Raw genomic sequence first — 111,694 nt, 5'->3', positions numbered from 1 at the left:
TTGGTGACGTCGACGACCACGGTGTCGACCGGGCCGCCGCCGGGCCGGACGGTCACCGGGCCGACCGGGGGCGGAGTGCTGTCGGCACCCGCGGTGTCGGTCTCGGTGACGGTGCACTCGGCGCCGGCGGGCAGGTCGTCGACGGTCCCGGTGAGGCCGGGGGCCTTGAGGGCCAGGCCACGGACGACCGCGTCCGGCTTCCCGTCGAAGGAGCAGGCGATGCGGAAGCGGAACGTGCGGTCGGCGTACCGGGTGCCGGGGCCGTCCAGCTTCTTGGTGACGCGCAGGGATCCGGTCGGGAAGTCGTTGGTGACGGTGAGGCCGGCGGCCTTGCCGGGGACGGAGTCGACGACGGCGGTGCCGGTGCCGCCGCCCGCGGAGTCGGTGGCGCTGACGGTGACGGTGGTGGCGCCGCCGGCGGCGGGTTCGGTGGCGGTGCAGCGCGCTCCGCCGGGGACGTGGTCGAGGGACTGGAGGCCCTCGCCCGCGAAGACCAGGTCCTTGGGGAAGCCCGTCAGGGGCTGTCCGGCGAGGGTGCAGTCGACCCGGACGGTGAAGGGGCCCTTGCCGACGTCCTTGGCGGCCGCACCGGTGACGGCCTTGCGGATCCGCAGGCTCGCGGTGCGGTACTCGTTGCTGATGACCAGGTGCTGCCCCTCCTGGTCGGGGGTGGCCGGGGTGATCACCACCTGCTGGGCGTTGGCCTCGCCGAGGCTGGGGCTGGTGGCTCCGGCGGGGTCGGTCTCCCAGACCCGGCAGGTCGCTCCGGCGGGCACGCCGACCAGCGCCATGGGCGTGTACGGGGTGATGTCCCAGGTGCCTTCGCGGACGGTCCGGGCCGGGCCGCCCTCGGGGGTGACGGTGCACCGGTAGGCGAGGGTGTAGGGGCCGGGCGGCAGGCCCTCGGGCAGGCCAGTGACGGCCTTGTCGACGCGCAGGTTGCCGAAGCGCATGCCGATGCCGACCTTGGGCGGCTCCGTGGTGGGGAGGTCCTCGGGGGCGCCGTCGCGCACGACGGTCTCGGAGTGCGCGAAGGAGTTCCAGGCGATCGACGGGTCGTGCGGCTGGGTGAGGTCGACCGGCGCGGACATCGGCAGGCTGATGAACACCTCCGCGCCGGGCTTGAGCAGCGGGTCGAAGCCGATGCCCAGCTCGATCCCGGTGGCGTCGGCGGTGAACGCGTCCTGCCAGTTGCCGGGCTCGCACGCACGACCGGGCGTCCGGACGGTGGCGCCGCAGGGGCTGGTCACGGTGGAGTACCGGGTGGTGAGGGCGCCGGGGCCGGTGAGGACGGGGGCGCCGGCGAGGGCCGGGCGGGGCTGCCACTCGGTGCCGCGCTGCTGGTCGCCGAGGAGGACCCCGGTGTCGCCCTGGTGCGGGAGGACGTCGAGCAGCCTGATCTGTTCGGCCGGCTCGGTCCCGGTGTTGACCGCGTGGATCAGGTATTCGTACTTCTGGCCGGGCAGCACGAGCGCGGTGCAGGGGTACTGGGTGTAGGTGCGACCGCCCTGCCGGAGGACGGGGCAGCCGGGTGAGTCGGTGGCCGCGTAGCTGCGGGTGGCCGCGTTGTAGAAGCCGAGGCCGGGATCGCCGGTGACCCACTTGGCGGCTTCGAAGGCGGTGCCGGCCAGGGTGCTGATCTCGGCGCGGGACGTGCAGTAGGTGCCCGGCCCGAAGTCGGCGGTGTCGTCGACCGCCTTGCCGTCGCGGTCGGAGTCGTGTCGGCAGTCGAGGTCGGGCCGGGCCCTGGAGCCGGCCCCGGCGGTGTTCTGGACGACGGTGTCGCCCGGGACGCCGGGGGCGAGCCGGACCTGGAAGGTGATCCTGATCTCGGCGCCGGGGAGCAGCGTGAAGCCGCTGAAGTCCCAGACGGCCTTGGTGATGCGGCCGGTGGCGTCGCGCTGCGGCTGGTAGGCGGGTGCGGGGGGCGGGTTGGTGCCCGGTCCGCTCGCGGTGATCCGGAAGGGCAGTCCACCGGTGCCGGCGTAGGTCTCGTCGAAGCGCAGCAGCGCGGGGACGGGGTCGGCGACGACCGGGTCGGGCAGCGGGCCGGTGCCGGTGTTGCGGACGGTGATGGTGAAGGGCGCGCTCTCGCCGGGGCCGATCCGGCTGTCGGGGGTCTTGGTGACGGCGATCCTGGCCGTGCCCTCCTCGAGGGTGAGGGTGGCGGTGCTGTCGCCGAAGGGGAAGAGGGTGCCGGGCTGCTGGAGGCTGCTCTCGCCGGCGGCGCGGGCCGTGTCCCGGAGGGTCCCGGGCATCTGGGTGGCCGGGTCGGAGCGCAGGGTCGCGCGGGCGGCGACCTTGAGGCAGACGGTGGCCTGCGGGCAGGGGCCGTCGGGGTGGTAGCCGGCGCCGGGGGTGAGCACGTGGCCGCCGCCGGATCCGGTGAAGGTGAAGCGCAGGCCCCTGACGTCGCCGGCGTCGACGCCGGCGGGCAGGGCGGGTGTGGTGTCGCCGGTCGGGGTGCCGGTGGTCCAGCCGGCGGCGGGTGTGTCGCAGGCGGCGGTGCAGGCGTCCACCCGGACGCGGTCCGCGCCGGGCGGGAAGCTCACTCCGGCGATCCGCAGGAGGTCGACGGCGTCGAAGAAGTCCGCGTCGGTGTCGGTGACGACGAGCTGCCGGAGGTTGGTGTTGCCGGTGTTCTCGGCGCGGATCCTGAGGTCGACCTCCGGCCGGGGGACGCCGGGCAGGGTGCGGGCGACGGTGGAGGGGGCGAGGCTCTTCTGGACGGATCCGCCGGTGCGGGCGGGGGCGGTGGTGGTGTCCTCGTGGGTGCAGGCGGGGCCGCCGACCGGGTTGCCGCCGCTGGTGATCTGCATGCAGTTGCGGAAGCTCCGGCCGTCCGGCACGCCGTCGCGGCGTACGACGGTCACGGTGACGATCAGTCGGCCGTGCGGGGCCAGGTCACCGTCCACACGGGCGCGGACGCCCCGGGCGCGGTCCAGCAGGGCCCGGTCGGCGGCGTCGTACGGGACCCACCCGCGGGCGGTGGGGTCGTACACCTCCAGCTGGACGGGCAGTCCGTAGGGGTAGCGGTAGGAGACGGTCAGGTCGGTGAGCCCGGCGGCGTCGAAGACGGTGCCGCTCGCGGTGGGGTCGGCCGGGTCGGTGATCGCCGGGCGGGCCATCGGGCCGTTGCCCTCGTTCGCCAGGTCGAGGGTGAAGGTCACCGGCTGGCCGGGCGGCAGGTCGTTCTGGCTGGCCGTCTTGGACTGGCGGACGTCCGTCCTCGGGTCCTCGACCGGCAGGGACCGGCAGGCGGTGGAGGTCCCTTCCCCGGCCCCGTTCACGGGGTTGCCCGCGGTGGCGTCCACGCAGTTGCGCACGCCGTCCCTGGTGTCGTCGGCGGTGACCCGGTCGTTCAGTGTGCCGTGCAGGGCCAGGCCGGCGGCCGCGTTCGGCGCGATGGTGCCCAGGCCGGTGGCGTCGGTGCCGGTGAAGGTGGCCGACACCCGGCTCGGGGAGCTGCCGGGCGGGCACCCGGTGGCGGGGAGGTCCTGGGTGGTCGGCGGCTGGGCGAGGCTGACGGCGGCGGGTGTGCTGCCGTCCCGGCAGGTCACCCGCACCGTGGCGGCGCTCGCGCCGGCGGGGAAGGTCACCCGCAGCCTGCCGACGTCCACCTTGTCGAACGCGCTCGGGGTGTGCGCCGAGGGCTCGGTGACGGTGATGGAGGCGACCGGGAAGGAGGCGGTGTTGCGGCCGGTGGCGAGCACGGTGACGGGGGCCCGGGTGCCCAGGACGGCGCTGCCGTCGGCGGTGAAGTCACCGTCGGTGTCGGAGAAGAACTCCTTGCCCGCCTCGACGGTGGCGATGTTGGGCAGGATGTCGTAGTCGGCGCAGGCCTGTTCACCCGTCACCTTCCCGGCGACCGGGTCCTCGGCCGTGGTGGTGGCGCAGTTGCGGACGCTCTGGCGGGTGGTGGGCGCGAGCGGCTGACCGGTCGAGCGGACGGTGTCCCGCAGCTTCAGGTGCAGCGGCACCTCCCCGCCCTCCCGGTCGTACGGGAGCGGTGTGCCGCCGGAGCCGGTGAACTCCAGCCGCACCCCGGTCACCGAGCCGGCCGGGGCCTGACCCGGCAGCTGGAGGTCGGGGCCCGCGGTGGGCGGCCCGGCCAGGTACTCGTCCGCCGCGCACGGCGAGCCGACGGGCTTGGTGCACACCAGGACCCGCACCCGGTCGGCACCGGCCGGGAACCGGGTCACCGGCCCGACGCCGGTGAGGTCGAAGTGGTCGAACGTGGCCGGGGTGTCGTCCTCGACGGTGAGCCGGGACACCGCCGCCGAGGTGGACGATCCGTTGCGCACCCCGAGCGTGACGGTGCTGTCCGCGCGCGACTGCGCCACGGCGGACCCGTCGGCCCACTTCTTGCTCGTGACCGGCCGCACGACCCGCGGGATCCGCACCGTGACGTCGGCGCCGTCCTCGGCCGGGGAGGCGTTGTCGGCCTTGATCGTCGCCGCGTTCCGGACGGTCGCGCCGTCCTGCAGGGTGGTCTCCTTCGGCACCCGCATCCCGATCGGGAGGTTGCGGCTGGCGCCGGCGGGCAGCCCGGTGCTGCCGGCCGGCGCCGGCGGGCTCGGCAGCGGTTCGGCGAAGGTGATGGTCAGCTTCCGCGTCGAGGCGTCGTAGACGACCGTGCGGGTGTCGGTGGTCCTCGGCAGCGAGGTGATGTCGAACTCCGCCGGCAGGACGTCCTCGATCACCGGGTTGACGCAGGAGGTGGTGAGCGAGGAGCAGCTCGCCGTGAGCTCGTAGGAGAACACCCCGCCGGCCTCCACCGGCATCGTCGCGCCCGTCACCCGCTTCTGGATCCCGACCACCGCGTCACCCGCGGCCCGCGCGGCGCCCGCCCTCTCCCCGCCCGACGGCCGCCCGCTCGGCGGGGGCCCGGCGGACGCCCCACCGGCCAGGGTGACGGCGAGGAGCCCGCCGATCGCTGATGGAACGACCACCGGCCAGAGCCTGGCGAAAGCCGGTCGAACGAACATGGGACCCCTCATCGGCGGTGGCACGACTCACACGGACGGGGCACATGATGTAACGGTCCAGTGACATGATGTGACTAATGCACGCGTGTCGCGCCCTTGATCAACCGATCAGCCGCCCACCCTCAGCCATCCGGCACCCCGCCCGCGACGCCCGTCACTCCCCTGAGCCGCCCCCGGTGGAACCGCCCCCGAGAACCACCCGAGACACCCTCACCGCGGGAAGGCCCTGCCCGCCCCTCCCCCGTCCCGTCTCATCCCGCGCGTTCCGGACCAGCAGCCGGGGCGGACAGCACGTCGAGCTCGTGGCCGATCGCCTCGCGCAGGGCGTCGTGTTCGGGGCCGAGCGCGCTCGCCGGGTCGCGCCAGTTCTCCGCGGGGTACCGCCACACCGGGTGGCGCACGAGGTCCGGGCTCTCCCACGCGAACCGGGGCCACACATGCGCGTGCAGGAAGCCGTCGGTGTTGCCGAGGATCTCCAGGTTCACGCGCCGGAACTCCGGGTCCAGCCGCCGGCAGGCCCGCTCCACGGCCTCACCCAGCCGGTCCATGTCCGCGAGGAAGGCCAGCCGCTTGCTCCGCGGCAGTTCGGACAGGCGCTGCACATCGGGCTCGTCCACCAGGAGAACCGAATACCCCGGCAGGAACTGCACGTCACCGATCACCGCGAACCCGGCGTCGAGCCGCCGCAGCACGGTGGGGTTCGTGCCGTTCAGCGCACTGCCGATCCTGTCGTCCCGCCAACTCTCGACCATGACGGAAGACCCTACGTCGCGGGTGGGGCGAACGTCGGCCTGATCGACCTGGTCGCCCGTCACGCCCTCGACCACGGCTTCCACGTCGTCGTCGAGGGCATCCTCGCCGCCGACCGCTACGGCCCCATGCTGGCCCGGCTCGTCGCCCCCCGGCGCCGGGGGGCTTGCGCCTGGGGCGCGCGGAGCTCGGGCAGATCGCGCGGAGTCCGTGGTGGTGCCGGCACCGGTGATCTCGGAGAACCGCGTGCGTTCGGTGTCAGAGTTTGAACATCGTGGCGTAGGGCTGGGCAATGCGTTCCTGCCGCGATCCGAAGTCGACGAGCACCGCGATGGCGCTGTCGCCTTCGACACCGATCGCCCGGCCGAGGCCGTACGTGTCGTGGGTGACGCGGTCACCGACGGCGAAGTGCTTGCGCGGTGCTTCAATCGGGGCTTTGAAGGGGCTGGCGGGCAGGACACGGCGGACTGCTGGAGATTTCTTCATCCCCCGCAGTATGCGCCGAAAATCGCGGGAGCGTGCCTTCTTCGCGCACTCGATTCCGGAGTGCCTCCGGCCGGCCGGTGGGCGTGGCACGTCGCTTTCGCGGGCCCGCCGCGCCGGGGGAAGGATCGGCGCCTACGCGGCTCGCCCTCCCCGGGGAGCGACCGACCGGTGCCCGAAGGTGGCGGATGATATTCCCAACTAGGTTGCCAGGTAGTCACTTTGAAAGCCCTACTACCTAGTGACCAGCGCCTCCCGGCAAGGGCGGCCGCAGAACCGGGGTCGGAACATCCACCCACGGCGGGCCCGGGCCTGCTAGAGTCGTTTTAGTTGCAGTAGTGGTTCCCATGAACTTTGTGTGCGCCTGCTGATGTATTCGCAGGCGCATTTTTGTGTCCCGGCTCTTCCCCGGGTGGGTGCTCATCGCGGCGACTCGGAGCGCGCACTGTGCGCGCTCCGGACAGCCCCTCTAAGGAGATTTCTTTATGGCTAATGGCACTGTGAAGTGGTTCAACGCGGAAAAGGGCTTCGGCTTCATCGAGCAGGAGGGCGGCGGCGCCGACGTCTTCGCCCACTACTCGAACATCAACGCCAACGGCTTCCGTGAGCTGCTCGAGGGCCAGAAGGTCGAGTTCGACGTCACGCAGGGCCAGAAGGGCCCGCAGGCCGAGAACATTCGCCCGCTGTAGTACTTCTGCCACGGCACCCGCCTGGTAGCGAGGGGCCCGCACCGCGTACACGATGCCCGGTGCGGGCCCCTCGGCATTGCTCCGCCCTGCACGTCCCCGGCCTTTCAGGCCCCTTGGCTCCGCCACCGGCGGCCATCCCCACGCGAGACGAGCAGCGCCGCGTCCGGACCGCCGCCCCTGCCGTGACATCCCACGGTTCGAGGATCTCCGTTCCCGCCCCGGCGGTGAGCGCCGACCCGAAGTGACGTGCCGAACGGGTTTCACCGTCCACGCCCCGCGCTCCACACTCTTCGGCCCGTTCCTCGCGACCTCCTGCCGGCGCCCCGCGCCGCGGATCCGCCTCGCGACGTGCCACCCCCAGGAGGTTTCCCGTGAACCGCTCCCACCGCTCCCAGTACCAGAACGCCGACTTCCGTTCCTCGGCCTCCTCCCGATCCGCCGGCGCCGCCTACGGCTCCCGCTCCCGCGGCGGCTCCTTCTACGGGGACCGGCCGTCCGGTGGCGGCCGGAGCAGTCGTCAGGGCGGCGCCCCCCAGGGCGAGTTCTCGATGCCGGTGAGCACCACCCCGGCGTTGCCCGCAGTCGAATCGTTCGACGAGCTGGAGATGCCCAAGGCCCTGCTCTCCACCCTGACCCGGCAGGGCGTCACAGCGCCGTTCCCGATCCAGGCCGCGACGCTCCCGAACTCGCTGGCCGGACGCGACGTGCTGGGCCGCGGCCGCACCGGGTCCGGCAAGACCATCGCGTTCGGTCTCGCGGTTCTGGCCCGCGTCGCCGGCCATCGCGCCGAGCCTCGCCGCCCGCGGGCCCTGGTGCTGGTCCCCACCCGCGAGCTCGCGCAGCAGGTGACCGACGCCCTCACTCCGTTCGCGCACGCCGTGCGGTTGCGGATGGCGGCCGTGGTGGGCGGGATGTCGATCAGCCGCCAGGCTCAGGCGCTCAACCGCGGGGCGGAGGTCGTGGTGGCCACCCCCGGCCGGCTCAAGGACCTGATCCAGCGCGGCGACTGCCGGCTCGACGAGGTCGGCGTCACCGTACTCGACGAGGCCGACCAGATGGCCGACATGGGCTTCCTGCCCCAGGTCACCGAACTCCTGGAACAGGTCGCCGCGGACGGGCAGACGATGCTGTTCTCCGCCACCCTGGACCGCAACGTCGACCGCCTGGTGCGGCGCTTCCTGAAGGACCCGGTCACGCACTCGGTGGACCCGTCCGCGGCTGCGGTCAGCACCATGGAGCACCACGTGCTGCAGGTGCAGAACTTCGACAAGAACGCCACGATCGCCCACATCGCCTCCCGCGAGGGCGGGGTGATCATGTTCACCGACACCAAGCACGGCGCGGACAGCCTGGTCGAGGACCTGCTCGCGAACGGGGTCAAGGCCGCGGCCCTGCACGGCGGCAAGTCCCAGCCCCAGCGCACCCGCACCCTGGAACAGTTCCGCACCGGCCAGGTGACCGCGCTGATCGCCACCAACGTCGCCGCCCGCGGCATCCACGTCGACGGGCTCGACCTCGTCGTCAACCTCGACCCGCCGAGCGACCACAAGGACTACCTGCACCGCGGCGGCCGCACCGCCCGGGCCGGCGAGTCCGGCACCGTCGTCACCCTCGTCCTGCCCAACCAGCGCCGCGCGACGGCCCGCCTGATGGCCACCGCCGGCATCACCCCCGTCACCACCAGGGTCACCGCCGGCGACGAGGAGCTCGCCCGCATCACCGGCGCCCGCGTCCCCACCGGCGTGCCCGTCGCCATCCCCGACCCGGTCGTCGAACGCCCCCGCCGCAACGCGGCCACAAACCGCGGCCACCGCGGACGCCCCGCCCCCACCGGCGGCGAGACTCGCGCCAACGGTGCGAGCCGCGGCGCCCGGGGCTCCTCCGGCCGCCGCCGGACACCCAGGCGCATCGCCCTCGCGGCCTAGCGGCTTGTCTGACGATTCGCGTCGCATCAGCACGCGGCGGGAAGTGTCAGACAAGCCCTGGCGGACAGGCCCGGGCCGGACCGCTCCCGCGGTTCGGCCCCGGCGGACCAGGCGGCCGTCCCGCCGCCCGTACCCCGACCACCGCCGGCCCCGGCGAGAACGACACGACACCACGGAGCCCCCATGGCCCTCACCCTCCAACGCCCCGCGACCACCACCACGGTCCACGACCTCATGACCGACCCCGAGCTCCAGATCAGCGACGACGTCATGCTCGACATGGCGATCCACATCCTCGACGGCTCCGGCGCCGACCACCTCCTGGTGCGCGACGACGACGGCCGCTGCGCCGGGCTGCTGACCCGCCGGCACCTCGCCCCCTTCCAGGTCCGCACCCGGTCCACCGAGCGCACCCCGGTCCGTGGCATCACCTTCGACCGTGCCCCGTTCGCCACCGGCGACATGCTCGCCGCCACCGCGGCCTCCGCCATGCGCGCCCGCGGTCTGGCCGTGTGGCCGGTGGTCGACCCCGACGGCCACGCAATCGGCCTGCTGAGCTTCTAGACCGGCGGCCCGGGCGCGCCGGGACGACCGGGCGGCACGGGATCCTGGAATCGCGTGCCGCCCCGGCTGGTGTGCCGGTCGGCCCGGGCGGTCCCGGCCGAGTGACGCGGGTGCGGCCGGCCGGGCACTGCCGACGACGGCGGGCCGCACCCGCGGACGGCTACAGGGTGCGGGCGAGGCGGTCGGTGAGCAGACGGGTGAAGCGGGCCGGGTCGGGCAGGTCGCCGCCTTCGGCGAGCAGGGCGCTGCCGTGGAGGAGTTCTGCGGTGTCCGCGAGCGCCGGGTCGTCGGGGTTCGCCTGGTGGGCCTGGTGCAGGGCGGTGACGAGCGGGTGGCCTGGGTTGAGTTCGAGGATGCGCTTGACCTGGGGGAGGTCCTGGCCCATGGCCCGGTACATCCTCTCCAGGGTCGGGGTGAGATCGTGGGCGTCGCCGACGAGGCACGCGGCCGAGGTGGTCAGGCGGGTGGAGAGGCGGACCTGCTTGACGTGGTCGGCCAGGGCGGTCCGGAGCCACGCGAGCAGAGCGGCGAAGTCCTGTTCGCGCTGGGCCTTCTGCGCCTTCGCCTCCTCGCCGCCGTCGCCGTCGGCTTCGTCGTCGAGGTCGACCTGGCCCTTGGCGATGGACTGGAAGCGGTGGCCGTCGAAGGCGGGGATCTGGTCGGTCCAGACCTCGTCGACGGGGTCGGTGAGGATGAGGACCTCGTAGCCCTTGGCGGTGAAGGCCTCCATGTGCGGGGAGTTCTCCGCCATGGCGCGGTTCTCGCCGGTCAGGTAGTAGATCGCGTCCTGGCCGTCCTTCATCCGCGCGACGTACTCGCGCAGCGTGGTCGTCTTCTCCACGTCGTGGGTGGAGGCGGCCGAGACGAGTTCGAGGAGGGTGTCGGTGTTGTCGCGGTCCTCGAGCAGGCCTTCCTTGAGGACCCGGCCGAACTGCTCCCACACCTTCGTGTAGGTCTCGCTGTCCTTGGTCTGCATGGTCTTGATGGCGGCGAGGACCTTCTTGACCAGGCGCCGGCGTACCGCGGTGATCTGGCGGTCGTGCTGCAGGATCTCACGGGAGACGTTCAGCGACAGGTCGTGGGCGTCCACGACACCCTTGACGAAGCGCAGGTAGTTCGGCATCAGCGCGTCGCAGTCGTCCATGATGAACACGCGCTTGACGTACAGCTGCACCCCGCGCTTGGTGTCGCGGGAGAACAGGTCGAACGGGGCGTGGGCGGGGATGAACAGCAGCGCCTCGTACTCGAACGTGCCCTCGGCGCGCATGTGGATGGTCTCGGCCGGGTCCTGCCAGTCGTGGCTGATCTGCCGGTAGAACTCGTGGTACTCGCCCTCCGTCACCTCCGAGCGCGGGCGTGCCCACAGGGCCTTCATCGAGTTCAGCGTCTCCGGCTCCCCCGCGGCCTCGTCCCCGGAGGCGGACTCGGCAGCGCCCTCGGCCTCGCCCGTGGCGCCGACGGGCTCGGGGGCCATGCGGATGGGCCAGCGGATGAAGTCCGAGTACTGCTTGACGACCTGGCGGATCTTCCACGCCGCGAGGTAGTCGCCGAGACCGTCCTCGCCGTCCGCCGGCTTGAGGTGCAACGTGACCGAGGTTCCCACCGGCAGACCGTCCGCCGGCGCGATGGTGTAGGTGCCTTCTCCGTCGGACTCCCACACGGTGCCCTGATCGGTACCGGCTCGGCGGGTGTGGAGGGTGACCTTGTCGGCGACCATGAACGCCGAGTAGAAACCGACGCCGAACTGCCCGATCAGGTGCTGCGCGGCGTCCGCGTCCTTGGCTTCCTTGATCTTGGCCAGCAGGCTCGCGGTGCCGGACTTGGCGATGGTGCCGATCAGGTCGACGACGTCCTCGCGGGTCATGCCGATGCCGTTGTCCCGCACCGTCAGGGTGCGGGCCGCCGCGTCGACCTCCAGCGTGATGTGCAGGTCGGAGGTGTCGGCTTCGAGGTCGGTGTCGGTGAGGGATTCCAGGCGGAGCTTGTCCAGGGCGTCTGAGGCGTTGGAGATCAGCTCCCGCAGGAAGATGTCCTTGTTCGAGTAGATCGAGTGGATCACCAGCTGCAGCAGCTGGCGTGTCTCCGCCTGGAACTCCAGCGTCTCGGTCGGGCTGGCCACGGGAGGCGTCTCCTTCAGTCGAAAGGCTATCGGGCAGTGAGGGGTTCGAGTCTGGTTGTCGGGCCGTGCGGGCGTGCCGCGCGGCCGGCCGCAGGCATCTCGTCGGTGGCGGCGCCAGCGGGGCAGGGCCGCCGGCATCGGTGACGGTCCACCACCGTTGCCAGCCAGGGGACACGGGGGCCGCACGGCGTCGACTCGCTCAGGCCCCGACCTGGCAGGCGCCGTCACGCACCGGCCGGGGCGTGCGGCGGTGCCGACCGCTGTCGGCGCGCAGTCGGTCGGTGCGGACGGTGAGCTCATCGAGGCGGCCGGCGATGGCCGGGTGGGCCGCTTCCAGGAAGGGCCGGGTCGCAGCGAGCGGGGCGAGCAGGTGGACGGCGTCGTTGTCGCCGAGCGCGTCGAGCAGTCGTTCCATGACGGGCGCCGCCGAGGCGTTGAGGCCGTCCAGAGCGCCGATCTGTCCGGCGAGGCGGCGCAGGTCCGCCGCGTTGTCGCGGGCCCAGGTGGTCACCGCGCGGTCGGCGGCGCGCTGATCGCGTGCGGCCTGGACGCGCTGCTCCCCGGTGCTGCCGGCCTCGGTGCCGGCGTCGGCGTCGGGGCGCATGCGCAGGTAGCGGCGTTCGGCGGCCTGGCGGCTCTGGACGCCCATCGGTTCGGCGAGGTCGGCCCAGGTGGCGCCGGCGCCGCGGGCGGTCTCGATCAGACCGGTCTCCCAGCCGGCGAGTTCCTCGCGAAGATGGCGCAGCAGCAGGAGCGCGGACAGGGCCTGGGCCGGGTCCTGGTGGCCTGCGTCGTCCGGGGGCGCGTGGCGGGCGGTTCGGGCGGCGGCGTCCATCGCGCCCAGCGCGGCGGCGGCGGCCAGGAACGAGGCCGGCCCCACCCTGGCGGCGCCGACGTCCGGAGTGTCCATGTCGTCACTCTTTCGCTGACTTGATGTGTGTCATCGTCCGGATGACAGATTACAACATCCGGTGCCGCGCCACACCGGTGAGAACCACCCGGAAGGCTCGACCTGCCCGGCGCCCTGCCGGAGACCGGCGAGGCCGACCACCTGTGCCGGGTCCCCAGAAGCGAGAACGCGCTGGGCAGGGGATCGAAGCGCAATCGATGCGGCACCGCTGCGACTACGCCCCTGGGCTCATCTGGCCGAGTCTGCAGAACGGGCCGCACGGTGCGCGCCCACCGGATCCTCCCGAGATGGAGCACACCATGAAACTGCACGATGAACTGCCGGTCGACCACCGACTGTCCCAGGTCTACCGCGTCGGGGCCGGTCTGTGTGGTGCGGCCCTCCTCGTGTTCGGCTGCCTCGGATTCGCGGACGGGCTGTCCTTCTTCAGCACCTCCGGGGAGACCGTCGCGGGCTTGTCCAGCAACGGTCTGCTCAGCCTCGTGTCGGTGGTGACGGCCGTCGTACTCGTCGGCGGTGCGGCCGTCGGCGGGAACACTGCTTCCACGATCAACATCACCGTGGGCGCGCTGTTCGTCCTCAGCGGCTTCGTCAACCTGGCACTGCTGGACTCGTCGGCCAACGTCCTGGCCTTCCGCATCCAGAACGTGCTGTTCAGCTTCGCGATGGGACTGGTGATCGCCACCTTCGGCATGTACGGGCGGGTGAGCGGCAGGCTGCCGCTCGACAACCCCTACTGGCGCCACCGCCACGCGCGGTCGACTGCTCGCAACCGGCCTGCGGGGGTACCCGGCGTGGTGGCGCGCTCCGGCCTTCCCGGGCGGCCGGCGTGAGCGGACCGCTCCCGCACCCGGGTGTTCGCCGATCAGCCCGGGCCGCGCTTCCCCGCCCCGGGGAAGGGCGGCCCGGGTTCGGACGCCCGGTGCTACTGATCGAGGCCCGCCCGGTGCTGCGCGCCGGCGGGTCGTGGAGCCGCCGCCGTACGCCGCCTCCCTCGGCGGGATCTCACCCATCGCCTTCCCGACCTGCACCGGCCGGGTCCGTGCGGCACGTGGCCCGGTAGGCGTCCGCGAGGGATGCCGCCACGGCGTCGATACCGAACCGCTCCCGCACCGTCGCAGCCCCGGCTGCCGCCATGGCCGCGAGCTCGGCCGTCGGGGTGAGGACGAACGAGCGCAGGCCCTCGGCAAGCGCGTCCGCCGATTCAGTGGCCAGCAGCCGCCCGTTGACTCCGTCGTGCAGATAGTGGGAGGCCCCGCCGCGCCGGGGGGCGGCCACGGGCAGACCGGCTTCCATGGCCTCGAGCACGGCAAGGCCGAACTCCTCCTTCGCGCTGGGGCACACGTAGAGCGCCGATCCCGGTCCGCGCCGTGCCAACGCCTTCTCCAGGAGACGGACACGCCGGTTGGGCAGGGCGGGCCACAGTGCCGCCCGGCTTCGTGCGACCGGGTCCGCGGCCAGGAGTTCGGTGACCCTGGTGCTGACCGCCGTTTCGATGGTGGTCGGGTCGGTAGGCGACCCACCGACCAGCAACAGGGTCGTGCGGTGGTGCAGGCCGGCGAGCAGCCAGGCCTGCACCAGCCGCTCCTGCTGTTTGACGGGGTGAAGCCGCCCCACGCAGAGCAGGAGGGGGAGCTCACGATCGGTGGCGTCCAGGCCGCCGCCGTTGCCACCGCCGCGGAACAGGCGTGCGAGCATGCTGTGTCCGGTCGCGGCGTCGTCAGGAGCGGGCCTGAACGGCGCAATGCCCTCGGGCTGGACATGGACCGACCTTCCGTCCAACTGCGGGAAGTGTTCCGATAGTTCCTTCACTCCGTTCCGCCCGGGCATGGCGACCAGCAGGTCGGCGCGGTCCACGAGGCGGTCGGCGACGAAGATCCGGTGCATGTCCAGGCGCAGCGTGCGGCCTGCATCAGTGGTCTGCTCAGGGGCCAGGCCGGCGTGCCGTTCGTCCATCGTCCGGTGCGGATCGGGGGTGACCGTGAAGGCGAGCTTGGCGCCGTAGCGGCGTGTGGCCTGGGCGATGGCGAGGGAGGCGTCGTCGGCGAACCTGACGTGAGTGATGTCCGGTCGGGCGCCCGGGAGTTCGAAGACTCGGGTCGTCCACCATGCCAGTGCGGGCTGATGTGCGGCTGCGTTCTGCGGATCGAGTGCCTCCGGTGAGTCCACGGGCAGTCGCACAAGCAGGTGCGCCGCGCTCAAGCGGCTCACCTGCTCCGAGCATTGGGCTTCCGAGGGCCGGGCGGCCGTCAGGGTGAGGACCCGTGCCGCGCGCGCGTGGGTCGTCAGGGCTTCGCCCAGAGCGGTCAGCAGCACGCTCATGCCACCGCTGAGTCCGGCACCGGGTTCCTCCAGGCGGCCCAGCAGCATCGACTGCGCGACGACCGGATAGGCCGTGAAGGGCTTCGTCAGCGAGTCGAACGCCGCCCTGAACCGCTGTCCCGCCGACGACCCGGGGCGGGCCCGCTCGTGGCATGCGGCGAGGAGCAGTTGCTCGTAGGCGTCCAGGCCGATGTCCGAACCCGGCAGCACGAGGCCCCCGTCCGGCACTCCCGAAAGGTAGCGCCAGAGCGCATGCCTCTGGAGCCGTCCGGTGGGCTGCAGTCCGGCGGCCTCCCTCGCGGAGAGGGGGCGGAGGCTGTTCGCGTCCGCCACATCGAGCAGGAAGGCGGTTCCGGCGGGACCGGGAGTCGCGAGCAGCCGTCGGCGGATCTCGGCGCTGGCGCTGAGGCCGTCGTCGGGATCGCAGCTGCGTTCCCATGCCTCGGCGAGAGCGGTCCGTTCCCACGGTTCCAGGTCCGGGATTGCGCCTGCGGCGGCCAGCACCCTGGTCGGCATCGCGCGCTCGCGCCTGGCCAATCGCCTGAGCCGTGCCGCACGGCGGTCCGAGTGGGACAGGAGTGAGTCCGGACGGGCCCGGGTTCCCCCGTACTCGGCCCGCGCCAGGCGTCCGAGCAGATCACCACCGGTGACGGCGCCCACGCCCTGGGTCCAGTGGAACCGCCGCCAGGCGGCGAGAGCCCCGGCGCCCGCGGCACCGGGCCGTCGCGCTGCGGCGGCCGGACCAGGCGTGACTTGGTGTGTCATCGGTCTTCCTCCCATACCTCCGAACGGTCACCGGCACGTTCGGAGGCAGGTAGTGGAACGGATTGGACACGGTGCGTCGGGTCCCGGCACCACGGCATCCGCCCTGCGCCGCACGGCCCGGCCGCGTCGTCCATCCGTGGCTCTCAGGGGATTCCTGGCATCATCGGAAGCCGCACGCGATCCGAAGCCCTTGACGGAGGACACCATGGCCCGCGTCGCCGTGATCAGCCCGCCTTTCCACTCCCATGCTCGGCCGCTCGCCGCGCTCGGTGCCTCACTGGCCCACCACGGCGCACGCGTCGACTTCGCCTGCACCCGTGCCTTCGACGACCTCGCCACCCGGAGCGGGCTCGGTTTCACCGAACTCTCCGTAACCCGAAACGCCAACCACGGCATCGCCGAATCCACCCGCCAGGACGACGCCGAGGCCCAGCGCCTTCGTGAATTCCTGGACGCGACGTTCGACGGGCCGACGGCAACCCTCCTCACCCAGGCGCGCCACCGCGGCGACGACATGCTCGCCGAACCCGAACGCGTCCTGCGCGACCTCGCCGCCCTTGACGCACAGCTGCGCCCGGACTGGTACCTCGTCGACCAGCTCTCCTACTCCGCGACCCTCGCCCTGCACTGCCTCGGCCTGCCCTACGCCACCTTCTGCCCCGGCCACCCCAGCTATCTGCCGGCCCCCGACGCCTACTTCGGGCTGCCGTACGCGTGGCCCGAAACGCTCCGGCCCGCTCCCGCCGATCTCGACCGACTGCGCGCCGCGGTCGCGGCCAACGACGCCGCCTTCACCGCCGTCTTCAAGGCGATCGCCCGCCTCCACGCTCCCGGCAGGCCCGAGCCCGACCGGGCCTTCACCCTGTGCTCACCGCACGCGGTCGTGTTCAACTACCCACGTCTGCCCTGGCTTCCCCCCGCCCCGAGAGGCCCCAAGGCCTTGTACGCCGGCCACCTGCTGCCGCACCGCGGCACCGCGGTGCCGGACGCGCCGTGGCGGGCCGTGCTAGCGCGCATGACCGCAGACGGGCGCCCCGTGGTGCTGGTGGCGCTGGGCACCTTCCTGTCCGCCCGCCACGACGTCCTGGCGACCGTCACGGCAGGAATCCTCCGCCACACCTCGGCCTCCGTCATCGTCGCCGCCGGCAACCGTGTCGCCGATGTCACGGGCCACGCGTTGCTGCACGACGCCCCGCCCGAACGGCTGCACGTGGCCCCGGTCATCCCGCAGCAGGAACTGCTCTCCCATGCCGCCGCCATGGTCCACCACGGAGGCAACAACTCCTTCACCGAATCCGTGCACGCCGGCGTCCCCGCACTCGTCCTGCCCTTCTCCAGCGATCAGTTCGCCATCGCCCACGACGCCGAGCGCGCCGGCCTCGGCCGCTGCCTCGACCCCAACACGCTCACCCCGGAATCCGCCGGATCCGCAGTCGCGGACCTCCTCGCCGGAGGCGTCAGCGGGGCCGCCGAACTCAGCAAGCGCATCCGCGCCCGTGGCCCCGACTGGACCGCAGCCGCGCTCCTGACGCACATGCCCGCAAGCCGCTGAACACACGGCTCGGGCACCGCGGGCGAGCGAAACGCTGCGAGTGGCGACCGGCTGCAGCCGACGGACGCTGGAACTGCACCGACGGGTCGAAGGAGCCACCACCGTGAACGGACCCCTGACCGACCAGGAGCAGCGGCTGCTGAACGACATCGGGCAGCACCTGCGCCTCGACTCACCCGGACTTCACCGTCTCCTCAGCCGACGGCCGACGCTCCTGCGGCGGCTCCTCCACCGTCCCCGTCTCCTCGCCGCCCTGGCCTCGGTGCTGACGGCTCTGACCACTGCCTGCGCCCTCTTCGCGGCTGCGAGCGGGCCGGCCGCGCCCGCGGCCGCAGCCTCGGCCGCCGTCTGGGCGATCCTGCTCGCGCTCGTCTTCCGCCGGCTCGCAGGTCTTCGCGCCCACTGAGTGTCATCCGCCCAGGATGGCCGGAAGCACGCGCAGGGCGCTGCCGGCCGCCCCGAACGCCGTCCGACAGGCCGATGCGTCAACGATGCGACCCGCATGGACCGAGGTCGGCAGCCAGCCTGGAAGAACGGGAAACCTGACCTCACAGCCCCATGGGAGTAGTCATGAACATCGTCCGTCGGCTCCATGAAGCCGGAATCACCAGCGAACACGCCTACGCCGCGGCGTTCGGGTCCATCGGACTGTCCCTGCTGAGCTGGGTCGCGTCCATGAAGGCCGAGCAGGCCGGAGTCGAGCGAGCAGACCGGTGGGGCATCTTCGTCGGCGAATGGGCTCCCACCTTCTTCGGGCTCGGCCTGGCCCTCGCCGGCTACGAGAGCCGGGCGTCCGCCCCTGCCAGGAGCTCCCGGAGCGCGTGGCTCGACCATCCGGAGGAGAAGGCCGGATGATCAGGCCTTCTCCTCCGTTCCGGCCCCGCAACTGCGATCGCGGGGCCGGATCCCTGCTCGCGGACAGCCGCGGTTCAACGGCCTGCCGCGCCTCGGGCACCACTCCTGCGGGCCGGGTTCGGGCGCCTCGCGGACGCGGTGACGCTCCCGATCCCCCGGGTGCCGGCGGGAGCACGACCGGCAGGGGTGCGCGATGGTCGCCGGGCCGCTCGCCGCACACCGCGAAGGCCCTGGATCGGCCGGCCACGCGGGTCGGCCCCGGTACCTGCTGCCGTGGTCGCGACGTCATCGCGGGCCCACGTCAACGGCGTCCACGTCACGGATCCGTCCCGGCGGGCGGCCACGACGGGGGAGGTGTGCGGAGGTGTCCTGAAACAGCGTCAGGGCAGGTCAGCGGTGGTTTGCGGGACGGCGTGGCGGGTGGCGGCGCGGGTGGTTCCCGGCCGTACATGTCACAGCACTGTCCTGGCCGCGGCCCGGGCGGAACGGTTCGCCCGGCGGAACGGTCCCGATCTTCGGAAACCCGCTCACACCGAGCACCGAGCACCGCCCGCCCCACCTGGAGGAAACACCGTGCGCGTCCACAAGCTCGCCTTCGCCACCCTGGCCGTCACCGCCGCCCTCTCGCTCACCGCCTGCCAGAACGATGAGCCGGGCACCGCCCAGGGCGCCCCGACCACCGCCCCGGCCGCGACCACCGGTGCCGCCCCCGGCGGCGCTCCGGCCCCCAACGGCCCTGCCTCCAACGCTCCGGCCCCCAACGGCCCTGCCTCCAACGCCCCTGCGCCGAGCGGACCGGGAAAGACCGCCACGCCGCCCGCCGCCGCACCGGCCGGCTCCACCGCGGCCGGGGGTCCCGCCAAGTGCCGGACCGCGGACCTGACCCTCACCGCCACGGACCACACCATCACCGGCGACCCCGCCAACACCGTCGTCGTCGAGCTGAAGAACCACAGCGGCAAGGACTGCACGCTCTCCGGATACGCGGGCGTCGACCTGAAGACCTCCGCCGGCACCCTGTCCGCGAAGCGCTCCGGCGAACCGGTCGTCACGGGCACCGTGAAGAACGGCAAGTCGACCTACTTCGGCATCACCTACCCGGCCAACACCACGGGCGGCTCCGGCGTCCGGATCACCGGCCTGGTGGTGACCCCGCCGGACGAGACCCAGTCGGTCACCCTGCCCTGGCCCGGCGCCGGCTCGCTCCCCGTCACCGACACCGCCGGATCCCCGGTGAAGATCGGCCCGATGGGAAGCGCCGGCCAGGGCGAGTGACCACGGGCGAACGGCCCCACCCTAAGGCGCAGCGCCGTCCGGCGACAGCCCGCCACGGCAGCGCGACACGGCAGCGCGCGGCGCCACCGGGAGCAGGCGCCCGGACGGCGGCCGGGGCAGGATGTCGAGAACGCCCACCGGCTCCGTCCCGGGGACATCGGTGGCCACCACCGGCTGCACGAGGGAGAAGGAGGAACCGGCATGGCGGTTCAGCGGATGGACAACGTCGGCATCGTCGTCGAGGACATGGACGCCGCCGTCGCGTTCTTCGTGGAACTCGGTCTGGAACTGGAGGGCAGGGGGGAGGTCGAGGGCCTCTTCGCCGACCAGTGCACCGGACTCGACGGCGTCCACTGCGAGATCGCGATGGTCCGGACCCCGGACGGCCACAGCCGGCTCGAGCTCGCGAAGTACCGCAGCCCCGCCGCGACCAGCCCCGGACCACGCAACCGGCCGCACAACGTCCTGGGCACCCACCGCGTCATGTTCGCCGTCGACGACATCGAGGACACCGTCGCCCGCCTGCGGCCGCACGGCGCCGAACTCGTCGGCGAGATCGCCCGGTTCGAGGACAGCTACCTGCTCTGCTACCTCCGCGGCCCCGAGGGCATCATCGTCGGCCTGGCCGAACAACTCCACTGAGCAGCCGCGACCGGCCCACCCGGCCGCCGAGCGGGACACCGACGGCCACGCCCGGGGTGCGTCCCGGACCGAAGGCCGTGCACGCACAGGTCAGACGGCATGCGCCACCAGGCATCAGCGCACGCGCGAACCCGCGCACGATGATCCGGCACACCGGAAAACGCCCGGAGGGCGCCTCGGCGTTCCCCCGGACATCATCACCAAGGAACCGCGTTGAAGAAGAACACTGCCGCGCTGCTGTCACTCTCGGCGGCCACCGCTCTCCTGGTCTCCCTCGCGGGCACCGCGTCCGCGGCGCCCGCCCTCACCGGCACACCCGCCGCAGGGAGCCGGCCGCAGTCCGCCGCCCGCGCCGCAGCACTCCAGAGCTGGCCCATCATCGACTGGGACATCACCGACATCACCTCCGGCGCGGGCCAACACGCGGCCCGCTACTGGAACCTGATCGACGCAATCCACCGCAACACCTACGGCGACGCGACCGGCGCCGACAGCGGACTCGTCCAGCAGACCACCCGCAACGAGAACCGGCTGATCCAGATCCGCGTGATGAACGGCGGGGCCCACCTCGTCTCCGTCTACCTGTGGGCCGACAACCTCTACATCGCCGGCTTCTACTCCCCCGGCGCCAACCAGCACTGGGCCTTCCAGGACGGCCGCCAGCAGCAGTTCCAGACCGATCTCGGCATCACCGCACGCCTCATGCCGCGCACCGGCAACTACAACGGCATCACCGGCGGCAGCACCCGCGAGAACCTCTACCTGGGCGCCACGAACATCTTCGACGCGCTCTACGGCCTCCACAACGTCGGCCAGTGGAGCGAGACGACCATCGACCGGGGCATGCTGATGGCGATCACCATCTTCTCGGAAGCCGCCCGGTTCGGCCCGATCTTCAACCGGGTCTACGGGAACATCAACGGCTGGACCAACTACCAGCTGAGCGTGGACTACCGGGACATGGAGAACCAGTGGGGCAGGCTCTCCCAGGCCGCCCACGCCTGGCGTCAGGGCCGCGCCGCCTCCGTGCGGCTGATCGGCAACAACGTCACGAGCTTCGACCAACTGCGGCGCGTGGTCGGCTTCGTCGAGCTCCACGGCTCGGAGGCACTCCTGTAGCAACGGCCGCTCGCCGGGGCACCGGGGCCGCCCGGACGGCAGGCCGCTGCGCCGGTGGACGGGCGGCACCGGGAAGCAGTGGGGCGCCGGGCAGCGGCCATGGGCCGACCGGGTGACCTGCCCGTACCGCTCCCCCGCCCTCCTCGTTCAACCCCGGTACCCGCCGCGACCGACCCGGCGGTCCCACCCACGGGGAACTCGAAGGAGGGCCGGATGCACCCGGTCACCACCAGGGCCTGCGCACTCGCCACCGCGGCCGCGGCCGTCCTGCTCGCGACCGCCGCCCCGGCCGGCGCGGCCACCGGGCGGCGCAGCAGCGACGCCTGCACCCACAACTGGTCCGGTCCGCAGGTCTGCATCGCCATCGACGGGCACGACGACTGGGCACGGCGCCTGACGGTCACCTGGACCAACCCGGGCGCCACCGCCAGGTCCACGGCACTGCTCCACGAGGGCGACCGGCAGGTCGAGGTCCACGAGCGGATGACCGGCACCGCCCGTGGCGGGAGGATCACCGCCGAGTGGACCGACATCGAGGTCGCCTGGGGCCGCCTGTGCGGGTCGTTCACCGACACCCCGAACGTGTGGGCCTGCGTCGACATCCACTCCGGCGGCGTCTACTCCCGCTGAACCCCTGCCCCGTTAGCCCCGGCGCTCCGCCCGTCCGAGTACCGCCCCGTGGAGGCGCAGCACCACGGCCCTGGGCTACAGCGCCTGGTCGGGGGCCGCCAGGAGTACGCACTGCTCGAAGTTCATGCAGCCGCACGCCATGCAGTCCGCGACCGCCCGGCGCAACGCCTGTGTCTGGCTGATGTGTTCGTCGAGCTCGGGGAGTTTGCGGGCGGCGAGTTCGCGCCACTGGCGGGTGACGCCGGGTGAGGTGTCGCCGTTCAACAGCTCGGCGATCTCGGCGAGGGTGAAGCCGGCCCGCTGCGCCATCCGGATCAGCGCGACGCGCCGGACCGTGCTGGTCGGCCAGACCCGCCGGCCCGCCTCGCGACGGGCGCCCGGCAGCAGTCCGCGCTCCTCCCAGTAGCGCAGCGCGGACGCCCGCACCTGTGCCGTCCGGGCCAGTTCGCCGATCCCCAGATACCTCACGCCGACGCTCCATCGAACCGGGTTGACTTCACGCGCGCTTGAAGCACGAGTGTGACGTGCATGTTCTCATCTCCGGGGCGCCTGCTGCCCGGCGCCTACCGCCCGTTGTTCGCCGTCCGCCCGTTCCGCCGGCTGTTGCCCGTGTTCGCACTGTCGGACCTGGGGGACGGCATGAGCACCGTCGCCGTCGCCTGGCTGGCGCTCTCACTCGCCCCGCCCGGTGGGCAGGGCACGCTGGTCGGGGTCAGCGTCGCCGCGTACACGCTGCCGGGTGCGCTCGGCGCGCTGGTGCTGGGCCGCTGGCTGCGGCGGCTGCCGGCGCAGCGGCTGCTGGTCGCCGATGCCGTCCTGCGGGCGCTGCTGCTGGGCGCGATCCCGATCGCGCACCTGGCCGGGGTGCTCGGCCCGACCGGCTACGTTCTGCTGCTCGGCGCCTCCTCGCTCTTCCACGCCTGGGGCAAGGCGGGCAAGTACGCGCTGTTCACCCCACTGCTGGACGACGGCCTGCGGCTGGCAGCGAACAGCGTGCTGAGCACCAGTCTGTCGAGTGCGACCGTCCTCGGCCCCGCGCTGGCGGGCCTGCTGGCGGGCACGGTGTCACCGGCGTGGATCATCGGACTGGATGCCGCCACCTTCTCCGTGCTCGCGGTGCAGGCCGGCCGGATCGCCCTGCCGACGGTGCCGACCGGAGCCGGCAGGACGGCCGGGGCGAGCAGGACGGCCGGGACTCCCGGCACGGCCGGTGCCGGTGCCGCGCGGCAGGGGCTGGCGGTGCTGCGGCACCACCCCGAGCTGCTGGGACTGCTGGTGCTGACGTGGCTGTTCAACTTCGCCTACGGGCCGGTCGAGGTCGCGCTGCCGCTGTTCGTCGGGCACTCCCTGGACGACGGCGCGGGCCTGCTCGGTGCCTACTGGGCAGTGTTCGGCGCCGGAGCCGTTCTCGGGGCGCTCGGCGCGGGAGCGGCCAGGAGGCTGCCGCTGTGGCCGACCATGATCGCCATCGTCGCGGGGCACGGCGTCGGACTGTTGCCCTTCGCGGCCGCGCACACCGCCGTGCCGTCCCTGATCGGCTTCGCCGCCGCGGGGATCGTCTACGGGCCGTACTCGGCACTGTCCCTCGCGTTGCTGCAGGACAGGACGCCGAGCGGCTCGCTCACCACCGTGCTCGCCGCCCGCAGCGCGGTGCTCATCACGGCCTCGCCGCTGGGCGCCACGCTCGGCGGACTGCTCCTCGACCGGGTGTCCGCGCCGGTCGTGCTGTGCGGCTGCGGCGTCGCCATGATCCTCATAGCCGCCCTCGCCGCCGCTTTCCGCGCCTTCCACCACTTCCGCCCAGTGCGGCGGACCCTGCACCCGTGTACAGGCGAACACCACCTGGCCATCCCCCTCGACGACCCACCGAAGAGCCCCACGGACCCCGCGGACCCCGCGGAGCAGCACCGGAGCGGCATGCCCGCGCCCGGACGGTGAGATGCCCGCGAGCACGACCCGGGCGAGGGCCGCCGGGCCCGACCGGCGACCGGATGCCGGGACGGATGCAGTCATCCGGCTGATCCTCCACCCCTCCCTCGGGACCACGGTTCACCGTCGGATGACGGATGCCCGGCCCGCGGCTGCCGGGGACAGTGGAGACGTTCCGCGAGCAGACACACCATCACCACACCACCGGAGTCATCACCGTGAACAACCTGTCCGGCAAGCTCATCCAGACGGCCGGCGCCCTGGGCCTCGCCGTGGCCGCGCTGACCACCCTCTCGGTCTCCCCGGCGGCGGCGGGCACCGCCGCCACGGCCGGCTGCACCAAGGCCTTCCGGTTCGACAACGTCCAGGTCGAGGTGGACAACTGCTCCGACGGATGGGTGTGGATCAAGGTCGGTGACGGCACCTACTACAAGGGATCCGTCCGCGCCACCGACGAGTTCGGCTCCGAGAAGACCGAGCTGGCGGTGGACCAGGGCAAGGACGTCGCGACGAAGTACATCGGGAAGATCAAGAGCATCAAGATCTGTGGCACCAAGTACCTCGGCTGGGCCCCGCCCCGCCCGTTCTGGACCTACTGCAGCAACCAGATCAACGTCTACTGAGCAGCACCCCGGGCTGCCGGACCGCATGGTCCGGCAGCCCGGGACCCTCGGCGCAGCAGGCGCGGCGCAGCACCTTCCGCCCCCTCGTCGCCACGGCCCTTCCGGCACCACCAACACACCCAAGGACGGTGGTTCACGCATGTTCACCTCGAAGACGATGCTCCGCGGCTCGGCCGCAGCGGCGACCGCGGTCGCGGCCCTGATCGGCCTCGGCGCCGGACCGGCGCAGGCCGCCGGCTGGCCGCCGCTCCAGCCGGGCGCACACCTGTACACCGGCACCGGAGGAAGCGGGACGGCGACCACGGTCGACCTGGGTGACCTCGGCACCTGCCACACCCTGTCGGCGCCCGCCCGCTCGGTCCAGATCGCCGACGGCTCCGCCTCCGTGACGCTGTACCCGGGCCCGGGCTGCACGGGTGCGGTCCCGTGGGCCACCGGCTCGCTGGCCCAGTCCAACCTGCCCTGGGCGATGCTGAGTTACCGGGTGGTCCCGGCCTGACACAGGCCGCGGCGGCTTCGGACGTGCAGGCGGTCGGCCGCCAGGAGGCCGGCAGCCCGGCGGCGGCGAGCCGTTGCTCCGCCACCGCCGGGCGCGCCGCGGCGGCCTCCCGCTCCGGCGATCAGCGGTGCTCGAACCCGGTGACCATGGCCTGCAGGCCCGCGTCGAACCACCGCTGGTAGTAGTCGAGCTCGGCCTGGTCCTGCGCCGCTTCGGCCCCGTCGCCCTCACCCCCCTCGGCCCGCTCCCCCTCCGCGCCCGGGCGCGCTCCCACCTGCGCCAGGGCGTGGCCCAGCGTGTAGACGCCGACGGACTGGATGCGGATCAGCGCCTCGTCCTGCGCGACGCCGGCGGCGGTGAAGCGCTCGAGCAGCACGGCCAGGACCGGGACGGCCGTGTCCGGGTCGACCGGGTGGGTGGCCAGGAGGGGCACCGCGTTCGGGTGTTCCAGCAGCATGCGGCGGTAGGCGGCCGCGAATCCGGTCAGTGCCCCGCTCCAGGTCGGCCCGGCGTCCAGGTCGGCCAGCGCGGTGGCGAACAGGTGGTTGACCACCGCGGACAGGATGGCGTCACGGCCCGGGAGGTGGCGGTACAGCGACATCGCCGCCACCCCGAGGTGCGAGCCGATCCGCCGCATCGTCAGCGCGTCCAGCCCCTCGCGGTCGAGCACCTGGATCGCCGCGGCGGTGATCTGGTCCACGCTGATCTGCGCGGGGCGGCCTCCCCGGCCGGGTCGTGATGCCTGGTTCATGCCCTCAGCGTGACAGAGTCACCCGGCCAGGGTGACGGCGAGGGTGCTGGCCGTCATCGCCAGGGTGAGGACACCGACCACCATGTGCTGGACGTCGGGCACCACCGCGCGCCCCTGCGTGGGCAGGACCTTCAGCGTGCGGGCGTAGTCCCGGGCGTAGGAGTCCCGCTGCGCCGCCGTGCTGATCCCCGCGTAGGGCAGCCACCAGCTGGCCACGTGGCCGACGGTGACCAGCAGGCACAGCACCAGGGCCGCGATCCGCGAGGCCTGGTGGTCCAGCGCGATGCCGCCGGCGATGAGCAGCGGGATCGGGTAGTTGACGGCCGCGTCGCCGAGCCTCTCGCGGCGGTTGTCCCCTCTCAGGTCGTTGAGCGGGAACATCGGCACCCACTCGGTGAGCATCAGCCAGGCCAGCCAGACCAGCGGCATCGTGACGGCGATCGTGTGCATGGACATCCCCCTGCGGGTCGAGGCGTTCGCGTGCGGCTGCAGCATTTGAGTACAACGTAAGCTTACGTGGTAAGCATACATGCGGGAGATCGCACCCCACCGCCCCAGCAGCCCACCGGCCCCTCCGACGCCGGTGTCCGAAGATCGGGCTAGGGTGGTCGGGACCGCGATCCGACACGCCACGGGGGGACCATGACCACGCTCGCCAACCGGCCGAACAGCGCCGTGATCGTCATCGACATGCAGAACGGCGTCGTGGCGGAGGCCCACGACCGCGACCGGGTCATCGCCACCATCGCCGCCCTGGTCGACAAGGCGCGCACGGCCGGCGTGGACGTCGTCTGGGTCCAGCACAACAGCGACGAGCTGCCCCGGGGCAGCGAAGCCTGGCGGTACGTGCCCGGGCTCGTGCGGCGGGACACCGAGGCCCTGGTGCACAAGACGTACGGCGACTCCTTCGAGGAGACCGACCTGGAGTCCGTGCTCGCCGAGCGCGGCGTCGGCCGGCTCCTCGTCTCGGGGGCGCAGACCGACGCGTGCATCCGCTCGACGCTGCACGGCGCCATCGCCCGCGGCTACGACACCACGCTGGTCGCCGACGCCCACACCACCACCGACCTGAGCCGGTTCGGCGCCCCCTCCCCCGACCAGGTCATCGCCCACACCAACCTGTACTGGCAGTACCACACGGCCCCCGGCCGGACGGCGGGCACCGTCACCACCGCCGACGTCACCTTCACCACCGCCTCCCCCGCCTGACGAACGCCGGAGCCGGCCCCCGGCAACCCGGCGCGTCCCGCCTGGCTCCGGCGCCCGGACCGGCGTGCCGCCGCCCGACGTCACCCTCCACGGGCGGCGCGACGTCGGTCGACGGTGACGGAGAGCTTCGACGTCGGCCGGGCTTGCTCCCCCCTCCCCGGATCGGCGCGAGCTCGACGATCCGGCGGGGGATCGGAGAGCCGACACCCGGGCCCGGTGCCGCAGGCCGTCAGCTCGCGGCCTGCTCCGCGGGGAAGTCGGTGCTGAGAGTGACCTCCCGCCAGCCGTCGAAGGGGCCCTGAGCGCGTCGAGCTTGGCGGTGGCGATGTCGTAGGCGGCCTTGCCCAGCAGCAGGCGCAGCGGTGGCTGTTCGGCCGTGACCGCGTCGATGACCGCCCGGGCGGCACGGGCCGGATCCCCGGGGCTGGTGACCGTGGGTGGCCAGGGTGCCGGCGCGCCGCGCGCCCGCGGTGGGGGCGTAGTCGTCGATGGCGGTGGCGGACTGGCGCATCGACGGCCCGGACCAGTCGGTGCGGAACGCGGCGGGCTCGACGATCGTCACCTTGATGCCCAGGGGGGGCGACTTCCGCGACGAGCGCCTCCGAGAGGCCTTCCACGGCGAACTTGGTGGCGTGGTAGTAGCCGGTCGCGCCGAAGCCGACCAGGCCGCCGAGCGAGGAGATGTTCACGATGTGGCCGGCGCGGCGGGCGCGCATGCCCGGCAGGACGGCCCTGGTGGTGTCGACCACTCCGAAGACGTCGGTGTCGAACAGGGCGCGGACCTCCTCGTCCTCGCCCTCCTCGACGGCGGCGAGGTAGCCGTAGCCGGCATTGTTGACCAGGACGTCGATCCGTCCGAAGGCGGCCTGCGCCCGGGCGACCGCCGTCGCGATCTGCCCGGGGGCGGTGACGTCCAGCGGCAGCGCGAGGGCGCGTTCGCCGTGCCCGCGGACCGCCTCGGCGACCTGGCGGGGATCCCGGGCGGTGACCACACGGCCGGATGCCCTGGTCGGCGGTCCGGCAGTGCCCGTCGGACGGCCGGCCGGGTGTCAGCGGGAAGAGAGCGCGATGCCGTTGGGGACGCGGCGTTCCTGTCCGTGGTCGAGGGAGTTGCGGACGTCGACCCGCCCGGTCGCGTGGTCGCGCGTGACGAGGGTGCTGGAGGCACCGCCGTCGAGGTAGACGCCCTCCTCGCAGGCCAAGCTCCCGAGCAGGTCGGCGAGTTCGGCGAGGGTCAGTCCGGTGGACGTCCCCTCCCGGCCGTCGGTGACCACCAGGTACAGCCGGCGGCCGCCAGCGGCGATGCCTGCGGCCGTCCGGGGTTGCACGGTGGCGGTGTCCAGGTCGGGCAGGAGGCGCCCGCCCCTGAGCAGCGGGTAGGCGCCCAGGGCGAAGGCGAAGGGGACGCGACTGGTGGAGGCCAGCCGGTACTCCACCGTCACGGGGGTGCCCGGGGCGAGGGCCCTCAGGGCCCCGGCACCGGCTTCGCGTCCCAGCAGCACCTCCGATCCGGATGCGATCGGCCCCTCGCCCGGGGCCTCGGCCGTGGCGTCGACCCGGCCATGGCTGACCGTCAGTTCGAAGGTGTCGTGGGTGCAGGGCGCCGCGCGGTCGTGGTCCCGGCCGCACGCGGCGCGGGCGCGCGGGGTGCTGCCCCACTGCGGGGTGAACACGCCGATCGAGCCTTCGGGGAGCGCGTACTGGTTGAGGCCGCCCAGCGGTACCGGGCCGGCGGGGGTTCGCAGGACCCCGTCGAGGGTCAGGCGTGCGGTGCGGGCCCGACCGTCCACGCCGACCCCGATCACCTCCTGGCCGGTGGCCCCCGACGGCAGGGCCCCACCGAACCGCTGGCCTTCGGGGACGGCCGCCTTCAGCGGTCGACCGTCGAGCACGGCCGCCCCCACCGCGGCTCCGGTGGCCGGGATGCCGGGGTGCTGCTCCTCGGTGATGTCGAAGAAGTCCCCGTTGACCGCGGCGACCGCCCCCTGACGCTCGGCCATCGAGGACACCGGAGCCCGGTCGGCCACCGCGCCGGGATACAGCAGCCCGACCCGTACCCGCGGGTCGTCCAGGTCCACGCTCAGCACGTGGACCCTGGTGGCGCCGTGCCCGGTGGCGAAGGAGAAGGCCCGGTAGTCGATCCCCGGGGCGACGTCCTCGACCACACCACCCGGCGACGGATCCGCGGCGCGCGCGGGACGGCCAGCCCCCACGGTCAGGACGAGCAGGACGACGGCGGCGACGGCACGGACCCGGTTCACGCCCCCACGGTCCCGTCCGGGCGTCCCGGGGCAGGGCAGGCACAGCACGAGCCCGACGGACGTCACCTGGACGGCGCCCGGTGTGCCGGGGCGGCCGCCGAAGGCGCGTCAGGGGGTCGCGCCATCCGGGGCACCCTCGGCCGGGCCCGAGCAGGCCGCTCCGCCGGGGCGATCGGTCAGCGGCCCGGATCCGAGGGGCTCCCCATCGTTGCGGGGACACCGTCCGGCAACCGCACCGCGTTCGTGCACGGATACCCGGCCACGACGTGCTTGGCGTACTTCAGTGCTATGCCGAGGACGGCCCGGCCGACCTTCTCGGACGCCGGGTCGGTGAGTTCGCCGGCCCTGACCGTGATCGCCACGTACGGCTGGCCCATGCGCACACTGTCCGGGTTGTCGCACCGGAACCCCAGCGACACCCGCCCTGGCCAGACCCACCCCTGCACATCCGCGCCGAAGTCGAGCCGGCTCGGCCCGTTGCGGCGGCGCGACGCATCCGGGCCCAGGGTGTCGGTCATGACGGCCTGGTCGATCGACAGCACCTGGATCCACACCAGGTCCTCGGCCGTCTGCTGCCCCACGTCGCACTGGTGCGCCTCGCGGGCGGGGTGGAGCTCGGTGTGGTCATCGTCCGACTGGTACTGCTCCATCAGCTTCCCGTGCACGTGATCCGCCAGGGGCAGGAGGTCCGCGCGGGTGAGCACCGACCAGCAGGCGCCAGCCGGCAGCTCCACGGGCGCGGGCTCCGATCGCCACCATGCGACTCCCGCCCCGACCCCGCCGAGCACCACGGCCACCCCTCCTGCGGCGAGCCACCGCCGCCGGCGCCGCCCGCCCTCAGCCATTGACAGCCCTCATGAACAGCCCCGAACTGTCGGCCGCGCCCGCCCTCACCTGGTTCGCAGCCGCCGTGGGAAGAGCCACGGATTCACCCGTCGCTCGACATCCAGATCAACCATCCGAACCCCCCAGTTGCGCGGTCTGTCTGTCATGAAGCCCCCGGTCGACCCCGATCATCAGGGCGACTCTCCAGCAGCGTACTGATGGATCCCTGTCAATCGCGTGAGTTGAGCAAGCCTTGAGGATGGACGCCTTCGCGGGTAGGGCGAAGCGTACGGGCTTGCTCGCACGCGTTCGCCCAGCCCGGCTGCCACCGCCGCGAGCCAAGACGGGCACGCCGCTCGTCCGGATGCCGTACCGCGACGTCGGCGTCAGAGTGTCAGTGCCACCCGCTAGCGTCAGGCCGGGCGTGGGAGACACCCCCGCCCACCGCAGGCCCCCGGACCCGCAGGCTCGAAGACCCGCAGGAGGAGGACCACGATGGCGACCTTCACGCTCGTTCCCGGTGCCGACGGCCATGCCTGGTTCTGGCACCGGCTGGTACCCGAACTCCGGGCGCGCGGGCACGACGCCATCACGATGGACCTGCCGGGCGAGGACTCCGCGGGGCTGGAGGAATGCGCGCAGGCCGTCGTCTCCGCCGTGGAGCAGCACGGCGGCCTCACCGGGCCGCTGGTGGTGGTGGCGCAGTCGCTGGCGGGCTTCTCGGCCCCGCTGGTGTGCGGGCGGCTGCCGGTGCCCGTCGCCCAGTTGGTGCTGCTCAACGCCATGGTCCCGGTGCCCGGGGAGACCGCCGGGCAGTGGTGGGAGAACACCGGCCAGGCCGCGGCCCGGTCCGCCCACGCGGCCGCCACCGGCCGCGGTGCCGATCCCGCGTTCGACATGCAGGCCGACTTCTTCCACGACGTCCCGGCCGAGGTGACAGCGGAGGCGCTCTCGCTCGGCGGCTCGGCTCCGCCCGCCGCGCTGTTCGCGCAGCCGTGGCCGCTGACGCACTGGCCGCAGGTGCCGACCAGGTTCCTCCAGGGGCGGGACGACCGCTTCTTCCCCCTGGAGTTCCAGCGCAGGATCGTCCGTGAGCGGCTCGGCCTGGAGGTCGAGGAGGTCCCCGGCGGCCACCTGGCCGCACTCAGCCGGCCCCGGGAACTGGCCGACGCGCTGCTGCGCGCCCGGCCCGCGTAGCGGCGACGGCGGCACCCGCGAAGCGGCCTGCCGTCGCGGAAATCCGCGAGCCCTTCGCTCACGCGTCGGGCAGGATTCCTGACTGTGCATCACGTCCTGTGCGGCTTGGCCGCCAACCCCTCCCTGCCCCCTGACCTGGTCGACCGGCTGATCGCGGTGGCCGACGCCGACCTCGCCGAGGCCCTGGCCTGCCGCCCCGGCCTCAGCCGTGCCCAGGTGTCGGCGCTGGCCACCGGCTTCGAGGCGGCCGCGGTGCGGCTCGCGCAGGAGGGCCTGGTCGGCGCCGACGACGTCGACCCCGCCGTGCAGCCGCGTGCCGCGCTCGCGCTGCTCGAGGAGGGTGCCGGTCGGCCGGAGTGGGCCCGCCTGTTCGCCGCCGACGCCCCGGTGGAGCACCGTGAGAGGCTGGCCGGCTGCCCCGGCCTGCCGCCGGACGTGGCACTGACACTCGCCGCGGACGTGGAGGTCGGCGTCGTCTCGGAACTCGCCCTGTGGACGACGGCTCCGGAGGTCGCAGCCCGGCTGGCCCGACATCCGCACACCGAGGTCCGCCGGGCGGTGGCGGCCAACGAGGCGACACCCCCGGCCCTGCTGGCGGCGCTGCTCAGCGGCGAGGGTCTGCCCGCGGCCCGGTGCTGCCCGGTCTGCGACCGCAGGACGTCTCCTTTCGTCCACGACCCGCACTGTCCCGAGCCCGACTGCGACCTGCCCCCGGGCGCCGCCTGCGACGGCTCCCACGAGTCCGCCGTACACCGGATCCACCAGGCGGCCCTGGGCAACCCCGCCACCCCGGCGGCCGCTGCCGAACCCTTCGCCGACCACGCCTCGGTGCTGCTGCGCCAGGAATTGGCCGCCCGCCCGGACCTGTCGCCGCAGGTGTACGCGCGGCTCGCCGACGACTCGGTCCCCTGGGTCCGCGCCCGGCTCGCGGAGAATCCGGCGATCGGCGAGTCCCTGATCCGCCGCTTGGCCACCGACCCCGGCCACGACGTCCGGCGACGGCTCGCGCACCACCCGAGCCTGCCGCTCGACGTCCTGGTCCATCTCGCCGGCGTCGCCCGGACCGGCCCGTGCCTGCTCCCACGCCTCGCCGCGGCCTCCCCGGCCGAGGTCGAGGAGCTGGCCGCCTCACCCGCGGTCGTCCGGATGCTCCTGGCCCAGCGCCGTAACCTGCCGGACGACATCCGCGACGCGCTGGCCCACGACCCGGACGCCAAGGTGGTCAAGTCCGTCGCACCGCACCCGGGGCTCTCCGACGCCCAGCTGCGGGCGATGGTGGAACGGCACGGGGCACAGGTCGTCGCGGGCGTGGCGGCCAATCCCGACACGACACCCGCCCTGCTGGAACACCTGGCCCGACAGCGGCCGCCGGTGCGGAAGGCTCTCCGGGAGATCGCCCGCCACCGCCACGCGACGGCTCCCGCCCTGCTCATCTGCCTGACCGACCACCGCGCCCGGCCTCTCGCCGCGGGCCACCCGCACCTACCGCCCCGGGCGATCGTCGAACTGCTCGCCGACGAGGACTGGCAGACGGTGGAGGCCGCCGCCGCCAACCCGTCCCTGCCCGCGACATCGATGGCGGACCTGGTGCCCTGACCACCCGGTCCGTTCGCGGGTGCGACGGTGCCAGGGAGCGATCACCCTCAGCCGCGTCGACCGCGGTGGCGCTCCGGGGCATCTCCGCCCGGGGCGCGCACGGCTACCGGCCGCGAGCCGGCCGTGGACTCAGTCGAGCAGTGCGGTGGCCTCCACCTCGACGAGGACGTCCGGCTCGAAGAGCTGCTCGACGCCGATGAGTGAGGCCGGGGGCATCGGCAGGGCGAGGCCGACCTCATCCGCGACGGCCTCCACCCCGGCCGTGAACGCGCCGATCCGGTCCGGGCAACACTCGGTCACGTAGAAGGTCAGCCGCATCACGTCCGCGAACGAGGCGCCCGCAGCGGCCAGTCCGACGGCGGTGTTCCGCAGCGCGTGGGCGACCTGCCCGGCGAGGTCACCGGGTGCCACCGGCGTCCCGTCGGGCCGACGGGCGACCTGCCCACTGACGTGGACGTGACGTGTGCCGGTCCCCACGGCGACGTGGTGGTACGGGGTCGGCTGCAGCATGCCCTGCGGGGTGAACCGGCGGACGGCCATGGCGGTATCTCCTGTTCGTGACGGTCTCGTTGACCGGACCGCGTTGACGCCCGGTCCAGGTATCCGGACGATACGTAGGATCCGAAGAGCACTTCAACGAGACCAGGTTTCGCCGTGGACACCACCCCCGACACCGCAAACACAGCCGCAAACGGCACAGCCACCACAAGCGGCGCGGACGAGCTCCGCATCGACGCACGGCACCGCGAGCTCCTCGACCAGGTGCTCGACAGGTGGTCCCTCAGCGTGCTCAACCAGCTCTGCGAACGCCCCAGCCGATTCAACGAGTTGCGCCGGGCGATCCCCGCCGTGACCCAGAAGTCCCTCACCACGACACTGCGGCGACTGGAGCGCAACGGTGTGGTCGAGCGCGAGGTGACCGCCACCCGCCCGGTGGCGGTCACCTACCGGATCACCCCGCTCGGCAAGACCCTGCGGGCCCCGGTCGACGCGTTGCTGGCCTGGGCGGACGCGCGGCTGCCCGCCATCGAACGTGCTCGCCGCACCTTCGACGACCGTGCGGACGCCGGCGTCTGAGCCGAGCCGCCGCCGCACCCCGCCGCCGAGCCCCTGTCTTACCGCAGCTCCGCGGCCTGGCGCAGGAGCACCGTCGACGAGACCGCGGCGGCGTACCAGGTGTTCGCCGTCTCGTCCGCGGCCGGGGCCCAGGCGGCCACCACCGGGAGTGCGCAGTGGTCGCCGGCCTCCAGGGGTGGCAGCGTCCAGGAGAGGTCGTGGTGGCGGGCGAAGTCGACGCCCCACCCGTTGAACGCGTTGGCGTGCACCTCGTCGATCAGCGCCGCCCACCGCCGCGGCGCCTCGCCCGCTTCGGCCGACCAGCAGATCGCCTCCTCGTCGTTGCCGCCGACGGTGAGGCGGGTCGTCTCGTCGTCCACCGTGATCGCGGCCAGGCCCTGGCCGCCGTCCCAGCCCGCGTCGGCGGTCTCCGGGAGCCGCAGGGGCAGCCCCGCCGAGAACCGCACCCGCCGGAGCGGCCGGACGGCGTCGATCCGCCAGACCGCCGCACGGCAGCCGGTCAGCGGGCCCCAGGCCTCGGGGTCGAGCCGGGCGTCGTACGGGGTCAGCAGCAGCTCGACGCGCGCCGCGGGGCGGGTCCAGCGGGCGACGCTGCGGCCTCCCGGCAGGTCGAACCGTTCGTCGGGCAGTGGCGGGAGGCCGTCGTCGCCGATGGCCGTGGCGAAGGTCAGCGGGCCGAACGGCGTGTCGACGGACGGCCGGTCGGACGGCCGCACGCGGGTGCGGGGAACGGTGGGGAGCAGCACCGCGCGGGGGCCCCGGCACGGGCTGCGCGCCACTACCCCGCCGGGGTCCCGCCGGTCCTCGCCCGGCTCCGCTGCGGCGGCAGGCAGGGCCCGCTGCGCGGCGCCGACTCGGCCAGGTGCCGTCGGACGGAGCCCATGAGGCCCGCGGCCTCCCGCAGGTGCAGCGCCTCCATGGACGGGGCCCCGGGGCACGGCCGGCTCGACCACCGGTGGGCCGCTTCGAGGGACCGCAGTGCCTGCGCCAGCAGGTCTCCGCATCCGCGCATCGAGGTGACCTGGGCCAGCTCCCGGACGGTGCGGCCGAGCAGGATGCCCAGGTCCTCGGCGTCCGGCCACGCCCCGTCGCTGAAGTCGTGGCCCCAGAACGAGAGCTGCGAGGCGCACGCGCCGAGATAGACCGAGGACCTCTCCTGCCAGAAGGGTGAACGCGACACGGGTGGCGGAGACTGGTCCGGGGCTGTCAGCACCCGGACATGATCGACCCAACTGCGCTACCCCGCAGGCGAATCCGCGAATCCTGTAGACGTCCTGATACACACGCGCCCCGCCGACCACCACGCGAGGGGCCGGTGAGGGAGAAGTGTCGCGTGTGGTGCTTCGGGTCGCCGCGGTGCCCATCGGCAGCGGTTCCGGAGCCGAGCCGCCCGCTTCAGGGCTTCGTTCCGCCGTTGTCACCGTCGTCCGACGGCGCACCGCCCCCGCTCCCCCGCGAGCGGTGCCGCCGCAGGAACCAGACCAGCAGGGCGACGGCGACGATCCCGGCGATCGCGATGGCGGCGACCCGGCCGACGGTGCCCTCGACCCTGGTGTAGGCGGCTCCGGCGAAGTAGCCCAACAGGGTGAAGCCGACACCCCACGCGACACCGCCGAGGGCGTTGTAGAACAGGAACCGGCGGTACGGCATCCGGGACATCCCGGCCAACGAGGGCACCAGCGGGCGGAAGAAGGCGACGAAGCGGCCGACGAAGACGGCCGCCGGCCCGCGCCTGCGGATCAGGTCCTGCGCCGTGCCGACCCGCTCGACGTGGCGCCGCAGCGGGCGGGTCCGGAGGATGGTCGGGCCGAGGTGGCGGCCGATCTCGTAGCCGACGGTGTCGCCGAGGACGGCCGCGCAGACCACGACGAGGACCATCCAGGCGAGGGAGACGCTGCCCCGGTGGGCGAGGAAGCCGCCGAGGACGGCGGCGGTCTCGCCGGGGATGAAGAAGCTGAAGAACAGGGCGTCCTCGGCGAGGACCATGCCGCCGATGGCCGCGTACACGACCGGGCCGGACAGGCTGCGCAGCCAGTCGGTGATCGCGTGCATCGGCCACACCTCGTCGGCGATCGTGCCTGTTTCCGCCCCAATGTAACGCTTGCCCCCGTGTCACCTCCGCCAGAACAGGTGGTGCGTCACCCCGCTCGGGCTGGGGACGACGTCCAGGTGGAAGCGGTCGAGCAGCTCGTCGGGGGACTCCCAGAGGCGTACGCCGGATCCGAGCTTCACCGGCGAGACCGCCACGTGCAGGGTGTCGACGAGGTCGGCGTCGAGGAACTCCCGGATGGTGGTGGCCCCGCCGCCGAGCCGGACGTCCTTGCCCTGGGCGGCCTCCCGCGCCCGTTCCAGGACGGTGGCCGGGTCGCCGTCGACGAAGTGGAACGTGGTGTCGCCGAGCGTCAGCGAGGGGCGCTCGTGGTGGGTCAGGACGAACACCGGGGTGCGGAACGGGGGCTCGTCGCCCCACCAGCCCTGCCACTCGTGGTCCTGCCAGGGGCCGCGCTGGGGACCGAACTTGTTGCGGCCCATGATCTCGGCGCCGATGTTGCGGGCGTAGTCCCGGGTGAGGTAGTCGTCGAGGCCGCGACTGCCCCCGGGGTCGGTGCGCATGGGCCAGCTCGCCGTGGCGCCGGCCCAGGAGAAGAGCCGCCCGGGGTCGACGTGGCCGAACGGCCGCTCCAGGGTCTGGTCCTCACCGGCGCCGATCCCGTCGCTGGAGACGTTGAAGTTCTGGACTCTGAGCAGTTGAGCCACGTGGTGCTCCTCCTGGGTCGTCGACGGCACGGCCGGGATCCGCCGTCCCGCCGAGTGTTGCACCCCCCACTGACAATGACGGACGCACCGTCAGACCGGCTGCCCGGCCGGCGCGTTCAGGCCCCGTCCCAGGTCCGGCAGGCCGGTTCGTGCCAGGTCCTCCGCACGACCAGGCCGGCCCGGGTGAGGTGCTCGCTGGACCAGGTCCGGCAGCATCCCGCTCCGCTCCGCCGGGGCGGCGCCGACGGCTTCTGGACGCGCAGCGGGACTGGGGCCGCAGGCCCGGCGGCGGGGGTGTGGACGGCGGCGGCGGTGTGTGCGGCGGGGGTGCGCACGGGGGCGGTCGGACGGTGCTGCCGGCGCCGCGAGTGCCTGGCCGAAGGAGTCGTCATGCCGGAGGCTCTGCCCCGTACCCGGCCCCGCCGAACCAGTCCACCACCCGGACGGCCCAACGCCGGCACCGGCCACCGGCCGCTGACCTGCCGGTTCGCCCGACCCTACGCCCCCGCCGCCGGCCGCGGACCCGGCGTGCGCACGGCGGCTGCACGCCCCCGCCGCGCGGTGGATCCCGCCTCCGTCACCGGGGATCCACCGCGCACGGCCACACCGCCGGGCGCCGCGCCGTCACCGCGTCCGCAGGTTCAGGACGAGGTCGCGCGGCAGGCCGTGGGTGTCGTGGAGGTAGTGGAGGTCGTCCTCGGTCAGCGGGCCGCGGAAGCGGGGCCGGGAGAGCACCTGGCGGCCGCGTTCCAGGAGACGGCCGAAGCGGCGCTCCTCGTCGAGCAGGACCTGGCGCACCTGCTCCGGGTCGACGTCCTGGCGGAAGCGGTCCAGGGTGTGCCGGACCAGTTCGACCGGCAGGTCGCCGAGGCCGCGCTGCGGGTCGTCCCGGCGGAGCACGGTGAGCACCCGGCGCACCAGTCGGCGCAGCACGTAGCCGCGGCCGGTGTTGGTCGGGCGGACGCCGTCGCCGATGACGACGACGGCCGAGCGCAGGTGGTCGCAGACCAGCCGCAGTGACGGTTCGTCCAGCCGCCACACGGTGGGGACGTGGTGGCGCCAGGGGTCGAAGACGTCGCACTCGAAGACCGACGACCGGCCCTGCAGCAGCGAGGAGAGCCGTTCCAGGCCGAGTCCGGTGTCGATGTTGCGCTGGGGCAGCGGCACGAGCGTGCCGTCCTCGAGGCGCCGGTGGCGCATCATCACGTGGTTCCACACCTCCACCCAGCGGTCGTCCTGGGTGGGCGTCGACCGCGGCGGGGTGTCGCCGGTCCACAGGAAGATCTCCGAGTCCGGACCGCAGGGGCCGGTCGGCCCGTTGGACCACCAGTTGTCCTCGACGGTGAGCTCGACGGGCACGCCGCGGTCCTGCCACAGCTCCAGCGAGCCGGTGTCCGGACCGACCTGGTCGTCGCCTCCGAAGACGGTGACGTGGAGCAGGCCGGGATCGATGCCGAAGCCGTCGGTGAGCAGCCCGTAGCCCCAGTCGAGGCTCTGCGGGCCCTCGTAGTCGCCGAGGGACCAGGTGCCGAGCATCTCGAAGACGGTCAGGTGGGTACGGTCGCCGACCTCGTCGAGGTCCGTGGTGCGCAGGCAGCGCTGGACGTTGACGAGCCGCCTGCCGAGCGGGTGCGGGCGCCCCTCCAGGTGGGGCGTGAGGGGGTGCATGCCGGAGGTGGTGAACAGCACCGGGTCGCCGGGCGGGGGCAGCAGGGTCGAGCCCGTGATCCGGTGGTGGCCCCGCTCCTCGTAGTACTCGATGAAGGTGCGGACGAGTCGGTCGGTGTTCATGGGGGTGGCTCCTTCGCGTGGGCCGTGGTGGGGCGCCGGAGGACTGGTCCACGCGATCATCGGGGCCGAGGAGGGAACGCCTCGGGGCCACCACCGGCGGACCGTGTCCGGTCGCCGGGGGGGTGAGGGGTACGTCAGGCGGCGGCAACCGGCGAGCTGGTCGCTCGCGCGGTAGCGGTGTTCGGGCCGGTGACGTTCATGGGACCGAGGGTAACGCGCTCCGCTCCCCCGGTGCACCCGGTTTTCCGCCCAGCACTCCCGGAGCCCCCGGAAGGCCGCTCCTCGCCTCGTGCCGACGCCCGGCCCGGGGCGAGGGCGCGCCGCGCCGCCGTCACCGCCGGTACGGGCTCGGCTCCCAGGCCTTGCCGCCGATCGGGTAGACGTACTGCGGCCGGCCCTTGATCGCGCTGGTGTGGAACGGCGTGCCATGGCCCAGGTCGACCGGAAAGGTCCCCTTCCGGTTGCCGCTGGTCCACTCCAGTTCCAGGTACCAGGTCACGTCGTGGGCGGTGGTCTCGGCGGTGACCTCGATGACCTCCGGGTCGCCCTCGCTGACCTTGACCGGCAGGCCCTTGCTGCCATCGGTGACGACCGGACGGGGGCGGGCCGCGTCCAGGTCGAGGTCGTAGGAGTGGACTTCGACCCCGCCGCCGCAGCCCTCGCCCATGGAGTAGGCGTTCCAGGCGAGCGGGGCCGCGCTCCGGACGATCCGGACGTTGAGGGCCGTCAGCACCACGGTGTCCTTGCCGGTGCCCTGCACGGTGAGGTTGATCGCCTGGTAGTGGCCGGGAACGGCACCGACCCCGGCGGCCCAGCCCTTCACGTCCTGCACGGCGGGCGGCCGGGGGACCTCGGACGGCGGGCGGTTCACCACGTACTGGTCGCAGGCGGAGTCCCAGCCGGCCGGCGCGACCGAGACGGTGATCGGGGCCGGGTCGGTCCCGCCGGCCGGCCCCGACGGGAGCACGTCGGCACCGACGGCGGGCGGCGGGGAGCCGGGGGCGGACGGCACGTCGTGGACGCCCGGGGTCGAGGGTCCGGCGGAGGGCGTGACGCCCTCGGCCCGGGCCGGCGGCGTGGCGGCGTCGGTGTGCGCCTTCAGACCGGCGGCGACGGCTCCGACGGTGGCCAGCACCGCGGTGGCCGTCACCGCGGCGAGCACGCCCCGGTGACGGACGTGCCAGCGGCGCGGTACGACGGGGCCGCGGCCCGGGTCCGCACCGACGACGGCCGGGGCGTCGACGGGCTCGGTGCCGGAGGCGGGCTCGACCTCCCCCACGCCTCCCCTGCCCGCGGCCGCCTCCGCGGGCTCTGCCGCTGTGACCACTCCCGTCGTCGCCCCCGCGTCCGCCTCCCGGGCCGCCGGGCCCTCGTCCGCGTCCACCGCCGCCGGCACGGGGGCGGCGCTGGGCGCCTTGCTCCCCCGCATCGCATCGGCGACGACCCAGAGGCGGTACAGCTCGACGAGCTCGGCCGGCGTCGCCTTGCACAGCCGCGCGAGCTGGTCCAGCGGGGCGAACTCCGTCGGCGTCACATCGCCGTTGCAGTAGCGGTGGAGCGTCGAGGTGCTCAGGTGCAGCCTCTTCGCCAGCACGCCGTAGCTGAGCCCCGACCGGCTCTTCAGCTCCTGGAGCAGCTGCGCCGGCCCGTTCGTCTCCCTCAACTCCGCGATCCCCTCTGGCACTGTTCCCCCGCCTCGCTCTTGATCCCCGGGAGGGAAGTACGCCGTGTACGGTCCGGCGGTTCCCGCTCCGGTGCCCGCGCGGGCGGCGGACCAGCGCGCCGGGGCGTGTCCGTCACCCGTCACTCCGCCCGTTCGTCCCACGGACGCGTCCCAGGAAGGTTACGACCTCCCAGGTCACGGGAGGTAACGGCGGTCCGGTGTCCCTGATCGACCGTCCCCGGTCGCGGCCGGGGCAAGCCGGCGGAGAAGCTCTCGACGGACGCCGGGAGGAAGCTGCCGTGAGCGCCCTCCGGGCGCCCGCCTGCGAACACGTTCGGCCGGAGGACCCGAGGGCACTCCTCGGGTCCTCCGGCCGAACGGCCGACTCAGCGCGTCGACTCAGCCCGTCGACTCAGCGCGTCGACTCAGCGCGTCGGCTCAGCACACAGACTCAGCACGTAAAGCTCAGCGCACAGACTCACCACTCCGGCTCAGCGCCGCCGGCCCGCGTAGGCGGGCGACACCAGCGCGATCAGCACCGCCGCCACGCCGACCTGCAGCAGGTGCCGGATCCAGTCGATGCCGCCGGTGTGCCGCACCCCGAAGTAGGACGCCGCGGCATTGCCGAGCACGGCACCCGCCGCGCCGACGAGGACGGTCAGCCACAGCGGGACGGGCTGACGGCCCGGCAGCACGAGCTTCGCCAGCAGACCCACCACCAGGCCTGCGACCAGGGCCCACAGGATCGTCACGGTCTTCTCCCCTCGTTCGACTCCGACCCGATCGGACTACCGTGTGCCCCCGCCCCCGGACTTCATGCCTGCCCGCGTGCCGCGCCGCCGTCGGGCGGGCCGGCCCTCCCCGGCGGCCGAGGGTCACGGGCCTCAGGTCGCCGTCTGGTCGGGCCTGGTCAGGTCGCCGGCTGGTCGGGCCTGGTCAGGTTGACGCCGTTGCGGGGGTCGAAGACGTGCATGCGGGAGGCGTCGATCCGCAGGTCCAGCCGGGCGCCCTCGGCCGCGCGGGTGGCGGGGTTCAGCCGGGCGACGACGTGGTGCTCGCTCATCCCGGTGTCGGCCCGGCCCGAGTCGGCGGCGAGCTCGGCGAGTTCCTCGGCGTGGGCGGGCCCGCCGGTCTCGGCGAAGTGCACGAACACGTCGGAGCCGACGGACTCGCGCACGTCCACGGTGACGGTGAAGTGCGGGCCCGCACCGTGGTCGTCGACGAGGTCGGCGTCCTCGAAGTCCTCGGGGCGGATCCCCACGATGACGTCCCGCGGCGCGTCCGCCCGTTCCAGGACGCGGCGCGTGCGGTCGTCCAGGGGGAGGTCGCCGAGGGAGGTGCGCAGGGCGCCCTGTTCGACGGTCGCGGCGAGGAAGTTCATGCCGGGCGAGCCGATGAAGCCGGCGACGAAGAGGTTCGCCGGCGCGTCGTAGAGGTGCTGCGGCTCGCCGACCTGCTGGACGACACCGGCGCGCATGACGACCACCCGGTCGCCGAGGGTCATGGCCTCGACCTGGTCGTGGGTGACGTAGACGGTGGTGGTGCCCAGGCGTCGCTGGAGGGCGGCGATCTGGGTGCGCATCTGGACCCGGAGCTTGGCGTCGAGGTTGGACAGCGGCTCGTCCATCAGGAACACCTTGGGGTCCCGGACGATGGCCCGGCCCATCGCGACCCGCTGGCGCTGGCCGCCGGAGAGGTTGGCCGGGCGGCGCTCGAGGTGCTGGGTCAGGTCGAGGATGCCGGCGGCCTCCTCGACCTTGGCCGCGATGGTCGCCTTGTCGACCTTGGCGAGGCGCAGCGCGAAGCCCATGTTCTCCCGGACGGTCATGTGCGGGTAGAGCGCGTAGCTCTGGAACACCATGGCGATGTCGCGGTCCTTGGGGGCGCGGTCGTTGACGACCTGTCCGCCGATCCGCAGGGTGCCCTCGGTGATGTCTTCCAGCCCGGCGATCATGTTCAGGGTGGTGGACTTTCCGCAGCCGGACGGTCCGACCAGGATGACGAACTCCCCGTCGGCGATGGTGAGGTCGAAGTGGTGGACGGCGAGCGCGCCGTCGGGGTAGCGCTTGGTGATGCCGTCGAGGACGATCTCGGCCACGGTCCGCCTTCCTGGTCCGCCCGGTGGGGCGGTCTCATCCCTTGACTGCGCCGGCGGTGAGGCCGGCGACGATACGGCGCTGGAACAGCAGGACGAAGATCACGATCGGGATGGTGATGACCACCGCCGCGGCGGCGATGGATCCGGTCGGCTGCTGGAACTGCGAGCTGCCGGTGAAGAAGGCGATGGCGGCCGGGACGGTCCTGGCCGAGGTCGTCGAGGTCAGCGAGATCGCGAACAGGAAGTCGTTCCAGCAGAAGATGAAGACGAGGATGCCCGTGGTGAACACGCCGGGCGCCGCCAGCGGGGCGATCACCAGCCGGAAGGCCTGCCACGGGGTGGCGCCGTCCACCTTGGCCGCCTTCTCCAGGTCCCAGGGGATCTCCCGGAAGAACGCCGACAGCGTGTAGATCGCCAGCGGCAGCGAGAAGGTCATGTACGGGATGATCAGGCCCGCCCAGGTGTCGAAGATCCCCAGCACGCGCTCGATGTTGAACAGCGGCGAAACCAGCGAGATCGGCGGGAACATGGCGATCAGCAGCGAGACGCCGATCAGCAGCCGTTTGCCGGGGAAGCGCAGCCGCGCCACCGCGTAGGCGGCCATGGTGCCGAGGACGACCGCGATGGTCGTGGCGATCACCGAGATGCCGATCGAGTTGATCAGGGCGCGGGTGAACTCGGAGGTCTGGAAGATGCCCCGGTAGTTCTCCCAGGTCCACTCGCGCGGGATGAAGTCGCCGTCGGTGAGCGTGCTCGGCGTCTTGAAGGAGAGCGCCACGATCCACCACACCGGGAACAGCGCGTACAGGACGACGATCAGGTTGGCGACGCCCCAGCTCGACAGGGTGCGGGTGTGGCTGCTCATCTGCGCTCCGGTTCGCCGCCCGGCGCGGCGGCGCCGAAGACCTTGATGAAGACGACGGCGATGACCACCACGCAGAGGAAGATCAGGACCGAGATCGCCGACCCGATGCCCAGGTTCAGAGCCGTGAAGAGGTTGTCGTAGCCGAGGATCGACACCGAACCGGTGTCGTTGGAGCCGCCGGTCAGCACGTAGATGTTGTCGAAGACGCGGAACGCGTCCAGGGTGCGGAAGAGCAGGGCGACCAGGATCGCCGGCTTCATCAGCGGCAGGATCACCAGGCGCAGCCGCTGCCAGAACGTCGCGCCGTCGACCATGGCGGCCCGGACGGTCTCCTCGGGGACCAGCGCCAGGCCCGCGAGCAGCAGCAGGGCCATGAACGGCGTGGTCTTCCACACCTCCGCCAGGATGATCAGGCCGATCGCCTGCCACTGGTCGGTCAGCGGGGCGCTGCCCTCCGGCAGGAGTGCGGCGAGGTAGCCGACACCGGGCGTCCAGGCGTACTGCCAGGAGTAGGCGGCGACCACGGTGACGATGCCGTACGGGATCAGCACCGCCGTCCGGACGGTCCCGCGGCCGAACACCGTACGGTGCATCACCAGGGCGAGCGCCATGCCGAGCACCAGCTCGATCACCACCGAGACCACCGTGATCAGCACCGTCACCCACAGCGCCTGCCACCAGAACGGCGAGCTGAGCACCGCACCGTAGTTGGACAGCCCCACCCAGTGGGCCTGCTGAGGGAAGCGCAGGTCGTAGCGCTGGAGCGAGAGGTAGACCGCGTAGGCGATCGGGTAGGCGGTGACCGCCAGCATCACGACGGCGGCGGGCGCGCACAGCAGCAGTCCCAGCCGGCGCTCCTGGCGGGCGCCCTCGGAATGCCCCGCGCTCTTCTTCTTCCCGGCCTGGTCGCCGAGTGCGGTGGCAGGTGTCACGGGATCAGCCCCTTGGAGCCGAGGGCGGCCTCGATCTGCCCGCGGAGGTCGGCCACGCTGCTCTCCGGGCGGATGTCGGCGGGCGGTGAGAGGGTGTGCGAGATGGCGATGGACACGTTCTGGTAGGCGGGGGTCTGCGGCCGGACGCTGGCGTTGTCCAGCGCGGTCAGCACGTCGGCCGCGAACGGGTAGCTCTCGGTGAGCTCGGCCGCCTGGTAGAGGCTGCGCAGCGACGGCGGCAGGCCGCCCTTCAGCGCGTTGGTGAGCTGGTTCTCCCGGTCCCGCAGGCACAGGGTGGCCTCGAACGCGAGGTCCGGGTGCCGGCTGTACGCGCCGACGGCCAGGTCGATGCCGCCGATCGTGACGGTCGCCGGCCGGCCGGGCAGCACCGACGGGTAGGGCGCCCAGCGGAAGTGCTGGAACAACTCGGGCTGGTTGCTCTTCATGGACGGGTAGACGAACGGGTAGTTGAGCTCGAACGCGGCCGTCCCCGACTCCATCGCCAGCCGGTTCTGGTCCTCCATCTGGTTGGGCAGCGAGGGGTCGGCGGCCGCCGAGGTCGCGGTGTCGTGCATCACCTGTGCGGCCTGCACCGCCGGCGGACCGAGCGAGGGGGCCTGCGCGTCCGGGGTGAGGATCGACCCGCCCGCGCTGGTGATCAGGGTGTTGAACCAGACCGTCAGGCCCTCGTACTGCGCGCCCTGGATCTCCACGTAGTGCGGCTTGCCCTGCTTCGCCAGCGCGTCCGCCTGCGCCAGCATCTCCGCCCAGGTCTTCGGCGGGTCGGGGACCAGGTCGTCCCGGTACCAGAGCAGTTGGGTGTTCGAGTTGTACGGCGCCGCGAACAGCCGCCCCTGCCAGGTCGCGGTCCGCACCGCCGCCGCGAGGGTGTCCGCGGTGGCCCGGTCCTTCATCGCCCCGGTCCACTCCCGGATCCAGCCCGCCTGCGCGAACTCCGCCGGCCAGGTCACGTCCAGCCCCAGGACGTCCACCTCGGCGTCGTGCGCGGCCATCCGGCGCACCAGTTGCTGCCGCTGCCCGTCGGCGCCGCGCGGCAGCTTGTTGTACTTGATGCTGTACCGGCCGCCGGACTGCTGACCGCAGCGGTCGGCGGCCTGCTGCAACGCCCCCGAGTCGTCAGGGAAGTTGTACCAGTTCAGCGTGACCGGGCCGCCCTGCGCGCTGCTCCCGCAACCCACCAGGCCCGACGCGAACACCAACAGGCCCGCGGCGGCGGTGAGCCACCGTGAGCGGAAGCTGCGGATACCCGGCATCACTCTCCCGGAACGGGGACGAACGGGACGGGACGGACCGCTCGACGGTAGCCCGGCACGGCTCCGCCCGACCCCGCCCTCCGGCCCGCCACGCCGCGAGGTCCAGCCGAACGGCCCCGTCCACCGACCACGGGTCCCGGCCGGTCGGACCCGGTCGCGGGGCCGGTCAGACCTGGTCGCGGGGCTCGGCGACGGGGGCGGCGACGGGGGCGGGGTCTGCGGGTGCCGCGGCGGGAGGGGTGTCGTCGTCCGTGCCGAGGCGGTCGAGGAGGCGGAGCCCGTCCTCGGCGGGGCTCCCGGGGGGCGCGGACAGCACCACCACCTCCATGCCCGACTCGTCCGGGAGCGTGAAGTTCTCCTGGTGCAGTTCCAGCAGACCGACCAGCGGGTGCCGGTACGCCTTTCGCCCGTGGGTGCGGGCCCGCACGTCGGCGCGGGCCCAGAGGCGGCGGAAGCGCTCGCTGCCCATGGCCAGCTCGCCGACGAGCGAGGCCAGGCGGGGGTCGTCGGGGTACTTGCCGACGGCCAGGCGCAGGTGCCCCACCACGTCGAGGGTGCAGTTCTCCCAGTCCGCGTAGAGACCGTGCTCCGCCTCGTCGAGGAAGATGTGCCGGGCGATGTTGAGGCCCGGCATCGGTCGGCCGAAGAGGAGCCCGGCGAGCCGGTTCCCGGCGAGGGCGTCCAGGCGGTGGTCCATGATCAGCGCGGGTGCGCCGGTGACCAGGTTGAGCACGCGCAGCAGCTCCGGACGGACCCGGCCGCCCGGCGTCCTGGCCCGGCGGCGGCGCTGCCGGGCCAGCCGGTGGAGGTGGTCGCGCTCGGTCTCGTCGAGGTCGAGGACCCGGGCCAGCGCGTCGAGGACCTGCTCGGACGGCTGGGTCGCGCGGCCCTGCTCCAGGCGCACGTAGTAGTCCACGCTCACTCCGGACAGGTGCGCGACCTCCTCGCGGCGCAGCCCCTCCACCCGGCGGCGGCTGTCGACGGGGATGCCGACGACCGCCGGGTCGACCCGGGAACGCCTCGTCCGAAGGAAACCCGCAAGATCGTCCATGCCCCGAGTATGGCGGCGGCCGCGCCCCGTGAGGGTGGTCCTGCCAGTACCAGGAAGTCCGGTCCTACGGAAGTCGCGGCCCTGAACACCGGGCCGCGGGGCGCCCAGAATCGGGGCATCCGATCCGAAGGAGTTCCCGTGAAGACGCTGATCGTCCACGCCCACCCCGAGCCGAAGTCGCTCAACGGCTCGCTGAAGGACCTCGCGGTGTCCACCCTGGAGACCGCCGGGCACGAGGTGCGCGTCAGCGACCTGTACGCCATGAACTGGAAGGCGGTGGTGGACGCCGCGGACTACGGCCCCGAAGCCTCGAACCCCTTGAAGGTCCCGCTGGACTCCGGCCGGGCCTTCGAGCGGGGAACGCTCGGCCCGGACGTCCGCGCCGAGCAGGAGAAGCTGCTCTGGGCCGACACGATCGTCTTCCAGTTCCCGCTGTGGTGGTACACGATGCCCGCGATCCTCAAGGGCTGGGTGGACCGGGTGTTCACCTACCGCTTCGCGTACGGCGTCGGCGAACACAGCGCCACCAAGTACGGCGAGCGCTTCGGCGAGGGCACCCTCGCGGGCCGGCGGGCCCTGCTGTCGGTGACCGTCGGCGGCCCGCAGTCCCACTACGGCGCCCGCGGGATCAACGGCCCCGTCGACGACCTGCTGTTCCCGTTCCAGCACGGCATCCTCTACTACCCGGGCATCGAGGTGCTGCCGCCGTTCGTCGTGTACGGCGCCGACCGGATCACCGACGAGGACTACCCGGCCGTCGCCGGGGCCTGGGAGCAGCGGTTGCTCACCCTGGAGTCGACCGAGCCGATCGCGTACCGGCCGCAGAACTTCGGCGACTACGAGATCCCCTCGCTGCACCTGAAGGAGGGCCTGGAGCCCGCGGGCCGCACGGGCTTCGGCCTGCACGTGCGCGGCTGACCGCCGCCCCGGCCCGGAGCGGCGGCGCCCGCCGGGCGGGGCGTCAGCCGATCAGGGCGGCGGCCTGCTCGCGCGCCTGGCGGAGCCAGTCGGCGCGTTCGGCGGCGGGCGCGTCGGTGACGGTGCGGAACACCGTCCGCCGGACGTCGGTGACGCCGACGTACGGCAGCACGCAGGCCGCCCACACCCGCTCGAGCGGGTCGCCGAACTCGTCGCGCTCCCGGGCCTCGGGCGTGTCCGAGGTGTTCAGCACCAGGGCCCGCCCGGCCCGCAGGAGCCCGGCCGGTTCGCCGTCGGCCGTGCCGAGCTTGTAGGCGACGCCGGGGGCCAGCACCCGCTGCACCCAGCCGACCAGGACGGCGGGCGGCATGCCCCACCAGTTGGGGTGGATCAGCACGAGGCCGTCCAGGGTGGCCACCTCGGCCCGGTGCAGGGCGAGCACGGGGTCGGCGGACGGGTCCGCCGCGTCCACCGTGCCGGTCTCCTCGGCGGTCAGCAGCGGCGGGAAGCCCTCCGCGTGGAGGTCGTGGGCCCGCACCTCGCAGCCGCGCCCCCGCAGTTCGTCCACCACCGCCTCGTACAGCGCGTGGTTGAAACTGCCCGGCCGCGGATGCGCCAGGTAGACCCCGATCGTGCTCATGGCCCGTCCCCCTCCGAGTGGTCGCCGACCGCGATCGTACGTCGTGCGCGCGGCGGGGCTCCGGCGCGGGCCGCCCGCGGAACGCCCCGCTCCGGACCAGGGATGCTCCGCGGCGCCTGCCTGCGGGTGAACGGGACGGCGGCGCCCGGCGCGTCGTCCGGGGCCGGCCGCGGCCGAGGGGATAACGGCGGGGACGGGTCGGCGCGGTGCTGACCGAGAACCTGCCGGGAGCGGCCATGAGCACGATCATCGGGACCTGGAACCTGGAGAACTTCTGCCGCCCCCTGCCGGCCGGCAGCCCGCCCGGCGCGGGCACGTGCGCGGCCAAGGACCAGGCGACGTACGACGCCAAGGTCGAGGCCCTGGCCGGCGTCATCACCGAGATCGGCCCGGACCTGCTGGGGGTGCAGGAGGTGGGCGGCCAGGAGCCGCTGGACGACCTGGTGGCCCAGCTGCCGGGCACCTGGCACACCGCCCTGTCGGACCACCCCGACCCGCGCGGCATCCGGGTCGGCGTCATCAGCCGCTTCCCCCTGCTGGACGTCCGGCAGCGCAAGGACTTCCCCGGCCACCTCCGCCCCGTCCAGGTCGAGGACGACGGCGTGCCCGGCAACGAGACCGGCGAGATGGGTCGGGGCGCCCTGGCCGTACGGGTGGAACCCGCCCCGGGCCGGAGCCTCCAGGTGGCCGTCTGCCATCTCAAGTCGAAGCTGCTGACCTTCCCCGACGGGCAGCACAGCACCGCCGACGAGCGCCTGCGGGCCCGCTACGAGGCCTACGCGCTCTTCCGCCGCACCGCCGAGGCCGTCACCGTGCGCGCCCTGGCCGACGAGCTGCTCCAGGGCGACGGCCGGACCCACGACGTCGTCGTGCTGGGCGACCTCAACGACGAGTGGCAGGCCGCCACCACCCAGATCCTCTACGGGCCGCCCGGCTCCCAGCTGGGCACCGGCGGCTTCGACCGCCCCGACCGCGGCGACGCCGAGCGCCTGTGGAACCTCGCCCCCAGGATCCTCGAACAGGGCGGGTTCTCCCGCGTCTTCGAGGGCCAGCACGAGCTCATCGACCACGTCCTGATCAGCCACTCGTTGCTGGCGGGGTTCCGGACGGTGTCCACCGGTGGCGGCAAGCTGCCCAACGTCCTGGAGGCCCGGCCGGCCGCGCCGCACGACAGGCCCTCCGACCACTCACCGGTGGTGGCGGCCTTCGACCTGTAGCGGCGGCGGGGCCGGGGAGAGCGCGGCGGGGGAGGCCGGTCGGTGCCGGACTCCCCCGCCGGGGGTGACGGAGCGGCGTGCGGCCCGGACGGCGGGGTCCGTGCCGCGGAGCGCCGCCCGCGCCGTCAGCCCTGCTTGATCGCGGAGATGTCGAACTCCAGGACGACCTTGTCGCCGACCAGGACGCCGCCGCCCTCCAGGGCCGCGTTCCAGGTCACCCCGAACTCCTTGCGGGAGATGGTCACCGAGCCCTCCAGGCCGACCCGCAGGTTGCCGTACGGGTCGACGGCGTTGCCCGTGTACTCGAAGTCGATGGAGACCGGGCGGGTGACGTCCTTGATGGTGAGGTCGCCGGTGACCCGGTACTCGGTGTCCGAGTGCCGCTCGACCGCGGTGCTGCGGAAGGTGATGTCGGGGAAGGCGGGGGCGTCGAGGAAGTCGTTGGTGCGCAGGTGCTGGTCGCGCTGTTCGACTCCGGTGTCGATGCTCTCGGCCTTGATCACCACCTGGCCGGTCGAGCGGGACGGGTCGGAGCCGTCCAGGTGGGCCGTGCCCTCGAACTGGTGGAACGCACCGCGGACCTTGGTCACCATGGCGTGGCGGGCGACGAAGCCGATCCGGGTGTGGGTGGGGTCGAGGACGTAGTCCCCGGTGAGCGCGGCGAGGCCGGCGGTCGTGGTCACGATGTCTCCGTAGGGCCTGGATCCCGACGGCGGTCCCGCCCGGATCGGTCCCGGGTCACGCTAGGGCGTGATCCGTTCGCGGCCCCGCCGAACGCGCGGTGCGCCGCCGGAGTGCACCCTGACCGGTGACCCCACGAGCACCCGCGGCGATCGTCCGACCGGATGATGTTCGGCCCACACGCCGTCACCGTGCCCCGGACAGCCCGGACCACGACTCCGGCGTCCCTACGATTCCGCCGTGAGCGCCCCGGCGTCCGTGCCCGGGGCCTGCGGCCCGCGCGCCGCGGGCCGCGGGCCGGCGTCGGGCCCGGTCCGACAGCCCGGGGCCGCCTCCTCGACCCGGGGTTCCACGACCCCAGAAACGGCGGAACGCATGAGACCGACGATCCGAGGCCGGCCTGCCCGGCGCCGGCCTCACCCCCGAGAACCCGCTCGCCGGGCTGAACCAGATCGCCCGGCAGGTGCACGACGCGGGCATCACCCGGGTCGACGGCGACGTGATCGTCGACCCCCGGATGTTCACTCCCCCGGCGCTGGACCCGCAGCCCACCCCGCTGATCATCAACGACAACCTCATCGACCTGCTCACCACCCCGACGGCCGCCGGGCAACCCGCCCAGCTGATGTGGCGCCCGCAGGTGGCGCCGTACCAGGTCAGCTCCACCGTCCGGACGGTGGAGGCCGGCGGCCCGACCGACGTCCAGGTCTCCGCCTCCCCCGACGGCACCCGGATCGCCCTCTCCGGCACGATCGCCGCAGACGCCCAGCCCCTGCTGCGGGTCTCGAACATCCAGGACCCGAACGCCTTCGCCCGCACCGCGCTGATCGAGGCGCTCGCCCGCGCCGGCGTCACCGTCACCGCCGAGCCGACCGGCCCCAACCCGCAGGACGCCCTGCCCGCCGACTACACCGGCGACCCGCAGGTGGCGGCGTACGTCTCCCCGCCGTACAGCCAGTACGCCAAGCTGATCCTGAAGGTCAGCCACAACCTCGGCGCCAACCTGGCCCTGTGCAACATGGCCGTCGTCCAGGGCAGCCGCAACTGCTTCGACGCCTTCGGGATCGAGCACGGCTTCCTCACCGACGTCGCGCACGTCGACCCCAAGCAGTTCCAGCTCGCCGACGGGCGCGGCGGCGTGGCATCGAACCGGGCCACCCCGATCGGCCTGGACCAGCTCCTGGCCTACTGGCTCGGCACCCCCGACGCGGACGCCTTCCGGCTGTCCCTGCCGATCCTGGGGGTCGACGGCAGCAACGGCATCTCCTGCACCACCGACTGCCCGGCCAAGGGCAAGGTCTTCGCCAAGCCGGGCACCACCCTGGGGATCGACGAGCTCAACCAGCAGATCGCGGTCGGCGCCCAGGAGGAGGCCGGCTACCTGCAGACCGACGACGGCTGCCTGCACCTCTTCTACATCGGTGTCACCGGCGCGGCCAGCCCGGACATCCCGAGCTTCATCGGGATCTTCGACGACGTCAACCAGATATCCGCGCTGCTGCAGGAGCAGGCCTCGGCCGCCGAGCACCGGGCCCGCTGACGGTCGGACCGCCGGACCGGACGGGCACCGGGCTGCGAGCCCGTCCGGTCCGGCGCACGCCGCTCAGCGCTTGGTGCCGTCCACGATGACGGGCGTGCCGTTGGCTCCGCAGGGGCTAGCGTAGACGGGGTTCTTCTCGGCCGCGGCCTTGAAGGCGTCGATGCACTGGCTCAGCAGGATCTTGTCGGTGAGCGAGTTGGCGATCGCGGCGTTGGCGGCGGCGGTGCTGTCCGCCTCGATCTTGCGCTTGTCGGCCTCGGCCTTGGCCGTGCGCACGGCCGCCTCCGCCTGGGCGGTGGCCTGGTCCTGCTGGATCTTCTGGTCGATGGCCTTCTGCAGGCCGTCGCTCGGGCGGACGTTGCGCAGGTTGACGCCGTTGACGAGGATGCCGCGCGGGGCCAGCCGGGCGGTGATCAGCTTGTCGATCTCGGAGCTGATCGCCTCCCGCTGGGAGGAGTAGCCCTCGACGCTGGTGTGGCGGGCGAAGACGTTGCGGACGATCTCCCGGCTGTCCGGGTAGACCAGGCGCTGCTGGACGGCCTCGGCACTGCCGGCCAGCCGGAACAGCTCCGCGGTGTGCTCCGGGTCGATCGACCACTTGACGGTGAGGTCGGCGTACAGCACGCCGCCCTCGGAGGAGCGGACCTCGACGGTGGAGTCACCGGTCAGGTCGAGGTCGGCGGGGCGGGTCGAGAAGGTGGTCACGTCGGTCAGCGGCGACTTGAAGTGGAGCCCGGGCTGCCAGGTGCGGCCGACCTTGCCGAGGCTGGTGGGCACCGCGACCTCGGTCGGCTCGACCACGTGCACGAAGGTCGTGAGCCCCAGCAGCAGCCCGAGGACGCCGGTGAGGATGCCGCCGAGGGCGACCGGCCAGGAGCCGATCCTGCGCCACCGCAGGATGAGCAGGCTGATGCCGACGGCCAGGAGCAGCAGGGACAGGATGAGCATGGTGGGGTCTCTCGGGCTGGAGTGATCGGGGCGGACGGCCGCAGCCTAGGGAGCCGTCACCCACCATGACGCCGCTTCAGATGATGTTCATACGATCGACTCCGCGCGTTGGCCGGAGGGGTTCGGCCGGGGAGGCGCAGTCGGAGGGATTCAGCCGGAGGGGTGCGCCGGAGGGGTGCGGCCGCCGGGACTCGGCCGGGCCCGGGCCTGGCGCTCGGACCGCGGAACCCCCGCGGCGCCCGCGACCTCAGCCGTCGGCGAGGCGCTGGATGGCCGCAGCCAGCCAGGCCCGCAGGTCGTCGGGGTCGCCGAGGTCGGAGCGCAGGATCCGGCGGCGGGTGGAAACGCCGAGGACGAAGGCGTCGATCGCCGCGGCCCGGCGGCCCGCCTCCGCGTCGTCCAGACCACTGTCACGCAGGTAACGGTGCAACGGCTCCAGGGAGTTGGCGTCGAGGAAGGCGGCCAGCGCCTCCGCCGCCGCCGGTCGTTCACCGGAGGCGCGGTGCAGCACGAGCAGCGGGTCCTCCCCGGCGGCGCCGAACCAGCGCCGGACGATGTTCGCCGCGAGGCGCTCGCCGAGCCCGGACCGGTCGCCGTCGAAGGAGTCGGGGACCGGGATCCCCACCTCGGTCGCCGCCAGGAACAAGCCGTCCTTGCCGCCGAAGTACCGCGTGATGAGGTTCGGCGACACGCCCGCCGCATCGGCCACGCCCTTGACGGTGACGGCGGCGTACCCGTGCCGGGCGAACTGGCCCCTGGCGTGTTCCAGGATCCGCTGCCGGGTGGCGGTCGCGTTGCGCAAAGTCATGTGTACGAGCATACACATGATGTGTACGCTCATACACATGACCGACGACATCAGGGAACGGCTCCACCGGACGCGGCGCGTCGCCACCCCGTGGAGCGACGACGCGACACGTGGCATCGGCGGCACCCGGCTCGACGCACTGCTCGCCCACTGGGAGCACGGCTACGACTGGGCCGTCCACGAGCGCCGCATCCACGAACTCCCCTGGCGGACGCTGCGGGCGGGCGGCACCGAACTGCGCGTGATCCACCAGCGGTCCACGGATCCCGGAGCCCCCGTGGTCGTGCTGCTGCACGGCTGGCCTGACTCGGTGCTGCGGTTCGAGCGCGTCCTGCCGCTGCTCACGGACCTGCACGTGGTGGTTCCCGCGCTACCGGGCTTCCCCTTCGCGGCCCCGCTGACCACGCCCGGCATGTCGGCCGACCGGATCGCCGGGATCGTCGCCGACGCGCTGGAGGAACTCGGACACCCGCGGTACACGCTCTCCGGCGGCGACGTGGGCGGCACCGTCGCGGAACTCCTCGCGGCCCGCCACCCCGACCGGGTGGCCGCCCTGCACCTCACCAACACCGCCCCGCAACGCGCGCTCACCGCGGACCCGGCCCGGCTCGCACCCGACGCGGCGGACCACCTCCGCCGCTCGGCCCGGTGGTTCCGGACGGAGGGCGGGTACATCGCGGAACAGTCGACCCGGCCGAACACGCTCGCGGTCGCCCTCGGCGACTCCCCCGCCGGCCTCGCGGCCTGGATCGTCGAGAAGCTGGAGTCCTGGTCCGACGGGCCGGCCTTCACCGCGGACGAGCTCCTCACCTGGGTCAGCGCCTACTGGGTCACCGGCACGATCGGCACCTCCTTCGCGACGTACGCCGAACCCGTCGACCTCCCCGCCCGGATCGAGACACCGACCGTCCTGTCCGTGTTCGCGCACGACCTCAAACCGGAGCCGCGCAGCTACGCCGAGGCGTTCCTGAACGTCCGCGACTACGTGGAACACCCCGCCGGCGGCCACTTCGCGGCCTGGGAACAGCCCGCGGCCTACGCCGAGGACGTACGCCGCGCGGTCCGCCTGGGCGGCTGAGCGAAAGCCGTCCCGGCCCGGGCGGGCCCACCGGCTGCGCGTCCCCGCCGGGCGGGCCGGCCCGGGCGGGCACCGTCCCGGCTCCGCCCCGGGGGCCTCCGCGCGGCTCGGTAGGCTGACGGGATGACGGGAACAGCGGGATTCGGCGCCCTGCTGGCGCGCCTGACGGACCACCGGGCCCTCGACGTCACCGGCCTCCCGGCGGCCTCCGGCGCGGACCCGGCGCAGGTGCGGGCCGTGCTCGACGGGCGGCCGCCGGCGGCCCGGCTGCTCCGGGACCTCGCGCCGGTGCTCGGACTGCACGCCGCCGACCTCTTCGTAGTGGCAGGCCTGCCGGTGCCCGACGACCTGACACCGATCAGCCGCGAGCCGCACTGGTCGATCAGCACCGTCGTCCACGACACGGCGGCCATGCCCGCCGCGAACCGGCGCCCGCTGCTCGACGCGATCCGGGCCCGACCCCTGGCACCGCGGGACGGGCGGGGCGGGATCGACCGGCCGCACCACCGGTACGCACCGGGGTTCGGCTCGGCGCTGCTGGGGCTCGCGCACAACCGCAACCTCGGCTGGATGTACACGGCCAAGGCCCTGCACGCGGTGACCGACGGCCGGATCTACCTGTCCGCGGCCACGATCGGCGGGGTGGGGCGCGGGACCGTCGAGGCGACCCCCGAGCTGGTGGCCGGCTTCGCGGGCGTGCTGGGCGTCCCCGCCCGCGATCTCGCCGCGCTCGGCGGTGTCCGGCTGCCGGACGACCTGCCGCCGCTCCACTCCCGGGCCGCGGACGTGGCCGCGGTGATCTGGGAGGCGCGGCGGCTGACCGCCGCCCAGCTCGCGGAGGTCCGGCTCACCTCCCGTCGGCTGGCCGGGCGCTGACCCGCGGACCTGCCCGGGGCCGGGGGACGACGGCGACGGCCGCGGGAGGTGGTGGGGGAAGCGGAGGGCAGGGGCGCGGGGCTTCGCGCCGGCGCACGCCCCCTCGGTGTGACCGCCGACCAGCCGGGGCCGCGGGGACGGGGAGAACCCGGGGCCCCGGCTGTGGGAGGCACCGGCCGTCATGGGGGGGGACGCGGCCGGTCTGCTCGGCAGCCGATCGAGGGGGTGAAGGGGCTGCCGTGACGGGAATGCTAGACCCCCTGCGCCCTCCGGAAAAGGCCTTTTGACCTGCGATTTTCCGGCCGCGGACATGCCAGGCGATCCATCGCCCGACCGGGTGGTGCGCCTGGCGGATAATGGCGGGGCGCAGCCCGGCTGCGCCGGCGCACGACCCATCGATCGAGAGGCAGCGGACGGATGACCCTGGAGGAAGGCCGACGCGTCAGGCTGGCCGAGGACATCGGGATCGGCGAGGCGTTCGCCGCCGGCCCCGGGGAGGCCGGGGAGAGCGGCGAGACCGGGGCCGTCGTCGGGTTCCTGTCGCTGGGCGCCGGGATCGAGGGCACCGTCGAGCGGGTGGACGGGGAACTCCCGGAGAGCCACGAGGTCCTCGAGTACCAGCGGCTCAGGTCGCTGTTCGAGGACTACGGGCACACCATGCCGGCCGCGAGCCGGGAACGGCTGGAGGCGCAGATCGCCGTCCTGGAGCCGGAATGGGCCGCCCACCGGGAGCGGGGCAGGCGGGTGACCGTGCGGGTCCGGTGGGACAACGGCTTCGTCCTCGACGGCGCGCACCAGGACGTCCTCACCCCGCTGTGAGGCAGCTCGGCCGCATCGGCGGGGCCGCGGCCCGCGGGCGGGCGCTCGGGCGCGGTCTCAGCCGCTCAGCGCGGTGCGCAGTCCGTCGAGCCGGGCGGCGGCGCGGGCGGCCCAGCCGTCGCGAAGGTGCAGCGGCACGCTGACCGTGACCCCGCTCTGCACCGGGTCCCGGATCTCCACCACGAACGGGGCGGCGGCGTACAGCCGCAGGTAGGCGCTGCGGCCGGCCTGGGGCCAGTCGGTGGCGGAGCCGCCCGGCAGGGCGCCGCTCTCCTCGGCCGCGGCGCGGGTGGCCAGGAAGTCGGCGAGGTCCGCGAGGTCGGCCCCGGTGAGGAGCAGTGGCAGCTGTGCGGTGACGAAGCCGGTCCTGATGACGATCTCGGCCTCGTGCCAGCCGTCGCGGCGTCCGCGGCCCGGCCTGTCCTCCAGCTCCACCGTCACGCTCTGCGTGCGGTCCGCGAACCTGATCACCTCGGCCGCCATCAGCGCCCCCTTCGTCCGGACCCGGTCGGGCCGTGCGGCCGGCCCGGTACCGGCATCCTGCCAGGTGCCTCCGACACGGTGCCGCGTGGTCCGTCGGAGGCACCCAGGGCCCCGGTTCCGAGGTCCCGCGTCCGGCGCGGGCGGCGGGTTTGCCGAGCGCCGGGCGAGGTACCTCTGCTGGGTCCGCCCCGGGGGCGCTCGGTCTCCGGGGCTCCTGCTCCGCCGCGGGCGCTCGTCCCGGCGGGGCGTTCCTCCACCCGCCCCACCCGACAGACGGAGATCGTATGGACGCCAGCCCCGCAAGCGTCGTCGAGGCGGCGTTCCGCTGCTACCGGTCGCAGGACCGGGAGGCCGCCCTGCCGCTGTACGCCGACGACTTCACGTTCACCAGCCCGCAGGACGACCGCATCGACAGGGCCGCGTTCTTCCGGCAGTGCTTCCCCACCGCCGACCGGTTCACGGAGCAGCGGCTGCTGCACGTCACCCCCGTCGACGGGGAGCTCGTCTTCGTCCAGTACGAGTACGAGCTCGCCGACGGCGGACGGTACCGCAACGTCGAGGCGATCACCGTGCGGGACGGCCTGATCCGGGAGGTGCAGGTCTTCTTCGGCTGCAGGGTCTGAACGGCAGGGGTCCCGACCCCGGTCTCAGGCCCCGGTCTCAGGCCGCGTCCGCCGGGGGTTGCGGGAGGCGGGCCTCGATCGCCTCGAGGACCGGGCGGTAGGCCTCCTCGGCGGCCCTCATCCGGGTCAGGCACTCGGCGAACAGCCGCCGGGAGCGGGCCTTCCGGTTGGGCATCAGGTCGTAGCGGCGCAGCCGCACCGAGCGGAGGTCCACCATGAGGCCGCTCCTGCAGCGCACGCCGTGGGCGTGGCGCACGACGTCCTCGGCCTCGCGCAGCAACGCCCGGTAGGCGTCGTGGGCCGTCTTCCAGCGGGCGGCCTCCTCCGGGGTGCCGGGCACCTCGACGCCGCGCAGCACCGGGTCGTCGACGTCGTACAGGGTGAACTCGAGCCCCTCGGGCGCCTGGGCCCAGGAGATGACCCGCCACGGCCACGGGATCAGGGTGTAGGTGCGGTGGTGTACGCGTATCACGTGGGCCCCCCGGGGTCTGCGCGCGCCGGCGCCGGGCGCGGTCTGCGCCCGGCGCCAGCGTAGAGGCCCGCGGCTGGGCCCGGGCCCGATCACTCGACCAGGCGCAGCCAGGCCTCCGCGAGTGCGGCGTGGCCCGCGGGCGTCGGGTGGACGCCGTCCGCGGCCCAGTGCTCCGGCTCGGTCGTGGTGGCGAGTTCGGCGAACATGCCGTCGGCGGCGAGCAGACGGGCGCCGTACCGGCGGGCGAGCCGGCGGACGGCCTGGATCTTCGGGTCCAGGTCGGCGCGCCACGCGTCGCGCTGCTCCTCCCCGATCCGCACGACGCCTCCGCCGGGGCCCTCGCCGGCCTCGACGACGGCCCGGATCGGCAGCAGGAACGGTTCGACGAGGATCAGCCGGGTGCCCGCCTCGGCGAGCGGTGCGAGGAGGCGGTCGTAGTCCGCCTCGAAGCGCTCCGCCGGGATCACGAAGCCCTTCGGGTCGAAGGTGTGCCAGCCCATGTCGTTGACCCCGACCAGGACCGACAGCACGTCCGGGCGCGCGTCGAGCACGTCCCTGCGCCAGCGGGCCTGCAGGTCCATCACCTTGTCGCCCGCGTTCGCGGTGTTCAGCCAGGTCACCGGGCGGTCGGGGTGCCGGTGCCCCCAGGCTCCGGCGACCAGCAGCGGGTAACCGTAGCCGAGGCCGTCCTCGCTCTCGCGGCGTCGGCAGTCGGTGATGGAGTCTCCGGTGAACATCACGGTGCTTCCCGGTCGGATGGCGATCGTCATGCGCGCTCTCCTTCGGTTCGGGGGTGCGGGGGTTCGGGGGTGCGGGCGGTCGGCCTCGGACGGAACCGGGGCGGGGCCCCTGGAGAACATGCCGGGCCCCGCCGTCACCTCACCGACGGCCACCGTCACGGCGCCGGCGCCCGCCGTCACGGCGCTGGCAGTCCCCGGCGGAGCGCCGTCGCCGGACCGACGGCCGTCGGCGGACGCCCGTGCCCGTCACCGCGCCGACGGGCCGCGGTCGGCGCCCGGCACGGACTCAGACCGGAAGGGTGGCGCGCAGGCGCTTCCTGTCGGGTTTGCCCACCGGGGTGAGCGGGATCTCGGGCACCACGTGCAGGGCCTCCGGGGCGTAGATCCGGCCCTTGTGGGCGGTGACGAAGGCGCTGACCTCCGCCAGCTCCGGGTGCCGTCCGGCGGCGGGGACGACCGCGGCGTGGACGTGTTCGGCCTGCTGGGCGTCGCGGACGCCGAAGACGGCGCACTGGGCGATGGACGGGTGGGTGACGAGCAGGTCCTCCAGCTCGGAGGGGTAGACGTGCCCGCCGACCACGATGATCTTGTCGGAGAGGCGGTCGGCCAGGTAGAGGTAGCCGTCCTGGTCGAGGTAGCCGATGTCGCCGGTGTTCAGCCAGCCGTCGCGCAGCACCTCGGCGGTGAGGTCCGGCCGCTTCCAGTACCCCGCCATCAGGGTGCGCGAGCGGACGTGGATCCCGCCCTGCTCACCGGTCGGCAGCTCGGCGCCGTCGGCGGAGCGGATCACCACCTCGACGCCCGGCACCGGGCGGCCGACGGAGATCTGACCGCCGTGCCCGACCCGGTCGTGCTCCTGCGGGCCGAGCACCGCGATGTTCTGCGCCTCCGACATCCCGTAGCCGCTCGCCAGGATCGGCCCGAACACCTTGAGCGCCTCCCTGATCCGGCTCGGCGAGGAGGCGCAGCCGCCGTACAGGACGCGCTGCAGGCTGGACAGGTCGGTGCCGGCGATCGCCGGGTGGTCCAGCAGCCGGTAGAGCAGCGGCGGCAGGACCCACAGGTCGGTGATGCGCTCGCGCTCGACCGCGGCCAGCACCTCGCCGGGGTCGAAGGAGCGGTGGATGAACACCCTTCCGCCGTGGTGCAGGGTCAGGTCGGAGAGCACGCCGGCGAAGTGGGCGAGGGAGGTGGCCGCGAGGAGGCGGGGCTCGTCGCCCTCCGGGCCGAAGGGGACGTCGAAGGCCCTGCGGTAGGAGCCGTGCAGGCTGAGGATGCCCTTCGGGACGCCGGTGGTGCCTCCGGTGTGGCGGATGCCGAGGTGGTCGTCCGGGCCGATCCGTACGGCCGGCGGCTCGGCGGGGTGGCGGGCGGAGGCGGCGATCACGTCCTCGCCGATCACGGCCGTGGCGGTCGCGGCCCCGGCGGTCGACGTGGAGGCGGTCGCGGCCCCGGCGGTCGGCGCCGGTCCCGGGCCCAGGGTGAGGACGGTCGGCACATCGACGAGGGCGAGCAACTCGGGCGCGTCCGCGTACCGTTCGGCGTCCACGAGGAGGACGGTGGTGTCGACGCTGGTGACGATCCGGGCGAGGACCGGCACGCTCATGCCGTCGTACAGGTTGACCGTCCGGGCGCCCGCGATGCCGACCGCGTACCGGGCGCTGAGCGCCTCGGGGGTGTTGCCCGTGAGGAGCGAGACGGTGACGCCCCGGGTGACGCCCCGGGCGACCAGTTCCTGCGCGAGGCGGTAGGTGGCGGCGGCGAACTCGCCGGCGGTGATCGTGACGCCGTCGGCGGTGGTGACGGCCGGCCGGTCGGGGTCGCGGGAGAGGGAGCGGAGGATCAGGGCGGGGGCGCTGATGAACTCCGCGTCGTTCATGGCCACTTCTTCTTTGTAGTTTGCAACCATGTCGACAGGCTAACCCCATCTCCCGCGCGGCGCCGCCATGTTCGGGTCAGAGCGGCACGGGTGGGCCGGCCGGGCCGGCCGGGCCGCGCCGGGTGGCGCACCGGCCGGGCCCGGCCCCGGCCTCAGTGCTCGTTCTTGATGACGAAGAAGGAACCGCGGATGGTCCCGGCGAGCTTCGACTTCTGGCGCGCGAACTTGAACCGGGAGGCGAGCTCCTCCGGGACCTCCATCCCGTCCGAGAGCTTGAACCCGACCGCGCGCTTCCCGCCGTCGTCGAGGGCGTACATCACGTTGACCGACAGGCCGCTCTCGTAGAAGACGTAGGCCATCCGGATGCCCGCGACCTCGAACCCGGTGGCCTCCAGGGGCGTGGACGCGATGACGATCTCGCGCTCCTCCCGGAGGATCCGGTGCACCCACTCGACGACGTCCGCGGCCTCGGCCGCGGGCTCCACCGTGAAGACGTGGTCGTACTTGGTCTTGAAGTAGCGGGCCTCGTTCGCCCGCAGACCGGCGAGAGCCTCCGCGACGGGCGACGACTCCAGACCGACGGTCGACACGGTGGTGAAATCCACGGCGTAGGTCATGGCGGATCCCTTCTCTTGGGCGTGGACGGACGACGGGGCCTCCGGCCGTGCGCCGGACACGGGGGCCGGGGTCGCGCCCCCGCCGCGGCGCGCCGCGGCACGACGGCTCAGTGGGCTCGACGGGCTCGGCAAGCACGACGGATCGACGGGCTCGACGGGCTCGGCGGGCTCGGCGGGCTCGACGGCTCACCCGGGCGGGGGTGCCGTGCGGTGATCCTATGCGGCATCGGCGGGGCCGGCAGGCCGCCGGGCGGGGCGTCGCCCGCCTTTCCTCCCCGCGGCTGCCCGCTCCCCCGAGCTCAGCGCCGGGCCAGCGCCAGCACGCTCAGGCCGAACATCAGGACGCCCAGCGGGAGGTGCACCGACGGGACGTGCGCCACCCCGAGCACGACCTGCACGGAGGCCAGGGCCAGGAACCCGGACGCCTGCCAGACGGGCCGCGGCGAGCCGCCGCCCGGCTTCCAGGCCAGCACCGCCGCGAGCACGTACAGCATCGACGCCCCGTACATCACCCGGGCGCCGACGCCGTGCAGCGTCTCCCCGTAGGACGAGGTGAGCAGCAGCCCCGCGGACACCGCCTGGAGGAAGATGGTCAGGGTCTGCAGGGTGACGGCGAAGCGCAGGAACGGGAAGCTGCGCTGTTCTGTCGCCTGGACGGCCATGTCACGGTCCCCTCTTCCCGCCCGCGGGCGGGAGATCGGTAAGGTCTCACCGGTCCGACGAGACGGGCCTGCGAAAGGTCAGGCGGGGAGGCGGTCCGGCATGGGGACGACGGGGACGGGCACCGATCCGGTCGCCGGCGAACGGCGGCAACTGATCAACGTCGCCTACCGGCTGCTCGGCTCGCTCACCGAGGCCGAGGACGCCGTCCAGGACGCCTACGCGCGCTGGTACGCCCTGCCGCGGAGCCGGCGGCAGGAGATCCGCTCCCCCGGCGCCTGGCTGTCGACGGTGACCGGCCGCATCTGCCTGGACGTCCTCGGCTCCGCGCGCGCCCGGCGGGAGCGCTACGTCGGCACCTGGCTGCCCGAGCCGCTGCCCGACCTCCGCGAGTGGGACCACCGGCAGACCGCCGACCCCGCCGAGCAGCTGGTCCTGGACGAGTCGGTGGCCATGGCCTTCCTCGTCGTCCTGGAGTCGATGACACCCGCCGAACGGGTGGCGTTCGTCCTGCACGACGTCTTCCGCTACCCCTTCGCCGAGATCGCCGCCGTCCTCGACCGAACCCCGGCGGCCTGCAAGCAACTGGCGTCCTCCGCCAGGCGGCGGGCGGGCGCCACCCGCACCACGGGCGCGGCCGGGCCCACCGGGGCCGGGCGGGGCGACGCGGTACCGGGCGACGTCGTACGGGGCGTCAAGGCGGCCTGGGAGAGCAGGGACATCCCGGCCCTCGTCGACCTCCTCGACCCGGCCGCCGTCATGACCGCCGACGGCGGCGGCATGGTGGGCACCGCCCTGCACCCGATCGAGGGCGGCGCGTGCATCGCCCGGTACATGGTCGCCATCGCCGACCGGGCCCCCGGCCTCGAACTCCTCGAACGGACGGTCAACGGCGCGCCGGGCCTGGTCGCCCACCGCGCCGGCGCCGTCCTCACCGTCGCGGCGTTCGACGTCACGCACCACCGGGTGACCCGGATCTGGGTCGTCCGCAACCCGGAGAAGCTCCGCCCCTGGGCGAGGAACGGCTAGGCAGAGCGGGGGCCCGGACACCGGGCCCGTCCAGCGCCCAGTGGTCCAGGGCTCCCCCCGAACCGGCCGGGGCCCGATCCTGCGCCGAACCCCCACCGTTTATCGACCGTGTAGTCGGGTCCGCCATGCTCCCGCCCGGCAGCTCGATCCCGAGGGGGCACCTTGTACTACCACTGTGACCGTTGCGGGTACATCCACCGCCACACCGGCGCCCTGGACCAGCACGGCCAGCCGTGCCGCGCCTGCGGCTCCGGCCACCTGCGTCGGGGGCACCCGGACCGCGGCTACCGCCTGACGGACACCTTCCACGCCGAGCCGTTCAACCTCCCCGTCCCCGCCTACCAACCGGTCCTCACCGGGCAGATGGGCACGCCGGGCGACTTCAACTACTTCTCCGGCGTCGCGGGCCAGTCCTTCCTCCAGTTCGTCCGCCAGCGCACCTGCTACGTCGGCCGGCTCACCAACCTCTCGGTGCCGCGGGCGAACCAGTTCGGCTGGCTGTCGCCGTACACCGGCAACAAGCACAACCGCTCGCACTTCACGCAGTTGGTGCTCGCGCACGTCGCCCGCGCCAAGTTCGCCGACAACAAGGGCCGGCTGCCCCGGCTGATCGAGCCGTTCGTCGGATCCGGGCAGATCTTCCTCAACTCCTCCTGCTGGGGCCAGGCGATCAACGACGGCATACCGCTGTTCCGGTCCGTCCTGGCGGGCGACCTCAACCACTACGTGGTCGTCGCGTACCGGCTGATGCAGCAGTACGGCTCCTCCTTCGTCACGCGCTACGTCAAGCAGGCGGTGATCTGGGACTGCAACGACCAGGCCCTGATCTACCACCAGCTGATCACCGACCTCCACGAGGGCAAGGCGGTGCTCCGCGACCCCGACGCGGACCCCGCGCACGTGCTGAAGACCGTCTTCAAGTACATCTGGCTGGTCAACCGCTGCGTGCACGGCACCAAGCTCACCGACACCGGCGGCCTGGTCGGCACCCCCCGCGGCCTCTCCGAGGACCAGCTCGACGAGCTGCGCGAGCGGGAGCGGGCACGGCTCGGTGCGGTGGTCGCCCAGGTGCTGGCCGTCGACTTCTCGGTCGAGTGGCAGGACTTCCGGCTGACCTGCGCGGAGGCGGAGCCGACCGACGTCGTCGTGATGGACTGCCCGTTCCCGGCGTTCACCACCCTGGTGCCCCCGCTCGGCCACCCCTCGCCGGAGACCTTCCACGCGCAGGCCGCGCACACCTACGGGGTCGGGGACGACGGCGCCGCGCTCCAGAAGGCCATCCTGGAGGCCGCGGCGGCCCTGGTGGCGAAGGGCACGACCGTCATCCTCTGCAACTTCGCGAACCCGGGCCTGATCCGGGCGTACTCCGAGCTGGTCCAGAACGGCGTGGCGACCGAGGACCTCAAGTACTTCACCTACACCTACCGTTCGCCCAGCACCACCAGCGAGGCGTACCAGCTGACCATCCTCCCCGGCCTCGGGAACGCCAACGTCACCCGCGTCCCCACCACCCTGCTGCCCGCCTGGCTGGCCTGCGGCGGCGACGACGTGGCGCAGCAGGAGTTCTTCGTCCCGCGGCAGCGCGTCCTCACCGCCGCGGACCGGGCCTACCAGGACGCACACGACGCGTCCGAGGAGGAACGCCAGAACGAGGGCTCGGACTACGAGATGAGTCTGGAGGACTAGGGTCTCGTTCGGGCCCGGGTTCCGTCCGGGTGGTCATGTGCGGAGCCGGATGCCGAGGGGTGCCGCGGTGACGGTGCCGGGGTAGACGTAGCAGGGTGCACCGTCCGGCGCATGCCTCGGCGGGGCCGGGGCAGGAGCATGCCGTCGCCGACCGGCCGCCACCGCGTGCGCCGGGGCGTCCCTGCGTGAGCGGGCTCGGGCGGCGTGGACTCCGGTCCCGCCGTCCGAGCCCGCTCGCCGGAACCGTGCTTCGAACCGTGAACACTGCGAGGAACCATGACGGCCTTCCCCTTCTCCCTCTCCTGGCTCGTGGCCGTACTGCTCCTGCTGCTCTTCGTCCAACGCTTCCGCGGTGACCAGCGCCGTTTCGGGAACGGAGTCCTGCTGGGCCTGTGCACGCTGGTCCTGCTGGTCGGCGCGGCCCTCGAGCTCGACCGCCTCCCCCGCCCGGTGGCCCGGGCGGTGACGGGCGGCATCGTCGTCGGCGCGGTGCTGAGCGCGGTGGTCGTCTCCGGGCTCCTGCTGGCGACCGGTGTCCGGATGGTCCGCGCCGAAGGCGGCCGGCTGGCGAACCTGCTCTCCCTCCTGGCCGGGTCGGCGATCCTGGCGGCCCTCGGACTCCTGGTGGCGTGCGCCCGCGCCGAGGACGGCCCCTTCCGCGCCGTGGCCACCGCGGCCCTGCTGGTGGCCGGCTACCTGTCGTTCCTCCTCGTCTGCTTCGTCGGGTACGCGCTCCTCTACCAGCGGGTGGCGACGCACCGCCCGGTCGACTTCGTGGTCGTGCTCGGGGCCGGGCTGACGAACGGATCCACCGTCCCGCCGCTGCTGGCGGCGCGGCTGGACCGGGCCCTGGCCCTCGTCCGCTCGCAGGCGGCGCGCGGGCGGACGCCCGTCCTCCTGGTCTCCGGCGGCAAGGGCTCGGACGAGCAGCTCTCGGAGGCCGAGGCGATGGCGGAGTACCTGACGGCGCGCGGCGTACCGGGCGAACGCATCGTGCAGGAACGCTCGTCGACGAACACCCGGGAGAATCTGGAGTTCAGCCGGGCCATGATGGAACGGCTCCGGCCCGGCTACCGCTGCGTCGTCGTCACCAATGACTTCCACGCGCTGCGGGCCGCCATCACCGCGCGCCGTGCCGGGGTGCGGGGCGAGGCCGCCAGCGCCCCCACGGCGGCCTACTACTGGCCCAATGCGACGCTGCGGGAGTTCGCCGCCGTCCTGACCGCCTACCCCGTCACGAACCTGGCGGTCTGCGCGGTACTCGCCGTCGCCGGGGCGCGGGCCGCCTGGAGCTGACCGGCGCCGACACCGGACCGCCCGTCCCGGGCCCCTGCCCGGACCTCGTACGGCCGCACGGCGGTACCCGGATGCGCACGCGGCGGCGGCTCCCTTCACCGGGCGCACCCGTCCGGCCTCCCGCCTACCCGCGGCGGAGGGAGCCCACCACCGCGGACAGGTCCCGGTCGGCGATCGACGGGTCCGCCAGGAGCACCGCGCGGGCCGCCGACAGGACCGGACCGCCGCCCGCCAGGGCGAGGTCCTTGGCGGCCAGGCGGACCGGGAAGTCCGCGTCCGTGCTGAGCGCCCGGGCCACCACCCCCGCGAGCGGCCCGGCTGCCAGCACCCCCTGCGCCAGCTCCTGCGGCACGCCCAACTCCTCGGCCACCGCCAGGACTTCGCCGACGACCGTGACCGAGGCGACGATCGCGCCGATCACCACCACCTTCAACGCCGCGCCCGACCCCGGCCCGCCGCAGCGCCGCACCCGTCCCAGCAGCTCCAGGACGGGCTGCGCGACGTCGAGGTCGGCGTCCGTGCCGCCCGCGAACACCACCAGGTCGCCCGTCGCCGCCGGGCCCACGCTGCCGACCACCGGCGCGTCCACCAGTCCGACGCCGTCGGGGAGTCCTGCACGCAGCCCGGCGGTGGCGTCCGGGCCGATCGAGGACATGTCGATCCACAACGTGCCCGGCGCCAGCTCCGGCACGAACCGCCCGGCCACGTCGGCGACGGCCTGCGGGTCGGACAGCATGGTGACGACGACGTCCGCGCCCCGCACCGCCGCTGCGGGCGTGGCGGCCTCGACGAGGCCGTCGGCACGGCCGGGGGAACGGTTCCAGACGGTCAACGGGTTTCCGGCGGCGGCGAGTCGGCGGGCCATCGGCAGGCCCATCCGGCCCAGCCCCAGAAAAGCGATCTTCTTCATGGCCACCACGCTAGGCAGTCACCACCCAGGCGACAAACGAATGTCTCGCATGGTACCCATGCTGGATGGACATGGCTTGGCTGGACGTCTTCCGCACCGTCGCACACCTCGGCTCCTTCACCGCCGCCGGTGAGCGGCTGGGCTTCACCCAGTCCGCGATCTCCCGCCAGATCGCCACCCTGGAAGCCGAGTTGGGCACTCCGCTGTTCGACCGCCTGCCCCGCGGCGTACGGCTCACCGAACACGGCCACGCCCTGCTGCCGCACGCCGAAGCCCTGTTGGACCGCCTCGACAGCACCCGGCGGGACCTGGCCGCGCTCACCGAACTCACCGCCGGACGACTCCGGGTGGGCGCCTTCGACAGCGCCAACGCGGCCCTCGTCCCCGGCGCCCTGGCCGCGTTCCGCACCGCGCACCCGCAGGTGGCGATCAGCCTCACCGAAGGCCTTTCGGCGCACCTGCTCGACCTGCTCGGCACCGGCACGATCGACCTCGCGGTCGTCGCCTCGTACGCGGAGGACGCCTACGACCGCGAACGGTTCGAGCTGCAACCGCTGCTGGCGGATCCCGTACTGGTCGCACTCCCCCGGGGCCACCGCCTCGCCCGCCGACGGCGCCTGCGCCTGGTCGAACTCGCCGACGAGTCCTGGATCGCCGCCAGCCGTCACGCCGAGTCCACCCTCCTCGCGGCGTGCCTGCGCAGCGGCTTCCAGCCCCGGATCGAGTACGCCGTCGCCGCCTGGACCGCCAAACTCGGCCTGGTCGCCGCCGGGCTGGGCCCGACGCTGATCCCCTCCCTCGCCGCCCGGGCCGCCCGCGCCGACCTCGCCCTCGTCCCCCTCCACCCCGACGACACGCCCGTCCGGCACGTCTACACGGCCACCCGGCGCGGGCAGCGCCCACCGCCCGCGGCGGCGGCCTTCGCGGACCTCCTGCGGGCGGCGGCGGAGGCACGGCAGTAGCGGAGCTCCCGGCCGGCGGCGTTTCGCGAGGTCGGGCTTGGCCTGCACGGGGCGGGCTGAGACGATCGGCGGAGCCGTGTCGACCGACACGACGGAGACGGGAAGAAACATGATCAGTCTCGTACTGGTGGGCGCCCTGGTACTCGCCGTCGGCGGGTGCGTGTGCGTGGTGTGGGCGGAGCGCGGCGGGCCGCCGTGGGTCCGGACCGTGGCGACCGTGACCCTCGCCGCTGGCGAGTTGGTGCGCCTGGTCGGCCGGAACCGGCGGCGGAGCATCAGACGGAACACCAACAGTGGCGGCGGTGACTAAGGCTGTGGCTGAGGGGCGCTGAGGCGGACCGGACCCGCGCGCCCGGGGAACGCCGGCGCCGGGGGCCATCCCGGGGATCCCGCGTGGCGTGTCGGGCGGCGCACCGCGCGGCACCGACGGGGCGGCGAGGTCAGAATGAGGCATGCGAGCAAGCCCCGACCCGGCCGGTCCGCCGCCGGTGGCACCCGGTCAGGCCGCCGAGCGCGGCGAGCACTGGTGGCCGGTGGCGTCGGCCGTCACCGCCACCGCGCTCCTCCATGTGGCCCTGCCCACGACGTACCGGCTGGACCCCGTCTGGGTGGTCCCGGTGGTCATGTTCACCCTGCTGGTGACACTGATCGTCGGCGACCCGGGGAGGATCGACCGTCAGAAGGTCTGGCTGCGGGTGGTCACCGAGACCATGATCGCCTTCGTCACCGGCTCGAACCTGTACGCCGGGGTCCACCTGGTCTCCGACATCCTGACCAACAACAAGCTGTTCGCCAACAACGCCACCGGCCTGCTGGCCACCGGCGGCGTGACCTGGGCGACCAACGTGATCGCCTTCGCGCTCTGGTACTGGGATCTGGACCGCGGCGGCGCCGCCGCCCGCGCCCACCGGCCCTCGACGAAACCGGCGTTCGTGTTCCCCGAGATGCAGCACACGGGCCACGCGCCGGCCGACTGGGTGCCGCGCTTCGTCGACTACCTGTCGCTGTCGTTCTGGACGGCGACCGCGTTCAGCCCGACCGACGTCTCCGCGATCAAGCCGTGGGCCAAACTGCTGATGATGGTGGAGGCCGCGACCTCCCTGATCGTGGCCACCCTGGTGATCGCCCGCGCGATCAACATCCTGCAGTGAGCGGGACGCGGCCCCGGCGACGGAGGCCGGGGCCTCGTCCCGCGAGCCGACCCGCCGGCCGGACTCCTGCACCTCAGGGCAGCAGGAGCCCCCAGTAGCCCGCCCACGGGACGAACACCGCGCTGGACAGCAGGAGCAGGCCGAGCCGGGCCCGACAGCCGGACGACAGGGCGCGGTGCCCGCGCAGGCCACCGACCGCGGCGAGGCCGGACGCGCCGACGGCGAAGACGGCGCACAGCTGCAGGGCCGCCCAGACGACGGGGCGGCCGAGCAGCACCGGCTCGGTGAACTGTGCGGCGGTGACCGCCAGGAACAGCAGGTAGCCGAGCGCGCCCACGGTGGCCGCCGATCCAGCCAGCGCCGCCACCCAGGCCCCCTCCGAGAGCCCCCAGAGACCGACCCGGGACGGCTGGACGCCCGGACGGGAGCGCAGCGCCGCGACGGCGGCGAGGGCGTCGTCCGCGAGCTTCCCGTAGTCCCGGCGGGTGGTCGAGTAGCCGGCGGTGCGCTTGTCGTAGACCAGCGTCGTGACGCCGCGCCGCGCGTACGCCGCCGCGGGGTCCTCCAGGTCGGTCACCGTACCGGGGCCGGCTCCGCCGACCATCACGAGGCCCGGCCCACCGGTGCCGGAGGGTGCGGGCGGGGCCAGCACGACCCCGTGCAGCACGGTGCCGTCGGCGCTCGCGAACGAGACCTCCGACCGCGCCGGATCACCCGCCCCGGCTGCCGCGACCGCCGGGGCCGCCGGGGCCGCGGACGGTGCAGCGACGGCTGTGGGTGCCAGGAGCGCCAGGAGCGCCGCCAGCAACCCGAGTAGCGGGAGCAGCGCCCGCAACGGGAGCAGCGGGAGTGCCGACGGCCCGGTGGCTCCGACTCTCCGGTGTCCTTCCCTCGTCCGAACCGCCCGCGCGTGGATCCCCGTACCTGTCACCCTGTCCTCCAGCACCGTGTCCGGGCCCCCATGGCCGGTGTGTCAGTGCTCCGATCCTTCTCCCGCCCGGGGCCGACGGGCATGGCGACGGCACCCGGATCCGGGGTGGGGACAACCTCCGTAGCGTGATGCCGAAGCCGCGCGGTCAGCGGGCGGCCGCCGTCAGGGGGCGACCGCCGTCAGCGGGCGGCCGCCGTCAGCGGGCGGCCGCCGTCAGCGGGCGGCCGCCGTCAGGGGGCGACCGCCGTCAGGGGGCTGCGAAGAGGCGGGGGAAGGCTGGGGCCAGCCAGGGGCGGCGGCCCCAGGCGAGGACCTTGCCGCGGGTGAGGGCGGCGGTGGCGGTGTAACGGCCGAGGGCGATCAGGAGGAAGGCGACCGGCTCGGTGAGGATCGTGCAGTCCGGCCGGCGCGGCGGCTCCTGGGTGACCACGGCCGCGCCGTCGGTGAAGGTCACCGCGAATCCGCGCAGGCCGCGGATCCGCAGCCGGTAGCAGGCGTTGTGACCGGCCGCGGTGCGGGCGTCCGTGACCCGGGGCATGGCGGTGCGCAGGAACGGCAGGGCCAGCTCGACCCGGTGCCGGTCGATCGGGTGCGGCCGCCCGAGGGCGACGGCGATGTCGTAGAGGTGGCCGAGCATGTGGGTCAGCAGGTAGGCGCCGAGGGTGTCCAGGTCCATCGGGCCGAGCGGGGTCCGCACCGGCTCGGTGCCGGCGCGGGGGCCGGCCGCCGCCGTGAACTCCCGTGCCCACCGGGCGATCTGTGCGCCGAGCAGGTCCGGGTCCCGCTCCGGGCGGGCGGCCAGCGAGGCCTCGTTCGCCGCGGCCAGCGAGCCCGGGGTGCCGTCCCCGTAAGGGCGTTCCTCGCCGGCGGCCAGGGCGGCCATCAGCTCGTTGGCCATCGCGAGGTGGGCGGCGGCCTCGGCGACCGTCCACTCGGCACCGGGTATCGGGGTGTCGCCGCGGCAGCCGGCGAGCAGGGCGACGGTCTCGTCGCCGACCGCGGTGAGCGCCTCGAAGAGCGCGGAGCGCGCGTCGCCGGGGCGGCGGCCGGGGCCGTGGGGCGGGAGCGGGAGGGTCATGGTGGTGAAGACTGACCGACTCCGGCGGCCCTGTCCAGAGCCGTGGCGGGGCGGGGCGGCCGTGCGTCGTCGCTGCTCCGCGTACGGGACACCGGCCGGCGGTCCGGCCGGTGTCCCGACGCCCGTCAGGAGTCCGTCACGAATCCGTCAGAGCCCGTCAGAGCCCGTCAGACGTCGTCGAAGGACTCGTCCTCGTCGCCGCTCACCACGTACTCGGTCTGGGCCTCCTGGCGGAGCTGCTCGCGCCGGGCGTGGCGGACGTCGTCCTCGTCCTCCTCCATGGCGAAGACGCCGGTGTCCCGGAAGAACTCCTCGTTCAGCGCGTCGTCGCCGCCGGCGCGCACCCAGTCGGCCAGGATCCGCTGCGGGCTCAGCGCGACCGCCGGGTTGCCGCGGCCCGGCAGGAGGGTCAGCTGGTAGGCCTCGCTGGTCGTGGTGGGCGAGCGGTAGGTGTACGTGTAGTGGCGGGCCTCGGCGCCGTCCGGGAGGCGGCCGAGGAGTCTCGCGTAGGCCTGCACGAGGCCGGGGTTGGCGAAGTTGCAGACCAGGACGGTCGTGCCGCGCTCGACGAGTTCGCGGACGGCGGCGACGATGCTGGTCTGGAACGCGGCTCCGTCGTTCCCGGTGCCGTAGGTGGCGGCGGACTGGGAGCCGAAGGTCTCGGGGCTGGCCAGGAAGCCGGGCGGGACGGAGTTGCTGAACTTGGGGAACGGGCAGTCCAGGAAGACGACGTCCTCACGGCCGGCGAGGTCGCACGTCGTCCGGAAGTCGCGGCAGGCGAAGTCCTCGATGCCGGCGGTGCCGCAGAGTTCGGCGATCGCGGTGAGCGTGGCCGTCTCGCGGGCGCGGATGGCGGCGAGGCGCCGGCCCGCCTCAGGGTTGAACGTGCCCTGCACGCCGCCGCCTTCGGAGAGCTTGGTCCCGCGGGTGCAGCGGTTGACCAGCCAGATGTAGGCGCTGACGGACCGCCGGGCGGAGACCGGGTAGGCGTCGGTCTCGGCGATCTCCCGCCGGCCGTTGGCCTCCAGGTGGTCCAGCAGGCGGCGGTAGGTGTCCGCCGGCGCCTCGTCCCACCGGGCCGCGCGCTCGCCGTACTCCCTGACGAAGTCGCCGCCGTGCTCCACCAGCGCCCGGTAGGCGCCGAGCACGTACGGGTTGAGGTCGCCGGCGACGACCGAACGGAACAGCCGCATACCGTCGTTGAGGCCGGGGCCGAAGGCGGTGGCGTTGAGGAAGACCTGCCCGGAACCGACGAACGGCTCGATCAGCCGCGGGAACCTCCCGCCGTTGTCGGTGAACTTGGCCCGGGCGACGCGGGCGATCACGAGCTGGGTGAAGTGCGCCCGGTTGTGCATGTTGCCGGTGTACGGGGACAGCCAGGCGAAGCGCCCCGGTTCGGGCATCCAGAGGTTGGTCATCCGGCCCACGTAGCAGCTGTTGGCACGGACGAACGCCTCGTACGCCCGGCCGTTCCCGGCGGCGAAGTAGTGGAAGCTCGTCGGGTCGTCCATCTCGCCCGTCCCGAACGGGACGTACGGGACCTGCATGTCGCGCGGGACGGGGACGCCCTGGACGACGGTGAAGCCGCGCGCCGGGACGCCGTTGCGCATCCGGCCGTGGACGCAGACGGCGCACGGGACGCCGTCCTGGTTCATCGCCCCGGTGTAGTCGCGCTCGAAGCCGCAGCGGTCGCAGTGGATGTGCATGATCCCCCTCAGGAGTCCGAACCCCGGTCATGCGTGGGAGACGACCCGAGGGTCCGTCTTCGGACCCGCGTCCGCGGGGCGACGGGGGTCCGAGGACCGACCCTAGAAGCCGCGCGCGCGGAGCGGAACGGGTATCACGGCACCGGCCGGGTGGACGGGGGCCAACGGCTCCCGCGTGCGCGGAAGGGCGCGCGCCGGGGCATACTCCAGCCTGTTGTCACGAGCCGTGGGGGGGACTGTGCAGGAACGTTCGACCGGTCCGAGGTCGGGTCAGCCGTGGGACGGCGCGGAGGACGCCCGGCTGCTGGAGGGGGCGCGGCAGGGCCTGGGCCTCGACGGACTCGCCGCCCGGCACGGCCGCACCGTCGGCGCGATCCGCGCTCGGCTGGCCCGGCACGTGCCGCTCGCCGGGGCCACCGACGAGGAGCTGCTGCGGTGGGTGAGGTCCTCCTCCCCCGGGCCGGACGCCGCCGGCGCGGGCCGGGGCGGCGAACCGGGCGGCACGGACAGGGACCGCGAGCCCGGTGGCACGGACAGGGACCGCGAGCCCGGCGGCACGGACCGGGACCCCGGGCCCGGGCACGACGCGCCCGCCGCACCGGACCGGCCGGATCCCGCCGCGGCCGAGGTCCTAGCCCAGTGGCAGCAGCTGACCGGGCACGCCCTCGCCCCCGAGCGCCGGGCCGTCTTCCTCGCCCGCCCGGCGCTCGCAACGCTCGCCGTCGTCGACGAGGCGGTCCGCCTGGACGCCGGACGGCGCCTGTGGCGGGAGACCGGTCAACTGCTCGTGGAAGACTGGTCGTTGGAGTGCCGATGCCCGGGCGCCGCCACGCTCGACCCGCCGTGGAGCGCCGTCGCCGGGCACGACGAGGACACCGCACTGATCCTGCGCGAGCTGCTGGCCGCGGCCGTCGACGAGATCCCCGGGGAACGCGACCGCCGGATCCTGGCCCGCCGGTTCGGCGTGGGCGACCACGAGGCCCAGAGCCTCGGGCAGATCGGTGCCGCCCACGAGCTCTCCCGCGAGCGCGTCCGCCAGCTGCAGAACAGGGCCGTGCGCGCGATGGCCCGCAGCACCGCTCCCGCCACCGCCCGGCTCCGCGCCCTCCTCTCCGGGCTCGGACGGCTGGACGGACCCCTTCCCGAGGACGACGGTCCGTCCGGTGCCGAGCGGATGCTCGACCTGGCGCAGGTCCTGGTGCCGTCCTTGGCACCGCGCCAGGCCGTCGCCCTGCTGGCCGCCCTGGCCGGGGTCCGCAGGGCACCCGCCGACGACCTCGCGGCGCGGGCCGTGGCAGTCCGTGCGCTGCGCCACGACGCACAGCGCCGCGAGGCCACCCTGCAGAAGCGCGTCGAACGGGCCTTCGCCCGGTGGGAGCGCCTCGCGGAGTTCGTGCGGTGGTTCGGCGCACCCGGGAGCGCTCCCCCGCGCAGCGAGCTGACCGCACTGCGCCAGGCCCACGACGAGGACCCGCGCTCCGGTTCCTGGCACTGCCCCAAGCTCGGCCGGGACGTCGCGTACGAGTCGGATCCCGAGCTCCAGTTGATCCAACTCCTCTCCCACGCACCGCAGATCGCCTACTACCAGGAGCAGCCGCTGGCCATCGGCTACGACTTCGACGGGCGCGCCCGCACCTACTTCCCCGACCTGCTCGTCGCCACCGCCGACGGGCGCTGCGTCCTGGTCGAGGTCAAGGCGCTCTTCGAGATGGCCACCGCCGTCAACATCGCCAAGTACCGCGCCCTGGAGGGGCTGTGCCGCGAGCGCGGCTGGGGCCTGCTGGTCACCGACGGGCACCGTAGCCGTGCCCTGATCGAGGAACACCGACCGGACCCGGTCCTCGTCGACCGGATCGGCCCGCTGCTGGCGGAGGGAGCGGTGCTGGGCTGGCCGCACGTGGTCGCCGCGGTCGGCGGGCAGCGCCCGCCCTGGCTGGACTTCACCGCCCTGGTACTGAGCCAGGGATGGGACTGGCGCACCCGGCCGTTCCGGCTGAGCGCCGGTGCCGCCGCGACGGCCACGACCGGCACGCCTGCCACCGCCGGCCGGGGCTCCGGAACCGACTCGATCGTCGACGCCCCCGCCACCCGCCCGACCCGGCCCCTCCCGAACTGACCCCCGTCCCGCTCCCCGTCCCCCGCTCCGCGTAACCCGCGCCCGCTCCCCGTCCCCCGCTCCGCGTAACCCGCGCACCGTCACCCCGGCACCGGCCTCCGACGGCCCGACCGCCCTCCCGCCCCGGAAGGGCGGTCGGGCCGTTTCCAGGTCCGCGCCACCCTGCCGCTGGACGGATCCGTCCAGTACCGCTTCCGTCCAGTCGGAGGCCCTTCCACCCGCGCTGAGCTGCGACGACAGTAGTCATCGCCACCAGGGCCCACCGCCCGGGCGGCACCGGGCGAGGCGTCAACCGCGCGAATGCGGGCGCCTCCGCCACCCCTGTCCCCCCTCCGTTCCGGGAGCCGTCATGCCCGCACGCCCTCGACGCTCGACCTTCACCGCCGTGTCGTCGGCAGCCCTGGCCCTGTGCACCGCCGTGGTGGTGGCCGGCTGCGCCGCCGCCCAGGCGGACACCCGCGAGGCCGCGGTGTCCGGCGTCGGCGCTCCCGTGGCAACCACGAACGCCGCGGCGGACGGAAGGACGGCGGCGGATCCGACCGGGGCCCCGGAACCCACGACCACCCAGACGCCTCCGGCCACCACGCCGTCGTCGGCACCGACACCGGCACCGAACGGCGCTGCGGCTACGGCACCGTCGGCCGCACGGCCGTCGGCCCCCGCACCGAAGACCGCCGCACCGACGCCCCCGGCCGCCGCGGCACCGGTGCCGCAGGGGCCGGCCGGTACCGCCGCACCGCTCACCGCCGCCGTCGCCCCGGCCGGCCTCGCCGAGCTGCCCATCGCCCCGGCCTTCGGCTGGAAGCCCGACGGCCCGTTGGCCAGCCAGGACGTGAAGGGTCGCACGATCACCCTCAACGAGTGCACGAGCGTCTCCGGCGCCGTCACCTGGCAGCAGCAGGGCTACCTCAGCGCCGCCCGCAATCCCGCGGGGCAGCAGCTGTTCGCCTTCCCCACGCCCGGGGCCGCGCAGGCCGCCTACCGTCAGCTGCTGGCCGACATGGGCAGCTGCCAGGACGCCTCCCGCCGCCTCCAGGCCGAGCGTGGAGTCGCCCAGGACGCGACCGTCACCCGCACCGCCCAGACCCCCGACGGCACCTCCTGGTCACGCCGTTGGACGGGAGCCGGCGGGCTGTCCGCCCCGGACCTGCAGACCAACCACGTCTACGCCCTCCAGCAGGGCGCCGACCTCACCCTCTTCCAGTTCGACGAGCTGCAGGAGCGGCCCGGCCCCGCCCACGACACCGGCACCGACGCCTCGGTGATCGCCGCCGTCGCGGCCCTCGGGCCCAAGGGCTGATCCCGTGCGCAGCCGCCCCTCCGTCTCGTCCCACCGCGTCACCACCCGACCCTCCACCCAAGGACTCCCCATGTCTGTGCTCAAGTCGACCTCCCGCCGCACGGTCGGCGTGCTCGCCGCCTCCTGCATCGCCTCCGTGGTGCTGGCCACCGTTCCCGCCCACGCCGACAGCGTCCAGGGCATCTCGTTCAGCTCGACCTCGACGGGCGCGCTGGGCAAGAACGCGGCCCCCGGCGGTCAGGTCACCCGCAGCCAGGTGATAGCCCGGGCGCAGGACTGGGTCGACCAGTACGTCCCGTACAGCTCCAACGGCCTTCAGGCGCCGTACAGTTGGTGGTCGGACGCACAGACCGGCGGCCGCTACCGGCAGGACTGCTCCGGACTCGTCTCCATGGCCTGGCAGCTGAAGGACAGTCCCAACACCGGCGGCCTGCCGTCGTACGCCAACGCGATCAACAAGTGGGACATGCAGCCGGGTGACGTGCTCAACAGCGACCAGCACGTGGTGATCTTCGCCGGCTGGCGCGACAAGAACGCCGGCACGTTCAACTACTACCAGGAGAGCAGCCGCAGCCGGCCGACCAACTACAACACCGACGGCAACCTCAACGCCTCGACGCTCTCCTCCCACCCGATGAGCGGCTACACCGCGCTGCGGTACAAGAACATCGTCGACGACCCGACGACGCCGCCGCCCGCGCCGTCCGCCAACAACCGGACGGTCGAGGCGATCGTGGGCGGCGCGCTGCACGAGATCTACACCGACGCCAACGGCTGGCACGACAGCGCCGTCCCCGGCGTCGGCAACCTGACCACCCTGGGCTTCGCCTACAACCCGGCCGGTCAGCGGGTGATCGAGGCCGTCGAGAACGGCGCCCTGCACGAGATCTACACCGAAGGCGGCACCTGGCACGACAGCGCCGTGCCCGTGTCGGGCACCATCGACACCCTGGGCTTCGCCTACAACCCGAACACCGGACAGCGGGTGATCGAGGCCGTCGAGGGCGGTGTGCTGCACGAGATCTACGCCGACGGCAACGGCTGGCACGACAGCGTCGTCCCCGGCGTCGGCGGCAACATCAGCGCCCTGGGCTTCGCGTACACCACGTCCGGCGACCGCGTCATCGAGGCCGTCGAGAACGGCGCGCTGCACGAGATCTACAGCGACGCCAACGGCTGGCACGACAGTGCCGTCGCCGGTGTCAGCGGCAACATCAGCACCCTCGGCTTCGCCATCAACCACGCCACCGGCCAGCGGGTGATCGAGGCCGTCGTGGACGGCACGCTGCACGAGATCTACAGCGACGGCACGACCTGGCGCGACAACGTCGTCCCCGGCATCAGCGGCACCATCACCTCGGTCTCCGTCAAGGTCAAGAACAACACCGGCGACCGCGTCATCGAGGCCGTCATCGACGGCACGCTGCACGAGATCTACACCGACGCCTCCGGCTGGCACGACGGCGTCATCCCCGGCACCCCGGGCGGCGCGACCGGCGTCTCCTTCGACCTCACCATCTGACCCACCCCGCCCCCACCCCGCGTGCCCGGTACGGACCCACGTACCGGGCACACCGGCACATCCGGACGGCCGCCCCGGGCCCGGGCCGTCGAGGCTAGGCTCGGGGGATGATCGACGGCGATGGCGAGGTGACGGCGCCCCCACCGGGCCTGGTCGAGGCCGGAGAACGCCTCTGCGCGGCGCTCGAGCGCCACCTCGCCGACCCCGACGGCCCCGGCGTCGAGGCCGACGTCGAACGCGCCCTGGACGAGCTGGACCTGGCCGTCTCCCGCCACCCCCGCCACACCGCACCCGAGGAGTGGCGGGCCCGCTACCTGAGGGTCCGGGACGTGTCCTGCTCGATCCGGCACGAGTACGGCCTGGGGGCGACGCCCGCCGACCTCCGCACGGCCCTCGCCCGACTCGACTCCCCCTGAGGGCACACCGGTTCGGACCCCTGTGTCCACCGGACACAGACCCCGCCGGGACACCCGTGCGCGCGGGCCCGGATCCGGGCTGTGGCGACCCGGTCTGCCGCCCGGAGCCGCCCGGAGCCGCCGCCTGGCGGCTCCGGGCGGGCGGGGGTCAGCCGACCATCGCCGCCAGGACGCTGCGCCAGTCCTCCCCGGGCTCCGGGGTGAGCGCGGCGGACAGGGCCTCGGCGCGGTAGTGCCAGGGGCGGCGGAGCTCCGGGTCGGCGTCGGGCCGGAGGTCGAGCGGGCTCGCGGAGCCGAGCAGGCGGACCAGTTCGGTGCCGAAGTCCGTCCAGGAGACGTGCCCGCTGACGGCGTTGACGATCCGCCCGGCCACCGGGTTCGGCTCGCCGACGCAGGCCGCGAGGGCGCGGGCGAGGGCGGCCGCGTGCACCCAGGACGCGCCGTACCAGCCGGGGCGGCCGTCGGGCGCCGGGGTCGGCAGGGTGATCGGGCGGCCGGCCAGGGCGGCCTGGTAGAGGGCGCCGGTGGAGCCCCAGCGGAGCTGGTCGCGCAGGCGCTGGTGCGGGCCCCAGACTATCGGGGCGCGCACCACGGTGGCCGGGCCCCGGTCGGGGGCCGCGGCGGCCTCGAACAGGATCCGCTCGCAGTCCAGCTTGGCCTGCCCGTAGGGGCTGACGGGCTCGCCGGTCGGGCCGCCTTCGGCCACGTCGGTGCCGGCCGGCCGCCCGTAGGCGTCGATGCTGCTGACGAAGACGAACGGGCCGCCGCGCCAGCCCTCGACGAGGGCGCGCATCGCGGCGAGGTCGACGGCGTGCTCGGTGAAGGTGCAGGCGGCGTGGATGACGGCGTCGACGCCCTCGACCGCGCGGCGCAGGCTGTCCGCGTCGGCGAGGTCGCCCTCGGCGAGTTCGGCGCCGTGCAGGGCCGGCAGGTGTGCGGACTCGGGGCGCACCAGGGCCCGGACGGGGCGGCCCTGGGCCATCAGTTCCTGCAGGACGGCGGCGCCGACGCCGCCGGTCGCGCCGGTGAGCAGCACGGTGCCGGCCCGGGAGCGGGCGCTCGCGCCGGGGCGGGCCCCGGTGCGGGCGCGGGCGGCGCGGCGCTCGTCCTCGCGGGTGGCGAGGAGCGCGGCGAGGGCGCGCGGGGTGCGCTGTTCCAGGACGTCCAGGCCGGTGAGCGGCAGTCCGGTGCGGGTGCGCAGGCGCTCGGCGAGCTGGACGGCGACCAGGGAGTGGCCGCCGAGGGCGAAGAAGTCGCCGTCGGCTCCCGGGGTGGTGCCGAGGAGTTCGCCGAAGGCCGTCCGGACGGTGTCGAGCGGGCCGCGGGCGTCGGGGGCGGCCGGGGTGGCGCCGGGCAGCCGGCCGCGGTCGGGGGTGCCGTCGGGCAGCCGGGGCAGCGCGTCCACCAGGGTGACGGCGTGCGGGAGTCGGCCGGGGGCGAGGTGGCGGCGCAGGGCGGCGCGCAGCTCGCTGCCGGTGGGGGCGACGGGGCCGCGCACCACGGCGTAGGCGAGCGGCGGGCCGTCGGCGGCCTCGACGACGGCGGCATCGACCACCCGGGGGTCCGCGGTCAGCGCGCTGACGACGGGGTGCGGGGCGCCGGCCAGCAGTGCGCCGGGGAGCGCCGAGAGCGGCCGGTCGGCGTCCTCGGCGACGGCGCCGAGCAGCCGGGCGAAGGCGTCCAGCAGCCGCCCGGCGGTGGCCTCGTCCAGGGCGTCGCGGTCGTGCTGGACCAGGCAGCGCGGCTGCGGGCCTTCCTCGACCAGCAGGGCGAGGCCGAACTTGGCGAGCCCCAGGTCGAGTTCGACGTTCTCGCTGGTGAGCCCGGGCAGCGTGAGCGGCTCGGCGGGGTGGACGAGGTCGCAGCTGACGGAGAGCAGCGGGGTGCCGTCGGCCCCTCGGGCGGCGCTGCCGAGGCGCTCGACGACCAGGTCGAAGGGCACCTCGTGGTGCTGCTGGGCGTCGAGCAGGGCGGCACGGACCAGGCCGAGGGTGTCGGTGAAGGTCGGGTCGCCGGCGAGGTCGGTGCGCACCGCGAGGGTGTTGACCCCGAGGCCGACGGTGCGCCGCAGTTCGGGCCGCAGCCGCTGGCCGCTGGCGCAGCCGAGGGTGAGGTCGGTGCGGCCCGCGGCGGTGGCGAGGGTGGCGAAGGCGGCGGCCAGGACGACGGCGAACAGGGTGGCGCCGTGCCGGGCGCCGAGCCGGCGCAGCCCCTCTACGGTGGCGGGGGTGAGCGGTGCGGTGTGCAGGGCGGCCCGGCGTTCGCGGGCGCCGGCGGGGACGGGGCGCAGCAGCGGCAGCGGGCGGGCCCCGGCGAGCCGGGCGGCGCGGGCGTCGGCGGCGGCGGTGAGCTCGGCGTCGCGGGCCCGCTCGCCGCGGGCGTACTCGGCGTACGTCGGTCCGGGCTGCGGGAGTCGGGGGTCGTGGCCGTCGCGTGCGGCGGCGTAGAGGGCGGCGAGGTCGGCGGCCAGCACGGGCAGCGAGCCGCCGTCCACGGCGATGTGGTGGATGGTCAGCAGCAGGGTGTGGTCCTGCGGCCCGTGGCGCAGGAGCAGGGCGCGCAGGACCGGCCCCGCGGCGAGGTCGAAGGGGCGGGCGGCCTCGGCGGCGAGCAGGGCCGGGGCGTTGTTGCCGGCGCCGTCCTCCCAGGTGGCGTCGACGGTGCGCAGCGGCACGGGGGTGACCGGGTCGGTCTGCTGGTGGGGCTGGTCGCCGTGGCTGCCGTACCGGGTGCGCAGGACGGCGTGGCGCTCGGTGAGGCCGGTGAGGGCGGTGGCGAGCGCGGCGGGGTCGAGCGGTCCGCGCAGGCGGGTGGCGAGCGGGACGTTGTAGAGGGCGCCGCCCTGGCCGAGGTGCTCCATCAGCCACATCCGCTGCTGGGCGTGGGAGAGCGGGGCGGGGCCGTCCTCCGGGGCGGCCGGGCGCGGCGCGGCGGCGGGGCGGTTGCGGCGGGCGCGGCGCAGCAGGTCCGCCTGGTCGGCCTGGTCGCCGGCGGCCTGCGGGGCCGGGGACGGCGTGGTGTCCGTACGCGGTGTGGTCGCCTGACCATCGACCGGCTGACCATCGGCCGGCTGCCCGTCGATCGGGTACCCGTCGGCCGGCTGCCCGTCGGCCGGGTGCTCGGTGGCGTTCATCGGGCGGCTCCTTCCGCAGTGTGGTCGTGCGCCGCGCGCAGGGCGCGTTCGAGCAGGTCGGCCTGCCCGGCGACGGTGGGGTGGCCGAGGAAGTCGGCGAGCGAGAGCTCCACGCCGAGGTCCTCGCGCAGGTCGTCGACGACCCACATGGCGAGCAGCGAGTGGCCGCCCTCGGCGAGGAAGTCGGCGCCCGGTTCGGTGATCGGTCGCTCCAGGGCGCGGCTCCACGCGTCGGCGACGGCCTGCTGGATCGGGGTGAGCGGGGCGGCCGTCCGACCGCCGGCCGGGGTGTCGCCGTCCGCGGCGGCCAGGGCCCGGCGGTCGATCTTGCCGCTGCCGGTCAGCGGGAGCGCGTCGAGGACGTGCCAGGCGGTGGGCACCAGGTGGGCGGGGAGCCGGTCGGCGAGGCGGGCGCGGAGCGTGTCGGCGGCGGCGCGGCTGCCCTCGGCGAGGACGAGGCAGGCGGTGAGGGCGGCGTCGGGGTGGCCGGCGCGGCGGACCACGACGGCGGCCTCGGCGACCTCGGGCAGGAGCAGCAGGGCGTGTTCGACCTCGCCGGGCTCGATCCGGAACCCGCGGACCTTGACCTGGTCGTCGGTACGGCCGTGGAACTCCAGGGCGCCGTCGGGGCGTTGGCGGACGAGGTCGCCGCTGCGGTAGGCGTGGCCGGTGCCGGGGAGGTCGCGGAAGCGCTCGGCGGTCAGCTCGGGCCGGTCGAGGTAGCCGCGGGCGAGCCGGTCGCCGGCGATCCACAGTTCGCCGACGGTGCCCGGCGCGACGGGGTCGAGCCGCTCGTCGAGGACGAGGGTGCGGGCGCCGCCGAAGGGCCGGCCGATCGGGACGGGCCCGCCGGTGCAGTCGGCCGGGGTGATCCGGTGCAGGGTGGTGAAGGTGGTGGCCTCGGTCGGCCCGTAGACGTTGAGGAGTTCGAGCCAGGGGAAGGCGCGCAGCACCGCTCCGGCGTACTCGGGGGACAGCGCCTCGCCGCCGACGGCCAGGGTGCGCAGCACGCCGAAGATCCGGGACTGCCGGGCGGCCAGGTGGTGGAAGAGCGCGGTGGTGATGAACAGCGTGGTGACGCCGAACCGTTCGACGTCGCGCACGAGGTCCTCGGCGGTGGGCCGGTCGGCCGGGGAGACGGCGACGGCGGCGCCGCGCGCGAGCGGGGCCCACACCTCGAAGGTGGACGCGTCGAAGCTGACGGTGGAGTGGAAGAGCACCCGGTCGCGGGGGCCGAGCGGCACGGCGTCGGCGGCGGTGACCAGGTCGGCGACGGCGCTGTGCGGGACGAGGACGCCCTTGGGCCGGCCGGTCGAACCGGAGGTGTAGAAGAGCAGGGCGGTGGCGTCCGGGTCGGCGGCGTCGGGCGCGCGCACCGGGCGGGCGGCGGTCTCGGCGCCGTGCTCGGTGAGCACCAGGGTGCGCTCCTCGGGCAGCCCGGCCTCGGCGAGGAGGGTCTTGTCCCCGAGGACGAGGTGGGCGCCGGCGTCTCCGGTCATCTCGGCGATGCGCGGGCGCGGGTAGCCGGGGTCGAGCGGGACGGCGTGGGCGCCGGCCCGCCAGATCGCCAGCTGGGCGACGACCAGGCGGGTGGAGCGGGCGCAGAGCAGGCCGACGGCGCTGCCGGGGCCGATCCCCCGCTCGGCCAGGGCGGCGGCCAGCCGGCCGGACGCGTCGAGGAGCTGGCCGTAGGTCAGGGCGGTGTCGCCGTCGGTCACGGCGAGCGCGTCGGGGCGCTCCTGGGCGTGCCGGGCGACGAGTTCCGGGAGGGTGGCGGTGGGCATGGTGGTTCCCTTCCGGGCGCCCCGGCCGGTGGGCCGGCCGGGGCGCCCTGCGCAGGAGGTGCTTGCGGGCGGACGGTCAGGCGGTGGTGGCGGGCGTCGGCCGCCGTTCCTCCACCAGCCGGGCGACGGCCCGCAGGTCGGGCTGGCGCAGCACCAGGGGTGCCCGCAGCCGGACGCCGTACTCGGCCTCCAGGGCCTCCAGCAGTCGGGCGGCGGCGAGCGAGTTGCCGCCCGCGGCCAGGAAGTTGTCCGCCGGCCCGAGGTCGGCTCGGCCGATCAGGTCGCGGCAGAGCCGCAGCACGGTGCGCTCGGTGGGAGTGTCGCCGTCCTCGGTGTCCGGCGCCGCGGCGGCCCGCTCCTCCTCCAGGGCGAGCAGGGCGGCCCGGTCGACCTTGCCGTTGGCGTCCAGCGGGAAGGCGTCGACGATCCGGACGGCCGAGGGGACGGCCTGCTCCGGCAGCCACGGCCGCACCGCGGCGAGCAGGTCCTCGGCGCCGCCCGCCGGGGATCCCGCGGCGGTCTGGACGTAGGCGAGCAGGCGGGTGACGCCCGCCGAGGTCGCGGCGGCGACCACGGCCCGGCGCACCCGCCCGTCCCGTTCGAAGGCCGCCTCGACCTCGGCGGGCTCGATCCGGACCCCGCTGACCTTGACCTGGTCGTCGAGCCGGCCGTGGAACTCCAGGACGCCGTCGGCCCGCATCACCACCCGGTCGCCGGAGCGGTAGAGCCGGTCGACACCCTCCACGCCGGCCGGCACGCCGACGAAGCGGCGGGCGGTCAGCTCGGGGTCGAGGTAGCCGGCGGCCAGGCCGCGGCCGCCGATGCGCAGTTCGCCGGCCTCGCCGCGCGGCACCGGCCGGCCGTCCGGGTCGGTGACCAGGACGACCGCGCCCGGGATCGGCAGCCCGATCGGCGGGGCGCCGGTGCCGTGGTCGCCGCCGGGCGCCATGGTGTGGACGGTGGTGGTGACGGTGGCCTCGGCGGGCCCGTAGGCGTTGTGGACGGTCGCGGTGACGTCCGGGCCGGGGGCGCGGCGCAGCCGGTCGCCGCCGACGGTGAGGTGGCGCAGCGCCAGCCCCCGCGGCCAGGGCCGGGCCAGCAGGGGCTCGGCGAGCGGGGTGGGCAGGACGGCGGCGGTGATGCCGGCCTCGCGCCACCAGTCGGCGAGCGCGCCGGAGTCCCAGCGGACGGCCTCGGGGGCGACGACGAGCGCGGCGCCGGAGGTGAGGGTGGCCCACAGCTCCATCACGTGCGGGTCGAAGGCGACGCCGATCAGCAGGCTGTGCCGCTCGCCGGGGCCGAGGCCGGCCAGGTCGCGGTACCACTGGAGCAGCGCGCCGAGCGCGGGCTCCCCGACGGCGACGGCCTTGGGCGTGCCGGTGGAGCCGGAGGTGAGGACGGCGTAGTGGGTGCCGGCCGGGACCTGCACCTGCTCGCCGGGGACGAGGGCGACGGCGACGGGGGTGTCCCCGAGGTCGAGGTCCAGCGTCCGGTGCTCGCCCTCGGGCAGCACCGCCGGGTCGCCGACCAGGCAGGCGGGCCGCAGCTGTTCGGCGACGGCCTGCAGCCGGCGCTCGCCGGGGCGGGGGCCGAGCGGCAGGTGGACGGCGCCGAGCTTGGCGGTGGCCAGGGTGACCGCGGCGAGGGCGGCCGAGTGGCCGAGGCAGACGCCGACGAGGTCGCCCGGGCGGACCCGGTCGCGCAGTTCGTCGGCCACGGCGTCGGCGAGGCGGTCGAGTTCGGCGTAGCTGTGGGTGCGGGCGCCGTCGATCAGGGCGGGGGCGTCCGGGGTGCGGTGCGCCCAGGTGGTGAACAGGTCCAGGACCGCACCGTCCTGGTGCGGACGGCCGTACCCGATGCTCAGGTTTTCCATCATCGTCTCCAGGTCTCGACGGTTCGTCAGTTCAGGCCCATGGACCGGGCGACGATCACCTTCTGGACCTCGGAGGTCCCCTCGATGATCGTGGTCATCCGCACGTAGCGGTACAGGAACTCCAGCGGGTGGCCGCGCACCCAGCCGGTGGCGCCGTGCACCTGGAGCGAGCGGTCGACCGCGCGGACGGCGGTCTCGGAGGCGGTGAGCTTGGCGAGCGCCGCGTTCTCGGGCGCCTCGGTGCCCTCGTCGACGAGCCGGGCGCAGGCGAGGGTGAGCAGCTTGGAGCACTCCACCTCGGCCCGGGTGGCGACCAGGTGCTCCTGGACGTGCTGGTACTCGCCGATCACGCGGCCGAAGGCGCGCCGCTCGCGGGCGTACTCGAGGCCGACGCGCAGCGCGTACTCGGCGATGCCGTTGCACATCGCGGCGACGACCAGGCGGCCCCGGGAGAGGCTGTCCATGGCGAGGGCGGTGGCCGCGCCGACGCCCTCCTCGCCGCCGATCACGGCCTCGGTGGTGACGGTGACGCCGTCGAGCAGCAGCTCGAACAGCGGCTCGCCGGACATGCCCTCGTAGCGCTGGCCGAGGCGCAGGCCCGGCTGGTCCATGGGGAGCACGAAGGCGGTGGCGCCGGCGGTGGGCCCGGCGCCGTCGCCGAGGTCGGTGGCGGCGACGACCAGGGCGATGCCGGCGTGGCCGGCGTTGCTGACGAAGGTCTTGCGCCCGTTGAGCACCCAGCCGTCGGCGGTGCGCACGGCGGTGGTGGTGAGGCGGAACGCGTCGGAGCCGGCGTGCGGCTCGGTGAGGGCGAGGCAGCGGGTCTGCTCACCGCGCACCAGCGGGACGAGGTGGCGCTCGATCTGTTCGGGCGTGCCGTGCCGCAGCAGCGGGCTGGGGCCGTCGGAGCCGGCCAGGGCGTACGGCGCGAGCGGGCAGCCGCTGCGTCCGGCGGCGTGGTGCAGCAGCACGACGGCGGTGAACGGCATGTCGGCGCCACCGAGCTCCTCGGGGTAGTCGCCGGCGTAGAAGCCGAGGGCGGCGGAGCGCTTGCGGACGTAGGCCCGCAGGTCGGACGGGATCTCGTCGGCGGTCTCGGGGAGTTCGGCGGCCAGCGGGACGAGTTCGCGGCGGACGAAGCTCTCGAAGGCCTCGACGAGTTCGCGGTGGCCGTCTTCCAGGACGGCGGAGGGGGCGGTCACGGGGAAGCTGCCTTTCAGTTCTGGCCGGTGAGGGCGCGGGCCTGGTCGGCCAGGACGGCGTGGCGGAACAGGGTGCGCAGCGGCGGGCGGCTGCCCAGGTGCGGCTCCAGCCAGGCGGCGAGCTGGGCGGCGAGCAGCGAGTGGCCGCCGACCTCGAAGAAGTGCGAGTCGGCGGTGAAGCGGTCGTGGCCGAGCACCTCGCGCCAGGCCGCGGCGACCAGCTGCTGGCCGGGGTCGGTGAAGGCGCTGGTCGCGGCGGACTCGGGCTCGGGCTCGGCCGCGGCCTCGTCGGCGAGGCGGGCGAGGGCGGCGCGGTCGGGCTTGCCGCCGGGCAGGGTGGGCATCGCCTCGACGGCGGTCCAGGTGGCGGGGACGAGCCCGCCGGGCAGCCGCTGGGCGAGGGCCGCGTGCAGGGCGGCCTGGTCGGGGCGGTCGGCGCCCTCCAGGAAGCCCACCAGGCGGGGGCCGGACTGCGGGTCGGTGTGCAGGACCACCGCGCAGGAGCGGCCGCCGAGTTCGGCGGAGGCGGCGGCCTCGATCTCCTCCAGCTCGATCCGGTGGCCGCGCAGCTTGACCTGGTTGTCGGCGCGGCCGAGGAAGGAGAGCCGGCCGCGCAGGTCGCGGTAGCCGCGGTCGCCGGTGCGGTAGACGCGCTCGCCGCCGAGGGCGGGCACGGTGACGAAGCGGGCGGCGGTGGGCTCGGGCAGGCCGAGGTAGCCGTCGGCCAGCAGGGCGCCGCCGACGGCGAGTTCGCCGACGCAGCCGGCCGCCAGCGGGCGCAGCGTCTCGTCCAGGACGTGCAGGCGCACGCCGTCGAGCTCGGCGCCGAGCGGGATCTCGCCGTCCTCGGTGAGGTCGGCGGCGCCGACCTGGTGGACGGTGGAGGTGACGGTGGCCTCGGTGACGCCGTAGGCGTTCAGCACGGTGGTGGCCTCGGTCAGCCCGGCCAGCGCGCGGGCGGGCAGCCGCTCGCCGCCGAGGACGAGCAGCCGGGGGTTCCACCGGCCGTCGCGCAGCGCCTCGCGCAGGTCCTCGCGGACGGCGAGCAGGTAGCTGGTCGGCAGGTTGGCGACGGTGACGCCGCGGGCGGCCAGCACGGCGACCAGCTCGGGGCCGGTGGGGACCTCGCGCTGGGGCACCACCAGGGCGGCGCCTGCGCAGAGCGCGGGCAGCACCTCCTCGAGGGCCACGTCGAAGGAGGGCCGGGCGAACAGCAGCACCCGGTCGGCCGCGGTGAGCTCGTAGCGGTCGGTGATCGCGGCGACGTACCCGGCGAGCGCCTCGCGCCCGACCAGGACGGGCTTGGGCACGCCGGTGGAGCCGGAGGTGTGGATCAGGTAGGCGGCGCCGTCCAGGACGGCGGCCGGTTCGGCCTTGGGGAAGGCCGGGCCGTCCAGCAGGGCGGGGGTGACGCCCTCGACGGGCAGGGCGAGCGCGCTCTGCCGGGTGGCGAGCACCAGCGCCGGGGCGAGCCGCTCCAGGAGCAGGCCGAGCCGGGCGGCCGGGTCCTCGGAGGACAGCGGCGCGTACACGGCGCCGTGGCGCAGGCAGGCCAGCAGGGCGACGACGCTGTCGGTGCCGCGCGGCAGGACGGTGGCCACCGGCTGGCCGGGCTGCACCCCGGCGGCGCGCAGCCGTTCGACCAACTGGTTGACGCGGCGGTCGAGTTCGCCGTAGCTGATGCGCTCGGTGCCGGCCAGCAGGGCGAGCGCGCCGGGGTCGTGGGCGGCGGCCGGGTCGAGACCGGCGGGCGTCACGGCGGTGGCGGGCGCGGCGGCCGGGGCGGGGTCGAGCGCGGCGAGCGGCGCGTCCGGCGCGTCGAGGTAGCGGCGCAGCAGTTCGAGCAGGCGCTCGGAGAGCAGGGTGGCCTCGGCCTCGCCGAAGAGGTCGGCGTCGTAGTCCCAGACCAGGGTCATGCCGGCGGCGCCGTGCTTCTCGCCGACCACCCGGCGGTCGTCGGGCAGCAGCACCAGGTCGAGGTCGAAGCGGGTGGTGCCGGTGTTGAAGCCCTCGTACAGCGAGACGTCGAGGTCGGGGGCCTGGACGTCCGGCAGGGCGGCGTCGTGCGCGCTGAACATGACGTTGAACAGCGGGTTGTCGGCGCCGCCGGTGTGCAGGCCGAGCCGGCGGGTCAGCTCCTGGACCGGCAGGTCCTGGTACGGGAGGGCGCGCAGCAGGACGTCGGTGACCTCGTCCACGGCCTCGGTGCCGGGGGCGGCCGGGTCCAGCCGCAGGCGCAGCGGGACGGTGTTGACGAACATGCCGACGGTGCCCTCGAAGCCGGCCGGGCGGTTGCCGACGGCGGTGCCGACGACGAGCTCGCGGTGGCCGCTGTGGCGGCGCAGCAGTTCGGCGAAGAGCGCGAGCAGGGTGCTGAACGGGGTGTGGCCGTCCTCCTTGCTGCGGGTGCGCAGCCGCTCGGCGAGGTCGGCGCCGATCGACTGGCGCAGCTGGCCGCCGCGGTGGCGGCGCACCGCGCCGGGCCGGGCCAGTCCGGGCAGGGTGACCTCGCGCGGGGCGTCGGCGAGTTCGCGCAGCCAGAAGGCGAGGGCGCGCTCGCGGGCGTCCGGGTCGACGGCGGTGCGCGCGTGCTCCTCGTACGAGGGCGCGGCGGGCAGCTCGTAGGTCTCGCCGAGGACGTGGGCTCGGTAGACGGTGAAGAGGTCGCGCAGCAGGATCGCGAAGGAGTGGCCGTCGTGGACGAGGTGGTGCTCGACGTGGATCAGCCGGTGGTGGTCGTCGCCGAGGCGGACGAGGTGCCAGCGCAGCACCGGCGCCCGGTAGGTGTCCAGCGGCTCCTCGGCCTCGGCGGCCAGCAGGGTGCGGAACGCGCCCTCCGGGTCGGCCTCGGCGGTGAAGTCGCTGCGGCGCAGCAGGGGTTCGCCGGGTGCGGCGACCCGCTGGCCGGGCAGCCCTTCGGCGCGGGCGACCAGCTCCAGGCGCAGGCCGGGGTGGTGGGCGAGCACGGCGGTCAGGCCGGCGTGCAGCGCGTCCTCGTCGAGGGTTCCCCAGAGGTCGAGGACGGCGGTGAAGTTGTACGCGCGACTGCCGGGCAGCATCTGCTCGTGCAGCCAGACGATCTCCTGCGAGGAGGAGAGCGGGAACATCGGGGACTCCCTTGTGTGGTGGGCGTGGTGGTACTGCGGTGGCGGGGCGGTGTGGGGTGGTCCGCCCCGGCCGGGGCCGGGCGTGCCGGGGTGGTGGCGCGGTCCGGCGGTCGGTGGCGTGAGGGTCCGGGACGGTCGGGGGTCCGTCGGGTCGGGTCCGGCGGGTCGGGGTCCGGGACGGTCGGGGTCCGTCGGTCGGTGGGCGGCGGCTCTCCGGTCGCGGTCCGTCGGTCGGTGCGCGGCGGGTCTCCGGTCGGGGTCGGGTCAGGCCGCGTGCAGGTGGCGGCGCAGCGTCGCCAGCAGGTCCTCGAAGGCGGCCCGGGCGGTGGCCTCAGGGAACCGTTCGCGGTCCCAGGCGAGCCTCACCAGCAGGTCGTCGCCGTGCGAGGCGGCGACGGCGAGCGGTGCGGCGAGCGGCCGCCCGGCGAGGTGGGTCTCCCGGCCGGGCACCCCGCCGAGCACCAGCGGCGGCCGGCGGTGCAGGTCCTCCAGGGTGAGCATGCCGTCCAGCGCGCCGGTCCAGGGCGCGCCGGCCGTGCGGGCGGCCCGGACCAGCTCGTCGAACGGGGTGTCGGCGTGGTCGAGGTCGTCCCACCAGGCGTCGGCGAGGTCGTCGAGGGCGGCGGCCCCGGGGTCGGCCGGGTGGACGAGGGTGTTGAGGAAGCAGCCCAGCACGGGCGCTGCGCCCGGCGGGCGGCCGCCCCACGGGTAGCCGAGGGCGAGCGGCCCGACCGGGCCGTGCAGCCGGTGCGCGGCGGCCGCAGTGGCGTCCAGCAGCGCGGGGAAGACGGCGCTGCGGGCGGCCCCCTCGGCGGCGGGCAGCCGGTGGCTGAGCATGCCGGTGGTGGGGGCGGCGCCGCCGCCGGCACCGCTCAGGCCGCCGAGCCGGCGGCCCCAGTGGGCCTGCGCGGCCGCCCCGGCGGCGGCGTCCTCGGCCGCCAGCTGGCGTTCGACGGCTTCGCGGTAGCCGTCCAGGGCGGCCCGGTCCGGCGCGGTCGCGGGTGCCTCGTCGCGGGCGTAGGCCTCGGTGAGGTCGGCCGTCAGGATGCCGAGCGACTGCTCGTCGCAGGCCGCGTGGTCGACGGCGACGGCGAGCACCTCCTCCTCGCCGTCCGGCTCCCGGGCCACCAGCAGGCGCAGGGCGGGACCGTCGGCGGGCCAGTCCAGCAGGGCCTCGCGCAGGGCCGAGCGGGCGGTGCCGCCGGGGGCGACGGGGACCGCCCCGGCCGCGGCGGAGGGGCCGCCGACCCGGAGCACGGGCGTGCCGCGGACGGTGGCGAAGCCCCCGCACAGGGCGGGGTGGCGGGCCGCCGTGGCGGCGGCCGCGCGGCCCAGCCGGTCAAGGTCGAGGGTGCCGCGCGGGTAGGCGAAGAACAGCGGGACGACGTCGGGGCGGCCCGCGGCGGCCAGGCGGCGGGTGATCAGGAAGCGCCGTTGGGCGCCGGTGAGCGGGAGGAGGTCCGTCGTGGCGTCGGCGGCGGCGGAGCGGTACCGGGCGAGGTAGGCGGCAGTGATGCTGGCGGGCACGGAACGGTCTCCGGTTTCCGGTGTCGGTTCGGGTCGGGGTCAGGGGGCCGGGCGCGCGGCGGGCTCCTGCTCGGCCGCCCCGGCGGCGGTGGCGGACCCCGTGGTGGTGGCCCCGGTGGTGGCGGCCGGGTCGGCCGCGGTGGTCGCAGCGGCCCCGGTGGCGAGCGCGGCCGCGGTGGCGGCGTCGGCTCCGGTGCTCGGGTCGGCTCCGGTGGCTGCCCCGGTGGTCGCGGCGGCCCCGGTGGTCGGCAGGTCCCGCATGCCGCGCAGCGGTGACAGCAGCAGGGGCACCGGGACGATCAGGAAGCCGGCCGCGCAGAGCCAGAGCGCGGCGCGCGGCCCGGCCGCGTCGGCGACGGCGCCGCCGACCAGGGCACCGAGCGGCAGCGTGCCCCAGACCAGGAAGCGCATGGTGGCGTTCATCCGCCCGAGCAGCTCCGGCGGGCACAGGCTCTGCCGGAAGCTGACCTGGGCGACGTTGTAGGCGACCGCGCCGAACAGCACCACCGCCGAGGCGATGCCGAACAGCAGCACGCCCGCGCCCCGGCCGGACAACGGCCACAGCACCGCGAACGGCGCCGTCACCACGGTGGCCAGCCAGATCAGCCGGGCCTGGCCGACCAGGGCGGCCAGCCGACCCGCGCACAGCGCACCGGCCAGTCCGCCGACGGCGGAGGCCGACAGCAGCACGCCGATGGCACCCGGCGCCAGGTCGAGCACCCGCACCCAGAACACCGTCTGCACGGCGGCCAGGACGGCGCCGAACAGGTTGGACACCGCCGTGGCCGTGGCGATCGCCCGCAGCAGCGGGTGCCCGAGCACGAAGCGGACGCCCTCGGCGACCTCGGCACGCAGCGAGGCGCCCGGATCGGGCTCCGGACGCGGCTCCTCGACCCGGATCCGGGCGAGCAGCAGCGCGGAGGCCAGGTAGCCGACGGCGTCGGCGACGATGGCGATCGACGCGCCGAGCAGTTGGACCAGCCCGCCGCCGAGCCCGGGCCCGACGATCTGGGCCGAGGAGCGGACCGTCTCGATCGCGCCGTTGCCCCCGACCAGCTGCTCGCGCGGCAGCACCGACGGCAGGAAGGACTGGTGGGCGACGTCGAAGAAGACCGTGGCCACCCCGGTGACCAGCGCCACCAGGTAGAGCTGGGCCATGGTCAGCACGCCGAGCGCCGCGGCCGGCGGGATCGAGCCGACGGCCAGGCAGCGCACCACGTCGGCGCGGATCAGCACCGGCAGCTTGCGCATCCGGTCCAGCCAGGCCCCGGCCGGGAGGCCGACCAGCAGGAACGCGGCGGTCTCGGCGGCGGTCAGCAGGCCGACCTCGAAGGGGGTGGCATCGAGCACCACCACCGCGACCAGCGGCAGCGCCACCAGGGTGACCTGACTGCCCGTCTGGGCCGCGGCGGCTCCCGTGAGCAGGAGCCGGAAGTCGCGGTGTCCGAACAGGCGGGTCGGGCTGGGGCTTGGCGTCTCGTTCATCAGTGCGACTCTCGGCCACCCCTTCACCACCGGGCAACCGCCGGGTCCGTTTCCGGACGAACCGGGGATCGGCCGGATCACGCCAGCCCCCCGAGCTCCGCCCACGACCCCGCGGCGGCCCCCGACGAACCCGCCGGACGCCCCGGGCAACCCGTCTGCCAGCAGGAATCCGCCCGGCCGCGGCGCGCCTCGGCCGGGCGGCGGCACGTCCAGACGGGAGTCCGCTATCCGGGCATCGGCATTCCGGCCATCGGACGCCCCCGCTCAACTTGGCCGGATTACGTGAAGCGCTGACCCTCCGTCATCTGATCGTGATACCGGCCGCGCCGCCGCCGGCCGTCAAGGACTACAACCCACCGATTCCGCGGACGGCGCGGTGACCTGCCCGAACACCCCGGCCGGGCGCCGCCGACGGCACGCCCCGCCCGGCACCGCCCGGTCCGTCCGGCGCCGCTCAGTCCGCCCGGCGCCGGGTCACCGCCAGCACCGCCATGTCGTCGTCCCGCGGACCACCCACCCACCGCTCGACATCCGCCACCAGCGCGTCGACGACGCCCTGCGGACCGTCGAACGGACCGAGCGGCCCCAGCCCGTGCATCGGCTCGTAGAACTCCCCCGCCGCGTCCCGGGCCTCGGTCACCCCGTCCGTCACCAGCAGCAGCGTCCGGCCCCGCGGGAACGGCCACGCCTCCGGATCCGGGCGCGCCACGCCCAGCGACCCCATACCCAGCGGCAGCCCCGGGTCCGCGGCGTCCAGTCGGCGCATCGGCTCCCCGCCGCCCAGCAGGTAGGGGCCGGGATGCCCGCAGTCCAGGGTGCGCACGACGTCCCCGCCCGGCGGGAACTCCACCAGCAGCGCGGTGATGAACCCCTCCAGCCGCACCTCCTCCGCCAGCAGGCCGCTCTCCCGCACCAGCGCGCGCTCCAGGCCGTCGGCCAGCGCCGCGAGGTCCGGCGCGCGGTGCGCGTCCTCCCGGAAGGCACCCAGCAGCACCGACACCGCCCCGACCGCCTGCAGCCCCTTGCCCCGCACGTCCGCGATCAGCACCCGCACGCCGAACGCCGTCTCCTGCAGCGCGTAGGCGTCGCCGCCGATCAGCGCCTCGGTCTGGGCGGCGCGGTAGCAGGCCGCGACGGACAGCCGCCCCACCCGGGCCGGGGGCTCCGGCAGCACCGCCCGCTGCGCGGCCTCGGCCACCGAGCGCACCCGCTCCAGGCGTCGCCCGTACCGGTCCACCACGCGGTTCACCCAGACCCCGAGCAGGGCGGCGAACACCGTGTTCGCCAGCTCCAGGTACCCCGCCCGGGTGCCGATCGTCCCGTCCTGCACGCCCAGCACGAGGATGCCGGCCACGTTGGCGGCGCCCACCGCGAGGACGTCCCGCAGCGTCAGCAGCGCGCCGGCCAGTACGGCGGCGGCCGCGAGCATCGGATCGCCCCAGTAGTCGGCCGGGTCGAGCGCGTTCCAGACCAGCCCGGCGAGGATCAGGCACCACGGCGCGAACCGCACGTACGGCGGCCACTGCGCGGACCTCGGGCCCGGGGCCATCGGCGACCTGGCTTCCGTCTCGGCGACCATGCGGACATTCGGAAGATCTCCTTCCGATCGTAGGGCCTGTCCGAGGATTCCCGCCGGGCGTGCCGCACCGGGGCCCGGCCCGTGCGCCGGGCCGGCCGCCGTCCGGGTGACGCCGGGCGGGCGCGGCCGGCGGGGGCGGACGCGACGGGCGGGCCGGGCCCCGGCGCCCGCCGACCCGGGTCAGCCGACCCGGGTGAGCCGGGTGCCCCGGACCGGCGCCGGGTCCGGGGAGGGCACGGGGGCCACGGGGGTGTCGACGGCCGCGGGGCGTTCCTGGTCGGCGCGGTCGGGGCCGGCGAGCAGGATGGAGCGCTGCAGCCGCCGCAGTCCGGCGGAGGGCTCCATGCCCAGTTCCCGGACGAGGGTGTTGCGCAGGCGCTGGTAGGCCTCCAGCGCCTCGCCGCGCCGGCCGGAGCGGTGCAGGGCGATCATGTACTGGCCGTGCAGGCTCTCGTGGGTGCGGTAGCGGTCCACCAGCACGGTCAGTTCGGCGAGCAGCACCCGGTGCCGGCCCAGCCGCAGGTCCGCCTCGATCCGCTGGTCCAGCGCACAGAGCCGGGTCTCCTCCAACCGCTTCGCCTCCACCCCCAGCTGACCGCCGAGCGGGACGTCGGCGAAGGCCGGGCCGCGCCAGTGGCCCAGCGCCTCCGCCAGCTGCCGGGCGGCGAGCGGGAAGTCCCCGCCGTCCATGGCGCGGTAGCCCGTGCCGGCCAGCCGGTCGAACTCCCGGAGGTCGACCCGCCCGCCGTCGCTGTTCAGCCGGTATCCGCCCGGCAGGGTGGTCAGGACGTCCTTGGCGCCCAGCCCCGCCGGGGTGTCGCAACTCCGTTCCAGCGCACGGTCGATGAGGTCGCGCAGCTGGAGCACGTAGGTCTGCACCGTGGTGCGCGCACTGCGCGGCAGCCGGCCGGACCACAGCTCGTCGGCGAGGGCGCGCGCCGGCACGACCTGGTCGGCCCGCAGGGCCAGCAGGGCGAGCACCTGGCGCGGTTTCGGCGCCGACGGCACCACCGACTGCCCACAGACCCGGACCTCCAAGGCCCCCAGCACCCGGATCTCCATGATGACCACCCCTATCCAGACGGATCGGCGACCCCGACGGCCACCGGCCGGCCGGTACTCCGCCGCCGTGCGACCGGCCGGCCGCGGGGGTGGAGCACCCGCCGCACATCCAAAAACAGGACGGGCGGTTTGTCAATACAAAACCGAACGCGCTGTTTGTTTTTGAACGGAGGATCGGCCCCCACAGCACCCGGAGCGGGCGGGGAAGACTGGGGCGCAGAGAGCAGCGGGGTCGCCGGGGCGGCGAGCGGGAGGCGCCGGGGCGGCGGCCGGCCTCAGCCCTCGACGCCCGCACGGGACGAGGCCAGTTCGGCCGCCACCCGCCCGCCGCGGTCCGCCGCCAGGTCGAGGGTGGCCAGCACCCCGGGCACCGCGATGCTCGGCATCAGGTGCTGGTAGAGCGCCGCCACCCGGCGCTCCAGGTCCGCCCGGCCGGACATCTTCTGGGACTGGATCTGCACGCCCGTCCAGGCTCCGGTGACCAGCCAGGCCGTCTCGTCCGGCTGCACGTGCGGCAGCAGCTCGCCCCGCTCGCCCGCCGCCGCCAGCACGGCCTCCGCCCGACTGATCCACCCGGGGGCGGCCCCGCCGCCGAGGTCGCCGAAGTCGTCCTGGCCGAGCGAGAGCCGGGCCCCCGCACTGAGCAGCGGGTCGCGCGGCATCAGGTGCGCCACGACCATGCCGAGGTCGACGAACTCCTGCAGCTTGCAGTGCCGTTCGGGGATCTCGTCACTGCCGAACTGCTCCTCGACGACACCCTGGGCCAGCTCCCGCTTCGACGCGAAGTGGAAGTACACCGCGCCGCGGGTCACGCCCGCGCGGGCGACCACCTCGCCGATGGTCGCCCCCTCGTACCCGTACTCGTCGAAGACCGAGGCCGCCGCCTCCAGGATCAGCCGACGCGTCCGGACCGCCCGTTCCTGCCGCACCACCGCCACCACCCCGCCCGCAACGCTCGGCAAACAAAACCAAACACCCCGTATCTTACCCGCCGGTCAGTCGCCGATCCCTCGAGGCGGAGTCGCGTCCACCACCCCGGGGCGGGGGAAAACCGCGTGGACGGTATGGGACTCCCAGGCGACCGGCGCCACTCCGCGGGAAGGCATAGACGGAGGACACCCCCTCACTTGCGGTCGCCCTTCACCCGGAACACCCTTTCGTGATAATGAACCTGTCACGCGATCCACACCCACTCCCCCGCAGGTCAGGACAGGTGAACCGACCCCCCGGCCGAGGCCTGCGACCACCGGCCGCCACTCCGAGCCACCGCGCGGGCACGCTCGGCCGCCAACGAACCTTCGTTCGGGCGCCTTGAAAACCAAACCGGAAGGTACGTATCTTACGAGCCCTGAGCAGCCCACCCCGCCCGTCACGGCCTTCCGGAGCGCTCCCATGACTCTGCTTGCCTACCGCGCCCCCGCCGACGCCCGCGCCACCGGCGCGACCCCCGGCAGCACGCCCGGCCTCACCGCCGACCCGGCCGCCCCGGCCGGCGAGACCGCCCCGGCACCGCGCCTGACCACGACCGTTGCCAAGGAGTACGTCCACCGGGCCTGCCACGCCGAGGTCTTCCTCACCGGCAGCGAGCAGTTGAACGAGACCACCTTCACGGTCAGCGCACAGTGGCCGCGCGCCCACACCTTCTTCAGTACCCCGGACGGCACCCACCACGACCCGCTCCAGGCCGCTGAAACGATCCGCCAGGCCGGCATCTACCTCGCCCACACCCGGTTCGGCGTGCCCCTCGACCACAAGTTCATGATGTGGAACCTCGACTACACCACCCGCCCGCGCCACCTGTTCATCGGCTCGACGCCCACCGACCTCACCATCGAGGTCAGACTGGTCCCGCGGGCCCGCCGGACCGGCAGCACCGTCGACTTCACCCTCAACACCGTCCTGCGGCGCGGCCCCCAGCTGGCCGCCGCCGGCCACGCCCGGTTCACCACCGTGCCCGACTCCACCTACCGGCGACTGCGCGGCGCCCGCCGCGAGGCCGACCGGGCACCGGCACCCGCCGTCACCACCGAGCCGCTGGCTCCCGGGCGGGTCGGCCGGCTCCGCCCCTGCGACGTCGTGCTGACCCCGGCCGACACCCCCGCGACGTGGCACCTCACCCCCGACCTGCGCCACCCCATCCTCTTCGACCACGCGAACGACCACATCCCCGGCATGGTCCTGCTGGAGGCGGCCCGCCAGGCGGCCAACGCGCTCGTCTCACCGACCACCGTCACCCCGGCCTCCGCCGCCACCACCTACCACCGGTACGCCGAGCACGACGCCCCCACCACGATCACCGCCCGCCACACCCCCGGGCCCGACCGGGACGCCATCACCACGACGGTGAGCGGCTACCAGCACGGCGAGCCGATCTTCACCACGGTCCTGACCGGCCACGCCGACGGGCACTGACCGCCCCCGGCCGGGAGGGGCGCACCGCCCGCCGCGACCGCTCCGTACCCGCCCGACCGGCCCGGCGCCGCCGACGGCCCGCCCGGCCGTCCGTCCCCTCCGGCGCCCCCGACGGCCCGCCCGACCTCCCCGGTCGGACGGGCCGTCGGCGCATCGGGGACGAACCCCCGCCACGGACTGGCACCGGGCGAACGCCTGCGCGAGGATGTCAGCCCTTGGATCCACTGTTACCGGGAGTAGACAGTGCGTGAAGTCGCTTCGCAGCAGAACGAGTTGATCAGACTGGCCGACCGGCCGGGCACCGACGACGCCCCCGGCAGGGAGGGGCGCACCGGCGGCCGGAGCGTACGGGTCCGGGTACTGGGGCGGCACGCCCCCGGCTCGCTGCTCGGCCACGACTGGCTGGACTGCGAGATCACCGTGACCGCCGACGCCGCCCGCGGGCACTTCGTCACACTGGTGACGCGACGTCAACTCCTGGACTGGGAAGCATCACTGGAGCGTCTCGCCCGGGGTGAGGCGGTGCGCTGGCTGGACGAGGAGCACGGGCCGGAGCTGCGCATCGAGCCCGGCCGGCCCGGCGGCGTGTGGGTGACGGTCTCCGACGCCGAGGAGTCCGGCGTCACCCTCCGGGTCGTCCTGTCCCCCGCCCCGGGCTGGCTGGACGAGCAGCACGCCCTGCTGGAGCGCGTCCGGGAGGCCTACCCCTCGGAGGTGGTCGAGGTCGCCCCCGGCGTGCGGGCCTGGCGCGGGCGGCGGGCCGACACACACTGACCGACACGTACTGACCGACCGTCAACCACCGGTGGCGGGGACGGGCGGGCGACGGCCCCCGCCCGCCCCCGATAATGGCGTCATGATCGACAAGCAGCTCCGCGTCGTGCTCGCCGAGGACTCCGTGATCCTCCGGGACGGAATGGTCGAACTCCTCACCGCACGCGGCTGTGCCGTGGTCGCCACCGCCGGGACGGCGCCCGACCTCCTCGCCGCCGTCACCGGGCACCGGCCCGACGTCGCCGTGGTCGACATCCGGATGCCCCCCACCCACACCGACGAGGGCATCCGCGCCGCCGTCGAGATCCGCACGGCCGCGCCCGAGGTCGGCATCCTGGTCTTCTCCCAGCACGTCGAAACCGCGTGGGCGGCCCGGCTGCTCGCCGGTGGAGCCTCCGGCATCGGCTACCTGCTCAAGGAACGCGTCGCCCGCACCTCGGAGTTCGTCTCCGCCCTGCAGCGGGTCGCCGCCGGCGGCACGGCGCTCGACCCGGAGATCGTCAACGGGCTGCTGCACGGCGGGCGGCGCAGCCGGGTGGACACGCTCACGCCGCGCGAGCGCCAGGTGCTGGAACTGATGGCGCAGGGCCACTCCAACCGCTCGATCGCCGGCCTGCTGGTGGTCTCGGAGCGGGCGGTGGAGAAGCACGTGGCCGCCGTGTTCACCAAGTTCGACCTGCCGGCCACCGACGCCGACAACCGCCGGGTCAAGGCCGTCCTGACCTACCTCGCCGAGAGCGGCGGCTGAGGGCGTCCGGCGCGGGGCGTGGTCCGGCACGCGCCACGGGTGCGGGTCCGCCACCGACACGGGTCCGTCACGGATGCGCGTCCGCCACCGCTGCGGGTTCGTCACAGACGGACGGGCAGTTCGGCGGTGACGGTCGTCGGACCGCCCGGCGGGCTGTCCACCCGCAGCACGCCGTCCACCGCCGAGAGCCGCTCCGCGAGGCCGGCCAGCCCCGATCCGGCCGTCGGCGCGGCGCCCCCGCGGCCGTCGTCGTGCACCGACAGCCGGACCCGCCCGCCGGTCGAGCCCGCCGTCAGCTCCGCCGCCGTCGCGCCGCTGTGCTTGGCCACGTTCGTCAGCAGCTCGGCGGCGCAGAAGTAGACGGCCTGTTCGATCGCCGCGTCGGGCCGCTCCCGCAGGTCCAGCCGTACGGCGACCGGCACCGGCGACGTGGCGGTGAGACCGGGCAGCGCCTCCGCGAGGCCGCCGTCCAGCGCCACCGGGTGGATGCCCCGGGTGAGCCTGCGCAGACCGCCGATGGTGTCGTCGGTCTGGCGGCGGGCCCGGTCGACCAGCGTCCGCAACCGGGCGGCGTCCGGCACCCCGGCCCCGGCGGCCCCGGTGATCCCGTCCGGGACGCCGGTGAGGCCGTCACCCGCCGCGCCGGTGCCCGGGGCCGCCGCGCCCAGGGCGTCGTCGGCGAGCGAGAGGGTGATGGCGAGCGCGACCAGCTGGGCCTGGGTGCCGTCGTGCAGGTCACGCTCGAGGCGGCGCAGGCGGTCCGCGTTCTCCGCCAGCAGGGTGGCCCGGGCGGCCCTCAGCTCGCCCACCCGCTGCTGCGAGCGCACCGGGCCGAGCAGCAGCCGGGCCAGACCACGATCGGCGGCGCTCACGCCGCGCAGTGCGGCCGGCACCGCGGCCAGCACCGCGAGCCCGACCGGCGCCGCCGCCACGTCCAGGAGGTCCACCGCCCTCGGCCCCGGTTCCAGCAGCCGCACCCAGAGCGGGAACCCCGTCAGCCAGAGCGCCGCGAGCGGCAGACCGACCACCACCAGGAAGCCGAGCACCCCGAGCGGCAGCCGCAGCAGCAGGTAGAGCAGGGCCCGCCAGGCCACCGGATCGGCCAGCACCGCCCCGCCCCTGGCGAACACCCCGGATCGCCGGGGCCGTGCCCCCGGGGCGGGCACCCGCTCGGCGAGCAGGCGCCCGACCAGCCGCCGGTGCAGCCCGCCCAGCCCGCGCGCGCCGAGCAGCGCCACGACCACGAACGGCAGCCCGACCACGGTGAGCGAGAGCAGCGCGCCCGCGTAGAGGACGGCGACGGCGTACACCCCGCCCAGCACCCCGATCGGCAGCCCGAGCAGCGCGAACGCCACGTCCCCGCCCCGCGCCGACAGGTACCGCCGTCGTTCGGCCACCAGCCACCTCACCGCGCCTCACCACTCCTCACCGCTTCCTCGGCCCACCATCGGCGAGCCGACCCGCCTCGCCGCCCGCCGGCGCTCACTCCCGCTCACCGCCGACCGCCTCCGGCACCCGGCCGCCGACGGCGCGCAGGCCGGTGCCCAGGATCCCCGGGACGGTCAGCGCCGCCGCGCCCGCAAGGACCCAGACGCAGGCCGCGACCGGGACCGCCGGCACCACCGAGCCGGTGACCGACCGGGCGAAGGCGCCCGCGGCGGTGGCCGCCACCGCCGAGCCGAGCAGCACGCCCACCGCGGTGGTCAGGACCGCCTCGACGGCCAGCATCCGCAGCAGCTGGCGCCTGGTCGCCCCGACCAGCCGCAGCAGCGCGAACTCGCGGCGCCGGTCGGCCGTCAGCGCGACCAGCGTGTTGACGGTCGACACCGCGGCGAAGCAGACCAGCATGCCCAGTTCCGCCCCGCGCAGCCAGACGTCCGTGGCCCGGGTGACGCCGGTGGCGATCCCGGCCGCCCCGGCCGCCCGCTCCGCGGTGCTCGTCATGATCAGCATGGTGCCCGACAGCCCGACCAGGAGCGCGACCGGCACCACCGCGGAGGACGACCGGGCCGCGTAGCCGCGCAGGTTGGCGTCGGCCAGCCAGCCCACCCGCGGGGCGAGCACCCGCACCGGCGCCCCGAGCACGGTGGCCAGGACCCGGGCGGCGAGCGGCCCGAGCAGGGCCAGCCCGACGAGCAGCACCAGCGCGCCGAGCATCGTCGCCTGCCCCGCCTTGTCCACCTCCCCGGGGGCCCTGGTGGCCGCGAGCCTCAGCAGCAGCGCCCCGCCCGCGAGCACGGCCACCCCGGCGAACAGCCGCAGCACGCCCGTCCGCCGCTGCCCGGCCGTGTCGGCGGTCAGCGCCGCGGCCGGGGTGGGGCGGGTGATCCGCCGGGCCCCGAGCGCGGTGGCGGCCAGGCCGACCAGCAGCGCGACGCCCAGCGCGACCGCCATCGCGACCGGCGCGCCGGGGATCCGCAGGCCGGGTGCGGCCATCCCGCGCCGCTGGAGTGCGCCGAGGAAGCCCCGCGCGGCGAGGGCGCCGACCGCCCACCCGGGTGCCGCGACCAGCAGGACCGTCGCCGTGACCTGCGCCCGCAGCAGCCGGCGCACCTGCCGCGGAGTGGCCGCGACGGTGCGCAGCAGGGCGAGGTCGCGGAACTGCTGACGGACGGTGAAGCCCAGCGCGTTGACCACGACGAACAGGGCGACCAGCACGGCGATCTCGCCGAACGCCCCGGCGATCAGCATCACGCCCGGGCCGTCGACGGGTGTCCGGGAGACCGCGGGCGGGGCGGCGGCCTGTGCGGCGACCAGCGAGCCGAACAGCGTCAGGGTGGCCACCGCCAGCAGCAGTGCCACCGCCAGCCCGACGAACGAGGCCGGCCGGCGCCGGATCTGACCGACGGCCAGGGGCAGGACGGTACCCATCGCGCTCACCCGCCCAGCCGGGCGAGCCGCTCGGCGACCCGTCCGGGGCTCGGCCGGTCGAGTTCGTCGACGAGCAGTCCGTCGGCCAGCAGCAGCACCCGGTCCGCGTAGCCGGCGGCCACCGGGTCGTGGGTGACCATCACGCAGGTGCGCCCGTCCTCGTCCACGCCGGCGCGCAGCAGGTCGAGGACGTCGTGGCCGGTCGCCCGGTCGAGCGCGCCGGTGGGCTCGTCCGCGAACAGCACGGCGGGGCGGGTGACCAGGGCCCGGGCGATCGCGACCCGCTGCTGCTGCCCGCCGGAGAGCTGCCCGGGCCGGTGCCGTTCGCGCCCGGCCAGCCCCACCCGGGCGAGCGCCTCCAGCACCCGGGCCCGCTCCGGCGGGGCCCCGGCGAGCCGCCCGGGCAGTGCCACGTTCTGCGCGACGGTCATCGCGGGCATCAGGTTGAAGGCCTGGAACACGAAGCCGACCCGGGTGCGGCGCAGCGCGGCGAGCCGCCGCTCGGGGAGCCCCGACACCTCCGTCGCACCCCACCGGACGGTGCCCCGGGTGGGGCGGTCCATGCCGGCGAGGCAGTGCAGCAGGGTCGTCTTGCCGGAGCCGGAGGGGCCCATCACGGCCGTGAACGTGCCCGGCGCGAAGGCCACCGTGACCCCGCGCAGCGCCCTCACCGCGGCCGCGCCGCGGCCGTACTCCCGGTGCAGCCCCTCACCGCTCAGTGCCGCGTCCGCGGCCTCGTCCCGTGCCGCCCCGACGGCGGCTGTCGTCATTCCGTTCATGCCCTTCATCCTGGGCATTCGGGGCGGGGGGATCGATGGGGCCGACCCCCGGATCCGGGGTTCGGGAAACCGAACCCCGGGTGGCCCTGGCGGCTCCGGGCGGTGCCGCGCGCGGCGCCTCGGGCGCCTCGGGCCGCGGGTCCGCGGTCCCGGCTCGGGCCGTGGGTCGGGCCGCGGCTCGGACCGGGCCTCGGGCCGTGCCTCAGGCCGCGATGAGCTCGCGCAGGTCGATGCCGCGGTGCAGGGCGCGCAGGTCGGCGTGGAGCGTGGACGGCGGCACGGCGAGCACGCTGCAGCGCGCCCTGCTCAGGCAGTGGCGGGTGACCGATCCGCGCAGCAGCCGGCGCAGCGTGCCCCGAGCGGCGCCCTGCCGGCCGGTGCTGATCACCAGCAGGTCGTCCGGGCGGTCGGCGAGCGCGGTCAGGGTCGGGCCGGCCTCGCCGCGCAGCACCAGCGGCTCCACCCGGACGCCGACCGGCAGGCCGCCGAAGGCCTGGTCGAGCGCGCGGTCCAGGCGGGTACGGGCCGCCTCCTCCCAGGCGCGCAGCAGCGGCGGGCACGGCTGGGCGCGGTAGTTGCGCTCGCCACCGACCGGGGTCCAGGCGAACACCGGGACGAGGACGGCCTGCCGGGCCCTGGCCTCCTCCGCCGCGCGGTGCAGGGCGGTGAGGCTGTGCAGCGAGCCGCTGACTCCGACGATGACGCGTGCGCCGTCCGACATGATCCTTCGCTTTCAGGTGTCCAACTCAGCCAATGTCTGCGAATAGATTGGCACACTTCACATGCAGCCTGCAAATCCAAGGCCGATGACGTTTTCGACCTTGCATCGCTCGCAGTGGCGACCCGCTCCTCCCCCGGATCCCCGGAACCGGGCCCGGGAGCCGGACCCCGGGCCCCGCACCCCGCGGACCGGACTCAGAAGCCGCGAACGGCCGCACCCCCGCGCAGCAGGGCGAACGCCTCGACCGTCTCCGCGACGGCCACCCGGCCGACCTCTTCGACGCCCTCCCCCGCCGCGAGCCGGGACCAGGCCGCGTGGGCCAGCACCTGGCGGACCGCCGAGTACTGGGCGGCGACCAGCCGGGCGGCCGTGCTCCCGTCCGGGTCCAGCGCCTCGGCGAGCGCGCGGGTGTCGGCGGCGACGTAGTCGAGCAGCGCCGCGGAGAGGCTCGGCGTCTCGTAGACCAGGCGGAGGAAGGCGAGCACCTCGGGGTGGTCGGTCAGCCCGGTGTTGGGGTCGCGGGCCGCGAGGCCGTCCAGGTGGTGGCGCTCCAGTGCCTCCAGTGGGCTGAGGCCGGCCGCGCGGTCGCGCACGACCCGGCCGGCCTCGCCGAGGTGGTCGGCGAAGCGGTGCAGGACCAGCTCCTCCTTGCTCCCGAAGTAGCGGAAGAGGGTGGGCTTGGACACCTCGGCGGCGGCGGCGATCTCGGCCACCGAGACCTGGTCGAAGCCCCGCTCCAGGAACAGGGCGATGGCGACCTCGGCGATGGCGCGCCGGGTGCGCTGCTTCTTGAGGGCCCGCAGGCCCGTCTCGGACTCGCTCGTACTCATGCGCCGATCATAACCGGGAAACGTTTGTTACTCGGTTGCTTTTGTTACTCGGTTGCTGTTCCATGGAGTCCATCGACGGAGCACAGCGACGACCGGAGGACGAACAGACATGACCACCGTGCTGATCGTGGGAGCGGGGCCGACCGGACTGACGCTGGCGTGCGGGCTGGCGCGCCAGGGAGTCGCGGTCCGGGTGATCGAGAAGGCCGACGCGTTCCACACCGGCTCGCGCGGCAAGACGCTCAACCCCCGCAGCATCGAGGTCCTCGCCGACCTCGGCCTGGGCGAGCGGCTGGCCGCCGCGGGCCGCACCCACCTGCCGTTCCGCAAGTACTACGCCGGCGAGTTCGTCAACGAGACCGAGCCCTTCGCCGACGCGGGGCCCACCGCCGCCGTCCCCCACCCGGCGAGCATCTGGCTGCCGCAGACCCGGGTCGAGCGCCTGCTGCGCGAGCGGCTGGCCGAACTCGGCGGGGCGGTCGAGCTCGGCACCGAGCTCGTCGACCTGAGCCAGGACGACGGCGGCGTGCGGGCGCGCCTCGCGGACGGCCGGACGATCGCCGCCGAGTACCTGGTCGCCTGCGACGGGGGCCGCTCCACCGTGCGCAAGCTGCTCGGCACGGCCTTCATCGGCGTCGGCGACCCGGAGCCGATGATGGTCTGCGGCGACGTCGAGGTCGACGGCCTGGAGGGGGGCGCCTGGCACCAGTGGTTCGGGCCGCAGGGCGTGTTCATGCTCTGCCCCTTCGAGGGCACCCGGCGCTGGCAGCTGCAGTCCAGCCCCGAGACGGACGCCGAGGGCCGGGCGATCGCCCCGTCCCTGGAGAGCTTCCAGCGGCTGGCCGCCCTGCACACCGGCCGCGCGGACCTCAAGCTCTCCGACGCCACCTGGCTCTCCACCTGGCGGGTCAACGTCCGCAGGGCCGAGAGCTACCGCACCGGCCGGGTCTTCCTCGCCGGCGACTGCGCCCACGTCCACCCCACCGCGGGCGGGCTCGGCATGAACACCGGCATCCAGGACGCCTGGAACCTCGCCTGGAAGCTCGGGTACGTGCTGCGCGGCCTGGCCGCCCCGGCCCTGCTGGACACCTACCAGGAGGAACGGCTGCCGATAGCCGCCTGGACGCTGGAGGTCAGCACCGCCGGCATGGACGCCGTCTCCGAGGGGATCAACACCCCCGGCATCGGCGTCGAGGCGGGCCGGGTGGGCGACTTCACCGGTCTCTCCCTCGGCTACCCGTGGAGCCGGCTCGCCGTCGACCGCCTCGCGGGCCCGGTGCGCGCCGGCGACCGGGCGCCCGACGCGGTCTGCACCGGCCCCGACGGCCGGCCGGGCCGCCTCTTCGACCACTTCGCCGGCGACCACTTCACCCTGCTCGGCTTCGGCGCGGCCGCCGCCCCCGCCCTCACCGGCCTGCCCGACCACGTGCGACCGGTCCTGCTCGACGACCCGGACGGCACCACCCGCCGGGACTACGGGATCACCGGCGACGCCCTCGTCCTCGTCCGGCCCGACAACCACATCGCGCTCACGGCCCCGGCCGACGCCCGCGAGGAGGTCCTCGACTACCTCGCGGCCCTGCGGTAGGCCCCGGCGGCCCGCGGGACACCGCAGCGCGGGGGAAGGGACGCCACGGAGCGGGACGTCGGCCGGGCCGACCTCCTGCTCCGGCGCCGCGGACCCGGAGGAAGGCCCCGGACCAGCCCGGGGGATCATGGTCCGGTGAGCCCGTCCCTCCGGCCGGCCGCGGCCGGCCGGCGATCCGACCCCACGCCCCAGGAGCTCGACATGACGACCACCCCCACGACCCCGCCGCTGCGCACCGCCGTCCTCGGACCGGGCGGTGTCGGCGGCCTGCTGGCCGGCCTGCTCGCACGGGACGGCCACCGGGTCGTCTGCCTCGCCGGCGAGGCGACCGCCACCGTGCTGCAGCGGGACGGACTGCACGTCCGCAGCGGGCGGTTCGGCACGTTCACCGCCCAGGTCGAGGCCGCCACCGAGCTGCGCGAGCCCGTCGACGCCCTGTTCGTGACCGTCAAGGAGACCGCGCTGGAGGCCGCGCTCGACCGGGTGCCGGCGCAGGTGCTCGGCGACGCCGTCGTGGTGCCCCTGCTCAACGGGCTGGAACACGTCGAGGTGCTGCGCCGGCGCTACCCGGACGGGCGGGTCGTGGCCGGCACGATCCGGATCGAGGCCACCCGGACCGCCCCCGGCCGGATCGAGCACAGCAGCCCCTTCGCCGCCGTCGAACTCGGCGCTCCCGTCACCGGGTTGGCCGAGCAGCTACGGCACACCGGCCTCGACGTCACGCTCCGCGAGGACGAGACGGCGATGCTCTGGAGCAAGCTCTCCTTCCTCGCCCCGTTCGCCCTGCTCACCACCCGGCACGCCGCCGAGATCGGCGTGGTCCGCACCGAGCACCGGGGCGAACTCGCCGCCGCCGTCACGGAGATCGCCGCCGTCTCCGCCGCGGCCGGCGCACCGGTCGACGCCGACGCCCTGCTCTCCGCCTTCGACCGGGTGCCCGGGCCGATGAAGTCCTCGATGCAGCGGGACGCGGAGGCCGGCCGACCGATCGAGCTGGACGCCGTCGGCGGCGCCGTCCTGCGGGCCGCCGCCGCGCACGGGGTCGCGACCCCGACCCTCACCCGACTGGTCCGCGAACTCTCCTGACCCACCCTCCCGTGCACCACCATCCCGTGAACCACCCTCCCGACCAGCAGAAATGACGATCCATCAGTTCGTCGACCGTGCCGACGGTCAAGGTTCACCCATGATTCACCCGCCGGGGCGGAACCGCCGGCCGCCGATCCGGCGTTGATCCCGGCGGGAGGGATACAGACATGACAAGGAAACCGTACCGAATGGCCGCCGCCGCGCTCGCGCTGCTGGCCGCCGCCCCGCTGCTCAGCGCCTGCAAGGACGTCGACCAGGCGCTCGACTGCGGATCACGGGCCGTCAGCCTGGCCGGAGACGTCCAGGACCTCGCGTCCTCGGCCGTCAACGTCGGGCAGCTCAGCGACCAGGAGCGCCGCAAGCACACCGCCGACGCGCTGAAGAAGGTCGGCGACGACATCAGGAACCTGCGCGACCACAACAGCGGGGACAAGATCGACAAGGCCACCGACAAGCTGACCAAGGCCGTCGACAACGCCCAGAACGCCGTCTCCAACGGCAAGGTGCCCGACCTCGGGGCGATCACCGACGCCGCCGGCGACGTGACCAAGGCCTGCGCCGGCTCCTGACCGACCCACCGGGGCGGGCGGACGACCACCTCCGCCCGCCCCGGCCTGTCGCCACGGCGGGCACCCCGCCGCACGGTAGGAATGGGCACCGGACCCGCACCGCACCCCGGAGGCACCGGTGAACGACCCGATCCGCGACCGGATCAGTGACCTGCGCGCCGAGCTGGCCCCCGGCGACGCGGCCCCCGCACTCGTCACGGCACTCGCCGACGGCACCGCCCCGCTCGGCGCCCTGGCCGAACTCGCCGCCCAGCAGCAGCGGATCATCACCTCGGACCGGCGCAGCCTGCTGCTCCTCGCCACCCGGTGCGCCGACCGCCCGCTCGGCGCCTGGTTCGCCACCCTCGCCGAGGGCGAGAGCGCCGCCCTGCGCACCCTGCCCGACCTCGCCGCCGCCTGCGGCCTCGCGCCCGCGGAACTCCCGGCCCGCCCCCCACTGGCCGGCTGCCAGGCCTACCCGGCCTACCTCGCCTGGCTCGCCCTGAACGGCGATCCCGCCGCCACGGCCACCGCGCTGGTCGCCAACTTCGCCGCCTGGGGCGGCTACTGCGCCACCGTCGCCCGGGCACTGCGGCGCCACTACGGCTTCTCCGACCAGGCCTGCGCCTTCTTCGACTTCTTCGCCCAGCCCGCCACCGCACTGGAGCAGCAGGCCGCCGAAGCCCTCGGTCCGGACGCACTGGACCAGCCGGCCCTCGCCGCGGCCCGCGAGCACGCCCTGCTCCTCCAGGCCTACGAGCACCTGTTCTGGGACACCCTCGACCGGCCCAGACCGTAGGGCACTCCGCCGCGGCCGACGACCGGTCCGGTCCCCGCCGCCGAACCCGGCGCCCACGCGCCCCGACCGGGCGTCCGGACCCGCCGGCAGCCGGACGCACCCCACTGACCACTCCGGAGGAACCCCCGTGCCCCACCTCCCCGTTCACCCCGCCCGCACCCAGCGCCGTTCCGGCGGCTGCCTGTGCGGAGCGATCCGGTTCACCGTGACCGGCGAGCCCGAAGACCCGCACATCTGCGGCTGCGCCCACTGTTCCCACCGGGCCGGGAGCCCGTTCCAGTGGTGGACCGGCTTCCCGCTGGCCGGCCTGTCCTGGACTGGCGACCACGGCGAGCCCACCTGGTACGACACCCACGCCGGAAGGACCAGGCGCGGCTTCTGCCCCGTCTGCGGCAGCCACATCGCCGCTCTCGACCACGGCGACACCGCCCTCGTCGGCATCCTCGTCACCGCACTCGACGGCTACCGGGGCGACCCCGCCCACGTCCCGCTCAACCCGAACCGCCTGCCCGAAGCCGCCCCCTGGCTCGCGCCCGCCACACACCGCACCGGCGACCCGTCGACGTCCGTCTGATCCTGCGCCGGGGGGCGCTCGCCCAGGCTCTGAACGGCGATGGGCTTGGACGCTTCGGTGCTGCTGATGCCGATGGCCGAGTTCGTCCCGCCCGACGGGCGAGCAGCTCGGCGGCTTCCCGAGGGTGTTCACCCACCTCGCGCCGATCAGCGCCGCCCTCGACCTCGACCGCGCGCCGGGCAGACCCGGCATCGCCGTACTCGGTGGGACCACCGCCGCCTGCGGCCGGGTCGGCGCCGACGGCCGGCTGGGTCGTGATCCGGCGTGTGAGCGGCGGGGACCGCGCCGGATGCGGGAGCCGGGCGCCGCCGTGGGAGAGCATGCCGTCATGGACATCGAATCGCTTGTACGCACCCGCCGTGCCCTGCACGCGGTCGCGGAGCTGGTCCTCGCCGGACCGCAGTTCCGGACCAGTGGCACGATCAGGCTGCGCGCCTCCCTCGGAGGTTTCGCCACCCGGGCCGAGCCGAAGGTCCAGGTCGTCGGCGCGGATCTGGTGGCGCCCGGGCAGCGCCTGTTCCTCGAGCGGACCACGTGCGCCGCGCTGGCGGCTGCGATCGGGGTCACGGCCGGTGCACCCGCGGGGCTCTACCAGGACGGATCCGGTGTCGGCCCCGAGGACGTGATCGAGGCCGATCCGCAGTCGGCGCACCGGATCGCGCAGGGTTTCGCGGTCGGCGACGCCGCGCTGCGCCGGATGTTTCCCGGGGCGGATCCGGTGATCTGGCCCGAGCACTTCGACATCGGCGTGACGGTGGACGCGGTCAACTACGGGGTCTCCCCGGGCGACGGCTTCCAGGCGGAGCCGTACGCCTACGTCGGCCCGCACACCCGGCAGCAGGGGAAGTACTGGAACGCGCCGTTCGGCGCGGTGGCCACGATCCGCGAACTCGGCGGCGTGGACGACGTGTTGGCCTTCTTCGAGCAGGGCCGCCGGTCGGTCGTCTGATCGCCGCTGCCGGCCGTAGGCCCGGGGCGGGCGGAGGGTGGTGGGGGCCGGGCGAGGACCCGGCCCCCGGCAGGCTCAGGCCTGCCAGTGCGGCTTGCCGCTCACCATCCGGCAGTAGATCATCCGGCCGTTGGCGTCATGGGTGCTCCGACCGAGGTCGGCCTCGCGGCAGAACTGCCCCGCCGCGTAGCAGTTCCCGGCGTTCGAGCGGATCTCGCACCCGGTGGCGCCGGCCGCGGAGGTCTGCTGCGGCTCCGGGTCCGTCGGCGGCTGCGCCGTGGTGACCTTCGGCTGCGGTGCCTTGGGCGCGGGCGCCGAGGCGTGGACGCTGGGCACGGCCGACGGCGGGGCGGCGGTCCTGGTCGGGGCCGGGTCCGGCGCGGTCGGGGCGGCACTGGTCGGGGGCGCGACGGGCGGCACCGCCGCGGGGGTCGTCGGCGCGGCGGGCGGCGTGGCCGGGGCGGCGGGCGGCGTGGTCGCCGTGGTCACGGCGGCCTTCGGCGAGGGCGGCGCGGTGGTGCCGTCGGTGGCCGACGGGTCGCAACCCGTCAACGCCAGGCCGACGGTGAGGACGAGTCCGGCGAATCCGGCCAGGCCGGCGCGCCGGCGCCCGGATATGCGTGAGGGCATGGGTGGAGCACGCTCCGTTCCGTTGGGATGAGGTGCGTGATTCAAGCAGAGCCCGCACACCTCCTGCGCACGGATCCTCCACTCGTTGGCAGATCGAGATGTTCCCGCTACCCGGCGTCACCGCCCCGGGGCCACCGTCACCCTGCGCCTCCGCGGCGACCGCGCCCACCAGCGCCCACCGTCCGGCCCGCCGTCACCCCCGTCCGATCCGCCGTCACCACCCCCGGGACGGCCAGGTCGGCCCCTCGGCCAGGTCCGCCCCTACGACGGGCCGGTCCCTACGGCAGGTCCACCCCTCCCCCTACGGCAGGCCGGACGTGCGGCGTTCGAACACCTCGGGGCGGGCCGTCTCCAGGGCGGTCGCGACGGCGCCCAGGAGCACCGCCTCGTCCCCGAGCAGGCTGGGCGCGAGCGTCGGACGCATCGGGGTGATCCGGTGCAGGGCGCGTTCCAGCGGCTCCAGGAGGAGGTCGGCGCTGCTGCCGATGCCCCCGCCGAGGACGACCAGGTCGGGGTCCAGCACGGCGGACAGCACGGCCACGGCGTAGGCGAGTTGCCCGGCCTCGTGGTCGACCGCCCGCAGCGCCGCCGGGTCGCCGGCCCGGGCCAGCTCGAACACCTGCTTGGCGGTGCGCGCGCCGTCCAGCCCGAGCTCCGTGGCGGTGCGCACCACGGCGTCGGCGGCGGCCTGCTGCTCGATCGTCGCGGCGGGTTCGCCGGACCGCTCGGGCAGCGGCACCAGGCCGATCTCGCCCAGGGCGCCGTGCGCGCCGAGCAGCGGCTCGCCGTCCTTGACGACGCCCACGCCGAGGCCGGTGCCGACCAGCAGGTAGGCGAACATCCGGCTGCCCCGGCCGGCGCCCAGGGTGTACTCGCCGAGCGCGGCGAGGTTGGCGTCGTTGGCGACGGTGACGGCCGCGCCGAGGCCCTCCCCGATCCGGTCGAACAGCCCCGGTCGGCCCCACCCGGGCAGGCTGGTGGCGTAGCGGACGCCGCGCCGCTGCTCGTCCCACACGCCGGGGGTGCCGATCACCGCGTGCACGATGTCGGCGGGGTCCAGCCCCGCCTCGGCGGTGGCGTCGTGGGCGGCGGCGACCACGGCGTCGGCGACGGCGTTCGCCGAGCGGCCGCGGTTGGCGACGTCCCGGCGGGCGACGACCGTCCCGGCGAGGTCGGCGACGGCGACCCTGAGCCGGGCCCGGCCGATGTCGACGCCGAGCACGTGCCCGGCGGTCGGGTCGACCTCGTACAGCACCGCGGTGCGGCCGCGCTCGGGGGCCAGGCGGCCGGCCTCGCGGACCAGTCCGGCCAGTTCCAGGGTGGCCAGGGCGGCGGACACGGTGGGCTTGGACAGCCCGGTGTCCCGGGCGAGTTGGGCGCGGGAGGAGCCTCCTCCGGTGCGCAGCAGTTCGAGCAGCAGCCACTCGTTGTTGCTGCGCAGCCGCTGCCGGTTCCACGGCACCGCCGGGGCCCCGGCCGCCGGGCGGTGGGTCGGCAGGTGGCGGCTCATCGGTTCCTCCGGGGTGAACGGACCGGCGGGTGGGCCGGACTGCGGGTGGGGCGGGCGGGGCCGCGCCTGGCACCGCCCCCGGCGCCCGGTGTCGGGAGCCGCCGCCCAAGTATGACCGGTGATCATTCCGTTCTCGCCCCGGATACCGGACGTCGCCCGCCGCGGGCCCGGCGGCCGGACGGGCGCGACGACGCGCGACCCGGTCCGACCGCGCCCGGCCGGGCCGGCCCCGCACCCGCCACGGAAGCGCCTGCCGCCGGGCCGGGCCCCGCCCGCCACGGCCGGGCGGCCGACCGGCCCGGCTCCACCGTCCCGGCCGGCCGTCAGGCCACCCAGCCGCCCGTCATCGTCTGCACCGCCGAGCCGTCCAGGTCGGCGAGCTTGGCACCCACGAAGGCGCGGGCCCGCTCGGAGGTCTGCACCCGCGCCGGCGGCCGCTCGGCGGTCAGCGCGGCGACGATCGGCTCGGCCGCCTCCTCCGGGGTCTGGGCCTGGCCGAAGGCCTTCATGGTCCGGTCGACGTACGCCTGCAGGGCCGGGGCGTACGGACCGGCCGCGGCGAGCAGTGCGGGCAGGTCGATGGCCTGGTTGCCGATGAACTCGCTGGCCACCGCGCCCGGTTCGACGACGGTGACGTGCACGCCGACGGTCGCGGCGACGGGGGCGAGCGCCTCCATGAAGCCCTCGACGGCGAACTTGGCCGCGCAGTACGCCTCGTTGAAGGGCTGCCCGACCACGCCGCCGACGCTGGTCACGGTGATCACCCGGCCGCCGGTGGCCCGCAGGTGCGGCAGGGCGGCCCGGGTGACCTCGACGACGCCGAAGAAGTTCACCTCCATGGTGGACCGCACGGGCGCCATGCCGTCCTGCTCGATGGTGCCGACGTATCCGGCGCCCGCGTTGTTGACCACCGCGTCCAGCCGGCCGTGCCGGGCGAGGACGGTCTCCAGGCAGGTGGCGACGGACGCCGGGTCGGTGACGTCCAGCCGCTCGATCTCGATCCGCTCGCCGACGCCGGCCTCGACGGCGGCG

At 74.6% G+C, this 111,694-nt stretch carries 101 protein-coding genes and 1 pseudogene (2 of these 102 running past the window's edge); 45 read left to right on the top strand and 57 right to left on the bottom strand.

What is annotated here, in order from left to right; genetic code table 11:
- Together ACFYUY_RS13040 and ACFYUY_RS13035 are read right to left on the bottom strand one after the other, a co-directional pair.
- On the bottom strand, positions 1 to 4,988 hold the 5' portion of the coding sequence (locus ACFYUY_RS13040) for a DUF5979 domain-containing protein (RefSeq protein WP_387900457.1). Its footprint begins 1,255 nt before the window's first position; 4,988 of the gene's 6,243 nt are visible here — the first part of the coding sequence; the start codon lies at positions 4,986 to 4,988; its stop codon lies beyond the left edge, outside the window.
- Positions 4,989 to 5,239: 251 nt separating this feature from the next.
- A complete protein-coding gene (locus ACFYUY_RS13035) occupies positions 5,240 to 5,740 on the bottom strand; it encodes a diadenosine tetraphosphate hydrolase (RefSeq protein ID WP_387900488.1) in 501 nt (166 codons plus the stop codon).
- A 21-nt stretch (positions 5,741 to 5,761) separates the two neighbouring features.
- Between ACFYUY_RS13035 and ACFYUY_RS13030 the strand changes: the two are divergent.
- Positions 5,762 to 5,896 (top strand): annotated as a pseudogene (locus ACFYUY_RS13030) (kinase); the annotation flags it as partial.
- A gap of 100 nt (positions 5,897 to 5,996) precedes the next feature.
- Here ACFYUY_RS13030 and ACFYUY_RS13025 read toward each other — a convergent pair.
- Positions 5,997 to 6,224: a hypothetical protein gene (locus ACFYUY_RS13025; protein WP_360222337.1), complete on the bottom strand. Its 228-nt coding sequence runs from the start codon at positions 6,222 to 6,224 to the stop codon at positions 5,997 to 5,999.
- A 482-nt stretch (positions 6,225 to 6,706) separates the two neighbouring features.
- Between ACFYUY_RS13025 and ACFYUY_RS13020 the strand changes: the two genes are divergently transcribed.
- The 3 genes from ACFYUY_RS13020 to ACFYUY_RS13010 all read left to right on the top strand — a co-directional run bounded on the left by ACFYUY_RS13020 (position 6,707) and on the right by ACFYUY_RS13010 (position 9,399).
- Complete coding sequence (locus ACFYUY_RS13020) at positions 6,707 to 6,910, top strand: cold-shock protein (RefSeq protein WP_035850027.1); 204 nt, start codon at positions 6,707 to 6,709, stop codon at positions 6,908 to 6,910.
- Positions 6,911 to 7,281: 371 nt separating this feature from the next.
- Positions 7,282 to 8,835, top strand: a complete 1,554-nt coding sequence (locus ACFYUY_RS13015) for a DEAD/DEAH box helicase (RefSeq protein ID WP_387900455.1) — start codon at positions 7,282 to 7,284, stop codon at positions 8,833 to 8,835.
- Between the two features lie 183 nt (positions 8,836 to 9,018).
- Complete coding sequence (locus tag ACFYUY_RS13010; protein ID WP_360215641.1) at positions 9,019 to 9,399, top strand: CBS domain-containing protein; 381 nt, start codon at positions 9,019 to 9,021, stop codon at positions 9,397 to 9,399.
- A 160-nt stretch (positions 9,400 to 9,559) separates the two neighbouring features.
- Here ACFYUY_RS13010 and htpG read toward each other — a convergent pair whose 3' ends face one another.
- Together htpG and ACFYUY_RS13000 are read right to left on the bottom strand one after the other, a co-directional pair.
- A complete protein-coding gene (htpG, locus tag ACFYUY_RS13005) occupies positions 9,560 to 11,518 on the bottom strand; it encodes a molecular chaperone HtpG (RefSeq protein ID WP_387900454.1) in 1,959 nt (652 codons plus the stop codon).
- Between the two features lie 199 nt (positions 11,519 to 11,717).
- Positions 11,718 to 12,428 (bottom strand): type III effector protein, encoded by a 711-nt coding sequence (locus ACFYUY_RS13000; protein WP_387900452.1) that lies wholly within the window; start codon positions 12,426 to 12,428, stop codon positions 11,718 to 11,720.
- 299 nt (positions 12,429 to 12,727) lie between these two features.
- Here ACFYUY_RS13000 and ACFYUY_RS12995 point away from each other — a divergent pair, with 299 nt between their 5' ends.
- Positions 12,728 to 13,261: a DUF4383 domain-containing protein gene (locus ACFYUY_RS12995; RefSeq protein ID WP_360215650.1), complete on the top strand. Its 534-nt coding sequence runs from the start codon at positions 12,728 to 12,730 to the stop codon at positions 13,259 to 13,261.
- Between the two features lie 172 nt (positions 13,262 to 13,433).
- On the opposite strand, the gene ACFYUY_RS12990 is transcribed toward ACFYUY_RS12995, so the two are convergent.
- Positions 13,434 to 15,410 carry a glycosyltransferase family 4 protein gene (locus ACFYUY_RS12990; protein ID WP_387900450.1) on the bottom strand — a complete coding sequence of 659 codons (1,977 nt, stop codon included), beginning with the start codon at positions 15,408 to 15,410 and terminating at the stop codon, positions 13,434 to 13,436.
- A gap of 310 nt (positions 15,411 to 15,720) precedes the next feature.
- Between ACFYUY_RS12990 and ACFYUY_RS12985 the strand changes: the two genes are divergently transcribed.
- The 7 genes from ACFYUY_RS12985 to ACFYUY_RS12955 all read left to right on the top strand — a co-directional run bounded on the left by ACFYUY_RS12985 (position 15,721) and on the right by ACFYUY_RS12955 (position 21,588).
- Positions 15,721 to 17,067 (top strand): glycosyltransferase, encoded by a 1,347-nt coding sequence (locus ACFYUY_RS12985; RefSeq protein WP_387900448.1) that lies wholly within the window; start codon positions 15,721 to 15,723, stop codon positions 17,065 to 17,067.
- Between the two features lie 103 nt (positions 17,068 to 17,170).
- Positions 17,171 to 17,473 (top strand): DUF3040 domain-containing protein, encoded by a 303-nt coding sequence (locus tag ACFYUY_RS12980; RefSeq protein WP_387900446.1) that lies wholly within the window; start codon positions 17,171 to 17,173, stop codon positions 17,471 to 17,473.
- A gap of 164 nt (positions 17,474 to 17,637) precedes the next feature.
- The gene (locus tag ACFYUY_RS12975; RefSeq protein ID WP_387900444.1) at positions 17,638 to 17,922 is read left to right on the top strand and encodes a hypothetical protein; all 285 of its coding nucleotides are present in this window, start codon (positions 17,638 to 17,640) and stop codon (positions 17,920 to 17,922) included.
- Between the two features lie 573 nt (positions 17,923 to 18,495).
- A complete protein-coding gene (locus ACFYUY_RS12970; protein ID WP_387900442.1) occupies positions 18,496 to 19,197 on the top strand; it encodes a DUF4232 domain-containing protein in 702 nt (233 codons plus the stop codon).
- Positions 19,198 to 19,398: 201 nt separating this feature from the next.
- On the top strand, positions 19,399 to 19,839 hold the full coding sequence (locus ACFYUY_RS12965) for a VOC family protein (RefSeq protein WP_360215662.1): 441 nt from the start codon (positions 19,399 to 19,401) through the stop codon (positions 19,837 to 19,839).
- 213 nt (positions 19,840 to 20,052) lie between these two features.
- Entirely contained in the window at positions 20,053 to 20,958 is a 906-nt protein-coding gene (locus tag ACFYUY_RS12960) for a ribosome-inactivating family protein (protein WP_360215665.1), read from the top strand.
- A 213-nt stretch (positions 20,959 to 21,171) separates the two neighbouring features.
- On the top strand, positions 21,172 to 21,588 hold the full coding sequence (locus ACFYUY_RS12955; protein ID WP_360215668.1) for a hypothetical protein: 417 nt from the start codon (positions 21,172 to 21,174) through the stop codon (positions 21,586 to 21,588).
- A gap of 75 nt (positions 21,589 to 21,663) precedes the next feature.
- Here ACFYUY_RS12955 and ACFYUY_RS12950 read toward each other — a convergent pair whose 3' ends face one another.
- Positions 21,664 to 22,056: a MerR family transcriptional regulator gene (locus ACFYUY_RS12950; RefSeq protein WP_360215671.1), complete on the bottom strand. Its 393-nt coding sequence runs from the start codon at positions 22,054 to 22,056 to the stop codon at positions 21,664 to 21,666.
- A gap of 60 nt (positions 22,057 to 22,116) precedes the next feature.
- Here ACFYUY_RS12950 and ACFYUY_RS12945 point away from each other — a divergent pair, with 60 nt between their 5' ends.
- From ACFYUY_RS12945 to ACFYUY_RS12935, 3 genes are all read left to right on the top strand, one after another.
- Entirely contained in the window at positions 22,117 to 23,526 is a 1,410-nt protein-coding gene (locus ACFYUY_RS12945; protein WP_387900439.1) for an MFS transporter, read from the top strand.
- Between the two features lie 209 nt (positions 23,527 to 23,735).
- Positions 23,736 to 24,140, top strand: a complete 405-nt coding sequence (locus ACFYUY_RS12940; protein WP_360215677.1) for a hypothetical protein — start codon at positions 23,736 to 23,738, stop codon at positions 24,138 to 24,140.
- Positions 24,141 to 24,279: 139 nt separating this feature from the next.
- On the top strand, positions 24,280 to 24,639 hold the full coding sequence (locus ACFYUY_RS12935) for a hypothetical protein (RefSeq protein WP_387900437.1): 360 nt from the start codon (positions 24,280 to 24,282) through the stop codon (positions 24,637 to 24,639).
- A 121-nt stretch (positions 24,640 to 24,760) separates the two neighbouring features.
- Here the strand turns inward: ACFYUY_RS12935 and ACFYUY_RS12930 are convergent, their stop codons facing one another.
- Positions 24,761 to 25,390: a TetR family transcriptional regulator gene (locus ACFYUY_RS12930; RefSeq protein WP_360215683.1), complete on the bottom strand. Its 630-nt coding sequence runs from the start codon at positions 25,388 to 25,390 to the stop codon at positions 24,761 to 24,763.
- A gap of 18 nt (positions 25,391 to 25,408) precedes the next feature.
- Complete coding sequence (locus ACFYUY_RS12925; protein WP_360215686.1) at positions 25,409 to 25,885, bottom strand: hypothetical protein; 477 nt, start codon at positions 25,883 to 25,885, stop codon at positions 25,409 to 25,411.
- Between the two features lie 147 nt (positions 25,886 to 26,032).
- Between ACFYUY_RS12925 and ACFYUY_RS12920 the strand changes: the two genes are divergently transcribed.
- Positions 26,033 to 26,599, top strand: a complete 567-nt coding sequence (locus tag ACFYUY_RS12920; protein WP_387900435.1) for an isochorismatase family protein — start codon at positions 26,033 to 26,035, stop codon at positions 26,597 to 26,599.
- 80 nt (positions 26,600 to 26,679) lie between these two features.
- Here ACFYUY_RS12920 and ACFYUY_RS12915 read toward each other — a convergent pair whose 3' ends face one another.
- The 3 genes from ACFYUY_RS12915 to ACFYUY_RS12905 all read right to left on the bottom strand — a co-directional run bounded on the left by ACFYUY_RS12915 (position 26,680) and on the right by ACFYUY_RS12905 (position 29,594).
- The gene (locus ACFYUY_RS12915) at positions 26,680 to 27,591 is read right to left on the bottom strand and encodes an SDR family NAD(P)-dependent oxidoreductase (RefSeq protein ID WP_387900433.1); all 912 of its coding nucleotides are present in this window, start codon (positions 27,589 to 27,591) and stop codon (positions 26,680 to 26,682) included.
- A gap of 57 nt (positions 27,592 to 27,648) precedes the next feature.
- Positions 27,649 to 28,860: a phosphodiester glycosidase family protein gene (locus ACFYUY_RS12910; protein ID WP_387900431.1), complete on the bottom strand. Its 1,212-nt coding sequence runs from the start codon at positions 28,858 to 28,860 to the stop codon at positions 27,649 to 27,651.
- A 176-nt stretch (positions 28,861 to 29,036) separates the two neighbouring features.
- Positions 29,037 to 29,594, bottom strand: a complete 558-nt coding sequence (locus ACFYUY_RS12905; RefSeq protein ID WP_387900430.1) for a hypothetical protein — start codon at positions 29,592 to 29,594, stop codon at positions 29,037 to 29,039.
- A 586-nt stretch (positions 29,595 to 30,180) separates the two neighbouring features.
- Here ACFYUY_RS12905 and ACFYUY_RS12900 point away from each other — a divergent pair.
- Together ACFYUY_RS12900 and ACFYUY_RS12895 are read left to right on the top strand one after the other, a co-directional pair.
- Positions 30,181 to 30,882 carry an alpha/beta fold hydrolase gene (locus ACFYUY_RS12900; protein WP_360215701.1) on the top strand — a complete coding sequence of 234 codons (702 nt, stop codon included), beginning with the start codon at positions 30,181 to 30,183 and terminating at the stop codon, positions 30,880 to 30,882.
- 84 nt (positions 30,883 to 30,966) lie between these two features.
- Entirely contained in the window at positions 30,967 to 32,478 is a 1,512-nt protein-coding gene (locus ACFYUY_RS12895) for a hypothetical protein (protein ID WP_387900428.1), read from the top strand.
- 129 nt (positions 32,479 to 32,607) lie between these two features.
- On the opposite strand, the gene ACFYUY_RS12890 is transcribed toward ACFYUY_RS12895, so the two are convergent.
- On the bottom strand, positions 32,608 to 33,018 hold the full coding sequence (locus ACFYUY_RS12890) for a RidA family protein (RefSeq protein ID WP_387900426.1): 411 nt from the start codon (positions 33,016 to 33,018) through the stop codon (positions 32,608 to 32,610).
- A 189-nt stretch (positions 33,019 to 33,207) separates the two neighbouring features.
- Here ACFYUY_RS12890 and ACFYUY_RS12885 point away from each other — a divergent pair, with 189 nt between their 5' ends.
- Positions 33,208 to 33,555, top strand: coding sequence for a winged helix-turn-helix transcriptional regulator (locus ACFYUY_RS12885; protein ID WP_387900486.1), 348 nt, complete (start codon positions 33,208 to 33,210; stop codon positions 33,553 to 33,555).
- 38 nt (positions 33,556 to 33,593) lie between these two features.
- Here ACFYUY_RS12885 and ACFYUY_RS12880 read toward each other — a convergent pair whose 3' ends face one another.
- The 12 genes from ACFYUY_RS12880 to ACFYUY_RS12825 all read right to left on the bottom strand — a co-directional run bounded on the left by ACFYUY_RS12880 (position 33,594) and on the right by ACFYUY_RS12825 (position 45,986).
- Positions 33,594 to 34,271, bottom strand: coding sequence for a hypothetical protein (locus ACFYUY_RS12880; protein ID WP_387900424.1), 678 nt, complete (start codon positions 34,269 to 34,271; stop codon positions 33,594 to 33,596).
- A 62-nt stretch (positions 34,272 to 34,333) separates the two neighbouring features.
- On the bottom strand, positions 34,334 to 34,735 hold the full coding sequence (locus tag ACFYUY_RS12875) for a hypothetical protein (protein WP_360215710.1): 402 nt from the start codon (positions 34,733 to 34,735) through the stop codon (positions 34,334 to 34,336).
- Between the two features lie 215 nt (positions 34,736 to 34,950).
- Positions 34,951 to 35,607: a DedA family protein gene (locus ACFYUY_RS12870; RefSeq protein WP_387900422.1), complete on the bottom strand. Its 657-nt coding sequence runs from the start codon at positions 35,605 to 35,607 to the stop codon at positions 34,951 to 34,953.
- A 60-nt stretch (positions 35,608 to 35,667) separates the two neighbouring features.
- Positions 35,668 to 36,312 carry a dihydrofolate reductase family protein gene (locus tag ACFYUY_RS12865; protein ID WP_360215716.1) on the bottom strand — a complete coding sequence of 215 codons (645 nt, stop codon included), beginning with the start codon at positions 36,310 to 36,312 and terminating at the stop codon, positions 35,668 to 35,670.
- A 624-nt stretch (positions 36,313 to 36,936) separates the two neighbouring features.
- Positions 36,937 to 38,103, bottom strand: a complete 1,167-nt coding sequence (locus ACFYUY_RS12860) for an alanine--tRNA ligase-related protein (RefSeq protein WP_387900420.1) — start codon at positions 38,101 to 38,103, stop codon at positions 36,937 to 36,939.
- A 331-nt stretch (positions 38,104 to 38,434) separates the two neighbouring features.
- A complete protein-coding gene (locus tag ACFYUY_RS12855; RefSeq protein WP_387900418.1) occupies positions 38,435 to 39,766 on the bottom strand; it encodes a helix-turn-helix domain-containing protein in 1,332 nt (443 codons plus the stop codon).
- 491 nt (positions 39,767 to 40,257) lie between these two features.
- On the bottom strand, positions 40,258 to 40,518 hold the full coding sequence (locus ACFYUY_RS12850) for a GlsB/YeaQ/YmgE family stress response membrane protein (RefSeq protein WP_360215725.1): 261 nt from the start codon (positions 40,516 to 40,518) through the stop codon (positions 40,258 to 40,260).
- Between the two features lie 158 nt (positions 40,519 to 40,676).
- A complete protein-coding gene (locus tag ACFYUY_RS12845) occupies positions 40,677 to 41,864 on the bottom strand; it encodes an ABC transporter ATP-binding protein (protein ID WP_387900416.1) in 1,188 nt (395 codons plus the stop codon).
- A 34-nt stretch (positions 41,865 to 41,898) separates the two neighbouring features.
- Positions 41,899 to 42,729, bottom strand: coding sequence for a carbohydrate ABC transporter permease (locus ACFYUY_RS12840; protein WP_360215731.1), 831 nt, complete (start codon positions 42,727 to 42,729; stop codon positions 41,899 to 41,901).
- A complete protein-coding gene (locus tag ACFYUY_RS12835) occupies positions 42,726 to 43,661 on the bottom strand; it encodes a carbohydrate ABC transporter permease (protein WP_387900414.1) in 936 nt (311 codons plus the stop codon). The genes ACFYUY_RS12840 and ACFYUY_RS12835 overlap by 4 nt, the downstream gene beginning before the upstream one ends.
- On the bottom strand, positions 43,658 to 44,935 hold the full coding sequence (locus tag ACFYUY_RS12830) for an ABC transporter substrate-binding protein (protein WP_360215737.1): 1,278 nt from the start codon (positions 44,933 to 44,935) through the stop codon (positions 43,658 to 43,660). The genes ACFYUY_RS12835 and ACFYUY_RS12830 overlap by 4 nt, the downstream gene beginning before the upstream one ends.
- A gap of 166 nt (positions 44,936 to 45,101) precedes the next feature.
- On the bottom strand, positions 45,102 to 45,986 hold the full coding sequence (locus tag ACFYUY_RS12825) for a helix-turn-helix transcriptional regulator (protein ID WP_387900412.1): 885 nt from the start codon (positions 45,984 to 45,986) through the stop codon (positions 45,102 to 45,104).
- Between the two features lie 138 nt (positions 45,987 to 46,124).
- On the opposite strand from ACFYUY_RS12825, the gene ACFYUY_RS12820 reads away from it, so the two are divergent.
- Complete coding sequence (locus ACFYUY_RS12820; protein WP_360215742.1) at positions 46,125 to 46,904, top strand: NAD(P)H-dependent oxidoreductase; 780 nt, start codon at positions 46,125 to 46,127, stop codon at positions 46,902 to 46,904.
- Positions 46,905 to 46,947: 43 nt separating this feature from the next.
- Here ACFYUY_RS12820 and ACFYUY_RS12815 read toward each other — a convergent pair whose 3' ends face one another.
- On the bottom strand, positions 46,948 to 47,544 hold the full coding sequence (locus ACFYUY_RS12815; RefSeq protein WP_360215745.1) for an NAD(P)H-dependent oxidoreductase: 597 nt from the start codon (positions 47,542 to 47,544) through the stop codon (positions 46,948 to 46,950).
- Positions 47,545 to 47,780: 236 nt separating this feature from the next.
- On the opposite strand from ACFYUY_RS12815, the gene ACFYUY_RS12810 reads away from it, so the two are divergent.
- Complete coding sequence (locus tag ACFYUY_RS12810) at positions 47,781 to 48,761, top strand: endonuclease/exonuclease/phosphatase family protein (RefSeq protein WP_387900409.1); 981 nt, start codon at positions 47,781 to 47,783, stop codon at positions 48,759 to 48,761.
- A 125-nt stretch (positions 48,762 to 48,886) separates the two neighbouring features.
- Here ACFYUY_RS12810 and ACFYUY_RS12805 read toward each other — a convergent pair whose 3' ends face one another.
- Positions 48,887 to 49,444 carry a YceI family protein gene (locus ACFYUY_RS12805; protein ID WP_360215751.1) on the bottom strand — a complete coding sequence of 186 codons (558 nt, stop codon included), beginning with the start codon at positions 49,442 to 49,444 and terminating at the stop codon, positions 48,887 to 48,889.
- Between the two features lie 398 nt (positions 49,445 to 49,842).
- Between ACFYUY_RS12805 and ACFYUY_RS12800 the strand changes: the two genes are divergently transcribed.
- Positions 49,843 to 50,982 carry a D-alanyl-D-alanine carboxypeptidase gene (locus ACFYUY_RS12800; protein WP_387900484.1) on the top strand — a complete coding sequence of 380 codons (1,140 nt, stop codon included), beginning with the start codon at positions 49,843 to 49,845 and terminating at the stop codon, positions 50,980 to 50,982.
- Between the two features lie 63 nt (positions 50,983 to 51,045).
- On the opposite strand, the gene ACFYUY_RS12795 is transcribed toward ACFYUY_RS12800, so the two are convergent.
- Together ACFYUY_RS12795 and ACFYUY_RS12790 are read right to left on the bottom strand one after the other, a co-directional pair.
- Positions 51,046 to 51,930: a prohibitin family protein gene (locus ACFYUY_RS12795; protein ID WP_360215754.1), complete on the bottom strand. Its 885-nt coding sequence runs from the start codon at positions 51,928 to 51,930 to the stop codon at positions 51,046 to 51,048.
- A gap of 247 nt (positions 51,931 to 52,177) precedes the next feature.
- Positions 52,178 to 52,738: a TetR/AcrR family transcriptional regulator gene (locus ACFYUY_RS12790; protein ID WP_387900407.1), complete on the bottom strand. Its 561-nt coding sequence runs from the start codon at positions 52,736 to 52,738 to the stop codon at positions 52,178 to 52,180.
- Between the two features lie 37 nt (positions 52,739 to 52,775).
- Here ACFYUY_RS12790 and ACFYUY_RS12785 point away from each other — a divergent pair, with 37 nt between their 5' ends.
- The 3 genes from ACFYUY_RS12785 to ACFYUY_RS12775 all read left to right on the top strand — a co-directional run bounded on the left by ACFYUY_RS12785 (position 52,776) and on the right by ACFYUY_RS12775 (position 55,511).
- Positions 52,776 to 53,816: an epoxide hydrolase family protein gene (locus tag ACFYUY_RS12785; protein WP_387900405.1), complete on the top strand. Its 1,041-nt coding sequence runs from the start codon at positions 52,776 to 52,778 to the stop codon at positions 53,814 to 53,816.
- A gap of 123 nt (positions 53,817 to 53,939) precedes the next feature.
- Complete coding sequence (locus tag ACFYUY_RS12780) at positions 53,940 to 54,692, top strand: hypothetical protein (protein ID WP_387900404.1); 753 nt, start codon at positions 53,940 to 53,942, stop codon at positions 54,690 to 54,692.
- Positions 54,693 to 55,109: 417 nt separating this feature from the next.
- On the top strand, positions 55,110 to 55,511 hold the full coding sequence (locus ACFYUY_RS12775) for a hypothetical protein (RefSeq protein WP_387900402.1): 402 nt from the start codon (positions 55,110 to 55,112) through the stop codon (positions 55,509 to 55,511).
- 57 nt (positions 55,512 to 55,568) lie between these two features.
- Here the strand turns inward: ACFYUY_RS12775 and ACFYUY_RS12770 are convergent, their stop codons facing one another.
- Positions 55,569 to 55,994 (bottom strand): DUF5959 family protein, encoded by a 426-nt coding sequence (locus ACFYUY_RS12770; RefSeq protein WP_387900400.1) that lies wholly within the window; start codon positions 55,992 to 55,994, stop codon positions 55,569 to 55,571.
- Positions 55,995 to 56,278: 284 nt separating this feature from the next.
- Here ACFYUY_RS12770 and ACFYUY_RS12765 point away from each other — a divergent pair, with 284 nt between their 5' ends.
- Entirely contained in the window at positions 56,279 to 56,617 is a 339-nt protein-coding gene (locus ACFYUY_RS12765; protein WP_387900398.1) for a nuclear transport factor 2 family protein, read from the top strand.
- Between the two features lie 37 nt (positions 56,618 to 56,654).
- Here the strand turns inward: ACFYUY_RS12765 and ACFYUY_RS12760 are convergent, their stop codons facing one another.
- From ACFYUY_RS12760 to ACFYUY_RS12740, 5 genes are all read right to left on the bottom strand, one after another.
- Positions 56,655 to 57,089 (bottom strand): hypothetical protein, encoded by a 435-nt coding sequence (locus ACFYUY_RS12760; RefSeq protein ID WP_360215769.1) that lies wholly within the window; start codon positions 57,087 to 57,089, stop codon positions 56,655 to 56,657.
- 89 nt (positions 57,090 to 57,178) lie between these two features.
- The gene (locus ACFYUY_RS12755) at positions 57,179 to 57,859 is read right to left on the bottom strand and encodes an SGNH/GDSL hydrolase family protein (RefSeq protein WP_387900396.1); all 681 of its coding nucleotides are present in this window, start codon (positions 57,857 to 57,859) and stop codon (positions 57,179 to 57,181) included.
- A 256-nt stretch (positions 57,860 to 58,115) separates the two neighbouring features.
- The gene (locus ACFYUY_RS12750) at positions 58,116 to 59,738 is read right to left on the bottom strand and encodes an AMP-binding protein (RefSeq protein WP_387900394.1); all 1,623 of its coding nucleotides are present in this window, start codon (positions 59,736 to 59,738) and stop codon (positions 58,116 to 58,118) included.
- A gap of 122 nt (positions 59,739 to 59,860) precedes the next feature.
- Positions 59,861 to 60,325, bottom strand: coding sequence for a phage tail protein (locus ACFYUY_RS12745; protein ID WP_387900392.1), 465 nt, complete (start codon positions 60,323 to 60,325; stop codon positions 59,861 to 59,863).
- 299 nt (positions 60,326 to 60,624) lie between these two features.
- Positions 60,625 to 60,987 (bottom strand): hypothetical protein, encoded by a 363-nt coding sequence (locus tag ACFYUY_RS12740; RefSeq protein ID WP_360215781.1) that lies wholly within the window; start codon positions 60,985 to 60,987, stop codon positions 60,625 to 60,627.
- A 100-nt stretch (positions 60,988 to 61,087) separates the two neighbouring features.
- Between ACFYUY_RS12740 and sigJ the strand changes: the two genes are divergently transcribed.
- The 3 genes from sigJ (at position 61,088) to ACFYUY_RS12725 (ending at position 64,996) form a co-directional block, all read left to right on the top strand.
- Positions 61,088 to 62,014, top strand: coding sequence for an RNA polymerase sigma factor SigJ (gene sigJ, locus ACFYUY_RS12735; protein WP_360215784.1), 927 nt, complete (start codon positions 61,088 to 61,090; stop codon positions 62,012 to 62,014).
- A gap of 162 nt (positions 62,015 to 62,176) precedes the next feature.
- Entirely contained in the window at positions 62,177 to 63,700 is a 1,524-nt protein-coding gene (locus ACFYUY_RS12730) for a hypothetical protein (protein ID WP_387900390.1), read from the top strand.
- Between the two features lie 276 nt (positions 63,701 to 63,976).
- On the top strand, positions 63,977 to 64,996 hold the full coding sequence (locus ACFYUY_RS12725; protein ID WP_387900388.1) for a YdcF family protein: 1,020 nt from the start codon (positions 63,977 to 63,979) through the stop codon (positions 64,994 to 64,996).
- 124 nt (positions 64,997 to 65,120) lie between these two features.
- Here ACFYUY_RS12725 and ACFYUY_RS12720 read toward each other — a convergent pair whose 3' ends face one another.
- A complete protein-coding gene (locus ACFYUY_RS12720) occupies positions 65,121 to 65,906 on the bottom strand; it encodes an NAD(P)-dependent oxidoreductase (RefSeq protein ID WP_387900386.1) in 786 nt (261 codons plus the stop codon).
- 65 nt (positions 65,907 to 65,971) lie between these two features.
- Here ACFYUY_RS12720 and ACFYUY_RS12715 point away from each other — a divergent pair, with 65 nt between their 5' ends.
- From ACFYUY_RS12715 to ACFYUY_RS12705, 3 genes are all read left to right on the top strand, one after another.
- Positions 65,972 to 66,868, top strand: a complete 897-nt coding sequence (locus tag ACFYUY_RS12715) for a LysR substrate-binding domain-containing protein (protein WP_360215796.1) — start codon at positions 65,972 to 65,974, stop codon at positions 66,866 to 66,868.
- Positions 66,869 to 66,977: 109 nt separating this feature from the next.
- Complete coding sequence (locus tag ACFYUY_RS12710; RefSeq protein ID WP_360215799.1) at positions 66,978 to 67,178, top strand: hypothetical protein; 201 nt, start codon at positions 66,978 to 66,980, stop codon at positions 67,176 to 67,178.
- A 142-nt stretch (positions 67,179 to 67,320) separates the two neighbouring features.
- Positions 67,321 to 68,019, top strand: coding sequence for a hypothetical protein (locus ACFYUY_RS12705; RefSeq protein WP_387900384.1), 699 nt, complete (start codon positions 67,321 to 67,323; stop codon positions 68,017 to 68,019).
- A 73-nt stretch (positions 68,020 to 68,092) separates the two neighbouring features.
- On the opposite strand, the gene ACFYUY_RS12700 is transcribed toward ACFYUY_RS12705, so the two are convergent.
- The 3 genes from ACFYUY_RS12700 to ACFYUY_RS12690 all read right to left on the bottom strand — a co-directional run bounded on the left by ACFYUY_RS12700 (position 68,093) and on the right by ACFYUY_RS12690 (position 71,734).
- Complete coding sequence (locus ACFYUY_RS12700) at positions 68,093 to 68,827, bottom strand: alpha/beta hydrolase family protein (RefSeq protein WP_387900382.1); 735 nt, start codon at positions 68,825 to 68,827, stop codon at positions 68,093 to 68,095.
- A gap of 370 nt (positions 68,828 to 69,197) precedes the next feature.
- On the bottom strand, positions 69,198 to 70,028 hold the full coding sequence (locus ACFYUY_RS12695; protein WP_387900380.1) for a maleylpyruvate isomerase family mycothiol-dependent enzyme: 831 nt from the start codon (positions 70,026 to 70,028) through the stop codon (positions 69,198 to 69,200).
- Between the two features lie 167 nt (positions 70,029 to 70,195).
- Positions 70,196 to 71,734, bottom strand: a complete 1,539-nt coding sequence (locus ACFYUY_RS12690) for a DNA adenine methylase (protein WP_360215811.1) — start codon at positions 71,732 to 71,734, stop codon at positions 70,196 to 70,198.
- A 238-nt stretch (positions 71,735 to 71,972) separates the two neighbouring features.
- Here ACFYUY_RS12690 and ACFYUY_RS12685 point away from each other — a divergent pair, with 238 nt between their 5' ends.
- The 4 genes from ACFYUY_RS12685 to ACFYUY_RS12670 all read left to right on the top strand — a co-directional run bounded on the left by ACFYUY_RS12685 (position 71,973) and on the right by ACFYUY_RS12670 (position 77,088).
- Complete coding sequence (locus ACFYUY_RS12685; RefSeq protein WP_387900378.1) at positions 71,973 to 73,850, top strand: TnsA endonuclease N-terminal domain-containing protein; 1,878 nt, start codon at positions 71,973 to 71,975, stop codon at positions 73,848 to 73,850.
- A gap of 349 nt (positions 73,851 to 74,199) precedes the next feature.
- Entirely contained in the window at positions 74,200 to 75,150 is a 951-nt protein-coding gene (locus ACFYUY_RS12680; RefSeq protein WP_387900376.1) for a hypothetical protein, read from the top strand.
- Positions 75,151 to 75,220: 70 nt separating this feature from the next.
- Positions 75,221 to 76,672 carry a hypothetical protein gene (locus ACFYUY_RS12675; RefSeq protein WP_387900374.1) on the top strand — a complete coding sequence of 484 codons (1,452 nt, stop codon included), beginning with the start codon at positions 75,221 to 75,223 and terminating at the stop codon, positions 76,670 to 76,672.
- 107 nt (positions 76,673 to 76,779) lie between these two features.
- A complete protein-coding gene (locus ACFYUY_RS12670; RefSeq protein WP_387900372.1) occupies positions 76,780 to 77,088 on the top strand; it encodes a hypothetical protein in 309 nt (102 codons plus the stop codon).
- Between the two features lie 148 nt (positions 77,089 to 77,236).
- On the opposite strand, the gene ACFYUY_RS12665 is transcribed toward ACFYUY_RS12670, so the two are convergent.
- The 10 genes from ACFYUY_RS12665 to ACFYUY_RS12620 all read right to left on the bottom strand — a co-directional run bounded on the left by ACFYUY_RS12665 (position 77,237) and on the right by ACFYUY_RS12620 (position 94,802).
- Positions 77,237 to 80,221: a condensation domain-containing protein gene (locus ACFYUY_RS12665; RefSeq protein ID WP_387900370.1), complete on the bottom strand. Its 2,985-nt coding sequence runs from the start codon at positions 80,219 to 80,221 to the stop codon at positions 77,237 to 77,239.
- A complete protein-coding gene (locus tag ACFYUY_RS12660; protein ID WP_387900368.1) occupies positions 80,218 to 82,005 on the bottom strand; it encodes an amino acid adenylation domain-containing protein in 1,788 nt (595 codons plus the stop codon). Before ACFYUY_RS12660 ends, ACFYUY_RS12665 begins: the two co-directional genes overlap by 4 nt.
- 76 nt (positions 82,006 to 82,081) lie before the next feature.
- Entirely contained in the window at positions 82,082 to 83,878 is a 1,797-nt protein-coding gene (locus ACFYUY_RS12655; RefSeq protein ID WP_387900366.1) for an AMP-binding protein, read from the bottom strand.
- Between the two features lie 26 nt (positions 83,879 to 83,904).
- Positions 83,905 to 85,080, bottom strand: a complete 1,176-nt coding sequence (locus tag ACFYUY_RS12650) for an acyl-CoA dehydrogenase family protein (protein ID WP_387900364.1) — start codon at positions 85,078 to 85,080, stop codon at positions 83,905 to 83,907.
- Between the two features lie 14 nt (positions 85,081 to 85,094).
- On the bottom strand, positions 85,095 to 88,187 hold the full coding sequence (locus ACFYUY_RS12645) for an amino acid adenylation domain-containing protein (RefSeq protein ID WP_387900362.1): 3,093 nt from the start codon (positions 88,185 to 88,187) through the stop codon (positions 85,095 to 85,097).
- 264 nt (positions 88,188 to 88,451) lie between these two features.
- The gene (locus ACFYUY_RS12640; protein WP_387900360.1) at positions 88,452 to 89,714 is read right to left on the bottom strand and encodes a non-ribosomal peptide synthetase; all 1,263 of its coding nucleotides are present in this window, start codon (positions 89,712 to 89,714) and stop codon (positions 88,452 to 88,454) included.
- Between the two features lie 39 nt (positions 89,715 to 89,753).
- Positions 89,754 to 91,199, bottom strand: coding sequence for an MFS transporter (locus ACFYUY_RS12635; protein WP_387900358.1), 1,446 nt, complete (start codon positions 91,197 to 91,199; stop codon positions 89,754 to 89,756).
- Between the two features lie 454 nt (positions 91,200 to 91,653).
- Entirely contained in the window at positions 91,654 to 92,778 is a 1,125-nt protein-coding gene (locus ACFYUY_RS12630; protein WP_387900356.1) for a PP2C family protein-serine/threonine phosphatase, read from the bottom strand.
- Between the two features lie 180 nt (positions 92,779 to 92,958).
- Complete coding sequence (locus ACFYUY_RS12625; RefSeq protein WP_387900354.1) at positions 92,959 to 93,840, bottom strand: BTAD domain-containing putative transcriptional regulator; 882 nt, start codon at positions 93,838 to 93,840, stop codon at positions 92,959 to 92,961.
- Between the two features lie 275 nt (positions 93,841 to 94,115).
- A complete protein-coding gene (locus ACFYUY_RS12620; protein ID WP_360205993.1) occupies positions 94,116 to 94,802 on the bottom strand; it encodes a ScbR family autoregulator-binding transcription factor in 687 nt (228 codons plus the stop codon).
- A gap of 430 nt (positions 94,803 to 95,232) precedes the next feature.
- On the opposite strand from ACFYUY_RS12620, the gene ACFYUY_RS12615 reads away from it, so the two are divergent.
- The 3 genes from ACFYUY_RS12615 to ACFYUY_RS12605 all read left to right on the top strand — a co-directional run bounded on the left by ACFYUY_RS12615 (position 95,233) and on the right by ACFYUY_RS12605 (position 97,774).
- Entirely contained in the window at positions 95,233 to 96,252 is a 1,020-nt protein-coding gene (locus ACFYUY_RS12615) for a ScbA/BarX family gamma-butyrolactone biosynthesis protein (protein WP_360205996.1), read from the top strand.
- Positions 96,253 to 96,495: 243 nt separating this feature from the next.
- Positions 96,496 to 97,026: a DUF5959 family protein gene (locus ACFYUY_RS12610; RefSeq protein WP_360205999.1), complete on the top strand. Its 531-nt coding sequence runs from the start codon at positions 96,496 to 96,498 to the stop codon at positions 97,024 to 97,026.
- 82 nt (positions 97,027 to 97,108) lie between these two features.
- On the top strand, positions 97,109 to 97,774 hold the full coding sequence (locus ACFYUY_RS12605) for a response regulator transcription factor (RefSeq protein ID WP_360206002.1): 666 nt from the start codon (positions 97,109 to 97,111) through the stop codon (positions 97,772 to 97,774).
- A 101-nt stretch (positions 97,775 to 97,875) separates the two neighbouring features.
- Here ACFYUY_RS12605 and ACFYUY_RS12600 read toward each other — a convergent pair whose 3' ends face one another.
- From ACFYUY_RS12600 to ACFYUY_RS12580, 5 genes are all read right to left on the bottom strand, one after another.
- Positions 97,876 to 99,183 (bottom strand): sensor histidine kinase, encoded by a 1,308-nt coding sequence (locus ACFYUY_RS12600; protein WP_387900352.1) that lies wholly within the window; start codon positions 99,181 to 99,183, stop codon positions 97,876 to 97,878.
- A gap of 73 nt (positions 99,184 to 99,256) precedes the next feature.
- Positions 99,257 to 100,645: an FtsX-like permease family protein gene (locus ACFYUY_RS12595; RefSeq protein ID WP_387900350.1), complete on the bottom strand. Its 1,389-nt coding sequence runs from the start codon at positions 100,643 to 100,645 to the stop codon at positions 99,257 to 99,259.
- A gap of 5 nt (positions 100,646 to 100,650) precedes the next feature.
- Complete coding sequence (locus tag ACFYUY_RS12590; RefSeq protein ID WP_387900482.1) at positions 100,651 to 101,415, bottom strand: ABC transporter ATP-binding protein; 765 nt, start codon at positions 101,413 to 101,415, stop codon at positions 100,651 to 100,653.
- 211 nt (positions 101,416 to 101,626) lie between these two features.
- Entirely contained in the window at positions 101,627 to 102,145 is a 519-nt protein-coding gene (locus ACFYUY_RS12585; RefSeq protein ID WP_360206011.1) for a universal stress protein, read from the bottom strand.
- Between the two features lie 194 nt (positions 102,146 to 102,339).
- Positions 102,340 to 102,975 (bottom strand): TetR family transcriptional regulator, encoded by a 636-nt coding sequence (locus tag ACFYUY_RS12580; RefSeq protein ID WP_360206013.1) that lies wholly within the window; start codon positions 102,973 to 102,975, stop codon positions 102,340 to 102,342.
- 109 nt (positions 102,976 to 103,084) lie between these two features.
- Between ACFYUY_RS12580 and ACFYUY_RS12575 the strand changes: the two genes are divergently transcribed.
- From ACFYUY_RS12575 to ACFYUY_RS12550, 6 genes are all read left to right on the top strand, one after another.
- Positions 103,085 to 104,563 (top strand): FAD-dependent monooxygenase, encoded by a 1,479-nt coding sequence (locus tag ACFYUY_RS12575; protein ID WP_387900348.1) that lies wholly within the window; start codon positions 103,085 to 103,087, stop codon positions 104,561 to 104,563.
- Between the two features lie 201 nt (positions 104,564 to 104,764).
- On the top strand, positions 104,765 to 105,649 hold the full coding sequence (locus ACFYUY_RS12570; protein ID WP_360206018.1) for a 2-dehydropantoate 2-reductase: 885 nt from the start codon (positions 104,765 to 104,767) through the stop codon (positions 105,647 to 105,649).
- A gap of 170 nt (positions 105,650 to 105,819) precedes the next feature.
- Positions 105,820 to 106,221 (top strand): hypothetical protein, encoded by a 402-nt coding sequence (locus ACFYUY_RS12565; RefSeq protein WP_387900346.1) that lies wholly within the window; start codon positions 105,820 to 105,822, stop codon positions 106,219 to 106,221.
- A 118-nt stretch (positions 106,222 to 106,339) separates the two neighbouring features.
- Entirely contained in the window at positions 106,340 to 106,999 is a 660-nt protein-coding gene (locus ACFYUY_RS12560; protein ID WP_387900344.1) for a transcriptional regulator, read from the top strand.
- A gap of 127 nt (positions 107,000 to 107,126) precedes the next feature.
- Entirely contained in the window at positions 107,127 to 107,573 is a 447-nt protein-coding gene (locus ACFYUY_RS12555; protein WP_360206024.1) for a GFA family protein, read from the top strand.
- A 328-nt stretch (positions 107,574 to 107,901) separates the two neighbouring features.
- Complete coding sequence (locus ACFYUY_RS12550; RefSeq protein WP_387900342.1) at positions 107,902 to 108,522, top strand: hypothetical protein; 621 nt, start codon at positions 107,902 to 107,904, stop codon at positions 108,520 to 108,522.
- A 75-nt stretch (positions 108,523 to 108,597) separates the two neighbouring features.
- On the opposite strand, the gene ACFYUY_RS12545 is transcribed toward ACFYUY_RS12550, so the two are convergent.
- The 3 genes from ACFYUY_RS12545 to ACFYUY_RS12535 all read right to left on the bottom strand — a co-directional run.
- Positions 108,598 to 109,152, bottom strand: a complete 555-nt coding sequence (locus ACFYUY_RS12545; protein ID WP_360206030.1) for a hypothetical protein — start codon at positions 109,150 to 109,152, stop codon at positions 108,598 to 108,600.
- 301 nt (positions 109,153 to 109,453) lie between these two features.
- Positions 109,454 to 110,662 carry an ROK family protein gene (locus tag ACFYUY_RS12540; RefSeq protein WP_387900340.1) on the bottom strand — a complete coding sequence of 403 codons (1,209 nt, stop codon included), beginning with the start codon at positions 110,660 to 110,662 and terminating at the stop codon, positions 109,454 to 109,456.
- 323 nt (positions 110,663 to 110,985) lie between these two features.
- On the bottom strand, positions 110,986 to 111,694 hold the 3' portion of the coding sequence (locus ACFYUY_RS12535; RefSeq protein WP_387900338.1) for an SDR family oxidoreductase. 146 nt of this gene lie beyond the right edge of the window; 709 of the gene's 855 nt are visible here — the last part of the coding sequence; the start codon falls outside the window, past its right edge; its stop codon occupies positions 110,986 to 110,988.

Origin of the sequence: Kitasatospora sp. NPDC004745 (assembly GCF_042873275.1) — a bacterium.
In the GTDB taxonomy this organism is placed as follows: Bacteria; Actinomycetota; Actinomycetes; order Streptomycetales; family Streptomycetaceae; genus Kitasatospora.
This window is presented reverse-complemented; position numbering and strand designations above follow the sequence as displayed.

What these genes read in the sequence shown, in the direction of transcription:
- ACFYUY_RS12565 (WP_387900346.1), top strand. Translation starts at nt 105,820, where the DNA reads ATGACAAGGAAACCGTACCGAATGGCCGCCGCCGCGCTCGCGCTGCTG.
- ACFYUY_RS12705 (WP_387900384.1), top strand. Translation starts at nt 67,321, where the DNA reads ATGCGAGCAAGCCCCGACCCGGCCGGTCCGCCGCCGGTGGCACCCGGT.
- ACFYUY_RS12605 (WP_360206002.1), top strand. Translation starts at nt 97,109, where the DNA reads ATGATCGACAAGCAGCTCCGCGTCGTGCTCGCCGAGGACTCCGTGATC.
- ACFYUY_RS12740 (WP_360215781.1), bottom strand. Translation starts at nt 60,987, where the DNA reads ATGGCCGTCCAGGCGACAGAACAGCGCAGCTTCCCGTTCCTGCGCTTC.
- ACFYUY_RS12670 (WP_387900372.1), top strand. Translation starts at nt 76,780, where the DNA reads ATGATCGACGGCGATGGCGAGGTGACGGCGCCCCCACCGGGCCTGGTC.
- ACFYUY_RS12590 (WP_387900482.1), bottom strand. Translation starts at nt 101,415, where the DNA reads ATGACGACAGCCGCCGTCGGGGCGGCACGGGACGAGGCCGCGGACGCG.
- ACFYUY_RS12795 (WP_360215754.1), bottom strand. Translation starts at nt 51,930, where the DNA reads ATGCTCATCCTGTCCCTGCTGCTCCTGGCCGTCGGCATCAGCCTGCTC.
- ACFYUY_RS12715 (WP_360215796.1), top strand. Translation starts at nt 65,972, where the DNA reads ATGGACATGGCTTGGCTGGACGTCTTCCGCACCGTCGCACACCTCGGC.
- ACFYUY_RS12890 (WP_387900426.1), bottom strand. Translation starts at nt 33,018, where the DNA reads ATGGCCGTCCGCCGGTTCACCCCGCAGGGCATGCTGCAGCCGACCCCG.
- ACFYUY_RS13010 (WP_360215641.1), top strand. Translation starts at nt 9,019, where the DNA reads ATGGCCCTCACCCTCCAACGCCCCGCGACCACCACCACGGTCCACGAC.
- ACFYUY_RS12750 (WP_387900394.1), bottom strand. Translation starts at nt 59,738, where the DNA reads ATGGTTGCAAACTACAAAGAAGAAGTGGCCATGAACGACGCGGAGTTC.
- ACFYUY_RS12745 (WP_387900392.1), bottom strand. Translation starts at nt 60,325, where the DNA reads ATGACCTACGCCGTGGATTTCACCACCGTGTCGACCGTCGGTCTGGAG.
- ACFYUY_RS12695 (WP_387900380.1), bottom strand. Translation starts at nt 70,028, where the DNA reads ATGACCCTCCCGCTCCCGCCCCACGGCCCCGGCCGCCGCCCCGGCGAC.
- ACFYUY_RS13035 (WP_387900488.1), bottom strand. Translation starts at nt 5,740, where the DNA reads ATGGTCGAGAGTTGGCGGGACGACAGGATCGGCAGTGCGCTGAACGGC.
- ACFYUY_RS12675 (WP_387900374.1), top strand. Translation starts at nt 75,221, where the DNA reads ATGTCTGTGCTCAAGTCGACCTCCCGCCGCACGGTCGGCGTGCTCGCC.
- ACFYUY_RS12710 (WP_360215799.1), top strand. Translation starts at nt 66,978, where the DNA reads ATGATCAGTCTCGTACTGGTGGGCGCCCTGGTACTCGCCGTCGGCGGG.
- ACFYUY_RS12720 (WP_387900386.1), bottom strand. Translation starts at nt 65,906, where the DNA reads ATGAAGAAGATCGCTTTTCTGGGGCTGGGCCGGATGGGCCTGCCGATG.
- ACFYUY_RS12790 (WP_387900407.1), bottom strand. Translation starts at nt 52,738, where the DNA reads ATGACTTTGCGCAACGCGACCGCCACCCGGCAGCGGATCCTGGAACAC.
- ACFYUY_RS12630 (WP_387900356.1), bottom strand. Translation starts at nt 92,778, where the DNA reads ATGGTCGCCGAGACGGAAGCCAGGTCGCCGATGGCCCCGGGCCCGAGG.
- ACFYUY_RS12570 (WP_360206018.1), top strand. Translation starts at nt 104,765, where the DNA reads ATGACGACCACCCCCACGACCCCGCCGCTGCGCACCGCCGTCCTCGGA.
- ACFYUY_RS12725 (WP_387900388.1), top strand. Translation starts at nt 63,977, where the DNA reads ATGACGGCCTTCCCCTTCTCCCTCTCCTGGCTCGTGGCCGTACTGCTC.
- ACFYUY_RS12840 (WP_360215731.1), bottom strand. Translation starts at nt 42,729, where the DNA reads ATGAGCAGCCACACCCGCACCCTGTCGAGCTGGGGCGTCGCCAACCTG.
- ACFYUY_RS12985 (WP_387900448.1), top strand. Translation starts at nt 15,721, where the DNA reads ATGGCCCGCGTCGCCGTGATCAGCCCGCCTTTCCACTCCCATGCTCGG.
- ACFYUY_RS12755 (WP_387900396.1), bottom strand. Translation starts at nt 57,859, where the DNA reads ATGACGATCGCCATCCGACCGGGAAGCACCGTGATGTTCACCGGAGAC.
- ACFYUY_RS12900 (WP_360215701.1), top strand. Translation starts at nt 30,181, where the DNA reads ATGGCGACCTTCACGCTCGTTCCCGGTGCCGACGGCCATGCCTGGTTC.
- ACFYUY_RS12765 (WP_387900398.1), top strand. Translation starts at nt 56,279, where the DNA reads ATGGACGCCAGCCCCGCAAGCGTCGTCGAGGCGGCGTTCCGCTGCTAC.
- ACFYUY_RS12550 (WP_387900342.1), top strand. Translation starts at nt 107,902, where the DNA reads ATGGACATCGAATCGCTTGTACGCACCCGCCGTGCCCTGCACGCGGTC.
- ACFYUY_RS13025 (WP_360222337.1), bottom strand. Translation starts at nt 6,224, where the DNA reads ATGAAGAAATCTCCAGCAGTCCGCCGTGTCCTGCCCGCCAGCCCCTTC.
- ACFYUY_RS13020 (WP_035850027.1), top strand. Translation starts at nt 6,707, where the DNA reads ATGGCTAATGGCACTGTGAAGTGGTTCAACGCGGAAAAGGGCTTCGGC.
- ACFYUY_RS12580 (WP_360206013.1), bottom strand. Translation starts at nt 102,975, where the DNA reads ATGAGTACGAGCGAGTCCGAGACGGGCCTGCGGGCCCTCAAGAAGCAG.
- ACFYUY_RS13000 (WP_387900452.1), bottom strand. Translation starts at nt 12,428, where the DNA reads ATGGACACTCCGGACGTCGGCGCCGCCAGGGTGGGGCCGGCCTCGTTC.
- ACFYUY_RS12830 (WP_360215737.1), bottom strand. Translation starts at nt 44,935, where the DNA reads ATGCCGGGTATCCGCAGCTTCCGCTCACGGTGGCTCACCGCCGCCGCG.
- ACFYUY_RS12595 (WP_387900350.1), bottom strand. Translation starts at nt 100,645, where the DNA reads ATGGGTACCGTCCTGCCCCTGGCCGTCGGTCAGATCCGGCGCCGGCCG.
- ACFYUY_RS12810 (WP_387900409.1), top strand. Translation starts at nt 47,781, where the DNA reads ATGAGCACGATCATCGGGACCTGGAACCTGGAGAACTTCTGCCGCCCC.
- ACFYUY_RS12635 (WP_387900358.1), bottom strand. Translation starts at nt 91,199, where the DNA reads ATGAACGAGACGCCAAGCCCCAGCCCGACCCGCCTGTTCGGACACCGC.
- ACFYUY_RS12615 (WP_360205996.1), top strand. Translation starts at nt 95,233, where the DNA reads ATGACTCTGCTTGCCTACCGCGCCCCCGCCGACGCCCGCGCCACCGGC.
- ACFYUY_RS12860 (WP_387900420.1), bottom strand. Translation starts at nt 38,103, where the DNA reads ATGAACACCGACCGACTCGTCCGCACCTTCATCGAGTACTACGAGGAG.
- ACFYUY_RS12655 (WP_387900366.1), bottom strand. Translation starts at nt 83,878, where the DNA reads ATGGAAAACCTGAGCATCGGGTACGGCCGTCCGCACCAGGACGGTGCG.
- ACFYUY_RS12955 (WP_360215668.1), top strand. Translation starts at nt 21,172, where the DNA reads ATGCACCCGGTCACCACCAGGGCCTGCGCACTCGCCACCGCGGCCGCG.
- ACFYUY_RS12775 (WP_387900402.1), top strand. Translation starts at nt 55,110, where the DNA reads ATGACCCTGGAGGAAGGCCGACGCGTCAGGCTGGCCGAGGACATCGGG.
- ACFYUY_RS12660 (WP_387900368.1), bottom strand. Translation starts at nt 82,005, where the DNA reads ATGCCCACCGCCACCCTCCCGGAACTCGTCGCCCGGCACGCCCAGGAG.
- ACFYUY_RS12585 (WP_360206011.1), bottom strand. Translation starts at nt 102,145, where the DNA reads ATGTCGGACGGCGCACGCGTCATCGTCGGAGTCAGCGGCTCGCTGCAC.
- ACFYUY_RS12690 (WP_360215811.1), bottom strand. Translation starts at nt 71,734, where the DNA reads ATGCACATCCACTGCGACCGCTGCGGCTTCGAGCGCGACTACACCGGG.
- ACFYUY_RS12930 (WP_360215683.1), bottom strand. Translation starts at nt 25,390, where the DNA reads ATGAACCAGGCATCACGACCCGGCCGGGGAGGCCGCCCCGCGCAGATC.
- ACFYUY_RS12825 (WP_387900412.1), bottom strand. Translation starts at nt 45,986, where the DNA reads ATGGACGATCTTGCGGGTTTCCTTCGGACGAGGCGTTCCCGGGTCGAC.
- ACFYUY_RS12935 (WP_387900437.1), top strand. Translation starts at nt 24,280, where the DNA reads ATGTTCACCTCGAAGACGATGCTCCGCGGCTCGGCCGCAGCGGCGACC.
- ACFYUY_RS12965 (WP_360215662.1), top strand. Translation starts at nt 19,399, where the DNA reads ATGGCGGTTCAGCGGATGGACAACGTCGGCATCGTCGTCGAGGACATG.
- ACFYUY_RS12920 (WP_387900435.1), top strand. Translation starts at nt 26,033, where the DNA reads ATGACCACGCTCGCCAACCGGCCGAACAGCGCCGTGATCGTCATCGAC.
- ACFYUY_RS12945 (WP_387900439.1), top strand. Translation starts at nt 22,117, where the DNA reads ATGTTCTCATCTCCGGGGCGCCTGCTGCCCGGCGCCTACCGCCCGTTG.
- ACFYUY_RS12665 (WP_387900370.1), bottom strand. Translation starts at nt 80,221, where the DNA reads ATGAACGCCACCGAGCACCCGGCCGACGGGCAGCCGGCCGACGGGTAC.
- sigJ (WP_360215784.1), top strand. Translation starts at nt 61,088, where the DNA reads ATGGGGACGACGGGGACGGGCACCGATCCGGTCGCCGGCGAACGGCGG.
- ACFYUY_RS12925 (WP_360215686.1), bottom strand. Translation starts at nt 25,885, where the DNA reads ATGCTGCAGCCGCACGCGAACGCCTCGACCCGCAGGGGGATGTCCATG.
- ACFYUY_RS12770 (WP_387900400.1), bottom strand. Translation starts at nt 55,994, where the DNA reads ATGGCGGCCGAGGTGATCAGGTTCGCGGACCGCACGCAGAGCGTGACG.
- ACFYUY_RS12540 (WP_387900340.1), bottom strand. Translation starts at nt 110,662, where the DNA reads ATGAGCCGCCACCTGCCGACCCACCGCCCGGCGGCCGGGGCCCCGGCG.
- ACFYUY_RS12545 (WP_360206030.1), bottom strand. Translation starts at nt 109,152, where the DNA reads ATGCCCTCACGCATATCCGGGCGCCGGCGCGCCGGCCTGGCCGGATTC.
- ACFYUY_RS12645 (WP_387900362.1), bottom strand. Translation starts at nt 88,187, where the DNA reads ATGTTCCCGCTCTCCTCCTCGCAGGAGATCGTCTGGCTGCACGAGCAG.
- ACFYUY_RS12575 (WP_387900348.1), top strand. Translation starts at nt 103,085, where the DNA reads ATGACCACCGTGCTGATCGTGGGAGCGGGGCCGACCGGACTGACGCTG.
- ACFYUY_RS12785 (WP_387900405.1), top strand. Translation starts at nt 52,776, where the DNA reads ATGACCGACGACATCAGGGAACGGCTCCACCGGACGCGGCGCGTCGCC.
- ACFYUY_RS12680 (WP_387900376.1), top strand. Translation starts at nt 74,200, where the DNA reads ATGCCCGCACGCCCTCGACGCTCGACCTTCACCGCCGTGTCGTCGGCA.
- ACFYUY_RS12625 (WP_387900354.1), bottom strand. Translation starts at nt 93,840, where the DNA reads ATGGAGATCCGGGTGCTGGGGGCCTTGGAGGTCCGGGTCTGTGGGCAG.
- ACFYUY_RS12815 (WP_360215745.1), bottom strand. Translation starts at nt 47,544, where the DNA reads ATGAGCACGATCGGGGTCTACCTGGCGCATCCGCGGCCGGGCAGTTTC.
- ACFYUY_RS12780 (WP_387900404.1), top strand. Translation starts at nt 53,940, where the DNA reads ATGACGGGAACAGCGGGATTCGGCGCCCTGCTGGCGCGCCTGACGGAC.
- ACFYUY_RS12870 (WP_387900422.1), bottom strand. Translation starts at nt 35,607, where the DNA reads ATGCACGCGATCACCGACTGGCTGCGCAGCCTGTCCGGCCCGGTCGTG.
- ACFYUY_RS12975 (WP_387900444.1), top strand. Translation starts at nt 17,638, where the DNA reads ATGAACATCGTCCGTCGGCTCCATGAAGCCGGAATCACCAGCGAACAC.
- ACFYUY_RS12995 (WP_360215650.1), top strand. Translation starts at nt 12,728, where the DNA reads ATGAAACTGCACGATGAACTGCCGGTCGACCACCGACTGTCCCAGGTC.